Source organism: Mycobacterium colombiense CECT 3035 (assembly GCF_002105755.1).
In the GTDB taxonomy this organism is placed as follows: Bacteria; Actinomycetota; Actinomycetes; order Mycobacteriales; family Mycobacteriaceae; genus Mycobacterium; species Mycobacterium colombiense.
In genome coordinates, this window is the sequence record NZ_CP020821.1 from 2694018 (window position 1) to 2809360 (window position 115343).

A 115343-nucleotide genomic window follows, 5' to 3' on the forward strand; every position below is an offset into this window, starting at 1 on the left:
CGCCTGCGGCGCCACCACAGCGCACCGCCGACGCCGATCCAGGCGGCCAACGGCAACACGATCGCGGCGTACAGGACCGGGCTCAGCGACGTCCCGAATACCGACTTCGGCATCGGGATGAGCACTCCCGGGTCGCCTTTCCAAACCTGGGTCATGGGTCGTGCACTGGTCAGGCCGCCCAGCCAGACTTGCTGCGGGGCATTCTGTTGGGAGGAACTCTGCAGCCGCGGCCCGAACAGCGAACCGCTTGCGGTTGCGGGCAGGGTCGGATGGTCTTTGGCGAAGTCCTTCGGTGTCATGTTGACCATCGGGATGTTGGTGAAATCGACGCCGCCGATCGTCAGCTTCCAGGTGGTGCGGTCACCGGTCTGCCACGTGTAGGTCGCGTCGCCCTCGTAGAAGGAATTGCGGTAGCGGTTGAACAGTTCCTGCGGGCTGAAGGGTTCCTTCGACGTCCAGGCGTCGATGTTGCCCGAGTCAACGATTTTCGAGTAGGCGGTGGCCTTGGTGGCGCTGCGCTGCCGGTACCACTCGGCGGCGATCCGGCTCGCATACACGCGGCGCAGGTCGGCGTACTCGGGCGCGTGGTTCACCTCGTCGACGATCTTCGGCAGGATCATGGTCCGGTACAGATCGTCGTTTTGGCGGGTGATTGCCGCGTCCTGGGCGGGGCAGCCGATGCCCGGTTTCAAGTCCATGCCCTCGATCTCGAGCTTCACATCCAGCGGAGCGTCCAGGATGTACATAGAGTCTCCCTGGGAAGACACGCTGGCCGGCAGCGGGATGATCCACTTCCGTTGCGGGGAAAAGCATTTGGAGCCCTTCAATGCGTCCAAGAACTGGCGGCCGTCCGGCGTGGCCGGGTCGACGAGCTTGGCCGTGGCCTGCTTCATGGTGTAGTCGGCTTCCAGCAGGATCCGCCCGGCGTCGGTGCGGCCGAACTGCGCATCGATGATGCGGTCCGGTTCGTTCGGGTTGAGGTTCACCGTGAACGCCGAGGTTGGTAGCGCCAGCCAGACGAAGAACGAGTCGGAAGCCATGTAGGCGTTGGCATTTCCACCGAACGACGGTGCGCCACCGGTTTGTGTGTTGGCGGCGAAGGAATACTGCACACCGTTGCCGTTGAGGTCGGTGTCGGAGATGTAGCGCAGCTGCAGCGTGGAGAAGTCGACCCCGCCCAACACGCCGCCGATCCCGCTGGAAACGGCACTGATGCCGCTCGCGACGCCGCCGCCGATCCCACTGGCCACGCCGCCGACGATTCCCCCGGTCACCGCGCCGGCGATGCCGCTCACCAGGCCGCCCGTGACATTGGCCAAAACGGTGGCAGCGCCGCCCGTAGCGGCGCCGATGATGCCGGCGACGGTGTTGGCCGCCGTCACGCCTGCGAGGACTCCGGCGTCGACGATTGGGCCGACAACGGCTCCCGGATTGATCGGCATCGGGCCGGCCGCCGGCTTGGGCGCTTGGGGGGCAGGGACCGGTCGGGGCGCTTGCGGTGCGGGGACCGAACCGGGCGCCTGCTGTACCGGGGCGGGCGCCGGAGCCGAGCCGGGCGCCTGCTGCGCCGGGGCCGGCGCCTGCTGGCCCGGGGCGGGAGCCGGCGCGGAGACGGGCACCGGCTCCGGTACCGACTCGGGATCCTGGGCCGCCTGTTCGGTGTCGATAGCCTCGTTGACCTGCCCTTCGACAAAGGCCTTTTCGATGGCCTGCGCCGGGGTGTCCGGAGAGTCACCGGTTGTTTGGTCGGCACCGCCGTGGACGGGGTTCTGCCCGCCGCTGGCGAGAATGGCTTTCCCGGACGGGTCGGGCACACCCACCGTTGGGTAATACCGGACAAATAGCCGGTCGGATGCGCCCAAGCCCCGGGCAACATCGAGCATGGCCTGAAGCGTCGCCGGCGGAGGCTTGTCCGGGAACATGTACACGACTCGGCGGCCGGTCTGCTGTGCGATGCGAAGGAAGTCTTCGAGCTGTGCCTTGTCGACCGCCCCGGTCTTCAGCTCCACGATCTCTTCATCGTTGTGGAAATCGGGGCGGCGGTTGATCGATGTGCCCTTGATCTTCCGGTTGCGGAGGTAGCCGTTTTCCGTGAACTTCAGCTCTTGATCGAGTCTGGTTTCGAAGCTCGTGCCAGTGTTGCGATTGTTGAAAGCACGGACGTAAGCGTCGCGATAGTCGTTCCAGCCCAACGGATTCGCCACGGCGGGCGCCCGCTGATTCTTGTAGACCAACCAACTCTTATAGAGATGTTCTTTCGTGCCGGAGGTGTATTTGCCTCGGGGGTTGATCGATTCCAAGGCTACGTTGCTCGGCTCAGTCAGGGGTGAGAGCGCATTAGCGGATGGAAACGTATAAGTGAGCGGGGTCTTGCCTGGCGGTGGATCCTGATCGGCGGAATACCCGGGCAGTTTCGGCGCTGGATCTGCTGCGGCCTGCGCGATGGGTATGAGCAGGGCGACCAGTGCCAGGGCCAGGACGGTCGCGACCAGACGCCGCGATATCAGCCAAAGCCGCACCATTTGCCAACCTCCCCCGTCATCCTCCGCGCGCTCGAGGGCGAGGAGATGTCGGAATCCTAAGACGGGATTGGTAGCCTTGAAAATTCAGCTGACCCACTCGTCATAGAACGTGCGAGTAGCGGTGGGATCGGCGCTTTCGATCAGGGAGTACAGCAGAGCGTAAGGGCTAGTGAATCCAGCGTCGTCATTCAGTTGGATTTTGAAGTTGGCGCTGATCGGGGCGCCCTCGTCGCGGAACTCACGGTAGACCCAGCGCGACGGATACCCCCGGCGCAACATTTCGCCGAGGTAGTAGCAGGCACCCTCGACGAACTCGGCGTTGACGGAATCGTGGAAGGCCTGAATCGTGGGCGTCAGACGCAGGACCAAAGCGCCAAGGCGGTCGATACTGCCGGGGCTGTAATCCCAGTTGCCACCGTTGCGGGCCGCCCAGTCCGGGAAATTCTGCTCCTGGCGGGCCAGCCACTCGTCGAGCAACGATGAGGGTGGTGGGGCGTTGAAGAGGCCGTCTGCAAGGGTGCGCTCTTTGACCGGGGACCAGTCAGGATGCTGCGCGGCGTAGGCCTGTACGGCCTCCTTCCAGCGTCCGTAGGTGTCGACCAAAACTCCGCTCTCGTCGCGCGCCAACGCCTGCAGCAGCAGGTGGGTAGGCGACAACGCCTCCAGCCCCGATTCGGAATCGGGACGGATGATCGGAAAGCCCGTCGCATCGGGCTCGCCCGCACTGTCGATCCGCCAACGATGCTCCGACAGCCGCCGTCGCAGCAGCGGGTCATCGATCGTGGTACCAGCGGGCGCCTCGGCGACCCAGTCCCAGCGCCCGCCGCCGACCCGCATCAAGGCCTCACCCAGATACGCCACCACTCCTGCGGTAAAGGACTGGTGGTCGTCGTAGAGCGCTTCGGCCGGATCGACCAGCCTGTTCCGCGCCACGGCCTCCAGCGCCGACAGTGAGTCCTCGGAATAATCCAGTTCGACCGCCCCGCCGAGATCGACGTCGCCCATCATGTCGATCAGCAAGTTGATCCGGTCCAACCACCAATCCAGCGGCCCACCCTCCACCGCATTCTCCTATCCAGTCGCAGCGCCGCCCGGTACGCGATCATGCGTGTCGCATTATCCCTGTTGTACCGGAAGATCGCCCGCCACATCATCGCACGGCGATCATCAGCGCGACCGTCGCCGCCACCACGACCGACCGGACGAGGCTGGACGCGGAAATATATGCTTTGCAACGGTTTTCGCTCGCGATCCGGTTGGGTGGCGGAAGTGTCCTTTTACTGAATTCCGCCAACCCATTCGTCGTAACAGGCGCGAGGACGGCCGAGGTCGCCGCGCTCGAGCATGAACGAAAGCACATGGAACGGCCCGATAAAGCCGGCGTCGTCGTCCAGCTGAAGTTGAAAGTTCGCGGTAATCGGGTCGCCCTCGTCGCGGAACTCGCGGCACACCCAACGTGATGGGCAGCCGCGTCGCAGCATCTCGCCCAAGTAGTAGCAGGCACCATCAACGAAGTCGGCATTGCCCGGATCCCGAATTGCAGCCACGGTCGGCGTATTCCGCAAAACCAGCTCGGTCAGCCGGTCGATGCTGCCTGGCGTGTAATCCCAGCTTCCACCATTGGTGGCCGCCCACTCCGAAAACCGCTTTTCCTGACAGGCCAGCCACTGGTCCAGCACCGTCGAGGGCGGCGGGGCGTTGAACAGGCCGTCTGCAAGGGTTCGCTCTTTGACCGGGGACCAATCGGGATTGGTTGCGGCGTGGGCCTTCACGGCCTGCTGCCAGCGCTGGTGAACCACCGGCAACACGGCGGTGTCGCGCGCGAGCACGTTCAGCAGCAGATTCGTCGGCGACAGGCGACAGCGCCTCCAGGCCTGAATCGGCATCGGGCCGAATGATCGGAAAACCCGTCGCGCCGGGCTCGCCCGCACTATCGATACGCCAACGGTGCTCGGAGAGCCGTTGCCGCAGCAACGGATCGCTGGGCAGATCGGCGGGCACATCGGTGGCCCAGTCCCACCGCCCACCGCCGACCCGCATCAAGGCCTCGCCCAGATACGCCACCACTCCCGCGGTGAACGAGTGCTGCTCGTCATAAAGCGCCTCGGCCGGATCGCCCAGCCGATTTCGCGCCGCGGCCTCCACCGCCGACAACGACGCCTCCGAATAGTCCAGCTCGGCCGCCCCGCCCAAGTCGACATCGCCCATCATGTCGATCAGCAGGTTGATCCGGTCCAACCACCAATCGAGTGGGGCCCGTTCCACGGCGTCCTCCCATCCATCTTCGAGTTCAGGACATGTCGCGCTGGCATCGATCGGCACGGTGCCCGATAGTCATAGCAACAGCTGAGCGCCAATGTCATCAGAGGTGGGGATACATGAGCACGCGCCGCCACATCATCGTCAGCGGTGACGACGCGCTCGCGACCACGATCGCCGAGGAACTCAACCGCGCGGGCGCCACGATCGTCAAGCTGCACAGCGAGGAGCTCGCCGGGGCCGATCTCGCCCGCGCCGACGCCGTCGTGTGCGCCGGGGATGACGACGCGAAGAATCTCGAAATCGCCTTGCTGGCAAGGAAAACCAATCCCCGTGTGCGCGTCGTTGCCCGCCTGGGCAACGACGTGCTGCGGGGGGCGGTGGCCGCCGACAACGGTCCCGGCGCCATCCTGGACGTCGCCGACCTCGCGGCGCCGTCGGTGGTCGAGGCCTGCCTGTCGAGCCATACGCATCCGGTCGAGGCGGCCGGCATCAAATTTCTGGTGTCGGGGGCCGAGGCGCCCCGCGACGCGACCCTTCGCGAGATCTATGGCGACCTGGCGCCGGTGGCGGTGATTCATGGCGAGAGCTCCGCCACGCCCGACGAGGTGGTCCCCTGCCCGGGGCGGGATCATCAAGTGCGCGCCGGCGACTGGACCGCGATGATCGGCAGCGCCGATGAGCTGGCCGCGCGGGGCATCAAGACGCCCCGGCCGAGCGCGACACGGTCGCGCCAATCGTGGATGCGGCGCATCTCGGATGCCGCGCGGGCGATGCGCGACGACGTCAACCCCATGCTCTTTCCCGCGATGCTGCTCGCGCTGAGCCTGCTGCTCGCCTCGACGGTCGTCGTGCACTTCTCCTACTCGAAGCCGCGACTGTCCTGGCTGGACGCCATGTACTTCACCGCGGAAACCATCACCACCGTGGGCTACGGCGAGTTCACGTTCCTGCACCAATCGGCGTGGCTGCGGATCTTCGCCGTCGCCCTGATGTTCACCGGAGTGACCACCACCGCGCTGCTCGTCGCCTTCCTGGCCGACTTGCTGCTGTCGCGTCGCTTCGTCCAATCGGCCGGGGTCCGGCGGGCGCGCCACCTGCGCAACCACATCATCGTCGTCGGGCTGGGTTCGTTCGGCAGCCGCGTCGTCGGCGATCTGACCGCCGCCGGATACGACGTCGCGGTGATCGAGCGCGACGAGAACAACCGATTCCTCTCGACCGCAGACGAACTCGACGTGCCGGTGATCTTCGGGGACGCGACGCTGCGCCAGACGCTGGAGTCGGCCCGCGTCGACCGCGCCCGCGCCGTCGCGGTGCTGACCCAGGACGACATGGTCAACATCGAGACGGGCATCGTGCTGCGGGAGATGCTCGGCCCCCGGGTGATGCCCGAGGTCAACCGGCCCGACGTGCCGATCGTGCTTCGGATCTATGACCGCACCCTGGGCGACGCGGTGGCCAAGCGGTTCGGTTTCGAGAACGTCCGCTCGACCGTCGACCTGGCCGCGCCCTGGTTCATCGGCGCCGCGATGGGCCTGCAGGTGCTGGGGACGTTCTCGGTGGGGCCGCGTTCGTTCATGGTGGGCGCCATGCACGTGGCGCCCGGCAGCGAGCTCGACGGGCTGCGGATGTTCGAGATGTCCACCCAGACCCGGGTCATCGCGATCACCCGCCGGGATACGCCCGTCGAGTTGCATCCTCGCCGCGACGCGTGGCTTCGCGGCGGCGACACCGTGTACCTGGTGGGGCCGTACCGCGAGCTGCTGGAGACGCTGCGCAAAGGACAGCCGCCGCAGGAGCCCGCGGTCAACGAGGAGCGCCCGGCGGACAAGGCGACGACCTGAGACTTCCCGGCGCCACGTCCGGGTCAGGACGCCGACCAGCCCAGTGACCCCGCGCCGCCGGATCCGTCGGCGCGGCCGACATGCCGGGCGCACCATTCGGCCAGCTCGTGACGGGCCGCGACGGTCACCGGGTGCTCTACACCGAGCACGCGCGCCTCTTCGTCGACCAACGCCGCCCACGCGGCGACCTCGTCGGTGACGCCCGCCCGGTCCGGGGCCCAGAGCGTGAACATGTGCCGGGCCAGGAGCAGGTGCACGTGGTCGGCGCCGAGTTTTTCGCGCAAATCGCGGATCAACGGTTCGAGCTCGGCGATGGCCGCCGGAACGTCGCCCGCCCGGCCCCGCCAGATCGCCAGCATCAACCTGGTTCCCAGGGTGTCCGCGTGGTCGTCACCGAGCACGCGACGGCGCGCGGCGAGGACCTGTTCACCCTCGGCCATTGCGCCCACGACATCGCCTATCTCCCAACGCTTCTCGGCGATCTTCTCGCGCGCGACCAGCACACTCTCGTGCTCGCCGCCCAAGACGCGCTGCTCGTCGGCGAACAGCTGCGACCACTCGGCAAGCGATGACAGCGAAGGTTGTTGGCGGCCCGCCAACAGGTGGCGAGCGGTCAGAGTGCTCAGGTGGTCGCGACCGAGCACCTCGACGAGGTCGGGTATGAGCCGCGCGAACTCGTCGTAGGCCACGGCTTCCTCGCCCGCCCGCAGCTGCAAGGTGGCCAGCGACACCTTGAGTTCCAGGACCGTGGCGTGCCGCTCGCCCAGGGTCGCCCGGCAGAGGGTGACCAGCTCGTTTGCCTGGCGCGCGGCCCCGGCGTAATCACCGTGATTCGCGCACTCCGTCATCAGCCCGGTCAGTTCGGCCAGCGGGGCGGGCAACTCCTGCTGCGTCATTCGCTAATGAAATCGCCACCGCATCGACGCGGCAATTCACCCCATCTGACCTGCAGCGACGCCGCCGGACGGTCGGCCTACAGTCGCGCCGCCACGTCCGCTGCGCGACGAACCTCATCGACATCCGCGCTCGTCGGGATGAGCTGAACCTCGTCGGTGCCGATGTCCTCGAACCGGCGCAACACGTCCAGCAGCTCGTCTTCGCTGCCGGCCCAGCCCGTCATCGGCGCCATCGCGTCGACGTACTCGGCCGGTATCCAGTTCATGTAGCGGCGCAAATGACGGTGGATCTGGCCGCGAGACTCCTCGGGGGATCCGAACGCGAACCAGAACGACGTGATCAGGTGGGGTTTGGGCTTGCCGGCCTGGGCCCAGGCCTCCCGGGTCACGTCGAACAGCTCGTTCTGCTTGGCGACGTCGAGGTCCAGGGTGGTGCCGGCCAGCCCGTCGGCCCACGCGGCCGCGCTGCGGATGGTTTTCGGCCCGATGCTGCCGACCAACAGCGGCGGGCCGCCAGGCTGGACCGGCGCCGGCCCGACGGGCAGCACCGAGTCGGTGGTCTTCTCCCCCGCCCAGACGCGCTTCATCACGGCTACGCGTTCGGCCATGCCGCGCATCGTCTGCGTCGCCGGGTCGGCGCTCACGGCGTGGTAGTCCTCGTGCCGGCCGCCGACACCGATGCCCACGGTCAACCGGCCGCCGCTGAGCAGGTCACCGGTCGACAGCCCCTTGGCGAGCATGACGGGATCGTGCAGCTGCGGCACGATCACGGTCGTCAGGAGCCGCACCCGGTTGGTCCAGGCGGCCAGCGAGCCCAGCAACGTCAGGTTGTCCGGGTTGTCGAAGGCGATCCGCTCGCCCCAGCACAGCGACGAGAACGGGCCCTCGTCGATGGCGCGCGCCCACGTCTCGAGCACCGTCGCATCCAAATCCGGCTCCATGACCGGCATCGTCATCGCAATCCGCACGACGGCGATTCTGGCATGTTTGATCCCGGGCCCTTCGGTGGAACCATGGACGGGGTGGCGTTCACCAGTAGTTCCATCGCACATGTCCGGCTGACCGTGACCGATATCGAGCGGTCGCGGCAGTTCTACGAGAGCGTGTTCGGTTGGCCGGTGTTGATCGAAGTTCCCGAGAATGCCGACGAACCCACCCGCAACCAGCTGAGCTTCCTGTTCGGTGGCGTCATCTACGACCTCGGCGGGACGCTCCTGGGGCTGCGGCCGGTCGCCGCCGACCGCTTCGACGAGGACCGCGTCGGGCTCGACCACATCGCCTTTCGGCTCGCCAGCAAAGACGAGTTGGATTCGGCGGCAGCACATCTCGACGAACTGGGCGTGGCCCACGAGCCGGTCAAAGACATCGGGCCGTCCTACATCCTGGAATTCCGCGATCCCGACAACATCGCCTTGGAGCTGACGGCACCGAAGTAGCGCGGCGTTGTCGCGCCGGGCATCGGAGTGGTTGACTGGAAAGAACTATGACCATCAGTTTCAACCACACCATCGTCGCGTCACGCGACAAACGCGAAGCCGCCCAGTTTCTCGCCGAGCTTTTCGGCCTGCCCAGCCCAAAGCCCTTCGGCCACTTCATGGTTGTCGAGCTCGCGCACGGCGCGTCTCTCGATTACGCGGATACCCCCGACGGCGAGGAGATCCGGCGTCAGCACTACGCGTTCCTGGTTTCCGAGGACGACTTCGACGCCATCTACGGCAAGATCACATCGCGCAACTTGGAGCACTGGGCGGACCCGGGGCCAACCGGCCCGGTGAGATCAACCACCGCGACGGCGGGCGTGGCGTGTACTTCCTCGATCCTTCGGGGCACGCCATGGAGATCCTCACGCGCCCCTACGGCTCTGGCGGCTGACGCGCGGGCGGCGGTACGCCGGACAGCTCACTCGTCGATGTTCGTGGCGTCCACGTCGTGCCGCACGACCCGCACCTTGCCGTGCGGCAGGCAGGCGGCATATCCGTGGTACTTGCCGTACAGCTCCCACGCGGTGGCATGGTCGTCCGCAGGCACATCGATGATGTGACCGTCGGAGAACTCCAGGTGAAGATCGCCGGAGTCGAACCAGTCGAAGCCTGTGCAGTTTTGCCCGGAGAAATCAAAGAGCGGGCGTTCCTGGACGGCGGGGCCATTTGGGTCGATCTCGACGACTTCGGCGGGGGCGTTGGCAATGGCCGGCAGGGTCAGGCGGATCGGCACCGAAATGACAAGTTCGTTGTCATCGTCGAAGTTCAGCACCAAACCGTCGCGGAACATGATCCGCTGTAACGCGCAGCCCTCGAGCCAATGCCCGATCATTTTCGATTCGGCCATATCCTCACTCCGTCCTCGATAAGTCCAGTGCACATAAGCCGTGCACCGCTCGGCAGAGCGTCAGATGATGAGGGTTCCCGCGTGGCTGGGTAGTTAACCGCCGCTCAGCAGATGTCTGGCCGGAGGGGTATGGGTTTCCGTGACGCCCGGCCCCGGCGATCGCGACCCGCTGGCGGCGGCTAATCGCCGGTGCGCGCCGTGCCGTGCCGCTGGCTTTCCTGCTTGCGGTAGTCGTCGGCCAACTGCGCGACGTGCTTGGGCAGGCCGCCGGTGGCGACATCGGCCAGCGTGGTCTCTTCCAGCACCGACCGCATGCTGGCCCGCAGCGCGCGCCAGACGTCGGTGAGCGCGGCCGTCGGTCCCGAGTACGGCAGGTCGCCGAGCCCGATGTCACGGACGCTGGCCAGCGGGCCGTCGATACAGCGCAGCACGTCGGCGATGCTGATCTCTTTCCCGGACCGGGCCAATTCGTAGCCGCCCTCGCGACCGCGGTGGCTGCGGACCAGCCGGTCGGTGCGCAGGTTCGTCAGGATGTCGACCAGAAATTGCGGCGGAATGCCCTGGGCCTGGGCCAGATCGTCGGTCTTCACCAGCGTTCCGTCGGGCACCGTGGCGAGCTGGATCATCGCCCGCACGGCATACTCCGCCTTCGCCGACATGCGCACTCACAGGATTGTGCCACCCGACGACACCATTTCGGCGCAGCCTGGCTGATCTGGCCGCTACCCGCGTGATTCGAGCAGGTCGATGACCCGCTGCGCCTGCTCCTCGACGGTATCGTCCGGGGTGAGCCGCAGGTCGGGGTTCACCGGCGCCTGATACGGGCTGTCGATGCCGGTGAACTGGCTGATCTCACCCGAGCGCGCCTTCGCGTACAGGCCCTTGGGATCACGCTTTTCGCATTCCTCGATCGGGGTGTCGCAGAACACCTCGACGAAATCGAAGCCGCCCTCGGCGTGCACGTTGCGGGCCAGTTCCCGCTGCTCGGCCAGCGGGCTGATCGCCGGCACCAGCACCACGTTGCCGCAGTCGGCGAGCAGCGCCGCCACATGCGCCAGCCGGCGCAGGTTTTCGGCCCGGTCGGCCATGGAAAAGCCCAGGTCCCCGTTCAGGCCATGCCGCAGATTGTCGCCGTCGAGAACGTATGCCGGAGTGCCCGTTTGGAGCAGCTTCTGCTCGACCAGCATCGCCACCGACGATTTGCCGGAGCCGGACAGGCCGGTGAACCACACCGTCTTGCCTCGTGGCCGAGCCTCGGCGATGGCGGATGACTTGTGCCGCACGGTGTTCGGGCTGGCAGCCTGCGCCGAGGCGTCACGCAGCACCATGCCGGCCGCCACCGTTCCATTGGTGTGCGGGTCGATGAGGATGAACGAACCGGTGCTGGCATTACGCGTGTACTCGTCGAGCAACAGCGGCACCTGGGTGCGCAGCGAAATGCGGCCGAGTTCGTTGAGCTTCAACGCCGTTGCCGTCTTGTCGCGATGCAGCGTGTTGACGTCGAGCCGGTAGTCGAGCGCGGTCACCTTGGCGTGCGTGGTGCGGGTGGTGTGCTTGATGACGTAGTCGCGGCCGGGTTCGAGCGCCGCGTCGTCGGCCATCCAGCACACCGTCGCGTCGAACTCCCGCGCGATTCGGGGCTGATTGTGGGTGCGGGCGATCAAGTCGCCGCGCGAGATGTCGATCTCGTCGGCCAGGGTCAGCGATACGGCCATCGGCGAGAACGCTTCTTGCACCGGCCCATTCGGCCCGTCGATCGCGGTGATCCGGGTCTGCTTGCCCGCGGGCAGCACCACCACCTCGTCGCCGGGACGCATGACCCCGCTGGCGACGGTACCGGCGTAGCTGCGGTGGTCCTGATGCTCCCGGGTGTGTGGGCGGATGACGTACTGGACCGGGAACCGCACGTCGACCATGTTGCGGTCACCGGCGATGTACACCTCTTCGAGGTGCGACAGCAACGCCGGACCCTCGTACCAGGGTGTCTGGTCCGACTTGGTCACCACGTTGTCGCCGTGTAGCGCCGAGAGCGGGATGGTGGCCACGTCGTGCACGTCCAGGCGCGCGGCGAACGCGTGGAATTCGTCCCGGATCGCCTCGAATTTCTCTCTGTCCCAATCGATCAGGTCCATCTTGTTGACCGCGAGCACGATGTGCTGAATGCCCAGCAGGGACGCCAGGAAGGCGTGCCTGCGCGACTGTTCGAGCAAGCCGTGACGCGCGTCGACCAGCACGATCACCAGCCCGGCGGTGGACGCGCCGGTCACCATGTTGCGGGTGTACTGGATGTGGCCGGGCGTGTCGGCGATGATGAATTTCCGCTTGGGAGTGGCGAAGTAGCGGTAGGCGACGTCGATCGTGATGCCCTGCTCGCGCTCGGCCCGCAGGCCGTCGGTCACCAGCGCCAGATCGGTGTAGTCGTGTCCGCGGTCCTTGGACGTCTGCTCCACCGCCGCCCATTGGTCTTCCATCACGGCCTTGGAGTCATAGAGCAGCCGACCGATCAGGGTCGACTTGCCGTCGTCGACGGAACCCGCAGTGGCCAAGCGCAATAGCGTTGTCATCAGAAGTACCCCTGCCGTTTGCGGTCTTCCATGCCGGCCTCGGAGATCCGGTCGTCGGCTCGGGTCGCCCCGCGTTCGGTCAGGCGCGACACCGCGGTCTCGGCGATGACCTCGTCCACGGTGGCGGCCTGCGATTCCACGCATCCGGTGCACGTGACGTCCCCGACGGTGCGGAACCGCACCGTCGCTTCGAATACGGGTTCGTCGTCACGCGGATGCATATTCTTGTCGACCGCCAGCAGCATGCCGTCGCGGCGGAACACCTTGCGCTGGTGGGCGTAATAGATCGACGGCAGCGCGATGTTCTCGGCGCCGATGTAGGACCATATGTCGAACTCGGTCCAGTTGGACAGCGGGAACACCCGGATGTGCTCGCCCTTGTGATGCCTGCCGTTGTAGAGGTTCCACAGCTCGGGCCGCTGCGCCTTGGGATCCCACTGGCCGAACTCGTCGCGGAAGCTGAACACCCGCTCCTTGGCGCGCGCCTTCTCTTCGTCGCGGCGCGCTCCCCCGAACGCGGCGTCGAACTTGTTCTCCCGGATGGCACGCAGCAGCGTGACCGTCTGGATCGGGTTGCGGCCCTGGCGCGGCTCGACGACCCGGCCGGCGTCGATGTCCTCCTGAACCGAGGCGACCACCAGGCGCACGCCGTGCTCGGCCACCAGCTCGTCGCGGGTCGCGATCACCTCGTCGAAGTTGTGCCCGGTGTCGACGTGCATCACCGGGAACGGCAGCCGCCCGGGACGGAAGGCCCGCAGCGCCAGGTGCAGCATGACGATGGAGTCCTTGCCGCCGGAGAAGAGCAGCACCGGCCTTTCGAACTCCGCGGCAACCTCACGGATGATGTGGATCGCCTCCGCCTCCAGCGAGCGCAGATGGCTCAACTCGTACTGTCCGGCGGCCGGTGCCACCGTCACATCACTGGTCATAGCTTCCTTCGATTAAAACCTGGCAGAACTGACCATATTTGGCATCTTAACGATAAATAAGACCAGCTCGGCCCTCCGCTGTCAACCGCGGGCCCGCCTGGCACGCACGCCGGTCACCGGACACATCACGTCAAGAGTCGCGGCAGTACTTTTGCGGCCGATTGTGGTGCGAAAGCATGGACGGATGACTGCCACCCCTGAAACCGCCGGGCCATCCGCGCCGAGCGGTCGCGATGTCATCGCGCAGTTCCTCCCCCAATCCCCGTTCGTCGTCAAGCTGGGCATCGTCGCCGACCGCCTCGAAGAGGACGAGGTGCGGCTGCGCCTGCCCTGGGACCCGTCCAACGTGACCCTCGGCGACATGGTCCACGGCGGGGCCATCGCCACGCTCGCCGATCTCACCGTGATGGCGGCGGCGTGGTGCGGCGCGCAGGCACCGCCCGAGCTGCGGGGCGTGACGGTGTCGCTCACGCTGGACTTCATGGCCCCAGCCCGGGCCACCGACGTGATCGGCGTGGGCCGCGTCCTACGGCGCGGCCGCTCACTGGTCAACTGCGAGGCCGAGATCGTCGACCCGCAGGGCACGCTGGTCGCCAAGGCGCTGGCGACCTACAAGGTCGGGTGAGGTCTAGAGGGTGACCTCGTCGAGCTTGCCGGTGGCCACGTCGAAGACGAATCCGCGCACCGAGACGTGCTTGGTGACGAAGGGGTTGCCCTCGATGCGGCGCAGCGATTGCCGGACATCCTCGGCGGGATCCGGGAACGCCTCGGCGGCCCACGGCGGTTTGATCCCGGTCTCCTCGTGTATGGCGCGCTTGAAGTCGTCGTCGGTGAAGGTGAGCATGCCGCAATCGGTGTGGTGAATCAGGATGATCTCCCGCGTCCCCAGCAGCCGCTGGCTGATGGCCAGGGAGCGGATGACGTCGTCGGTGACGACACCACCGGCGTTGCGGATGACGTGCGCCTCACCCTCGTGAATGCCCAGGAGGCGATAGACGTCGAGCCGGGCGTCCATGCACGCCACGACCGCGACATGTTTGGCCGGCGGCATCGGCAGCGGCCCCTTGAAGGTGCTCGCATATTCGGCGTTGTTGGCCAGGTATTCCTCGGTAACCGTCACGCAGGCCTCCTTGGGAGTGTCGCGGTCTGAACCGTGCTGCGTTTGCTGCGCGGCTCGGTACCGCGGTGGATGCTAACAACCGATCACACGCGATTCACGCATGAGAATCAACCGGATCGGAAGGGGATCGAACGCGCCGGCGGCCGCAACGCGCGACGCTGTGCCGGGGGCTCGATAGCCTGTCCCAATGCGACGTGGGGTGTGCGGACCGGCATGACTCGGTTTCTGGCACGCCGGTTGCTCAACTACGTTGTGCTGCTGGCGCTGGCATCGTTTCTGACCTTTTGCCTGACGTCGGTGGCCTTCAGGCCACTGGACAGCCTGCTGCAGCGCAGCCCGCGCCCACCCCAGGCCGTGATCGACGCCAAGGCCCACACGCTGGGACTGGATGAGCCGATCCCGATCCGCTACGCGCACTGGGCCTCGCACGCCGTGCGCGGCGACTTCGGCAAGACCATCACCGGGCAGCCCGTCGGGACGACGCTGTGGCGCCGCGTCGGGGTGACCCTGCGCCTGCTGATCATTGGTTCGCTGGCGGGCACCCTGCTTGGCATCGCGGCCGGGGCCTGGGGCGCCATTCGGCAATATCGACTCAGCGATCGTGTGGTCACCATGGTGGCGCTGCTGGTGCTCAGCACCCCGACATTCGTCATCGCCAGCCTGTTGATCCTCGGTGCGCTACGGGTGAACTGGGCCGTGGGCATCCACATTTTCGACTACACCGGGGAGACCTCACCGGGCGTGACCGGTGGCGCCGGCGCGCAGCTGCTCGACCGGTTACGGCACCTGGTCCTGCCGTCGCTGACCCTGGCGCTGGGCGCCGCGGCGGGCTACAGCCGTTATCAGCGCAACGCGATGCTGGACGTCCTGGGCCAGGACTTCATTCGCACGGCGCGCGCCAAAGGGCTCACCCGTCGGCGCGCGCTCGTCAAGCACGGGCTGCGCACCGCGCTGATCCCGCTGGCCACCCTGTTCGCCTACGGCGTGGCCGGTCTGGTGACCGGGGCGGTGTTCGTGGAGAAGATCTTCGGCTGGCACGGCATGGGTGAATGGCTGGTGCAGGGTATCGCGACGCAGGACACCAACATCATCGCGGCGATCACCCTGTTCTCCGGCGCGGTGGTGCTGTTGGCCGGCCTGCTCTCGGACGTGTTCTACGCGGCCCTTGATCCGCGGGTGCGGGTGTCATGACGTCCCAAGCGGATATCGATGGCGCCCACGGCTTTTCGGCGCACGAGGTCGCGGACTTCACCTCGCGGCGGACGCTGGTGCTTCGGCGGTTCGCCCGCAACAGGTTCGCGGTGGCGTCGCTGACCGTGTTGGTGCTGTTGTTTGTCGGCTGCTACGCGTTGCCCGCCGTGCTGCCGTATTCCTACGACGATCTCGATTTCACCGCGCTGCTGCAGCCGCCGAACGGGCGGCACTGGCTGGGCACCAACGCGCTGGGTCAGGACCTGCTGGCGCAAATCCTGCGCGGCATGCAGAAGTCGATGCTGATCGGCGTCTGCGTCGCGGTCATCTCCACCGGCATCGCCGCCACCGTCGGGTCGATCGCAGGCTATTTCGGTGGCTGGCGCGATCGCGCGCTGATGTGGGTGGTGGACCTGTTGTTGGTGGTGCCCAGCTTCATTCTCATCGCCATCGTGACGCCGCGGATCAAGAACTCGGCCAACGTCTTGATGTTGGTCCTGCTGCTGGCCGGGTTCGGCTGGATGGTCAGCTCGCGCATGGTGCGCGGCATGACCATGAGCCTGCGTGAACGCGAATTCATCCGGGCGGCAAGGTATATGGGGGTGTCCAGCCGCCGCATCATCGTCGGCCACGTGGTGCCCAACGTGGCGTCCATCCTGATCATCGACGCCGCGCTCAACGTCGCATCGGCGATCTTGGCCGAAACCGGCCTGAGTTTCCTGGGTTTCGGCATTCAGCCACCCGACGTGTCGCTGGGGACGCTGATCGCCAACGGCACCCAATCGGCGACCACCTTTCCCTGGGTGTTTCTGTTTCCCGCCGGAGTGCTGGTGCTGATCCTGGTGTGCGCCAACCTCACCGGTGACGGCCTGCGCGACGCGCTCGACCCGGGCAGCGCGGTGCTGGGCGGTGGGGGCCGGTGAGCCCGCTGCTCGAGGTGACCGACCTGGCGGTCACGTTCCCGACGGGTGGCGATCCGGTGACCGCGGTGCGCGGTATCAGCTACCGCATCGAACCGGGGGAAGTCGTCGCCATGGTCGGTGAATCCGGTTCGGGGAAGTCCGTTTCGGCGATGGCCGCCATCGGCCTGTTGCCCGAGTACGCACAGGTGCGCGGCTCGGTGCGGTTGCACGACACCGAACTGCTTGGCCTCGGCGACGACGCGATGTCGCGGTTCCGCGGCAAGGCCGTCGGCATGGTGTTCCAGGATCCGATGTCCGCACTGACGCCCGTCTACACGGTCGGCGACCAGATCGCCGAGGCGATCGAGATCCACCAGCAGCGGGTGGGCAGGAAGGCGGCTCGCCGGCGAGCCGTGGAATTGCTCGAGCTAGTGGGCATCGCGCAGCCCGATCGGCGCGCCCGCGCGTTTCCGCATGAGCTGTCCGGCGGCGAAAGACAGCGGGTGGTCATCGCCATCGCGATCGCCAACGACCCCGACCTGTTGATCTGCGACGAGCCCACCACCGCGCTGGACGTCACGGTGCAGGCGCAGATCCTCGAGGTGCTCAAGACGGCGCGCGACATCACCGGCGCCGGGGTGCTCATCATCACCCACGACCTCGGCGTGGTGGCCGAGTTCGCCGACCGCGCCCTGGTGATGTACGCCGGGCGGGTCGTCGAGTCCGCTACCGTGCATGACCTTTACCGGGATCGCAGAATGCCCTACACGGTCGGGTTGCTGGGCTCTGTCCCGCGGCTGGACGCGGCCCAGGGCACCCGGTTGGTGCCGATCCCCGGGGCGCCGCCGTCGCTGGCGGGCCTGGATCCCGGGTGTCCCTTCGCGCCGCGCTGCCCGCTGGCCATCGACGAATGTCGGCTGGCCGAACCGGAATTGCTCGCCGTCGGCGCCGATCACCGCGCGGCCTGCATCCGGACCGACCGGGTCGACGGCCGAAGCGCCGCGGACATCTACGGCGTGAGTACCGAAGCCCGTCACGCGGAGTCCGCTGACACGTCGGTGGTCGTGCGGGTGCGCGACCTGACCAAGACCTACCGGCTGACGAAGGGAGTGTTGCGTCGCAGCGCCGGCGAGGTGCGCGCCGTCGACGGCGTCAGCTTCGAATTGCGGCGGGGCCGCACCCTGGGCATCGTCGGTGAATCCGGCTCGGGAAAGTCGACCACCCTGCACGAGATCTTGGAACTCACCGGGCCCGAATCGGGTTCGATCGAGGTGCTGGGCACCGACGTCACCGCGTTGAGCGCCGCGAGCAGGCGGGCGCTGCGGCGCGACATCCAGGTCGTCTTCCAAGACCCGGTCGCGTCGCTCGACCCGCGATTACCGGTGTTCGAGCTGCTTGCCGAACCCCTGCGGGCCAACGGGTTCGACAAGGGCCGCACCAACTCCCGCGTCGCCGAGCTGCTGGAGATCGTCGGGCTGCGCCGCGCCGACGCGGTTCGTTATCCCGCCGAGTTCTCCGGCGGGCAGAAGCAGCGCATCGGCATCGCGCGTGCGCTCGCCCTGCAACCGAAGATCCTGGCGCTCGACGAACCGGTGTCCGCGCTCGACGTGTCCATCCAAGCCGGGATCATCAACCTGCTGCTGGATCTGCAGGAGCGATTCGGCCTGTCCTACCTGTTTGTCTCCCACGACCTTTCGGTGGTCAAGCACCTCGCGCACGACGTCGTCGTCATGTATGCCGGCGCGATCGTCGAGCAGGGCGACAGCCGTCGGGTCTTCGCCGACCCCCAACACGAATACACTCAGCGCCTGCTGAACGCGGTGCCGCAACCGGATCCGGGCAGACGTGTCTAGGCCGGCGGTCACGGCGGGTGTGGGCGCCCGGTTCGCGGCGGTGTTTCTCGCGACGGCCCTTGCGCTGTCGGGGTGTTCGCCGGCCGTCAAGCTGATCCCCGAGACCGGCCACAACGCGCAGATCGGCTCGACGAGCGACGTCAACCCACGCGATCCGGCGACCCTGCAGGACGGCGGCAACCTGCGGCTGGCGCTGACCGACTTTCCGCCGAACTTCAACATCTTGCATATCGACGGCAACTCGGCCGACGTCTCCGCGATGATGAAGGCCACCCTGCCGCGGGCCTTCGTCATCGGGCCCGACGGCTCGACGACGGTCGACACCGACTACTTCACCAGCATCGAACTCACAAGCACTGCGCCGCAGGTGGTTACGTACACGATCAACCCCAAGGCGGTGTGGTCCGATGGCACGCCAATCACCTGGGAGGACATCGCCAGCCAGATCCACGCCCTGAGCGGCGCCGACAAGGCGTTCGAGATCGCGGGGCCCGGCGGCGCCGACCGCGTCGCGTCGGTGACCCGCGGCGTCGACGACCGGCAGGCCGTCATGACGTTCGCCAAGCCCTACGCCGAATGGCGCGGCATGTTCGCCGGCAACGGAATGCTGCTGCCCAAGAGCGTGACGGCCACCGCCGAGGCGTTCAACAAGGGCCAGCTGGAGGGGCCGGGCCCGTCGGCAGGACCGTTCGTCGTCTCGTCGCTGGATCGGACCACCCAGCGGATCGTGTTGAGCCGCAACCCGAAATGGTGGGGTCCGCGGCCCCGCCTGGACAGCATCACGTACCTGGTGCTCGACGATGCCGCGCGGCTGCCCGCCCTGCAGAACAACACGATCGACGCCACCGGGGTCGGCACGATCGACCAGCTGACCATCGCGCAGCGCACCAAGGGCATCTCGATCCGGCGCGCCCCCGCCCCGGCCTGGTCTCATTTCACGTTCAACGGCGCCCCGGGTTCGATCCTGGCCGACAAGGCGCTGCGCGTCGCGGTGGCCAAGGGGATCGATCGGCAGACCATCGCCAAGGTCGTCCAGTACGGCCTGACCAGTGACCCTGTGGCGCTGGGCAATCACATCTATGTCGCGGGGCAGCAGGGCTATCAGGACAACAGCTCGGTGCTGCCGTACGACCCGGCCGCGGCCGGCCGGGAGCTTGACGCGCTGGGCTGGAAGCGGGCCGGACAGTTCCGGGAGAAGGACGGCCGGCAGCTGGTGATCCGCGACTTGTTCTACGACGCGCAGGGCAGCAGGCAGTTCGCCCAGATCGCCCAGCACAGCCTCGCCCAGATCGGCGTCAAGCTCGAGCTCGTCTCCCGGTCGGGCAGCGGCTTTTTCACCAATTACATCAACGTCGGCGCGTTCGACATGGCCCAATTCGGTTGGCTCGGGGACGCTTTCCCGCTCTCGGCGCTGACCCAGATCTACAAGTCCGACGGGGAGAGCAATTTCGGCAAGATCGGCAGCGAGCAGATCGACGCCGCCATCGAAGGCACGCTGGAAGAACTGGATCCGGCCAAGGCGCGGGCTTTGGCCAACGACCTCGACAAGATGATCTGGGCGGAGGGATTCAGCCTGCCGCTGACCCAGTCGCCCGGTGACGTCGCGGTACGCAGCACGCTGGCCAACTTCGGCGCGGCCGGTCTGGCCGATCTCGACTACACCGCCATCGGCTTCACGCGGACTTGAGCCGCCGCCGTAGCCCATTCGGGATCGGCAGGGCGCCCTCGACGACCGCCGCCGCGCCGAGCGCCTTCCACAGCAGCCGCACCTCCGGGCGTGGCGGCAGCGCGTCCAGCGCCGCCGCCTGTGCGGCAAGCCCATTCAGGTCGCCGCGCCGAACCGCGTCGGCACTGGCGAGCGCGACGGGCTCCCGGAAATCCAGCGCGCTGTGCGCCATGTTCGGCAGGCTCAGCAGCACCGCATTGGGCAGCAGCGACGCGACGCGCTGCGCGACGGCCGGCGGGGTGATCAGGTCACGGCCTCCGGAAACCACCGCGGTGGGCCAGCCGAATTTCGGCATCTCGGCCACCAGGTCATAGGGCTCGTCCTCGAAAGTCACCCGCTGCGTGCGGGCTCTGCTTTCGGCGACGGCGGGATCGAGCGGCAGGCCGTCAGGTTCGGCGGCGTAGTCCAGTTCGCGGAACGCGATGCGGCTCACCAGATCCTCTTCGTACCGAAATGGCAGGTTGCTCAGGGTGGTGAACCGGGATAGCGTCCACCACAATAGTTTTCGGCCGTCGAGTAGCAGGTCGAGTTGCCGCTCCAGCAGGTCGGTCCCGCCGTAGCCGTAGATCGTCGCGACGACCTGTGTCGCGGTCGCGTTCATCACGCCGGCATCGACGAGTTTGCGCATTTTCGGTGCCACCGAGGCGGTTTCGGGGCTGTCACCCTTCAGCAGCAGCCGGCGGATCGCGCGGCGCACGATGACGATGTCGTGCCGGGACAGCAGCGGCGAATCGAGCACCATGCCCCGCACCCGGTGCGGGTGGCGCACCCCCACGCCGGCCGCGATGTAGGTGCCGTACGAGGCGCCGTAGATGACGGCCGACTCCGCTTGAACGTCGTCGAGCACGGCCGCCACGTCGTCGACCACCTGGTTCACGGTCAGCGATTGCGGGGGCAGATCGGCGCCCGCATCGTCGTGGCGCGACATCCCCACCCCGCGGTGCTCGATCATGATCACGTCGAGACCGGCCGCCGCCGCGCGGCGCCGCAGCCCCTTGTACATCTGCACCGACGCCACTCCCGGTCCCCCGGGGATGATGACCAGCGGATGGGCGGACTTGCGGCCCGCGCGCACGTAGTACAGATCGAACTCTTCGGAGCTGTGCGGGGAGATGGGTCGGCGCACCGGCCGCACGCCGGGCAGTTCCGCCAGCTTCTCCTGTATCCGGCTGCGCTTCGCGTTCATCGTCATTCGGGTAGGCCCCCCATGATCCCATTCTGCAGGCGAGGCGCCGGTGCGGCGATGAATCGCGTTGATCAGCGCTATCGGCGGTGGTCAGCCGTGAGGGCTAAGCGCTGAGATCGATGCGGTGGGCGCCCTTGACACCGTCGTAGCGGTCGGGGCTACAGGTGAGGACGATCACCTGACCGTGGGTGCCCACGGTGTCGAACAACTCCCCCATCTTGGTCAACCGGTCCGGGTCGGTGAAACCGAGCGCGTCGTCGACCACCACCGGGACGGCGTCCTCCTTGGCGACCAGGGCCGCACCGGCCAGCCGCGCCAGGATGCCGAGTTGCTCCTTCGCGCCGCCGGATAGGGATTCGTACGGCACCGTGATGCCATTCAGCGTGCGGCTGCGAATGCACAGGTCGCTGTCGATGTCGACCTCGAAACTCGGACCGAAGACCGGGCGGCCGAGCCGCTGCAGCTCCGCACGATAGGGCTCGACGTAGCGCCGCCGGGTGGTGTCGCGATGCCGCGTCATCACCGACCGCAGCAGTTGCGCGGCGCGGGCGCGGCCGCCTATCTGGTTGTGTGCGTTGGCGGCGTGCTCGCGTTCGGTTTCCGCGGCGTCGAGCTTGCCTTGGCGTCCCTCGCTGCCGAACACCGAGAGTTCGATCGTGATCTCACGCAAGGCGCGGGCGGCTTCCTCGTAACGCTCGCGCAGCGAGTCGGATTCCCTTTTGGCATCGGCCAATTCGGTCTCGACAGCATCGGGTGCCGCCGCGGCGAGGGCGTCGGCGAGTTCGGTGGCCCGCTGTTGGGCGGCCTGCGCCTCGCCCAGGGCCGCGGCCGCGGCGACCGCGAGTTCGTCATCGCCGGCCGACGCGCGCTCGGCGGCCAGCCTGCCCGCGGCGGCGTCCAGCTCGGCGCGTTGAGCCTGCAGGGTGTTCTGCAGAACCGTTGCCCGCGTGGACAACTCGGTGAGCCCGGCGGCGGCGGCGGTGGCGGCCCGGCCGCGTGCGTCGCATTCGCTCGATGCAGCCGCGTGGGCCTGACGGACCGCGGCGAGTTCGGCGCGGGCGGCGCCGATGTCGGTAAGGGCGGGTTCGGCCCCGGCGGGGTGTTCGGCGCGCAACTGCGCCAGCCGCGACCGTAGCTCGTCGGCCTGCTCGTCGCCGCACAGGCCGGCCAGCGTTGCGGTGAGCTGATCGCGAGTGCTGTGCAGCTCACGGCGGCGCTGGTGGGCGGACCGTGCCGCGGCGAGGTCGCTCACCTCACCGACCGCCAGCGCTGCGGCCAACTCCTGCTGCGCCGCAGCGTGTTTGGCGTGAATGTCCAGCGTCGTCGCGCCGGGGGTGACCCGGGCGGCCAGGACGCCTGGGACCTCTACCGCGGTGGGCCCGGCGGCGGTGGTCGACCAGCGTTGTCCGGCCTGCAGGGAGATCTGCTGGCCACCCACGATCAGCTGAATGTCTGCGGCCGCGGTGAATTCGATCGCCGCCGACGTCAGCGCCAACTGGTCACCGGTGCGATCGACGGCGGCCGCCGCGTCCTCGATGCGTCGCAGCACCGACTCGGTGACGGCGATCGCGCCGAGCTCGACGCCGATCCGTTCGCGATCCCGCTCGATCGCGTCGATCTTGGCCAGCCGGGCGGTCAACCGGTCGGCCTCCTCGCGGGCGGCGAGTTGCTCGACGGTGCCTCGCGCGGATTCGGACCGCTGCTGCAACTCGGCATGGGCCTGGGTGGCCTGCTGCAGCGCGGCGGCGGACGCCTCGGCCTCTGCCTGCGCCGCCGCCCGGGCCGCCTCGGCTTCTTGGGCCTGCGTTTGCGTTTCGGCGACAGCGCCCGCGCGGGTTTCGATTTCGGCCAGCAATTGCCGGCGCGCGGTATGGGCGCCGCTCGCCGCGGCGGCGATGGCGTCCGCTGCCTCGGCGGCCAGCTGGGCTTCACGCCGCTGCGCGGTCAACGCCGCGATCTTGTCGGCGGCTTCCTGCGCGGCGGCCAGCCGCGGCCCGGCGGCGATGCGGCGCTGAGAGAAGTCGGCCACCTGCTCGGTCAACACGGCATGGCGGGCCACCCGGTCGTCCACCTCGGCGACCGCCGCCGCGCACTCGGCGACGGCGGCCTCGGCGTCGGCCAGCCGGGTGATCGCGGCGGCCCACTGGCCCGTCGGACGTCCGGTCGGGGTGAAGTAACGGCCGTATTCGGCATCGATGCGCTCGATGAGCAGAGGCTCGGTGCCGCACAGCCCCCCGCTGTCACCGGCGGCCACATCGAGCGCCCGCGAGAGCGCGTCGCACCCGGACAGATCCACCGCGGCGGTCGACGCCGACTGCAGCACCCGCTGGGCGTGCCACAGGTCGCTGTCCACCGTCTCGGCCAGCATCGCCCGGACCCGTTCGTGCGCCTCGTCGCCGGTCAGCTGTTCGCGGTACGGCCGGACCACCGTGAGCTCCGTCTCGCACTTCTTGTGAAACCGCTTGCGGTACACGAAACGGTATGGCCCGCAACTGATTTCGGCGGAAACCTCGGAGCCGACGTCGCTGTGGGTGGGCTTGACCTGCTTGACTTCCTTCTTCGTCGAGCGGTCCCGGGCTTCGAGCAGCAGATCCAGCGCTTCGATCATCGACGACTTGCCGATCTCGTTGGCGCCGGACACCACCACGACGCCGTGGTCGGGGAACTCGATGTCGCGGTGCGATATGCCGCGGTAGTTCGTCAGGATCAGCCGGTGCAGCTTCACGCCGCGCCCCGGTCGGCAAGGCGCAGTAGCAGCGCCAGCGCCGCCTGCGCGTCGGCCGCGGTCGCGCAGTCCTCCTCGCGCGCGGTCGCCACCAATTCCTCAACCGCCGCCGCGGCGAAACCTCCGATTCCGAGATCGCTGAATTCACCGTCGGCCGGGATCACCGCCAAGTCGGTGTGCCGTTCCCACAGGCCCAGCCAGGCGAACAACCGTGCGTATTTATCGAGGCAGGCGTCCAGCGCCGCGCGGTCGGTGACCGTCAACGAACCGGTCAGCGCGAGGCGCACCACGGTTCGGTCCTTGTCGGTCATCAGATCCAGGTTCATGTCCAGATCGGCGATGTCGCGACGGGTGTCGACCTGCCGGTGCATCGTGACGAAGCGCCAGCTGCCGAGGTGCCGCGGCGTCACGGAAACCGCGCGCCGCGGGTGGGCCTCGTCGATGTCGACGATCAGGACGTGGCCGGGGTCGGATTCGACGTCGTCGAAGTTGGTGACTTCCGGGGAGCCGGAGTACCACACCCGGCCGCTGGCGCCGACCTCGGTGCGTGAGTGCTTGTCGCCCAGCGCCACATAGTGCGCCGCGCCACGGGCCAGCGCTTCGTCAACCGTGGCGAGCCGGATCAGCGAGGGCTTGTCCCGATCGGGATCCAGCACGTCGACGCCGCCGTGCGCGACGAGGATGCGGGTGCCCTCAGCCGCGGGCAGGTCGCCGAGGACGTCGGCGACCAGGTCGGTGGTCGGCACCTTCGACCGCCACGGCGCGGCGACGATCTCCAGCCCGGGACGCACCTGATGCACGCCGGCCCGATCGAGCACCACCACGTTGTCGGGCCGTTCGGCGGTGAACAGCGCGCTGGTGTACACCGACGAGGCGTCCAGAGGATCGTGGTTGCCGGGCAGCAGGTACACCGGAATTCCGATGGCGCGCATGGCTTCCAGGGACTGCCCGATCACCTTGGGCGGAAGCTGATTGTGTTCGAAGACATCGCCGGAGACGACGACGAACTCGGCGCCCACTTCCGCTGCGAGCGCGCCCAGACCGGAAACCACGTCGCGGCGGGCCGCCGAGTACCGCGGCTGGGCGTCGCCGGCGAGGAAGTGCCGGGTCATGCCCAACTGCCAGTCGGCGGTGTGCAGGAATCGCATGCCGGCGACCCCCTTTCGAAGTGCGTGTTTACCTGGGCATCGAGAGTTTAGGTCTGCGCACCGACACGACGCGGGACCTCGATCGGCAGGTCTCGATCCGAGAAATCCGCGGCAACGGCGGGCTAGCTGGCCTAGGGCATAAGTCCGCCGCAAGCCGGGTACTTCTTGTATCTGATCGTGCTCGAGGTTCACGTTGAAGCGGCCGTCCAATGGACCGGCACCATTCAAAACGGGCCAGAGCGGCGGAGGGTGGAACAACGTGAACCGCGGCGACGACGACCGAAACCTCACTGAAGCAGCGGGGGAGACCACCGCGGATTATGGCGCCGACTTTCTTGACGAGCAGGAGAACGCGTCGACCGCTACCAGCGCGGCGGAAACCGTCGAAGGATTGCCGAGCGGCTCGGCGCTGCTGGTTGTCAAGCGTGGCCCGAACGCCGGTTCTCGATTCTTACTCGATCAGCCAGTCACCTCGGCGGGGCGCCATCCCGACAGCGACATTCTGCTCGACGACGTCACCGTGAGCCGCCGCCACGCCGAGTTTCGCCTCACCGAGGACGGCGGCTGGGCCGTCGCCGACATCGGCAGCCTCAACGGCACCTACGTCAACCGTCAGCCGGTGGACTCAACAGTGCTGGCCAATAACGATCAGGTACAGATCGGCAAGTTCCGGCTGGTCTTCCTGACCGGTTAGTCCTACCGTCTAGGCCCGGCCTCATCCGGCATTTCCGATGATCCGCCGATAGCTCGTTATCGTCTTGGCAGCCCGGCGATCCGGTGGAGGTGGGCATCGATCACGTGTTTGCCTCGACGATGGCGATGGTGACGGCCACGCGGCGTAGCCCTGGTGGCGCCGCACTGATTAATCTGACTTCTCGTGACTGACCAGCGCACCTTGCTGTTGATGCGGCACGCGAAGTCCGACTATCCGCCCGGTGTCGGCGACCACGATCGGCCGTTGGCGCCCCGCGGAATCAGGCAGGCCGGGCTCGCCGGCGACTGGTTGCGCGCCAACGCGCCCACCATCGATGGGGTGCTCTGCTCCACGGCGAGGCGCACCCGCGAGACGCTGCTGAACACCCGCGTCGATGCGCCGGTGCGATACAGCGAGCGCCTCTACGCCACCACCCCGGGCACGATGATCGACGAGATCAACGCGGTGGACGACGGCGTCAGCACGTTGCTCGTCATCGGGCATGAGCCGACGATGTCAGCCCTCGCCTTGGGGCTCGGCGGCGCCGGGGATACCAATACCTCTGCCGCCGAACGGATTTCGGCCAAGTTTCCGACGTCGGCGATCGCGGTGCTGACCGTGCCGTGCGCGTGGAAGCGGCTGGAGCTCGGCGTGGCCACGCTGACCGACTTCGAGGTGCCACGCTAGAACTCGATGGCGGCGACCCGCTGCGCCCGGCCTCGCCGCGCTTGCGATCGCCGCTAGGACTCGATGGCGGCGACCCGCCGCTAGGAGTTGGTGGCCAGCGTCAGCTCCATCAGCTTGATGGCCTGTCCGCACGCGTCGATACCCGGCGCCTGGGGGTTGATCCACCATCCGACCACCCCGGCGGCATCGCTGGCCACGCCGCACGCGCCGTTCGGGTCGTCGGGCCGCATCACGATGGAGTCGATGCCGGCGATCGAGCGGGTCTCGATCTTGTACTTCAGGAATTCGGCCACCTTGCGCTCGTTGGACAGGCTGCCCTGTTCGAACCAGAACCGGGTGATGTCGATCAGGCCGGCCGGGTTGGCCGCCTGCCAGCGGCAGATCGCGCCCACGAAGGTGCTCTGAATGTCGAGTGGATCAGCGCCCACGGTCTTGGCCAGGATGTCGCTGGTCAACACCTCACATTCCTTGAGCAGGTTCGGGTACTGCTGCTGGGAGTTGTTGTTGCGGGGCACATTGCCGCCCGCCTTGACCGCGTTGCCCCCGATCGAACGGGAACAGCCGGTCAACACCAGCAGCGCGGCGATCACGACCAGCGCGGCGATGCGGGCGGTCCTCATGCTGCGTGACCCGGCACGCGTCGGCGCCGTCATTTCGAGTTCGCAATCGATTGGCGAGCCAGTTCCTTCGCTATGTCGCACGGCGGCGGGAACGGCTTCTGGCTGAAGCTGATTGACCATTCAATAAAGTCGTCCTGGAACTGAATGCCCACCTCGCACAGTGAGTCACCCAGGTTGGGCTCGTTGCCGACGGCGATGAAGCCGCCGTGGCCGTCGATGTTGATGTCGTCGACGCTGGCGCGCGAGAGCTCCTCGGTCTTGCGTTCACGCCCGATGGGGCTCCCGCGATACCAGGAGAAGGAGAAGTGCGGACCGAGGATGCCGCCGCCGGCCAGCCACTGGCACCCGACCGAGTTGCGGGCGGTGTTGATCAGCCCGGTGACCTTGGTGAGCTCGGCGACGGTCTGGTCGCTGATGCCGCCGCATTGCGGGAACATCGCGCCGTGGTTGCCCTGGCCGTTCTGCGGCGTCGACGACGCCGTCGCGCCCGGTTTGTTGCCGCCGGAATCGGAGCAGCCCGCGGCCGCGGGGATCAGGATCGTCAATGCTGACGCCACAAGAGCCAGCGCCCTCGTGTCACGCCGCACCGCTACCCTGCTTCCGTTCCGCCCGCTGCTGGTCCACACGATGCACTGTAGCGGCAGCCCAGCGGGTCAACCACCGACGCGCCTGAGCAGGTATTTCGGGGCCGCCAACACGTGCGGTTCGGACCTTGACCCTCCGGCGGTTGGCGGGGACGGCCGGTCGGGCGGTATGCGACAGTTACCCCATGCTCCTGGCACTGCTGCGCCAGTACATCCGGCCGTACCGGCGGCCGGTGGCGGTGCTGATGGCGCTGCAGCTGGTCAGCAACCTCGCGTCGCTGTATCTGCCGACGGTCAACGCCGCCATCATCGACGAGGGCGTCGCCAAGGGCGACACCACCACGATCGTCCGGCTCGGCATGGTGATGCTCGGGGTCACCGCACTGCAGGTGGTGTGCTCGATCGGGGCGGTCTATTTCGGCTCGCGCACCGGGATGGGCTTCGGTCGTGATCTGCGCGCGGCGCTCTTCGACCACGTCACCACCTTTTCCGAGCGCGAGACGGGCCGGTTCGGCGCGCCGACCCTGTTGACGCGCAGCACCAACGACGTGCGGCAAATCCAGTACCTGGTCCAGATAACCGGCACCGTGCTGGTGACCGCCCCGATCATGTGCCTGGGCGGGATCTTCATGGCCATCCGCCAGGAGGCCGCGCTGACGTGGCTGCTGTTGGTCAGCGTGCCGATCATGGCGGTGGCCAACTACTGGGTGATGTCGCACATGCTGCCCCTGTTCCGGCGGATGCAGGGCCTCATCGACGGCATCAACCGGGTGATGCGCGACCAGCTGGCCGGCGTCCGGGTGGTCCGGGCGTTCGCCCGGGAGGATTTCGAGCGGGACCGCTTCGCTCGCGCCAACACCGCGCTGTCGAACACCGCGCTGACCGCGGGGAACTGGCAAGCGCTGATGCTGCCGGTGACCACGCTGACCATCAACGTGTCCAGCGTCGCGCTGATCTGGTTCGGCGGGTTGCGCATTGACCGCGGCCAGATGCAGGTCGGTTCGCTGACCGCCTTCCTGGCCTACTTCACCCAGATCCTGATGGCGGTGCTGATGGCGACGATGACGCTGGTGGTGTTGCCGCGGGCCTCCGTCTGCGCCGAACGGATCACCGAGGTGCTCGCCACCCGCCCCGCCGTCACCGACCCCCCGAATCCGCGGTCCCCGCGGGGCAAGATCACCGGTGCCGTGCGTCTGGAGGGTGCGACGTTCACCTACCCGGGCGCCGATCGTCCGGTGCTGCAGAACATTTCACTGACCGCACTACCCGGAACCACCACCGCGATCGTCGGCAGCACCGGTTCGGGCAAGTCGACGCTGGTCTCGCTGATCTGCCGGCTCTACGACGTGACCGGCGGCGCGGTCTCGCTCGACGGCATCGACGTCCGCGATTACCGGACCGAGCGGTTGTGGTCGGCGATCGGGCTGGTTCCCCAGCGCGGCTACCTGTTCTCCGGAACCGTCGCGGACAACCTGCGCTACGGCGCCGCCCCCGGCCAAGCGGTCAGCGACGAACAGATGTGGGAAGCGTTGCGGGTGGCCGCCGCCGACGATTTCGTGCGGGCCCACGACGACGGGCTGCGCATGCGGGTGGCCCAGGGCGGTATCAACTTCTCCGGCGGGCAGCGGCAGCGACTCGCCATCGCCCGGGCGGTCATCCGCCGCCCGGCGATCTATTTGTTCGACGACTCGTTCGCCGCGCTCGATGCGCGCACCGACGCGCGGGTGCGTGCCTCGCTGCGGGAAAGCTGCGGCGAGGCCACCGTCATCGTTGTCACACAACGCATCTCGATCGCCGCCACGGCTGACCAGGTGATCGTGATCGACGACGGGAAAATGGTGGGCGCGGGCACGCACGAATCGCTGCTGACCGATTGCACCACCTACGCCGAATTCGCCGACTCGCAGTCGGTCGACGCGGTGCGCTCGGGTCGCGTCGGGGGCGCGCCGTGACCAGTGCGAGCACCAACGCGGCCCGGATGTCGGCCCCTGCCACCCGTTCCGACGACTTCTGGGGCTCGGCAGCCCGCTTGGTGAAACGGCTTGCGCCGCAACGACGGCTGTGCGCGGCGGTGATCACCCTGGGAATCACGGGGACGGCGATCGGCGTGATCGTCCCGCGGATCCTGGGGCATGCCACCGATTTACTGTTCAACGGTGTGATCGGTCGTCAGCTCCCCGCCGGAATCACCAAGGCGCAGGCCATCGCCGCCGCGCGAAGCCGAGGAGCCAACACCTTCGCCGACCTGCTGTCCGGGATGAACGTCGTGCCGGGCCACGGCGTGGACTTCGGTGCGGTGGCGCGGACGCTGACGCTGGCGCTGGCCCTGTATCTCGTTTCCGCGCTGCTGATTTGGGGGCAGGCCCGGCTGCTCAACGTCACCGTGCAGCGAACCATGGTGGCGCTGCGTTCCGATGTGGAGGACAAGGTCCACCGGCTGCCGTTGTCCTACTTCGACGGCCGGCAGCGTGGTGAGCTGCTGAGCCGCGTCACCAACGACATCGACAACATCCAATCGTCGCTCTCGATGACGATCAGCCAACTGCTGACATCGATCCTGACCGTGCTGGCGGTGCTGGCGATGATGCTGTCCATCTCGCCGCTGCTGGTGTTGATCACCGTGCTGACGGTGCCGCTGTCGCTGGTGGCGACCCGGGCGATCGCGCGTCGTTCCCAGCGGCTGTTCGTCGCGCAGTGGACCAGCGTCGGACGCCTCAACGCCCACATCGAGGAGACCTACAGCGGTTTCACGGTGGTCACGACTTTCGGTCACCAGGCCGCGGCGCGCGAGCAATTCCGCACCCTCAACGACGACGTCTACCACGCCAGCTTCGGAGCGCAGTTCTTCTCCGGGCTGGTGGCGCCGGCGACCACCTTCATCGGCAACCTCGGCTACGTCGCCGTCGCCGTGGTCGGCGGCCTGCAGGTGGCCACCGGCCACATCACCCTGGGCAACATCCAGGCGTTCATTCAGTATGTGCGGCAGTTCAACTCACCATTGAGCCAGCTGGCCGGCATGTACAACACCCTGCAGTCCGGGGCGGCCAGCGCCGAACGTGTTTTCACGCTGCTCGACGAACCCGAGGAATCGCCGGATCCCGCGCCCACCGCCCACCCCGGCCCCGCCGTCGCGGCCGGGCGGCCCGCCGGCCGAGTCGAATTCGCCCACGTGAGCTTCGCCTACCGCCCCGGCACCCCGGTGATCGAAGACCTGTCCATGGTGGCCGAACCGGGCAGCACGGTGGCGATCGTCGGGCCGACCGGAGCGGGCAAGACCACGCTGGTCAACCTGCTGATGCGGTTCTATGACGTCGACGCCGGCCAGATCCTGCTCGACGGGGTCGACATCGCCACGCTGGATCGCCGGTCGCTGCGGTCGCGAATCGGCATGGTGCTGCAGGACACCTGGCTGTTCGAGGGGACGATCGCGGAGAACATCGCCTATGGTCGCCCCGGCGCCGCTGAGGACGAGGTGCTCGAGGCCGCAACCGCCGCCTACGTGGATCGTTTCGTGCGCACGTTGCCGGCCGGCTACCAGACCCGCATCAGCGGTGACGGAGGCAACATCAGCGCCGGCGAAAAGCAGCTGATCACCATCGCACGCGCATTCCTTGCCCGCCCGCAGTTGTTGATCCTCGACGAGGCGACCAGTTCGGTGGATACCCGCACCGAGGCCCTCATCCAGCACGCGATGTGCGAGCTGCGCCGCGACCGCACGAGTTTCATTATCGCGCACCGGCTTTCGACGATCCGTGATGCCGACCGGATTTTGGTGGTGGAGGCGGGCCGGATCGTCGAACAGGGCAATCACAGTGAACTGCTCGCCCGGCGCGGCACGTATTACGAGATGACACAGGCGTAACGCCGCGCGTCTGGCGGGCGCACCGATAAGCGGCCGCGATCGCTACCAAGAAGTTATTGAGAAGACACCAAGGAACAAACGCGACGCTGGGATCGTCCTACTCAATAACGCACCTGAAAGGGGTGACAGCAATGTTCTCCCGCCGCATCACCACAATCGCCACCACCGCCATCGGCGCTGCCGCCATCGGGCTGGCGGCCGTCGGTATGGCCGGCACCGCCGCGGCGAGCTCCGTGCAGACCGCCGATCAGGCGTTCCTGAGCCAGATGCAAAGCCTCGGCGTCACTTTCCCGTCGACGCAAGATGCCGTGCGCGCCGGCCACCAGGTATGCACCGACCTGTCCGCCGGCCAGACGCCGATCGCGGTCACCGTCCAGATCTTCCGCCACACCCACCTGACTCCCCCGCAGGCGGCCGGCGTGGTGAACGCGGCGACCATCGCCTACTGCCCGCAGTTCTCCGGGCAGCCCGCGTAGCGAGCCGACGGCACGCCAGCCGGCTCCAAGAATTCGTAGAGAAGTCAAAGAGGCGGACATCCGAAGCTCTTCTCAACAGACCCGCCAAGCGCGAGACACGAGAAGAGGCCCACCGTGAAGACCGCCAACATCGCCAAGACCCTCACTCTCGCGGCGGCGGCCGCCGCGGCCGCGCTCGGCCTGGCCGCGCCGGCCGGCGCCGCGGCTTCCCAGCTCACCTACGGCGACCCGGCCGCCGCCGCCCAGTTCTGGCGCCAGCAGCAATACGACGACTGTGTGCTCATGTCGAGCGCCGACGTCATCGGCGAGATCACCGGCGTGCAGCCGTCAGAACACGACATCATCGAGAAGGCACAGTCGACCCCCAGCGTCACCCACCCTGGCCCGATCTACACCAGGCCCGCCGCAAGCAGCAATCCGGAGTCGGGACCCGGAGCAAACACCGCGGACATCCCCGAGCTGCTGGCCCAGTACAAGATCGGCGCCGTCGCCACCGATAAGGACGACGCCGCACAAGCCGGCACCCCCGTGGGAATGGTAGGACTCGAGCGAGCGCTGGCCGCCGGTCACAAGGTGATCGTCAGCCTCAACGCCGAACTCATCTGGCACCAGCCCGTCGAGCAGAAGGACAAGAACGGCCGCCCGGAGTCCGATCACGCCGTGGTGGTGACCGGCGTGGACACCGTCACCGGCATCGTCCACCTCAACGACAGCGGCACCCCGGAGGGCCGCAACGAGCAAATTCCCATCCAGCTCTTCGTCGAATCCTGGGACACCAGCAACGAGTTGATGGTGGTCACCAGCTGAACCGACGGCCCGCGTGGGTATGTCTCGACGATGCAATCCAATTCGTGCGGGCCATCTACTATCGCGCTGGGTGCGAACACATTTCAGTTTTCCGGCAACACGGGACCGCGCTTGTGCGCGGCGATGCAGTCGACGACATGCCGTCGGAGCTCGACGGTTTGCCGGGATTGACAACGAATCCGCCCCGTTGGCGTCACAATCACCACTGTGACCTCATGGCATCCGACGCCGCGGACGCGGAAAGGCGGGTAGGCGCGATGGCGGACAAGCGTCTCGAATTCGGTCTGCTCGGGCCGCTGGAGATGAGCGTTGACGGTGCCCTGGTGCCGCTCGGCACACCCAAACAGCGGGCGGTGCTGGCCATGCTGCTGATGAACCGCAACAGCCCGGTCGGCGTCGACCGGCTGATCACCGCGCTGTGGGACGAGTCGCCGCCGTCGGGGGCGCGGGCCAGCCTGCACTCCTACGTGTCCAACCTGCGCAAGCTGCTGAGCGGCGCCGGCGTGGACCCGCGCAGCGTACTGGTCGCGGCGCCGCCGGGGTATCGGCTCAACATTCCCGATGACACTTGCGATCTCGGGCGCTTCATCGTCGAAAAGACCGCCGGCGTGCATGCGGCGGCGGCGGGACGCTTCGAACAGGCCAGCCGGCACCTGTCCGCGGCCCTGGCCGAATGGCGCGGCCCGGTGCTGGAGGACCTGGAGGACTTCCGGTTCGTCGACGCCTTCACCGCGTCCCTCGTCGAGGAGAAGATCCTGACGCACACGGCGCAGGCCGAGGCCGAAATCGCTTGCGGACGCGCGTTTACTGTGATCACCGAGCTGGAAGCGCTGACGGCCGAACATCCTTACCGCGAGCAACTGTGGGCTCAGTTGATGACCGCCTACTACCTGTCCGACCGCCAGTCCGACGCGCTGGCGGCCTACCGCCGCGTGCAAAAGTCGCTCGCCGATGACCTCGGGATCGACCCGGGCCAGAACCTGCGCGCCCTCAATGACCGGATCCTGCGCCAGGAACCGCTGGACGCCAAGAAAAACGCCATGACGACCGCGGCGGTCGCGATCACCGTGCTCGAGCAGTTCACGTCCGACAGGAAGGTGGTCGCCTATCTGCACGAGGTGACCGGGCGCAGCTATCCGCTGCAAGGGTCGACAACGATTGGGCGGCTTAGCGACAACGACATCGTCCTCGACTCCCCCAAAGTCAGCCGCCACCACGCCGTCGTCGTCGACACCGGAACCGGCTACATCATCGACGACCTACGGTCCTCCAACGGCGTGCATGTGCAGCACCAACGAATCCGCTCGGCCGCCACCTTGCAGGACGGTGACCGCGTCCGGATCGGCGACCACGAATTCACCTTCCAGGTCGCCGCCGACAACGGCGACGACGGCTAGGTGTCGTGACCTGACACGTTGTTGTCAGGCAGCGAGTCGGCTGATTGGTGGTCGTCCGCCGAGGGCGGAGTGGCCTCGTCGAGTGTTGTAGCGGCGAAGGAATTGGTCAAGACCGCGTCTGCGCAGGGTGTTGTTGGTCCAGGGCCGGGCGTAGGCCCATTCGTTGAGCAGGGTCCGGTTGAAGCGTTCTGCTTTGCCGTTGGTCCAGGGACAGCCGGGCTTGCTGAATCGGCGTTTGAGCTGCCAGGCCGAACAAACCCAGCCCCAGTCGGTGCCGTGTCGGTAGACCAACGCGTTGTCGGTCAGTAACCGACGCACGCGCACGCCGTGGGCGGCGAACCAGGCCAGTGCCCGGTGGAGAAACCCAGCGCACGTCGGGTCCTTCTCGTCGGAGAGCACTTCGCTGTAGGCCAGCCGGGTGTAGTCATCGATGGCGGTGTGGACGTAGTCGTAGCCGATCTTGGTCTTCTTGTGCCGGTGGGTAACTGAGACCGCGGCGTCGCGGCCGTGCAGCCGCCAGCCACCGCCTGAAGGGATGCGGCCGAGCTTTTTGACGTCGACATGGACCATGGCCCCTGGCGTGGGGTGTTCGTAGCGGTTGGCGCTGCGCGAAGAGCAGCGCACCGCCTCGCCGGTGATCGGGTCGATGGCACTTAGATGCGGCATCTGGTGGCGCGCCAGGATTCGCCCGACCGTCGAGGGATTCAGATCCAGTTCGGCGGCAAGCACCACAGCGCCACGCTTACGGCGTCGGCGGGCGGCGAGCACCTTCTGCTCGACCCGATGGCTGGTGCGGTTGGGCATCTGGATCGGCCGTGACGAACGGTCAGCCAGCGCGGCAATGCCGCCCTGGGCATATCGGCGCAACCACTTGTACACCGTCGCCCGCGAAATCCCCAGTTGCTCAGCCACATGCGCGGCCGGCCACCCGGCGGCGACACGCTCAACAATCAGCCGACGAGCGAACACATTGGTACGGGCGTTAGCGTGAGACACAAGGACCTCCTACGGGTGAATGCCAGACACATCCACTCCGTCAGGAGGTCCTCCCACTTTCAAGCAGGCACGCCGTTAACAACCTCGCGGGTCACGACAGCTAGGACCTCGTAAGGGCGACCCCGCGCTGACACGCGCCGCAATTGTTCCCGTTATCGTGCGGTGGGACGCCTGCGCGCTTACCGTCATGATTGCTCAGTCACGGGTTGCGATCGTGTGCCTGTCCGCAAAGTCTTGAATGAGAGCGGCAGGCTAGGGGTTGGGTTGGAAGGATGAGGAATGAGTGACGAGCAGTCCTCACGGGCGGGGTCGATGTTCGGCCCCTACCACCTGAAGCGGCTGCTGGGCCGCGGCGGGATGGGTGAGGTCTACGAGGCCGAACACACCGTCAAAGAGTGGACGGTCGCGGTCAAACTCCTCTCCGAAAGCTTCAGCCGGGACCCGGTGTTTCGCGAGCGGTTGAAGCGCGAAGCCCGCACCGCCGGTCGTTTGCAGGAACCGCACGTGGTGCCGGTGCACGACTACGGCGAAATCGACGGCCAGATGTTCTTGGAGATGCGCCTGGTCGAGGGCACCGACCTGGACAGCGTGCTCAAGCGCTTCGGGCCGCTGACCCCGCCCCGCGCGGTCGCGATCATCACCCAGATCGCCTCCGCGCTCGACGCCGCCCATGCCGGCGGGGTGATGCACCGCGACATCAAACCGCAGAACATTCTGCTCACCCGCGACGACTTCGCCTACCTGGTCGACTTCGGCATCGCCAGCGCCACCACCGACGACAAGCTCACCCAGCTCGGCACCGCGGTCGGCACGTGGAAATACATGGCGCCAGAACGGTTTTCCGATGCGGAGGTCACCTATCGCGCCGATATCTACGCGCTGGCCTGCGTGCTGTTCGAGTGCCTGACCGGAACCCCGCCCTATCGCGCCGACAGCGCGGGCGTGCTGGTATCGGCCCACATGATGGAGCCCATCCCGGCGCCCAGCGAGCAGCGCCCGGGCGTCCCCAAGGCCTTCGACGCGGTGATCGCCCGCGGCATGGCCAAAAAGCCCGAAGACCGCTACGCCAGCGCGGGTGACCTGGCGCTGGCGGCCAAGCAAGCGCTCAGCAACCCCGACCAGGACCGCGCCGCCACCATCTTGCGCCGCAGCCAGGAAGCCGCGCTGCCCACCGTCGAGAACCCCGGCGCCCAGGCCCACGCCGCCGCTGCGCCTCCGCCGGCGTACCAGCCCACGTACACCACCCCGCCGCCGTCGCCGTTCGACCCGCCGTCGGCGCCCATTTCCGGTCCGATAGCGGCGCAGGGCGCCGCGGCATGGACTCCCACCAGCGGACCGATCCCGGCGGCCGGCCAGCCCGCTCCGCCGTATTACCAAGGCGGCAACGCCAACTGGGGTGGGCCGCCACAGTTCACCAGCTCAACACCCTGGGGCCAGCCCCCGCCCAAGCCGCACCGCAATATCTGGCCCATCATCGCCGCCGTCGCCGTGGTGCTCGTTGTCATCGCGAGCGGGGTGGGCATCTGGCTGGTCGTCCGGCCCAAGCCGGAACCACCGCAGGCCGCGCCGCTGGGACCCGAACGCCTCAGCGGCCTGCTGCTCAGTCCGGCCGACATCAACGGTGTGATGGGCTCGTCGTCGATGCAGCCGGGCAAACCGATCACCGCGACGGACAGTTCCTCGGTGACGGTGTCCGCGCCGGATTGTCAGGGCGCGCTCTACACCACCCAGGATCCGGTCTACGCCGGCAGCGGCTACTCGGCGGTCAGCGGGCTGGTGTCCTCGGAGGCGGGCGACAATTACGACCACTGGGTCAACCAGGCCGTCGTGCTCTTCCCGTCCGCCGACAGGGCCAAGAGCTTCGTGCAGACCTCCGCGGAGAAGTGGAAGGGCTGCGCCGGTAAGACGGTGACCGTCACCAACAAGAGCAAGACCTATCGGTGGACGTTCGCCCAGCTGCAGGGCAGTCCGCCGAAAATCACCATGATGGATACCCAGGAAGGCGCCGACGGCTGGGAGTGCCAGCGAGCGCTCAGCGTGGCCAACAACGTCGTCGTCGACATCAACGCGTGCGGGTACCACATCAGCGACCAGGGCGGCCAGATCGCCGACAAGATCGTCGGCAAGATCGACAGCGATAAGCCGGAAGGCTGACCGACCGTACCGTTAAGGCGTTGTCACGACTGAAGATCGGGCCCCTGCGCCCGTAGGTCGTCGACCGCCGACATCGCGCCCCGCAACTTGGCCAGCCACTCCTCGGCGTGTTCGCCGACCAGCTTCACCGACCACGCGAGCGCGTCGGCGCGGGATCGGGCGACCCCGGCATCGACCAGCGTGTCGAGCACTTGGCGCTCGGGCTGCTTCAGCCGCGTCATGACCGGTACGGCGATGTGTGTGAACAGGATTCGCTCGGCGCCGGCCGTGGACGCGACCTCGACGCCCCAGGACACCTTGCGGCCGTAGCGATCCTGCGCTTCGTCGGCGATGTGCATCCGCTCCGAGCGGGTGTCTTCACGGAATCGCGAGGCCCGCCCGGCCGCGCGGGCCTCGCTGGCTTCGCCTTCCGCATCCGGCAGCTTGCCGATCACGGTGATCTCTTCGCGGTCGACGACCACTGTCGGGTCGCCGTCGAACCAGTCCTCCGGAAGACGACCGGCGAACCATTCCGCCGCGTCGCTGGCGTCGGGTTGCTGGGCCTGCTGCCAGCCTCCCGGGCGGCCGTACCGCCGATGTGTGTGATGCGCTTTCATGATTACATGATTACACCGTTACATACGTAAGGGAATGGCCTTTCACCGGCAGCGAAACGACGCCCGGCCACCGCGCCGCCCCACGTGGTCCCGAGCGACGGGTAACCGCTGGTCGAGGACTTTGACAAACCTGGGAAATCCGTTGATCTGGGTTGTGCGTCGGCGTATTTTGGTTAGCGAAGCAGGCCCGGAAGCGACCAATTCGAAGTGCCGGAACACGGGGTAGGAATCCGGCCGCGTAGGACACGCATAAGACGGAGTCAGACGCCCCCTGGAGTCGCGCCGGGCCTGCCCATGTGCCGGTCTAGTCGCCGTCGCCGCGCCGGACGCGAAAGAGCTTCACCTCACTCTTGATGCCCTTGAGGCGACGCGCGCCGGCGAACGAACCGGAGAACTGACCGCGATCGCCGATGACGTCCCAGACCGAGTCCGCGACCAGGACCGTGCCGGGGCGCGCCACGTTGGTAACGCGGCTCGCCACGTTGACCGGGCTGCCGAACCAATCACCGGCCCGGCTCACCGCCATCCCGGACGCCACCCCCGCTCGCAACCGGGGAAAGTCGTTGTCGGTGTCGACGGCTTCGACGAGTTTGACGATGACGTCGAGCAACGGCAGCGGATCGGGGCAGACGAGCATCACCGCATCACCGATCGTCTTGATGAATCGCACCGGGGGCACGGTCATGTCCCGGGCGAGGATGGCCAGCCGGTTGGCCAGATGACCCAGCTCCTCGGGTGACACCGCCTCGCCGATCTTCGTGAAGCCGACCAGGTCAGCGAAGGCGACGGTGATCTGGCGCGCTCCCGGCAGTGGCTTGCCGGCGGCCCGCTCCGCGGCATTGATCGCCTCGGTCTCCATCATGTGACGTAGCTGCATGAACAGCATGTGCTCGACCATCGGGCCGAGCATGGGCGCGATCTCGGCCACCAAAGCCTTTGAGGCCTGCGCGATTTCGAGTTCGGTGGCGCCGGGGCGCATGATCGCCGAAAGGGCCGTGTACCGCATGACTTCGGCGGCCCGCGACAGCCCCTCGGCGAGCACCCGCACCACCAGGACCAGTTGTTCGGGATCCAGTCCCAGCTCCACGAACCGCTGGGTGAAGGCGGCGGCTTCACCGTCGGCGCGCATGTGCACGGCCGCGTCGGGGTCGTCCACGCGAACCAGACCGATCGCGCGCTGCACCTGTTGCAGCAACCCCAGGTCGATGCCGTGGGCCTCGCTGATCTCGCGGGTCGACACGTAGGTGCCGTCGTCGCCCATGAGGTGGCGGGTGGCCAGCAGCAAGGGCGGATTGGTGGCGCAGATCTCCTCGGCGCTGACGCCCTGCTCGAACAGCCACTTCACCAGCTCGGCGCGCTCCGTGCGCGCGCTGCCCTCGAGCCCCTCGAGCAGATCGTCGATGTCGTGGTCGGCCCCGTCCTGCACGTCGCCAACGTACAACGCGGGCGAGCCATGATGTGAGGTGATGAGCACACCACTGCTGCGGGGATTCCCGCCCGTCGTCGACGAGCGCGCCAGGACGCTGATCCTCGGCTCGTTTCCCAGTGCACAGTCGCTGGCGGTCGGCCAGTACTACGCCAATCCGCGCAATGCGTTCTGGTCGATCACCGGCGAGCTGTTCGGCTTCGCCGCGGCCGCGCCCTACGACCGAAGGCTCGCGGCACTGCGGTCCCATGGCATCGCCCTCTGGGACGTGCTGCAGGCGTGCCGCCGGGTCGGCAGCTCCGATTCGGCGATTGAGCCAAAGAGCGTGTTGGTCAACGATTTTGGGGAGCTCTTTGAGCGCCACCCCGCCATCACCGCGGTGTACTTCAACGGCGCCAAGGCCGCCGATCTGTTCCGCCGGCTGGCGGCGGCGCCGCAGCGGATCCGGTATCAGCGGTTGCCGTCTACCAGCCCGGCCCATGCGGTGCGGCCGGGCGCCAAGCTCGCGGCCTGGAAGGTGATCGCGAGCGCGGCGTAGCCGGGCGAGGCGGGTCACCGTCATCGAGCCCGGCGGTGATCGCGAGCGAAGCTTAGGAGACCGGCGGTCGCCGCAGCGCCCACGGCCGGGCGGCTTCGATCTGCGCCGAGAGCGACAGCAGGGTCGCTTCCTCGTAGGGCCTGCCGACGAGTTGCACGGACATGGGCAAGCGATCCCCGTCGAAGTCCCACGGCACCACCGCCGCGGGCTGTCCGGTGAGGTTCCAGATCTGTTGGTAGGGAACGTATTGACCGACCCGCAGCAGCGTGGACACGGCGCCGCGGCGTTGATACGCGCCGATGCGCGACGGGCCCGTCGCGGTGCCGGGGGTGACGACGACGTCGACGTCGTCGAAGATCGCCTGGATCCGTGAGATCACCGCGCCCTCGTTGGCCCGGATGGCCTCCATCCGCCGGTCGGAGAAGAACGATCCCAAACGCGCGATGTTGCGGGTGCGCGTTTCCAGGCGTTCGGGGTGGGCCAGGGCGTCCGCGTCGTCGCAGATACCGCGTAGATAGCGGGGCAGGTAGTTGGCGAACATCGCCGAGGCCGGATATTCGGGGTCCGCCCTGATGACGTCGTGGCCGAGGTCGCGAAGCAACGCGCCCGCCTGGTCGACGGCGGTCAACTCGGCCTTGCCGACCCTGACGGGAAGCGGGGTTGGGACCTTGGTGCTCAACGCGATTCGCAACCGGCCGGGACTGCGCCCGGCCGCGGTCGCGAACTCTCCTTCGGGGCCGGGCACCGTCGACGTCGCATCCAGGAACACGGCCGCGTCCATCACCGTCCGCGCGATCGGGCCGTTGACGCTCAACCCGTACCAGGCGTCGTCGTGCGGTTCCAGCGACACGCGATCGCGTTGCGGCTTCAGGCCGAACAGGCCACACCACGTCGCCGGGATGCGGATCGAGCCGCCGCCGTCGGATCCCAGTGCCAGAGAGGCCAACCCGGCGGCGACCGCGGCGGCACTCCCGCCGCTGCTGCCGCCCGGGGTGCGGGTGGGATTCCACGGGTTGCGGGTGGCCCCGAAGGTCATCGACTCGGTGTAGGGCAGCATCATCAGCTCGGGCACATTGGTTTTGCCGATGATCACCGCCCCCGCGGCCCGCAACCGCCGCACCACCTCCGCGTCGGAGGTGACGGCCGGCCGGTGTCCGCCGCTGCCGAACGTCGTCACCTCCCCGGCGACGTCGACATCGTCTTTGATCGCGACCGGCACACCGAGCAGCGGTAGCCGTTCGCCCGCGGCCAGGCGCTCGTGCGCCACGGCGGCCTCGTACCGCGCTTGGTCGGCGAGCACCACGCGGTAGCAACGCAGTTGGCTGTCCAGCCTCGCGATCCGCTCCAGGTACAGCTCGAGCAACTCTGGCGCGGTCAAGTCACCGTTGGCCAGCATGCGCGCGTGTGCCGCCGCGCCGGCGAAGGCGAGATCGTTCACCGCGGCAGCGTATCCCGGCGATCGAGGCAGGCCCCGAATGGTCTCGGCATGGCCGCGACGCAGCAGCCAGTACCGTGGGCGACATGTCCTGCGTGTTCTGTGCGATCGTCGCCGGCGAGGCCCCGGCCATCCGGATCTATGAAGACGACGACTACCTGGCCATCCTCGACATCCGCCCGTTCACCCGCGGCCACACGTTGGTGCTGCCCAAACGGCACAGCGTCGATCTCACCGACACCCCGCCGGAGACGCTGGCCGGCATGGTCACCCTGGGGCAGCGCATCGCCCGGGCCGCGCGCAGCACCGAATTGGCCGACGCGACCAACATCGCGGTCAACGACGGCAGCGCCGCTTTCCAGACCGTCTTCCATATCCACCTGCACGTTTTGCCCCGCCGCAACGGCGACAAGCTCTCGGTGGCCAAGGGGCTGTTGCTGCGCCGCGACCCCGACCGGGACGCCACCGGCCAGATTCTGCGCACCGCGCTGGCCCGCATCGACGCAAGTCAGCCGGACTGAGCCGCCGGCCAGATCACGACCCGCGCCAGTACCAACCTGGCAAAAGCCCCACTTCGCGAAGGTCGGCAGCGGTTTAATGCCCTGGTAACTCGTGGTGAGGTTGTTCATTCCTTCACCACTCAGCAGGGGAGCGGCTGGTGCGGCGATGAAACGCTGGGCGGTGTATCCGTGGCGGCGGTCGGGGGTGCCCGCACGCACCGGCTGGCTGCTCGCCGGCGCGTACGGCGTCGCCGAGTTGTTGATCGTCGTGTCGAAGTTCTGGGGATCGCACGGCCCCTACGGGATGCGGCCGATCAACGCTGTCGTCATCGCGGCGTGTCTCACCGTCACGGCGGTGTGCGCCGGGATCGCGGCCCGAGGCAAGGCCGGACGGCAGCGATACGGCTGGCTGGCGCTGGTCACGGGCCTGGCCGGTTGGGCGGCGGGTGAGATCATCTGGGCGGTCTACGACGTGCGGCCGGAATTCGACCACGCCGCCAACCCGGCGGCAACCGAGATCGTGCTGCTGTTGTATCCGATCGGCGCGATGACCTCGCTGGTGTTGTTGTCCCGGCTCTCTCGCCTCGACAACTTCCTGCGTCTGCTGCTCGACGGCCTCATCGTGGCGACCTCGCTGTTCGTCATCTCCTGGGTGTTCGTGGTCGAAACTCAGCTGCGGGAGCACACCGGCACCAGCCTGACGACGCTGGTGGAGGTCTTCAGCGACATCGTCCTGCTGACGACGGCGATCCTGATGCTGTCGCGGGCGCGCCCCGGTGACCAGCCGAGCCGAATCCTGCTGGCCAGCGGGATCGGGACGATCAACCTTGCCGACCTGGTGCTGGTTTTCGACACCGGTATCGGTAGCTATCACACCGGCTACTTGGCCGACCTGACCCGGGTCGCCGGGCTGGCGATGCTGGCGCTGGCCGCAGCGGCCAGCCGCCACGAGCGTCCCCCGGCGCCATTGTCACCATCACCGGACGAGGTGGAGCTGCACACCCGCCTGTGGCTGCCGTACCTGCCGCTTACCATGGCGGCGGCGGTGGGCTGGGCGCACGCGGCCGGCAATACGCTGCACAAACCCTTGCTGGGCGCACTGGGAATACTGGTGGCCGCCGTGCTGGCCCGACAATTCGTGGCCCTGGTGGAGAACCAGAATCTGCTGTCCGAAGTCGCGCAGGAGGCCTTCCGCGACCACCTGACCGGTCTGGCCAATCGGGCGCTGTTCCTGCATCGGTTGGAGTTGGCCGTCGCGCGTCGACATCCCGACGGCACACCGATCGCGGTGTTGTGCCTGGACCTCGACAACTTCAAAGCGGTCAACGACGCCCTGGGGCATCCGGCCGGCGACGAACTCCTGGTCCGCGTGGCCGGCCGGCTCACCGCCGCGCTGGGCGACACGGGCACCATCGCCCGGCTGGGTGGCGACGAATTCGCGGCGGTCATCGAAGCCTCCGTCGAAGAATCGCAGGCGGCCGCCCACCGCATCCTCGACGCCTTCGCCGGGGCGATCATGATCGACGGCATTCCGATCACGGTGCGCCCGAGCATCGGATTCACCGTGGCCACCGGCTCGGCGAACTGCACGGTCGATCAGCTGCTGCGGCACGCCGACTTGGCCATGTACGCGGCCAAACGTGAAGGCGGCCAATGCATCCGCAGCTTCATGCCGGACTTGCCGCTGCCGTACGCGTTTCCGGCGGCGCCGGGTTCGAACAGATCGCCGGGGGCCTCCCGCCCTATCAGCGGTGGCGACGGAGATGCGCCGCGGGATCGCCGGCCCACCGCGGAGGTCGCGACCGCCGCACCGAGCCCGCCCGAGGAGGCACCCGACACCGTCCGCCGGCCGCCGCGGGACGTGCGGGCCGCAATCGCGCTGCTGACGATCGGAGTGATCGCCTTCACCGTGTCCAGCGTCGTACGCCCGAACGCCGGCCTCGGCATCGTCTCGGCTGCCGCGCTGTTCACGGCGCTGACCGTGGTCGCGGCCGGACTGATCGCGCTGCGCGCCTACCGCGTCCCGGCCGACCGGTTGGCCTGGGCGCTGATCGCCGCGGGGATGGCGTCCTCGGCCGTGGGTGACGTCGTCTATGCCTTGTGGGTGCCAAACGGCCGATCCCCATCGGTGGCCGATCCGGAGTATCTGGCGTACTACCCCTTCGTCTACGCCGGGCTGTTGCTGTTGATGCGGGCACGGCTCAAGCGGCTGCCGATGCCGATTCAGCTCGACTCGTTCATCTGCGCGTTGACGTTGGCGGCGGTGGCCGCGGCGTTGACCGCCGGCCCCATCCGGGCGGCCGCGATACGCAGCCCGGCGACCGTATGGGTGGGGCTGGCCTATCCATGGAGCGATCTGGTGCTCCTGGCCCTGGCCGCCGGGATGTTGCCGATCCTCGGTTGGCGCAACGAGATTCGCTGGGCGCTGCTGGTGGCCGGATTGGTCCTGTTTGCGGTCTCCGACGCCGCCTATTTGTTTCAATCGTCCGCCGGTGTGTATCGGGCCGGCTCGTTGCTGGATGCCGGTTGGGCCGCGTCGTCATTGCTCATCGCGATGGCGAGCTGGGCCAGATCGTCGTCGATCACGCCACCATCCCGGGGCCGCTACGGGCCCTACATCACTCCGGTGGTGGCCGCCATCGTGGCGCTGGGCGTGATTGTCCTGGCGCATCATTCGCGACTCGCCGCAACCCTGGCGGCGCTGAGCCTGGTCGTGGCGACCGGGCGGTTCGCGCTGACGTTCCGCAACGCGGGCCTGCTGCAGACGAACGACAGGCACGCCATGATCGACGAGCTGACGGCGCTGCCGAACCGCCGTTCACTGGCGACGGCGCTAAGCGGGTTGCCGGTTTCGCCACCAACCGGATCCAGGTCGATGCCGACCAGGGCACGCGCGCGCCGCGCGCTGTTGCTGTTGAGCCTGAGCGATTTTCACGAGATCACCGATTCGATCGGCAGCCAGTTCGGTGACGAGCTGCTGTGCCATATCGCAAATCGACTGGCCGGCTGCGTCCGTCGTGACGATCTGCTCGCACGGGTGGGTGAAGACCAATTCGCCGTGCTGCTGTCGGACGGCGCCAACCTCACCGCGGCCAGCGCCTCGGCGGGGCGGCTACTCGAAGCCTTAAGTGAGCCAATTGCTTTGGATCCGATTACCGTGCAGGTGGACGCCCGCATCGCCATCGCGCTCTGCCCGGACCACTGCGACTCCCCGCAAGACTTGCTGAGCCGCGCCGAGATCACCATGGCGCACGCCAAATCCGCGCGCAGCAAGATCGCGGTCTACGACTCGTCGCTCGAGGTTCATCGCGACAACGACCCGAGCCTCATCGAGGAGTTGCGCACAGCGTTGTTCGACACCGACGAGCTGAGGCTGCACTACCAGCCCAAGATCGACGGCAGGGACGGCAGCGTCCACAGTGTCGAGGCGGTGCTGCGCTGGCAGCACCCCACCCGCGGAACGCTGCTGCCGGAGGAGTTTTTGTCCGTCGCCGAACGCGCCGGGCTGATGCGCAAGATCTCCAACCGCACGCTGTCCATGGCGCTGGCGCAGGTCCGCTCGTGGCGCGACGAAGGCATGCCGCTGACCGTCGCGGTGAACTTGTCGACGACCAATCTGCTGGACATCGAACTCGTCGGCACCGTCGAGCGGCTCCTGGCCAACCACGATTTGCCGGCCGAGGCGCTCATTCTCGAGATCACCGAGAGCGCGCTGGTGGACTCGGTGCGATCCCGCAACACCGTCGCCGCGCTGCAGGGCCTGGGGATCCGGATCTCGCTCGACGATTACGGCACCGGTTGGTCGTCATTGGCTCGCCTGCAAGAGGTTTCGGTCGACGAGCTGAAACTCGACCGAATCTTCGTGTCGCGCCTGGCCCACGACGCGCGCTCGGTCGCCATCGTGCGGTCGACGGTGGCGCTGGCGTCCAACCTGGGTGCCGATCTGGTTGCCGAGGGAGTGGAGAACGAGGCCACGCTGAACGCCCTGCGACGGTATGGGTGCAACATCACCCAGGGCTTCGTGCACAGCCCGCCGCTGCCGCCGGACGACCTGCGCGACTGGATCGCCGACAACGCGCCGAATAGCCACCCCGCCCGGTCCAACGAGCGGGCGAGTTCGAACGAGGGCTAGAACAGCTCCTTGGCCAGCAGTTCCAGCGTCGCGACCCGCGCCGGCGCGGTGCCGGGATCGGTACCGCGACGCGCCGAGGCCACCGGGTTCACCATGACTTCGTCGACGCCGAACCGCTCCGCCAGCGCCCGGATCTGGTCGGCGGCCTCGGCCGGTGCGCCCACAACGCCGCGGCGCAGGCCGCTCTCGACGATCCGCTGTTGCTGCCCGGTCAGCTCGGCCACCGCGGCCTCCTCGACCAGCGGCACCGGCCCCAGCGGCTGGCCGGTCCTGAGCCGGGCCATCATCTGAAGGTTGGGCAGCCTCAAAGCTGTTGCGTCTTCCCGCGTTTCGGCGACCACGGCGTTCACCGTCAGAAAAGTCAGCGGCTCGGCCGTCAGCTCACTGGGCTTGAACCGCGAGCGGTACACCTCGAGCGCCTCCTCGGTTCCGTTGCCCGAGAAGTGATGCGCGAACACATAGGGCAACCCCTTGGCGGCGGCCAGATGCGCCGAGTACATCGACGAGCCCAGCAGCCACAGGCGCGGTTCACCGGCCGCGGCGGGGGTGGCCTTGAGGGTGTAGTCACCCGAGCGCAGCGGAACCCGCACGCCGCGAGCGCTCATCAGCGCCGCCACGTCGTCGAGGTATTCGGGGAAGTTCTCGATGTCGCGATCGTCCCGGCCGCCCCGCAGCGCGTACGACGTCACCGGATCCGAGCCGGGCGCGCGGCCGATGCCGAGGTCGATGCGGCCCGGGGCGGCGGCTTCCAGCAGCGCGAATTGCTCGGCCACCGCCAGCGGCGCGTGGTTGGGCAGCATCACGCCACCCGACCCGAGCCGAAGCTGCGAGGTCTGCGCGGCCAGGTAGGCCAGCACCACGGGCGGGCTGGTGGCACCCACCGACGGCATGTTGTGGTGCTCGGCGACCCAGTAGCGGGTGAAACCCAGCCGGTCCGCGGCCTGCGCGAGATGGACGGTGGCGGCCAGGGCCCCACCGGTCGTCTGGTCGGTGCGCACCGGGATGAGGTCAAGAACGGAAAGACGCACGATCGCGTCAACGCGCCAGGGCCCGCAAACGTTCCCCGGGCTCAGTAATCCTTGAGCGTGATGGAGGCGACGATACGGTCGAACACCTCTTGCGGTATCGGCGCGCCACCCGGAATGTTGTCCACCACCAGCCACTGGTTGCGCTTGACGTAGTCGCTGAACTCGCCGTGATAGTTGGCGAACCCGGCTTCGTAATCCACCGTCCCGCCCTGCGAGGCCGCCTTGAGCTCACCGGCCAGAATGTAGGCGCCCAGCAGCGCGACACTGGTCCCCTGCCCCGACAGCGGCGAGCAGCAGTACCCGGCGTCACCGACCAGCGCCACCCTCCCCCGCGACCAGCGATCCATCTTGATCTGCGACATCTCGTCGACGTAGAAATCCGGTGCGGTCCGCATGTACTCCAGCAGCTGCGGGCGCACCCAGCCGTCGCCGGCCATCCGCCGCTCCAGCTCGGCCAATTGGGCCTCGGTATCGCGGTAGTCGATCCGCAGATCGGTATCCATGAACCCGACCATGGCCCGCGCCTCGGCGTTGTTGCGCGCGCTGTAGACCCCCGCCATGGTGGCGTCGCCGTAGTGCCACATCTGCCAGTAGTCCAGGTCCAAGAAATTGGGCACCGTGAAGATCGCCGCGTGCGTGCCCAGCCTCTCGAGGTAATCCTCCTCCGGCCCGAAAACCAATCGCCGCACGTTGGAGTGCAATCCGTCGGCCCCGACCACCAGATCGAAACTGCGCGGCGCGGCGCGCTCGAAGGTGACGTGGACCGCCGCGCCGTCGTCCTGCACGGCGGTGACGGTGTCGTCGAAAAGGTACTCGGCCGTCCATTGACTTGCGCCATAAAGCAATTCGACCAGGTCGTCGCGCAACAGCTCGATGTTGGGACTGTCGATAGGCCCACCGGTGGGTGTCGACTCGGTGTCCCGGGACAATTCGTTGCCGTCACGATCGACGACCGAGGATCCCTGGATTTGCGTCTTGCGCTTCTGGGCCGCGCCCAGCAGGCCCATCCGCTCGAGCACCGTCAACGCCGGTCCGCGCACGTCGATGGCCTGACCACCGGGACGCGGGCCCCGGTGACGCTCTACCACCGTCACCGAAAAGCCATGCCGCCCAAGCCAGAACGCGGTCGCCGCGCCCGCCACGCTGGCGCCCGATACCAGAACCTCGGTCACTTGATCCCTGCCAGTTCTTTTGCGTCGCGAAAGACGTCGTCGAGCATTGCTGGTGTCAACCTACCGGTGAACATGTTTTGCTGGCTCGGGTGGTAGCAACCGAGCAATCGCACGCCGGGCGCCAAATCGGCAACCACGCCGTGGCCGAACCGTGGCTTGCGCCCGGCGACGGTGCCCGGCAGCCGCAGCGCGATCTGCCAGCCGAACCCGCCCAGGGCCACGACCACACGGACGTCCTCGGACACCAACCGCCATTCGGCCTGCAGCCAGGGCCAGCAGGCGTCCCGCTCCTCGGTCGTCGGCGCGTTGGCGGGCGGCGCGCACCGCACCGGCGCGACGATGCGAATCTTCTTGGTCTGCAACCCATCCGCGGCGTCGACACTGGTCGGCTGGTTCACCAGTCCGGCCCGGTACAGCGCCGCGTACAACTGGTCGCCCGAGCGGTCGCCGGTGAACATCCGCCCGGTCCGGTTGGCGCCGTGCGCGGCGGGCGCCAAACCGACGATCAACAGCCGGGGTCGCACCGATCCCCAGCTGGGCACCGGTCGCCCCCAATACGGTTGGTCGGCGAAGGCTCGGCGCTTGACAACCGCGACGTCCTCGCGCCAGCTGACCAATCGCGGGCAGGCCCGGCAGACGCTAACCAGCGCGTCGATTTCGGGGATCGAACCGGCGTGTCCGGCGAGTTCGGCGACGGCTGCGGCATCCGTTGCCACCGGGGTCCGCGGGGTGGCCGGATCACCCGGCCATCCGGCACCGGCCGGAACCGGGGAGCCGAACATCTGGCCGGTGCGTGGGTGGGCGAGCACATGAACATCCTGCATGAGCCGAAAATTCAGTCGCCGCAACCGCGGCTTTGGCATACATTCAGCGGCGATATTCAATGAAAAGCGGCGGCCCAGCGTTCCTGATCCTGTTCGCCACGTTGATGGCGACGGCGGGCAGTGGCATCTCGATAGTCGCGTTTCCGTGGCTGGCGTTGCAGCACCACAACAGCGCGCGCGACGCTTCGGCGGTCGCCCTGGCCATGACGCTGCCCCTGGTCTTGTCCACTCTCGTCGCCGGTGCCGCGGTCGACTTCTTCGGGCGCCGCCGGGTGTCCCTGATCTCCGATTCGCTGTCCGGGACGGCGGTGACCGCCGTCCCGCTGATCGCCTGGTGGCTCGGCGGCGACGCGCTCAACCTGGCGGTGCTGGCCGTCCTGGCCTTCTTCGCGGCCGCCTTCGACCCGGCCGGGACGACGGCGCGCGAATCGATGCTGCCCGAGGCGGCCGCCCGGGCGGGCTGGTCGCTGGCCCGCACCAACAGCATCTACGAGGCGATCCTCAACCTCGGGTTCATCGTGGGCCCGGGGATCGGCGGCCTGATGATCGCCACGGTCGGCGGCATCAACACGATGTGGGTGACGGCGGGGTTGTTCGGGCTGTCCATCCTGACGATCGGGCCGCTGCGCCTCGCGGGCACCGGCAAGCCCGGGCGCGACACCCGACCCGCCGGGTGGATGTCCGGAATCGCCGAAGGGCTGCACTTCGTGTGGAACACGCGGGTACTGCGGACGCTCGGGTTGATCGACCTGGCGGTCACCGCGCTCTACCTGCCGATGGAAAGCGTGCTGTTCCCGAAGTACTTCTCCGACCAGCACCAGCCCGCGCAACTGGGCTGGGCGTTGATGGCGATCGGGTTCGGCGGCGTGGCGGGAGCGCTCGGCTACGCCGTGCTGTCGAAATACACCCGGCGGCGCACCGCCGTGCTGACCGCCACCCTCACGTTCGGCGCGGCGACCGTCGGGGTCGCGTTCCTGCCGCCGTTGCCGGTGATCCTGGTGCTGTGCGCGGTCACCGGGGTGGTCTACGGGCCGATCCAGCCGATCTACAACTACATGATGCAGACCCGGGCCCCGCATCGGCTGCGCGGTCGGGTGGTCGGGGTGATGACGGGGCTGACCTACGCGGCGGGCCCGCTGGGCTTGCTGGTGGCCGGGCCGCTGACCGATGCGGCCGGCCTGAAGGTCACGTTCCTGGCGCTGGCGGTGCCGATCCTGCTGATCGGCGTCATCGCCTGCCGGCTGCCGTCGCTGCGCGAACTGGACAAAGCGCCGGAGTTCGTGGAGGACCCGGACCCCGAAGGCGGGCTTAGTATCGGGCCGTGAGCTCTGACGCCCTGGCCAGCCTGATCGCCGACCTGCCCGACGGGATGGTCGTCACCGACCCGACGGTCACCGAGGGCTATCGCCAGGACCGCGCGTTCGACCCGTCGGCCGGCAAGCCGCTGGCGGTGGTGCGGCCGCGGCACACCGAAGAGGTGCAGACCGTGCTGCGCTGGGCCGCGGCGCACCGGGTGCCGGTCGTGACCCGCGGCGCGGGCAGCGGCCTGTCCGGCGGGGCGACCGCACTGGACAACGGCATCGTGCTGTCCACCGAGAAGATGCGCGACATCACCATCGACCCGGTGACGCGCACCGCGGTGTGCCAACCGGGGCTGTTCAACGCCGAGGTGAAGAAGGCGGCCGCCGAGCACGGCCTGTGGTATCCACCGGACCCGTCGTCGTTCGAAATCTGCAGCATCGGCGGCAATATCGCCACCAACGCCGGCGGGCTGTGCTGCGTGAAGTACGGCGTCACCACCGATTACGTGCTCGGCATGCAGGTGGTGCTGGCCGACGGCACCGCCGTTCGACTGGGCGGCCCACGGTTGAAAGACGTCGCGGGCCTTTCGCTGACGAAGCTCTTCGTCGGCAGCGAGGGAACGCTGGGCGTCGTCACCGAAGTGACGCTGCGGCTGGTGCCCAAGCAGAACGCGTCCAGCATCGTGGTGGCCAGCTTCGCGACCGTCCAGGACGCGACCGAGGCGGTGCTCGGGGTCACCTCACGGCTGCGGCCCTCGATGCTGGAGTTCATGGATTCGGTGGCGATCAACGCCGTCGAGGACAGCCTGCGCATGGATCTGGACCGCGGGGCGGCCGCCATGCTGGTGGCAGGGTCCGACGAGCGCGGCCGCGCCGGCAGCGAGGACGCCGAAATCATGGCCGAGATTTTCGCGGAACACGCTGCGACGGAGTTGTTTTCGACCGACGATCCCGACGAGGGCGAGGCGTTCGTCGTCGCCCGGCGGTTCTGCATCCCGGCCGTCGAGGCCAAGGGCTCGTTACTGCTCGAGGACGTCGGGGTGCCGCTTCCGGCGCTGGGCCAGCTGGTCACCGGGATCGCGGGCATCGCCGCGGAGCGCGACCTGATGATCTCGGTCATCGCCCACGCCGGCGACGGCAACACCCACCCCCTGATCGTCTACGACCCCGCCGATCCCGACATGACCGAACGTGCGCACCTGGCGTTCGGCGAGATCATGGACCTGGCCGTGGGGCTGGGCGGCACCATCACCGGGGAGCACGGCGTCGGCCGGCTGAAGCGGCCCTGGCTGGCCGGCTATCTAGGACCCGACGTGATGGACCTCAACCGCCGGATCAAGCAGGCGCTGGATCCGCAGGGCATCCTCAATCCGGGGTCGGGGATTTAGTTTCGCTGGCGTCGCTGCCGACCGCCCGGCTGGACCGGGAAGTCGGCGTCGCCCATGGTTGACATATGACCACTCATGTCGTACGAATGAGACATGGCTGCTGTTGTGTCTCACGAAGCCCCGGTGAAGTTCCAGCTCGCCACCGCCGACACGTGGCCGAACCCGTGGCCGATGTACCGCGCTCTACGCGATCACGATCCGGTGCACCACGTCATTCCGGCGAAGCACCCCGAGGATGACTACTACGTGCTCTCCCGGCACGCCGATGTGTGGGCCGCCGCCCGCGATCACGAAACCTATTCCTCGGCACAGGGATTGACCGTCAACTACGGTGACCTGGAAATGATTGGGCTGCAGGAAAATCCACCGTTTGTCATGCAGGATCCCCCGGTGCACACGCAGTTCCGCAAGCTGGTGTCGCGTGGCTTCACCCCGCGACAGGTCGAGGCGGTGGAGCCCAAGGTCCGGGAGTTCGTCGTGGAGCGCATCGAGGGGTTGCGCTCCAATGGCGGCGGTGACATCGTCGCGGAGTTGTTCAAACCGCTGCCGTCGATGGTGGTCGCCCACTATCTCGGTGTCCCGGAAGAGGATTGGGCCCAGTTCGACGGCTGGACCCAGGCGATCGTCGCGGCTAACACCGCCGAGGGCGGGGTCGCGGGCGCGCTGGAAACCGTGGGCGACGCGGTCGGGTCGATGATGGCCTACTTCACCGCGCTGATCGAACGGCGCCGGACCGAGCCCGAGGATGACACCATCTCGCACCTGGTGGCCGCCGGGGTGGGCGCCGACGGGGACGTCGCCGGCACCCTGTCGATCCTGGCGTTCACGTTCACCATGGTCACCGGCGGCAACGACACCGTCACCGGCATGCTCGGCGGCTCGATGCCGCTGTTGCACCAACGGCCCGACCAACGTCGGCTGCTGGTGAATGACCCGGGCCGCGTTCCCGACGCGGTCGAGGAACTGCTGCGGATGACCTCACCGGTGCAGGGACTGGCCCGCACGACGACCCGGGACGTGACCGTCGGCGAGACGACCATCCCGGCCGGGCGCCGGGTGTTGCTGCTGTACGGGTCGGCCAATCGTGACGAACGCCAATATGGTTCGGATGCAGGCGAACTCGACCTGACCCGTTGCCCGCGCAACATCCTGACGTTCAGCCACGGCGCACACCATTGCCTGGGCGCGGCCGCGGCCCGGATGCAGTCCTGCGTTGCGCTGACCGAACTGATGGCGCGCTGCCCGGACTTCGACGTGGACGAATCCGGCATCGTCTGGGCCGGCGGCAGTTACGTCCGGCGCCCGCTGTCGGTGCCCATCCGGGTGAAATCCTGATGCCCGGAAACGACTGGCTGGGCACGCACCGCACCGAGGCGGCCGCCGACCGGATCCTCGACGCCGCCGAGCGGCTGTACACCCAGCGCGACTCGGGCTCGATCGGCATGAACGAAATCGCCCGCGCGGCAGGCTGTTCACGAGCCACGCTGTACCGGTATTTCGAGAACCGCGACGCGCTGCGCACCGCCTATGTGCACCGCGAAACCCACCGGCTGGGCCGCGAGATCATCGCGCGCACCGGCGATATCGAGGACCCGCGCGAGCGGCTGGTCGCCAGCGTCCTGGTCACGTTGCGGATGGTGCGCGAGAGCCCCGCGCTGGCGTCCTGGTTTGCCACCACCCGCCCGCCGGTGGGTGGCGAGCTGGCCGGACATTCCGACGTCATCGCGGCGTTGGCGGTGGCGTTCCTGCATTCGCTGGGACCCGACGATCCCGCCGTCATCGAACGTCGCGGCCGCTGGATGGTGCGCGTGATCGTTTCGCTGCTGACCCACCCGGGCCGCGACGAAGACGAGGAGCGAGCGATGATCGAAGAATTCGTCGTCCCGATCGTGACGCCGGTGTCCGCGCGCGGTTAAGCGCGCGCTTCACGCCGGGCCGCCCGCAACCACTGTTGCAAGTGCCCGCCTCCGAGCGACAACCTGTTCCCGCAGGTCACACCCATAAACGAAGTTGTCGCTGTGAGGCGGGCAAATCGCCTCTCCAGCCGCGGAGGGATTCCCGGGGCCGGTGTTACCGCACGGCGGCGTCCGGCTGCGCCCCGACGGCCGGCCGGCTCAGTCCCGCACACGGGTGAACCGGTGCAGCAGCCACGCCAGCGGAATCGTCACCACCAGCGTCGCGACGTACAGGTACAGCATCGAGCCGGTGTAGACGCGCGCGCCGACGATGTAGTCCATCGCGAATTCCATGGTGATCAGGTGGATCAGGAAGATCTCGTAGGAGATCTCCCCCAGCCACACCATCGGGCGGCTGGCCAAAAGCCGCGAATACCAGCCTTGGGCATCGGGAGCGCCGCCCAGAGCCAGGGGTGCCACCGCCAGCGCGGCGATGACGGCGTAGAAGCACGTCTTGAACAACGCCTCGCTCAGCGTCGCCGGGGACGTCGTGGGCGCGCCGGCGATGGGCGTGGACGCGATGAAGTAGCAGATGACGGCCAGCGGTATGGCCACGAATCCGTAGCCGCGCACCCCCATTTCCTGCAGCACGGTCAGCATCATCCCGGCGAGGAACCAGGCCAAGTAGGTGGGCAGCCACAGCCGGGCTCCGTCGGGAAACCAGTGATCGGTGTGCACCAGCACCAGCCACGCAGGGCTGAGCAACGCCAAGCCCGCCAGGGCGCCCAGCACCAGCTTCGGCTGCCACTGCCGTCGGCAGATCACCACCAGCAGCAGGTAGGCCAGCAGCGGAAGGATGACGTAGAACGAGCCCTCCACCGCCAGGCTCCACATCTGCGTCAGGCCCTGGTGCAGATACTTGCCCAGGTAGCCGTTGCAGTAGATCTGGGTCAGCGTCAGGTTGCGCGCCAGCCCGAGCCAGCTGTGTCCGGGATTCGGCCCGGCGTCGCGGTAGTGGTACAGCACGTAGGCGAACAACACGGTGATCACGTAGGCGGGCATAATGCGCCGAACCCGGTGCCACGCATAGCGACTCAGCGACGGCGCTGCGCCGCTTCTCGCCGCGGACTTCACCCACGGGCGGAACAACAGGTAGCCGGAGAGCACGAAGAAGATCGGCACGCCGATCTCCATCCGGGAACCGACCAGGCCCCAATAGCCGTGCGTGTATTTGCCCGTGGTGTAGGCCGCGTGGGTGCCGACGACGAGGAGCGCGGCGACGGCACGGATCCCGGTCAGCGAGGCGATCCGGTCGACGCGAGAGGTCTGCTCGAGCCCGCCCTGGGCGTCTTGCTCTTCCGACAGCGTCATCCGCCGTGTTTCCTGCGCGGCTTCCCGCCGTCTCGGCCGCGAGGCTTGCCGGCCGACGAGCGCTCCGGCTGAAGGTTGATCAATACCCCCGAAATACGGGTGTTCTCAAGCCTTTTGAATGTCGACTTGGGCAACTTGGCCGGCAACTCCACCAGCGAGAAATCCGGCCCGATCGCGATATGGCCGAAATCGCTGCGGTGCAGCCCTCCCTCGTTGGCGATGGCGCCGACGATCGCACCCGGGCCGATCTTGTGCCGCTTGCCCACCGCGATGCGATAGGTGGCCAAAGGCTTTGCACTCCGTGGCCTTTCGGGACGCTCGCGACGTTCGGTGCGCCGCTCGCGCCGCTCCGGCGGCGGTTCGGGCGCCATCAGGAATTCCTCGCCGTCGCGGGACTGCAATGCGAGCGCGGCGGCGATGTCGGCCATCGGGGTGTCATGCTCGCGTTCGTAATCCTGGACCAACTTGCGGAACAGCTCGATTCCGGGCGAGCCGAGCGCGGTGGTGATGGAGTCGGCGAACTTGGCCACCCGTTGCGCGTTGACGTCCTCGACGGTGGGCAGTTCGGCCTCGGTAAGCGTTTGGCGCGTGGCTTTTTCGATCGCCTTGAGCAGGTGGCGCTCGCGCGGCGAGACGAACAGCAGCGCGGTTCCCGAACGTCCGGCCCGGCCGGTGCGGCCGATCCGGTGCACGTACGACTCGGTGTCATGCGGGATGTCGTAGTTGAGGACGTGCGATATCCGCTCCACGTCCAGCCCGCGCGCGGCCACGTCGGTGGCGACCAGGATGTCGATGCTGCCGTCCTTCAGGGCGGCGACGGTGCGCTCGCGCTGGCCCTGCGGGATGTCCCCGTTGATGGCGGCCGCGGAGAAGCCCCGGGCCCTTAGCCTTTCGGCGACTTCCTCGGTGGCCTGTTTGGTTCTGACGAAGACGATCATCGCCTCGAACGGCTCGACTTCCAGTACCCGGGTCAGCGCGTCCATCTTGCGCGGGCCGGCGACCTGGATGTAACGCTGCGAAATGTTCTCGGCGGTGGCGGTTTTCGCCTTGGTGCTGACCTCGAGCGGGTCGTGCAGGTACTTGGTGGTGATCTTGCGGATCGCGGGCGGCATGGTGGCGGAGAACAGCGCCACCTGTTTGTACTCCGGGGTTTCGGACAGGATGCGATCGACTTCTTCGGCGAAGCCCATGGTGAGCATCTCGTCGGCCTCGTCGAGAACGAGGTAGTCGACGTGGGACAGGTCCAGCGTCCCGCGCTCGAGGTGGTCGATGACCCGGCCCGGCGTGCCGACCACCACGTGGGCGCCGCGGCGCAGGCCCGCCAGCTGGACGCTGTAGGAGGAGCCGCCGTAGATCGGCAGCACGTTGATCTTGGGCAGGTGCGCCCCATACCGGCTGAACGCCTCGGCCACCTGCAGGGCCAGTTCCCGGGTGGGGGCGAGCACCAGCGCCTGGGTGGCCGTGCTGGTGACGTCGATCTTGGACAGGATCGGGATCGCGAAGGCGGCGGTCTTGCCGGTGCCGGTCTGGGCCAGCCCGACGACGTCGGAGCCCGCCATCAGCGCCGGGATGGTCGCGGCCTGAATGCCGGTGGGCGACTCGTAGCCGACGTCGGCGATCGCCCGCAGGACCGAGGGATTGATCTGCAGGTCGGCAAACGTCGTAGAGGCAGCCTCAGTCGAGCTGTCCGAGAGGGTCATCGTCCAAGGAGTCTAGTGGTGATCGCGAGCTCAGCGGAGCTGAGCGCATCCGGTGATGATCAGCACACCCGGCCATGCCTGCCACGGCCCCGGACCCGATGACGGTACGGTGCCCAGATGTGTGGTCGTTGCCATGTCGTACCGAGCCACTGACCGGCTCGGCCGCTGTCGCTCTCATCGCCTTCACGTTGACCGGATGCGGTTCGGGGGACTCTACCGTCGCCAAGACGCCGCAGGCCAGGACGTCGGAGACCGCGTCAATCACGGCCCCGGCCACGCCGTCGGCCGCCGCCCCACCCGGCAACGCCCCGCCCACCGATCCGTGCGCGGTCAACCTCGCGTCGCCCACCATCGCGAAGGTGGTCTCCGAGCTGCCCCGCGACCCGCGCAGCCAGCAGCCCTGGAACCCCGAGCCGCTGGCCGGCAACTACAACCAGTGCGCGCAGCTGTCGGCGATCATCATCAAGGCCAACACCAACGCGGTCGCTCCGACCACGCGTGCGGTGCTGTTTCACCTCGGCCAGTTCATCCCGCAGGGCGTACCCGACACCTACGGATTCAACGGCGTTGACCCGGCGCAAACGACGGGTGACACCGTGGCGCTGACCTATCCCGGCGGGATCAACGGCCTGAACACCGACGTGAAATTCCACTGGAACGGCAACGCGGTCGAACTCATCGGCAACACCCCCGCCCACTGATCGCGGGCACGCACCCCGCGTGCGGCCCACCTGTCGGAGCGCTGACCTACAGTGGCTCCAGTGTTGGTCTGCGGCGACAGCATCGTGTACAGCGCATCGGATCTTGCCGCCGCCGCACGCTGCGAATTCGCGCTGCTGCGAGACTTCGACGCGAAGCTGGGCCGCGGGCCCGCCGCCAGCGTCGAGGACGAACTGCTCGCGCGGACGGCCGAGCTCGGTAGCGACCACGAGCGGCGCGAACTTGCCGCGTTGCGCGATCGGTTCGGCCAGGCCGTCGCGGTCATCGGCCGCCCGGCCTACACGCCCGCCGGCCTGACGGCGGCCGCCGACGCCACCCGCCGCGCCGTCGCCGGCCGCGCGCCCGTGGTGTACCAGGCAGCCATGTTCGACGGCCGCTTCGTCGGCTTCGCCGACTTCCTGGTGCGCGACGGCGACCGGTACCGCATCGTCGACACCAAGCTGGCCCGCTCGGCCAAGGTCACCGCGTTGCTGCAGCTGGCCGCGTACGCCGACGCGTTGGCCGCGGCCGGCATCCCGGTCGCACCGGAGGCCGAGCTGCGGCTTGGCGACGGCACCGCGGTGCGGCACCGCCTGTGCGACCTGGTCCCGGTGTACCGCTCCCAGCGGGCCCGGCTGCAGCGCCTCCTCGATGAGCACTTCGCGGGCGGCGCGGCGGTCCGCTGGGACGACGAGGGCGTCGCGGCGTGCTTCCACTGTCCGTTGTGCGTCGAACAGCTGCGGGCGGCCGACGACGTTCTCTTGGTCGCCGGGATGCGAGTGAGCCAGCGGGACAAGCTCTTTGACGCGGGTATCAGCACGGTCGCCGAGCTGGCCGATCATCGCGGACCGGTGCCCGACCTGGCGCCCACCGTGCTGAACAATCTGACCATCCAGGCGAAACTGCAAGTGCGCCAACGCGAAACCGGCGTTCCCCAGGTCCAGGTCATCGACGCGCAGCCGCTGGCCCTGCTGCCCGAGCCCGATCCGGGGGACCTGTTCTTCGACTTCGAAGGCGACCCGCTGTGGACCACCGACGGGCGCGAGTGGGGCCTGGAGTACCTGTTCGGAGTCTTGGAGGCCGGGCCCACCGGCAAGTTCCGCCCGCTGTGGGCGCACAACCGGGCCGACGAACGCAAGGCGCTGATCGACTTTCTGGCGCTGGTGGCCAAACGCCGCAAGCGCCGCCCCAACATGCACATCTATCACTACGCGCCCTACGAGAAGACCGCGTTGTTGCGGCTCGCCGGGCGCTACGGGGTGGGCGAGGACGAAGTCGACGAACTGCTGCGCAGCGGTACGCTGGTCGACCTTTACCCGTTGGTACGCAGGAGCATTCGCGTGGGCGCGGAGTCGGTCAGCCTCAAGGCGCTGGAACCGCTGTACATGGGGTCACAATTGCGCGCGGGGGATGTCACCACGGCCACCGGGTCGATCACCTCCTACGCCCGGTACTGCGAACTCCAGGGGGACGGCCGCGGCGACGAGGCCGCATCGGTGCTCAAGGAGATCGAGGACTACAACCACTACGACTGCCGGTCGACTCAGGAGCTGCGGAACTGGCTGATGTTGCGCGCCTACGAATCCGGCGTGGTACCGATCGGCGCCCAGCCGGTGCCCGACGGCAACACCGTCGACGACCGCGACGAGCTCGCCGTGACCTTGGCGGACTTCACCGGAACCGCCGGCGTCGACGACCGCACCGCGCCGCAGACGGCGGTGGCGCTGCTGGCCGCGGCGCGCGGCTACCACCGACGCGAGGACAAACCCTTTTGGTGGGCGCATTTCGACCGGCTGAACTTTCCCATCGAGGAATGGGCGGACAATACCGATGTGTTCGTCATCGACCAGGCGTCTCTCGTCGTCGACTGGCACACGCCGCCCCGCGCGCGCAAACCGCAGCGGCGGCTACTGCTGCGCGGCGAGCTGGCGCGCGGCGACTTGAAGACCGACGTCTTTGCGCTCTACCAGCCGCCGGCGCCGCCCGGCATGACCGACAACCCGGACCGGCGGGCGGCCGGACGGGCCTCGGTCGTCGAGGCCGACGATCCGGCCGTGCCCGGCGAAGTGGTCGTTCTCGAGCGAGTTGGCGGTGACGGCAACACCTTTCACCAGATGCCGTTCGCGCTGACGCCCGGGCCGCCGATCCCGACGACGGCCCTGCGGGATTCGATCGAGGCGACCGCCGCCGCGGTGGCCGCCGGATTGCCGGGACTGCCGGACAGCGCGATCGTCGACGTGCTGTTGCGCCGCGCGCCCCGCGCACGCAGTGGCGCCGCCCTGCCACGAAGCGGCGACGCCGTCGCCGACATCACCTCGGCGCTATTGGATCTGGACTCGTCCTACCTGGCGGTGCACGGGCCGCCCGGCACCGGAAAGACGCACACCGCCGCCCGCGTGATCCACGACCTGGTCACCAATCACGCCTGGCGTGTCGGCGTCGTCGCGCAGTCGCACGCCACCGTGGAGAACGTGCTGGATTGCGTGATCGACGCCGGACTGGATCCGCAGCGGATCGCGAAGAAGCGCAACGACCACCGGGCGCCGCGCTGGCGGGAAATCGACGGTGGCACCTACGCCGCGTTCCTCGCCGACACGCCCGGATGCGTGATCGGCGGAACGGCATGGGATTTCGCGAACGCCAACCGGATACCGCCCGGGAGCCTGGATCTGCTGGTGATCGACGAAGCCGGCCAATTCTGCCTGGCCAACACCATCGCCGTGGCCCCTGCCGCCGCCAACCTGCTGCTGCTCGGGGATCCCCAGCAGCTGCCGCAGGTCAGCCAGGGCACCCACCCGGAGCCGGTGGACACGTCCGCGCTGGAGTGGTTGGTCGATGGTCAGCGCACCCTGCCCGACGAGCGTGGCTACTTCCTGGATCTCTCCTACCGCATGCATCCGGCGGTCTGCGCGGCGGTTTCGGCGCTGTCGTACGAGGACAGACTGCATCCCCACGACTGCACCGCCGCCCGCCACCTCGACGGGTATCTGCCCGGCGTTCGGCTGCTTTCGGTTGAGCACCAAGGTAATTCGACCGAGAGTCCCGAGGAGGCCGACGCGATCGTCGCCGAGATCACCCGGCTGCTCGGCGCGGCGTGGACCGACGAACACGGCACCCGGGCACTGACCGCCGCCGACGTGCTGGTGCTGGCCCCCTACAACGCCCAGGTGGCGCTGCTGCGTCGCCGGTTGGCCGCGGCGAGGCTCGATGGGGTGCGGGTCGGGACCGTCGACAAATTCCAGGGCGGACAGGCACCGGTGGTCTTCGTCTCGATGACGGTGTCATCAATGGACGTGGTGCCCCGCGGAATCTCCTTCCTGCTCAACAGGAATCGGCTCAATGTCGCGGTGAGCCGCGCCCAGTACGCCGCGGTGCTCGTGCGCTCCCCGTCGCTGACGGAGTATCTGCCCGCCACACCGGCGGGCCTGATCGACCTGGGCGCATTCCTGGCGCTCACGCAGCCCGACCTGCGGTGACCGACCTAGCCGGTTGAGGAGTGCCGGCCCGAACCGGTGGGGTCGTCGTCCGGATCGGATCGGTGGTGCCCGCGCAGCGATTCACCGTCGCTGAGGTGAAGTCCCGCCGAGCCGTTGTGGTGTCGGCGCGGTGGCCGGGTCGGCCGATCGCCCGGCGGCGCGGATCTGGGTGAGCGCCGCACCGCCACCTGGCGGAGGCGCTTGCCGCCGTCCACGTGAGACCCGTTGTGGGCGGATCCGATTGGTGGAACCTGCGCGGCAGGACCGTGCCGCGGTACCGCGGTGGACGACGGGCGGGGGCGTTCGGCCGGCCGTCGGGGCGGCTCGGGATCGAGTGCCCGCTGGGCGTCGAGTTCGCGCACCAGGACGAATTCCACGTACTGGTCGTCGTCATAGTCGTCGTCGACGACGTCGTCGGGGCCCAGCGGATCGTCGCCGCCCCTGCCGTCGCCCTTGTCCGCCCGGGGCGCGGAGCCCACCAGGAACAGCGCGGCGACGATGCCGAACAACGCGATGAACGCCGGCAGCAGCACCGACTGTGACATCGCGGCCGAGAACGGTTCGCGCAGAAACCCGGGCAACTGCAAGGCGATCGCGTCCTCGCCGGTGGCGTCCCCGGACGGCTGCCGCGGCATCTCGGCGGTGATCCGCCACGTCATGAACGCGGCCATGCCTGCGCTGCCGAGGACCGCGCCGAGCTGGCGCACGGAGTTGTATACGGCCGAGCCCGCGCCGGCCAGGTGTGGCGGCAGGTTGCGCGTCGCGGTCGCGGTCAGCGGCGACCACACGAACGCCATCCCGACACCCATCGCGAAGAACGGCAACACCAGCCGCCAGATCGGTGTCGTCGGCAGCATCTCGAAGGTCAGCCAGGTCAGCGCGATCGCCAGCACCGAGAAGCCGAAGCCGAGCACCGGTTGCGGATGGTATTTGTCGACGATCTTGCCGACGAACGGCGCGAAGACACCGTTGGCGATCGCCATCGGCGCGATCAGCAGGGCCGACCGCGTCGGCGACAGGCCGCACACGGCCTGCGCGTAGAACGTCAGCGGCAGCATCATCGCCGTCGCGGTGAACGAGATGATGGCGACGCCGGCGTTGCACAGGCTGAAGTCGCGGTCGCCGAAGATGATCAGCGGAATGAGCGGCTCGTGGGCGTTCAGCGCCTGCCAGAACGCGAAGGCCGTCATGAACCCGACGCCTGCGACGATCAATGCCCAGATCCACGGCTGCCAGTGCGCGGCCTGCCCCTGCTGCAGCCCGAACACGATCAGGAAGATCCCGATGCCTGACAGCGCGACCCCGATCAGGTCGAAGCGGTGCAACTGGGTGGGCAGCACTGGAACCAGCCAATACGCCAACACCAGCCCGATGACCCCGATGGGGACGTTGACGAAGAAGATCCACTGCCAGCCCAGCCCGTCGACCAGGACACCTCCGGCCAGCGGGCCCACCAGGCTGGCCACGCCGGCGGTGGCGCCCCACAGGCTGACCGCGACGCCGCGCCGCTCCGACGGGAAGATCCGGGTGATGGTCGACAGGGTCTGCGGGGTGAGCAGCCCTGCGCCGACGCCCTGCACGACGCGCGCCGCGATCAGCATCGCGGCGCTGCCGGCCAGCCCACACCACACCGAGGAAGCGGTGAACACGACCAGGCCGAACAGGTACAGGTTCTTGGGACCGAACCGATCGCCAAGGCGCCCCGCCACCAGCAACACGACCGCATAGCCCAGCAGGTAGGCGCTGGTCACCCAGACCACGGTGTCGTAGCCGATCCGCAGGCTGGCCATGATGGTCGGGTTGGCGATCGCGACGATGGTCGAGTCGACCATGATCATGAAGAAGCCGATCATCATCGCCCACAGCGGGTTCCAGGGATTGTGCGACTGCGGCGAACTCTGCGTGAAAAAGTCCCAGCGGTGGGCCGCCCGGGCCGGCACCGGTCCCCCGCGGCCCGTTCCTGCGGGCGTGCGGGGCGCAGCCGTGGTCATCCACCCCACCTCGTTTCGTTCCCGACGATGCTGTTCAGTCGTATCGGCCCGGCCGGTCGACCGGCCTCACTCACGCCGGTGATACACCACGCGCGGGGCGCGGTAAACAGCGTGAGGACCGGCGAACGGCACGGGCCGTGGCAGACATCCAGCTGCATTATTCCCGGTGAGGCAATAGGCCGGCAGCCACGGACCCGGTCAGGGCGCATAACGCGGCAGTATTCATTGCGGGCGCGTTAGCCTGGGGGAACGCCATCTGCAGGAGAGAAATATGCGGGCTCGACGGAAAAAGTCGCCGAACCGGTTGTTCGCCATGTCCAGCACGGGACAGCAGCCGACCGCCAAGAACGGTCGGCCGAAAATGTCCGCGCGGGCGTTGGCGCAGGTCATCGAGCGGAGCTCGTGGATCCAGGGCCCGGCCGCCGAGGCCTATGTGACCCGGCTGCGCAACGCGCACCCCGATGCCGGCCCGGCGGAGATCATGGCCAAGCTGCAGAAGCGATACCTGGCGATCGTGACGGCCGGCGGCGTTGCCGTGGGGGCCGCCGCGACGGTTCCCGGCATCGGCACGATCAGCGCCCTGTCCGCGGCGGCCGCGGAAACGGTGACATTCCTGGAGGCCACCGCGTTCTTCGTGCTGGCGACGGCGGTGGTCTACGACATTCCGGCCGATAACCGGGAGCGGCGCCGCGCGCTCGTGCTGGCGGTCCTGGTCGGCGACAACAGCGAGCGCGCCGTCGCCCAGCTGATCGGCCCGGGCCGCACCAACGGCGGCTGGGTTTCCGAGAGCCTGGCCGCCCTGCCGCTGTCGTCGATGTCGAAGCTGAACTCGCGGCTGCTCAAGTCGTGGGTCCGCAAGTACACCGTGCGCCGCGGTGCCCTGCTGTTCGGCAAACTGCTGCCGGTCGGCATCGGGGTCGTGGTGGGCGCCATCGGCAACTACCTCGCCGGCAAGAAGATGATCCGCAACACCAACCGGGCGTTCGGCACCCCGCCGGCGCGCTGGCCACGCGCGCTGCATCTGGTGCCTCCCGTTCACGAGGCCGGCTAGCGGCGATCGCCAGCGCGGCGGGTCGCCACACTAGGTTGTAGCCGGGACTAGCCCCCGGCCGTCCCCGCGTCCCCCGGTCAACCTGGCGGATCGGCGGCGAAAGGTTAGCCTTTATAGGGCGGAAACAATGGGTACCGCCTTGGGTGTGAGGTGTTCGGTCGTCCGGGGCCGACAAGGGTGCAGGCGCCACGGGAATGCGCTTGCGGAACAGAAGGATTGAGGCGAACTGCGGTCGTGAGCAACATAAGTTCACCATTCGGGCAGAACGAATGGCTGGTCGAGGAGATGTACCGCAAGTTCCGCGACGACCCCTCGTCAGTCGATCCGAGCTGGCACGAGTTCCTGGTCGACTACAACCCCGAGCCCGCCGGCGAGCCCGCGCCGACCGCCCCGACCAGCACTGATGGCCCGGCGGCCGCCACCCCTGCGCCGGCGAAGCCGGCCGCGGCGGCCCCGCAGGCCACCGAGCCCGCCAAGGCCACATCACCGGCCAGCACCGCCGCCGGCAATGGGGTCGCGGCGCGGCCGGCCAAAGCCCCCACTCCCCCGCCTGCGGAAGGCGACGAGTTGCAGACGCTGCGCGGCGCCGCGGCGGCCGTCGTCAAGAACATGTCGGCGTCGCTGGACGTACCGACGGCGACAAGCGTCCGCGCCGTCCCGGCCAAGCTGATGATCGACAACCGGATCGTCATCAACAACCAACTCAAGCGCACCCGCGGCGGCAAGATCTCGTTCACCCACCTGCTCGGCTACGCGCTGGTGCAGGCGATCAAGAAGTTCCCGAACATGAATCGGCACTACGCCGAGGTCGACGGCAAGCCGACCGCGGTGACGCCTGCGCACACCAACCTCGGCCTGGCGATAGACCTGCAGGGCAAGGACGGCAAGCGTTCCCTGGTGGTGGCCGGCATCAAGGGCTGCGAAACCATGCGCTTCGCGCAGTTCGTCACCGCCTACGAAGACATCGTGCGACGCGCCCGTGACGGCAAGCTGACCGCCGAAGACTTTGCGGGCGTGACTATTTCGCTGACCAACCCCGGCACCATCGGCACCGTGCACTCGGTCCCGCGGCTGATGAACGGCCAGGGCGCCATCATCGGGGTCGGCGCCATGGAGTACCCCGCGGAGTTCCAGGGGGCCAGCGAGGAACGCATCGCCGAGCTGGGCATCGGCAAGCTGATCACGCTGACCTCCACCTACGACCACCGCATCATCCAGGGCGCGGAGTCCGGCGATTTCCTGCGCACCATCCACGAGATGCTGCTGTCGGACGCCTTCTGGGACGAGATCTTCCGCGAGCTGGGCAACCCGTATCTGCCGGTGCGCTGGAGCACCGACAACCCGGACTCGATCGTCGACAAGAACGCCCGGGTCATGGAGTTGATTGCGGCCTACCGCAATCGGGGTCACCTGATGGCCGACATCGACCCGCTGCGGTTGGACGGCAGCCGGTTCCGCAGCCACCCCGACCTCGAGATCCTCAACCACGGCCTGACGCTGTGGGACCTGGACCGGGTGTTCAAGGTCAATGGCTTCGCCGGGTGTGAATACAAGAAACTGCGCGACGTGCTGGGTCTGCTGCGCGACGCCTACTGCCGCCACATCGGCGTGGAGTACACCCACATCCTCGAACCGTCACAACAGGAATGGCTGCAGCAGCGGGTCGAGACCAAGCACGTCAAACCGACGGTGGCCGAGCAGAAATTCATCCTGAGCAAGCTGAACGCGGCCGAGGCCTTCGAAACCTTCCTGCAGACCAAATACGTTGGCCAGAAGCGGTTTTCACTGGAAGGCGCGGAAAGCATCATCCCGATGATGGACGCGGCGATCGACCAGTGCGCCGAGCACGGGCTCGACGAGGTGGTCATCGGGATGCCGCACCGCGGCCGGCTCAACGTGCTGGCCAACATCGTCGGAAAGCCGTACTCGCAGATCTTTTCCGAGTTCGAGGGCAACCTCAACCCGGCGCAGGCGCACGGTTCCGGTGACGTCAAGTATCACCTGGGCGCCACCGGCGTATACCTACAAATGTTCGGCGACAACGACATTCAGGTATCGCTGACCGCCAACCCGTCGCACCTGGAGGCCGTCGACCCGGTGCTCGAGGGCCTGGTGCGGGCCAAGCAGGACCTGCTGGACCACGGCGCCGAAGACCAAGGGGATGAGAAGGCCTTCTCGGTGGTGCCGATGATGCTGCACGGCGACGCCGCGTTCGCCGGTCAGGGCGTGGTCGCCGAAACCCTGAACATGACCCACCTGCCCGGCTACCGCGTCGGCGGCACCATCCACATCATCGCCAACAACCAGATCGGCTTCACCACCGCGCCGGAGTACTCGCGGTCCAGCGAATACTGCACCGACGTCGCGAAGATGATCGGGGCGCCGATCTTCCACGTCAACGGCGACGACCCGGAGGCTTGCGCGTGGGTGGCCAAGCTGGCCGTCGACTTCCGGCAGGAGTTCAAGAAGGACGTCGTCATCGACATGCTGTGCTACCGCAAGCGCGGCCACAACGAGGGCGACGACCCGTCGATGACCAACCCCGCGATGTACGACGTCGTCGACATCAAGCGCGGCGTCCGCAAGAGCTACACCGAAGCCCTGATCGGCCGCGGCGACATCTCGATGAAAGAGGCCGAGGACGCGCTGCGCGACTACCAGGGCCAACTGGAGCGGGTGTTCAACGAGGTCCGCGAGCTGGAGAAACACGGCGCGCTGCCGAGCGAATCGGTCGAGGCCGACCAGATGCTGCCGGCGGGCCTGGCCACCGCGGTGGACAAGGCGCTGCTGGCGCGCATCGGCGACGCGTTCCTGGCGACCCCCGACGGCTTCACCGCGCACCCCCGGGTGCAGCCGGTGCTGGAGAAGCGCCGCGAGATGGCCTACGAGGGCAAGATCGACTGGGCCTTCGGCGAACTGCTGGCGCTGGGCTCGCTGGTGGCCGAGGGCAAGCTGGTGCGGCTGTCCGGCCAGGACACCAAGCGCGGCACCTTCTCGCAGCGGCACTCGGTGATCATCGACCGCAACACCGGCGAAGAGTTCACGCCGCTGCAACTGTTGACGGTGAACCCCGACGGCACCCGCACCGGCGGCAAGTTCCTGGTCTACGACTCGCCGCTGTCGGAGTACGCCGCCGTCGGCTTCGAGTACGGCTACACGGTGGGCAACCCGGACGCCCTGGTGCTGTGGGAGGCGCAGTTCGGGGACTTCGTCAACGGCGCGCAGTCGATCATCGACGAGTTCATCAGCTCCGGTGAGGCCAAGTGGGGCCAGCTGTCCAACGTCGTGCTGCTGCTGCCGCACGGCCACGAGGGCCAGGGCCCCGACCACACCTCGGCCCGCGTCGAGCGCTTCCTGCAGCTGTGGGCGGAGGGTTCGATGACGATCGCGATGCCCTCGACGCCGTCCAATTACTTCCACCTGTTGCGCCGGCACGCGCTCGACGGCGTGCAGCGGCCGCTGATCGTGTTCACGCCGAAGTCGATGCTGCGCAATAAGGCAGCGGTCAGCGACGTCCGGGACTTCACCGAGATCAAGTTCCGCTCGGTGCTCGAGGAGCCGACGTACGAGGACGGCATCGGTGACCGCGCCAAGGTCACCCGGGTCCTGCTGACCAGCGGCAAGCTCTACTACGAGCTGGTGGCCCGCAAGGCCAAGGACAACCGCGACGACGTGGCGATCGTGCGGATCGAGCAGCTCGCCCCGCTGCCGAAGCGGCGGCTGGGCGAGACGCTGGACCGCTACCCGAACGCCGACCAGTACTTCTGGGTGCAGGAGGAACCGGCCAACCAGGGTGCGTGGCCACGGTTCGGGCTCGAGCTGCCCGAGTTGCTGCCCGCCAAGTTGACCGGAATCAAGCGGATCTCGCGGCGGGCGATGTCGGCCCCGTCGTCGGGCTCGTCGAAAGTGCACGCCGTCGAGCAGCAGGAGATCGTCGACACGGCCTTCGCCTGACCGGGCGACCACGCCGATCCCACCCGCGGGTATCAGGGACCGCCGGTACCGGCTAGCCTCGACGCAAACGTGCCGATAAGGAAGGGTGCTCATGCAAGGGTTCGCCGGCAAGGTCGCGGTGGTGACGGGCGCGGGTTCGGGTATCGGGCAGGCGCTGGCCCTGGAGTTGGCCCGCTCGGGCGCAAAAGTGGCCATCAGCGACGTCGACATCGAGGGCCTGGCCCACACCGAGGAACAGCTCAAGGCCATCGGCGCGTCGTTCAAGTCCGACCGGCTCGACGTGACCGAGCGCGAGGCGTTTTTGGCCTACGCCGACGGCGTCAAGGAGCACTTCGGCAAGGTCAACCAGATCTACAACAACGCCGGCATCGCCTTCACCGGCGACGTCGAAGTCAGCCAGTTCAAGGACATCGAACGGGTGATGGACGTCGACTTCTGGGGCGTCGTCAACGGCACCAAGGCGTTCCTGCCGCACCTGATCGCCTCCGGCGATGGACACGTCATCAACGTGTCCAGCGTGTTCGGGCTGTTCTCGGTGCCCGGGCAGGCGGCCTACAACTCGGCCAAGTTCGCCGTGCGCGGCTTCACCGAGGCGCTGCGGCAAGAGATGGGGGCGGCCGGCCACCCGGTGGCCGTCACCACGGTGCACCCCGGTGGCATCAAGACCGCCATCGCGCGCAACGCCACCGCCGCCGAGGGTCTGGACCAGGCCGAGCTGGCCAAATTGTTCGACAAGCGGCTGGCCAAGACCACCCCGCACCGCGCGGCCCAGATCATCCTGGACGCGGTGCGCAAGAAGAAGGCGCGGGTGCTGGTCGGTTCGGACGCCAAGATGCTGGACATCCTGGTGCGGCTGACGGGTTCGGGTTATCAACGGCTGTTCGGGCCGGTGATGGGCCGGTTGCTGCCCAAGCAGTGACTCGCAGCGCCGCCGATTCACGATTTCGCACTGCGGTAGCCAGCATCGCTGGTAACGATTAGCGTCAAGCGGTCAAGCTGCCACGAGGGAGTGTTGCATGGATACGTTCGCCGGCAAGGTCGCCGTCGTCACCGGCGCCGGTTCGGGCATCGGCCAGGCGCTGGCCGTGGAGCTCGGCCGGGCGGGTGCCAGGGTGGCCATCAGCGACGTCGACACCGCGGGGCTGGCGCAGACCGCCGAACAGCTGACGGCGATCGGCGCGACGTTCAAGTCCGACCGGCTCGACGTCACCGAGCGCGAAGCGTTTTTGGCCTACGCCGACGGCGTCAAGGAGCACTTCGGCAAGGTCAACCAGATCTACAACAACGCCGGCATCACGTTCATCGGATCCATCGTGGACAGCCGGTTCAAGGACATCGAGCGGGTGATCGACGTCGACTATTGGGGCGTCGTCAACGGCACCAAGGCGTTCCTGCCGCACCTGATCGCCTCCGGCGACGGACACGTCATCAACATCTCGAGCGCGCTTGGCCTGTTCTCCGCGCCCGGTCAGGCGGCCTACGTCTCGGCCAAGTTCGCCGTCCGGGGATTCACCGAGGCGCTGCATCAGGAGATGGCCCGCGCCGGTCACCCGGTGCGGGTGACGACGGTGCATCCGGGCGGCATCAAGACCGCGTTCGCCCGCAACGCCACGGGCGTCGAGGGACTCGACCATGCCGAGCTGGCCAGCCTGTTCGAGGAGCAGCAGGCCAAGACCACCCCGCAGCGGGCCGCGCAGTTGATCCTCGACGGCGTGCGCAAGAACAAGGCCCGGGTTTTGGTCGGTCCCGACGTCAAGGCGATGGACCTGCTGGTGCGGGTCGCCGGGCCGAACTACGACCGACTGCTGGGCGGGCCCGTGATGAGCCGACTTCAGCAGGCCGTGCATCGGCTGATGCCGAAGCGCTGATCGTCACCGGCCGAGCGGGTGCTCGGCCAGCCAGCCCCCGCCACCGCCTGCGGGTCGGCGCCGGCGGCGACCTGGCGGCGCATCTCCACCAGGGCCGCGGTGTCCAGCACACCGGCCACCTCGTTGATCGCCAGCAACTGCCGATCGCTGAGCGCGTTGCGGCGATACAGCGGCACCACGTTCTCGGCGCGGACCAGGGCGGGCTTGCCGTCGGCCAGCGCGACCAGGTCTCCGGGGGTGCCGGGATCGGTGCTGGTGGTCCACCCGGCGGTCACCTGCCCGGCCCGGATTGCGGCGAACATCGTTGCGCCATCCGGAAATTCGCGTGCTGCGGGAAGGTGGCAGGAGCCGATCGTCGACGGATGCCGATGCCCGGCGACGGTCCCGACGGCCAGGCCGTCGCAGTGCCGGGGCAGCGTGCTCAGGTCGGCACTGACATCGCTGCCGCCCCAGGCCTTGGCGGTCGGCTGACTCACCAGCAACACGGGCTTGTCTTCGGCGGCGGTCGTGTAGTCGCCCGCGACGACGCCCTCGGGCAGCGCGGCGATCATCGCGCGGTAGACGTCTTTGTCCGACATCGCCGTCGCACCGGGCTGCAGGGCTTGCAGCGTGCGGCCGGTGAACGCGGGAACGACGGTGAAGGCCCCGGAGTCCAACTGCGGCTTGGGGTCCGCCGCGGTCGCGGCCCGCGCGCCGAACCCGTAGGACCGCAGGGCGGCGACGTACACGCCGGCCAGCAGCGCCGCATCGGCGTCAGGCCGGGATCCGACGACCACTTCGGCGCGGGCGCGACGGTCGCCGGTGTCGGTCGCGCAACCGGCGACGGTCAGCGCGGCGGCGAGCAGCGGCACCGCCAGCCTGCCGATTCTCACTCCGCGGTATCTGAGACTTCTGTGGCCAGCGCCACCGCCGTCGCGACCGCTTCCCCGACCCGGGTGTCCAGGGGGCTGGGGACGATCCGGTCGAGGGCCAGGTCGTCGCTGACGACGGAGAAGATCGCCTCGGCCGCGGCGACCATCATCTTCTCGGTGATCCGGCGCGCGCCGGCTTCCAGCGCACCGCGGAACACCCCGGGGAAGGCCAGCACGTTGTTGATCTGATTCGGGAAATCGCTGCGGCCGGTGGCCACCACCGCGGCGTACTTGGCCGCGATCTGCGGGTGGATCTCCGGATCGGGGTTGGACAGCGCGAACACGATCCCGCCCGGCGCCATGGTGGCGATCATCTCCTCGCGGACCACGCCGCCCGACAGCCCCAGGAACACGTCGGCGTCCCGAATGGCCTCGGCCAGGCTGCCGGTAAGGCCGGTGGGGTTGGTGCGCTGCGCCAGAGCCACCTTGACGTCGTTCATGTCGTCGCGACCGGTGTGCAGGATCCCGCGCGAGTCGAGCACGGTGACATCCGAAACACCCATCGCCATAAGGAGATTGGTGCACGCGATACCAGCCGCGCCGGCTCCGGACACCGCCACCTTCAGCGAGGCCATGTCGCGGCCGAGCACCTTGCTGGCGCCCATCAGGGCGGCCAGCACCACGATCGCCGTGCCGTGTTGGTCGTCGTGCATCACCGGGCAGTCCAGCGCCTCGATGAGACGACGCTCGATCTCGAAGCAGCGCGGGGCCGAGATGTCCTCGAGGTTGACGGCGCCGAACGTCGGGCGCAGGCGCACCAGGGTTTCCACGATCTCGTCGGGATCCTTGGTGTCCAGCACGATCGGGATGGCGTTCAGCCCACCGTATGCCTGAAACAGCGCGCACTTGCCTTCCATGACCGGCAGCGACGCCGCGGGCCCGATGTCGCCGAGGCCCAGCACCGCGCTGCCGTCGCTGACCACGGCCACCAGCCGGTTCGCCCACGTGTAGCGGGCCGCCTGCGCATGGTCGGCGGCGATCGCCCGGCTGACCTGCGCCACGCCCGGGGTGTAGGCGATCGACAATGCGCGCTGGGTGTCCAGCGGGGACGTCAGGCCCACGGAGAGCTTGCCGCCTACGTGTGCCTCGAAGATCTCCGCGTCGGTGATCACGCCCTGCTCGGCCTTCGTCTGTATCGATTCAAGCAATTCGGACACGCGCTTCAGGGTACTGACTACCCATTAGTAGGCCTAATTGGTGAGCTAGGTCTCACGTACCGGTCCGGTGCGCCCGTCGCGCTGGGGATCGCCGCTAGATCAGCTTGAGTTGCGTGACGGCGGCGCGCTCGTCGACCAGCTCGGCGGTGGTCTTGTCGATGCGGCCGCGGGAGAACTCGTCGATCTCCAGCCCCTGCACGATCGACCAGTTGCCATCCTTGGTGGTCACCGGGAACGACGACACGATGCCCTCGGGCACGCCGTAGGAGCCGTCGGAGTAGACCGCCATCGACACCCAGTCACCGTCCGGGCTGCCCAGCAGCCAGGAGCGGGCGGCGTCGACGGTGGCCGACGCGGCCGAGGCGGCCGACGAGGCGCCGCGCGCGTCGATGATCGCCGCGCCGCGCTTGGCGACCGTCGGGATGAAGTCGTTCTCGATCCAGTTCTGGTCGTTGACCACCTCGGCGGCGTTCTTGCCGCCCACCTCGGCGTGGAAGATGTCGGGGTACTGGGTGGCCGAGTGGTTGCCCCAGATCGTCATCTTCTTGATGTCGGTGACCTTGGCGCCGGTCTTGTGGGCCAGCTGCGAGATCGCCCGGTTGTGGTCCAGGCGGGTCAGTGCGGAGAACCGCTCCTTGGGGATGTCGGGGGCGTTGCTCAGCGCGATCAGCGCGTTGGTGTTGGCCGGGTTGCCGGTCACCCCGATGCGGACGTCGTCGGCGGCGACGGAGTTGAGCGCCTTGCCCTGCGCGGTGAAGATCGCGCCGTTGGCCTCCAGCAGGTCGCTGCGCTCCATGCCCGGGCCGCGCGGCCGCGCGCCGACCAGCAGCGCCAGGTTGACGCCGTCGAAGATCTTGTTCGCGTCCGCGCCGATCTGGACGCCGGACAGCAACGGGAACGCGCAGTCGTCCAGCTCCATCACGACGCCCTCGAGCGCCTTGAGCGCGGGTTCGATCTCCAGGAGGCGCAGCTCGATCGGGCGGTCCGGGCCCAGCAGCGAGCCACTCGCCAGGCGGAACAACAGGCTGTAGCCGATCTGGCCGGCGGCGCCGGTGACGGCGACCTTGAGAGGACTTGCGCTCACGTCGATTTACTCCTTGTGGAGAAGTTCGTGCAGGTTCGGGTTTCGGCTCGAAACTAGCGCACTCTTCTCGGCCGCCGATCCCCGGTCCGCTACCAGGGCTTTTCCGACGCCTGATCGTCGCGCTTCGAACAGCCGGGACGCGTACGATGGAGCACCGCCTGGTCGGATCCGCGCACGGTGGGAGGTGGAGGTGTTCCAAGGATTTGACGCCTTGCCCGAAGCGCTTCGGCCCCTCGCGCACGAACCGCAACCCAAGCCGGGCCCGGCGCCCGAGTCACCCAAGCAGACACTGGTCGACTGCGCCGTCTACGCCGACGGCCACCGGCTGCCCGGCAAACTCGGCTACGCGGCCGCCCTGGACAAAGTGCGCGAGATCGAAACGCTGGGGCACGACGGGTTCGTCTGGGTCGGCCTGCGCGAACCCAGCCAGTCCGAGATGCAGGAAGTGGCCGACGTGTTCGGGCTGCACCCGCTGGCCGTGGAAGACGCGGTGTGCGCCCACCAGCGGCCCAAGCTGGAGCGTTACGACGAGACGCTGTTCCTCGTCCTCAAGACCGTCAACTACGTGCCCCACGAATCGGTGGCCCAGGCCCGCCAGATCGTCGAAACCGGCGAGGTGATGGTCTTCGTCGGCAGGGACTTCCTGGTCACCGTGCGCCACGGCGAGCATGGCGGGCTCTCCGACGTGCGCAAGCGGATGGAGGCCGACGCCGAGCAGTTACGGCTGGGACCGTATGCGGTGATGCACGCGATCGCCCACGAGGTGGTGAACCACTATCTCGAAGTAAGCCATCTGGTCGAATCCGATATCGACAGCATCGAGGAGGTGGCGTTCGCCCCGGGACGCAAACTCGACGTCGAACCCATCTATCTGCTCAAGCGTGAGGTCGTCGAACTGCGCCGGTGCGTCAACCCGTTGTCCGGGGCGTTCCACCGAATCCAGATGGAGAACAAGGATTTGATCTCCAAAGAGGTGCGGCGCTACCTGCGCGACCTCGCCGACCACCACTCCGAGGCCGCCGAACACATCGCCAGCTATGACGACATGCTCAACTCGCTGATCCAGGCGGCGCTGGCCCGGGTCGGGATGCAGCAGAACAACGACATGCGCAAGATGGCGGCCTGGGCCGGTATCTTGGCGGTGCCCACCATGGTCGCCGCCATCTACGGGATGAACTTCCATTTCATGCCGGAGCTGAACTGGACGTGGGGTTACCCGGCGATCATGGCACTGATGACCGTCGCCTGCGTGGGACTGTATTTCCAGTTCCGCCGCAACAACTGGCTCTAGAAGGGCGTCAACCGGGCTGTGCGGCAGGGCGATTCGGGTCCAGCACGTCGACCCCGTCGTTGACCCACGCTTGACGCATCGCCTCGGCACCCTTGAGCCGCACCCACGCGGCTTCGGTGGCGGTGATGGGCGTGGCCGACAGGAACTGCACGGGATCGCGCGGCGGGTCCAGCGGCAGATCGCCGATCTCGCTGTGGCCCAACAGGACAGCGGTGAACGGCACCCGCGACGACGGCGACGCCCACAGCGGCGAGCCGAGGTCCACCAGCGCGTCGGCGCACAGCACCACACCGTCGACGGCCGGCGCCGCGGCCAGGATCGCCAGGCTGCGCGCGAGGCCGGTGACCGGACCGGGATCGCGCAACCGCAGCACGACTTCGGCGCGCGGGCCGCGCACCGGGTCGGCAAGGTCCAGCGTCGGTTCGGTCATCGGGTGACGCGAGCAGCCCAGCGTGACGTAGTGCACTGTCCCGTCCGGCTCGCGGAAACGCAGCACCTCGATGGTCTCTGTACCCAGAAACGTCACGCTCGCCGCGTCGGGCTCGGTGTCGGTGAAGTGAGCCCGCAGATGCGCGCGCAGTTGGTCCTGTGTCACGGTGTCCCCGACGCCGCGATGGTCAGGTTCGCCCCGGAGTCGGCATCGAAGACGACCAGCTTGCTGGTGTCGAACGCCAACTCGATCGACTGCCCGATCGCCGCCTTCGATTCGGCGGGAACCCTTGCCACGAACTGGTTTTCGTGGGCGCCGGACTCGGCGGCCAGCTCGTCCAGCTGGGCCGAGTGCGCGGCCCACGCGGAAGTGGAGAAGTAGACGTACTTGTCCGCGCCCAGCGACTCGACCAAGTCGACCTTCACCTCGAACGTCAGCGCCCTGATGCGCTGGTAGCCGTCGATCAGCGCGGCGTCGGACAGATGCTCGGGCCGCACCCCGACGATGACGTTCGCCGGTGCCGGATGCTGACCGATCACCTCGTGGACCTCCGGTGTCAGCATCACCTCGCCGAACGGGAGCTTGATCCCGACTGGCGTCAGCGTGGCCGGGAAGAAATTCATGGCCGGCGAACCGATGAAGCCGGCGACGAACAGGTTGGCCGGGTGCTCGTAGAGCTCGTCGGGGGTGCCGATCTGTTGCGCGACACCGGAATGCATCACCACCACGCGGTCGCCCAGCGTCATGGCCTCGGTCTGGTCGTGGGTGACGTAGACCGTCGTGGTGCCCAGCCTTTTCTGCAGCCTGGCGATCTCACCGCGCATCTGGACCCGCAATTTCGCGTCCAGATTCGACAGCGGCTCGTCCATCAGAAACGCCTTGGGATGGCGCACGATGGCGCGACCCATCGCCACCCGCTGCCGCTGCCCGCCCGACAGCTGCGATGGTTTGCGGTCCAGAAGTTCGGTCAGGTCAAGGGTTTTCGCGGTCTCCTCGACCTTCTCGGCGATCTCGGACTTCTTCATCTTGGCCAGCGTCAGCGGAAAGGCAATGTTCTGGCGCACCGTCATGTGCGGGTACAGCGCATAGGACTGGAACACCATCGCGATGTCGCGGTCCTTGGGCGCCTTCTCGTTCACCCGTTCGCCGCCGATGCGCAGTTCCCCGGACGAGATGTCCTCGAGACCGGCGATCATGTTCAGCGTCGTGGTCTTGCCGCAGCCGGAAGGGCCCACCAGGATCAGGAATTCGCCGTCGGCGATGGTGAGGTTCAGGTCGAGCACGGCCGTCGCGCCGTCGGGGTAACTCTTGCTGACATGGTCCAGCACGATCTCAGCCATCGAGTTATCCCTTCACCGCGCCAGAGGTCAACCCGGCGACGATCCGTCGTTGGAAGATTAGAACAAAAATGATGATGGGGACGGTGATCACGACGGCGCCGGCCGCGATCGAGCCCGTCGGCTCCTCGAACTGGGAACTGCCGCTGAAGTTCACGATCGCCACCGGCGCGGTGATGGCCGCTTTGGTGGCGGTCAGCGTCAGCGCCAGCAGCAGGTCGTTCCAGGCGAAGATGAACACCAGGATCGCCGCCGTCACCACGCCGGGCGCCGCCAGCGGCACGATCACCTTGCGGAACGCCTGGGCCGGTGTCGCGCCGTCCATCTTCGCCGCCTTCTCCAGATCCCAAGGGATCTCCCGGAAGAACGCCGACAGCGTGTAGATGGCCAGCGGCAGCGCGAAGGTGATGTACGGCAGGATCAGGCCCGGCCAGGTGTCGAACAACCCGACGAACCGCTCGATGTTGAACAGCGGTGTCACCAGCGAGATCGCGGGAAACATCGTGATCAGCAGGGTGACCCCGACGAGCAGCCGCTTACCCGGAAAGTCCAGGCGGGCAACGGCGTACGCCGCCATCGCGCCGAGCGTCACCGCGATCACGGTGGTGATCAGACCGACCCCGACGGAGTTGATCAGTGCCGAACTGAAGACGTCACCGCGAAAGATCCCGCGATAGTTGTCCAGGGATATCGACGACGGAATCAGCTTGCCGTCCTTGATCGTTGAGCTCGGCTTGAGCGACAGGCTGAAGATCCACAGCACCGGAAGAAGCGCATACACCACCACCAGGGTGTCGATGACGGCCCATGTCGCGGTGCGCCGCGCCCCCGCCGACAGCCCCGCCCCGTTAACGGGCATCGGCGTCACCCCCGGGCGCCGCCGCGCCGAACGCCCTGATGAACACCCATGCGATCAGACCGGCACACACGAAGATCAGCACGCTGATCGCCGAGCCGAGGCCGACGTTGAAGCCCTTGAACAGGTTGTCGTAGCCGAGCATCGATACCGATCCGGTGCTGTTGGCGCCGTTGGTGATCACGTAGATGTTGTCGAAGACGCGAAACGCGTCCAGCGTCCGGAACAACAAGGCGACCACTACAGCCGGTTTGATGATCGGCAGGATCACTCCGGTCAGCCGCCGCCACGCGCCCGCGCCGTCGACCTGGGCGGCCTTGAGCAGATCCTCCGGAACCAGCGCCAAACCGGCCAGCAAGAGCAGCGACATGAACGGCGTGGTTTTCCACACCTCGGCGAGGACGACGATCGCCAGCGACGGGATCTGTTCGGTCAGCGGGGCGCTGCCCTGCGGCAGCAGGTCGGCCAGGTAGCCGGTTCCCGGCGTCCACGCGTAATACCAGCTGTACGACGCGACCACGGTGACGATGCCGTACGGGATCAGCACCGCGGTGCGCACCACCCCCTTGCCGACCAGGGTGCGGTGCATCACCAGCGCCAGCGCCAGGCCCAGCACGAATTCAAGGGACACCGAGACCACGGTGATGCCCAGCGTCACCGCCAGCGCGGTCCACCAATAGCGGTCGGTCAGGATGGTCACGTAGTTGTTCAGGCCGACGAACGCGGTGTCATTGGGCACCGCAAGGTTGTTGCGCTGCAGGCTCAACCAGACGGCGTAGCCGATCGGATACGCCGTCACCGCCACCATCAGGATCGCGGCCGGCGCGACGAGAAGAAACGCCAACCGCTGCTCGGGTGGCCGGCCGCGCAACCGTCGCATCGCGAAAGGCGCTCGCGCGGTGTGTGATTCGATGCGGGCGCTCGTCACGGCAGCAGGCCTTTCCCGTCGATCGCCTTCTGCACCTGGGTGCTGAGCTCGTCGGCGGTGCGCTCGGGGTCGATCCGGGCGATCGGGCTCAGCGTCGCGGCCAGCCGGATGGCCACACCCTGATAGACCGGCGTCGCCGGGCGCACCGCGGCGTCGGTGAGCTGCCGGCGGATGATCGTGTACATCGGATACTTGCTCTGGAACTGCGGATCGGAATACAACGAGGTGCGCACCGGCGGCAGCCCGCCCTGGAGCGCGACGTACTTCTGATGCGCCAGATTGCGCAGGCAACGAATGGCTTCGAAGGCTTCGGCGCGGTGGCGGGTGGTGCTGGCCACCGCCAGGTTCGCCCCACCGATCGTCACCTTGGCCGGACGGCCCGGCGCCACACCGGGATACGGCGCGAAGCCGATAACCTTCTGGCTGGCCTGGTACGCGATACGGAATTGGTCGTCGGTGGGCACGAACGTCCCGGCGTCGTCGATGCTGCCGGCCAGCTCCGGATTCCGGTTGAGCGGCAGGAAGGGCACGCCGCCTTTCACGGCGTTCTCCAGCATGGACGCCAGAGCGTACGGCCAGTTGACGGCGAGCGCGGCCCGGCCTTGTTCGACCGCCAGCCGCGCGGTGCTCTCGTCCGTTCGGCTGATCGACGGATCGGCTCCCGGCGCGACGGCCACCGACTTGAGGGTGCGCAGCGCCGTGACGGTCGCCGCCCGGTGCGCAGGCGTGTCGGTGAGGGTGACGCGGCGGCCGTCGTCGGAGAGCACCTGGCCACCGCCGCTCACCAGCAGCGTGTTGAACCAGACCACCAGGCCTTCGCCCTCGTTGGCCTGCACGCCGATCCAGCTGGGCTGCCCCGCGTCGTGCAACCGGGTGGCCTCCGACACCATGCCGTCCCACGTTCGCGGCGGCTGCGTCACCAAATCGGGCCGATACCAAAGCAATTCGGTGTTCGTAGTGACGGGCGCGCCGAACAGCCTGCCTTGCCAGCGTGCCGTCGACAGCGGGCCCGGCAATGTGTCCGTCGTCGCGTCGGCCTCGGCCCGTCCCTCCGGGTCGTCGGACAACGGCAACGCCCAGCCCGCCTCGCCGAACTCGGCCGTCCACACCACGTCCAGCGACATCACATCCAGGGTGCGGTCATGGCCGGTCAGCCGGCGGGCCAGCTGCAGACGCTGCTCGCCGGGGGCCCGGGGAAGGCTGATCTGCTGAATGGCGAAGCGGCCGTTGAACTGCTTCGTGCAGTCCTGGGCCACCGCGGTGAACGTGGCACCGTCGGCGGCCGTCGTGTAGAAGCTGATGACCAGCCCGCGGCTTCCGGAAGCGCACGCCGATGCCGCGGCGATGATTGCCGTCGCCAGCGCGATTGCGCCCATCCGGCGCACGCGCCCGCGACGACTCACCACTAATTCACACCTCTCGCGCGCCTCAGATCGCTAAGCGCGCCAACAGGTCTCGCGCCTTTTCTGCGTTTTGCGGATCACAGAGCACGTCGTAGCGTCCGGCTACCAGCTGCATGGTCGAGCTGAAATCCCTTGTGCCACGCGCCATCGAATAGGGAACAGCGGAGGTGATCAGCCCGAAGAAGACACCGGCGACCAGGCCCGTGGCCAGCGCGCCCCACGGGTTCGGGCTGAAGAAGCCCAGCACCAGCCCGATGAACAGACCCAGCCACGCGCCGCTCAGCACGCCGCCGCCCAGCACCTTGGGCCAGGTCAACCTGCCGGTGACGCGCTCCACCTGCATCAGGTCGACGCCGACGATGGTCACCTGCTGCACCGGGAACTGCTGGTCGGATAGGTAGTCGACGGCGCGCTGCGCCTCGGCGTAGGTGGGGTAGGACCCGACCGGCCACCCCCGCGGCGGCGTCGGCAGCCCCGGCCCGCGGCGCCCGCCGCACCCGGTGGCGTGGAGCCGGGAACCTGCCCGGGCTGGAATGGATTAGTCATCGCCGCTCATTGTCCTCCGCCTCGGCCGTCGTTTCATCTCAGGGCCTCCCCACCCTATCCGCCGACCTCCCGTCACCTGCGAAAACACGGTGCGGCCGGCGGCGTGGAGTCCGGGCCGGCGCCACGATCAGCCGGGATTTCGGTCGAGATGGGTCAGGGTGCGCCGCGCCATTTTGATGCGTCCGGCGGCGATTCGCGACGGCACCCGTCACCTGCGCATGGGTTAGGTTGAACACCATGACAGCTCCCGGAGACGGCTTCGGCGAGGGCGGCCACCACGAGAAGGCCGACCCGCCGGCCGCCGCCAGCGGGGCCGGCGACCAGCCGGACGCGACCGCGCCCTGGGAGCCACCCGCCGCGCCGCCGCCCGCCGAATCGGCGCCGCCGCCGTATCCCCCGCCGAGCCCCGACTACGCGTCCGGGTACCCGCCGCCTTACCCACCGCCCGTCGGTCCCCGCCCGGCTACGAGCAGCCGACCGGCTACGGCGGCCCGGCCTACCCGCCGCCGCCCTATGGCGGGCCGCCCACCTACGGGCCCCCCGCCTACCCGGGCGGTTACTACCCGCCGCCCGATTACCGGGGCGGCTACGGACCCGCGGGAACCCACCGATCCGGGACGAACGGGCTGGCGATCGCCTCGCTCATCGCGGCCTTCACCGGCCTGCTCTGCGGCATCGGCTCGATCGTGGCCATCGTGCTGGGCGCGATCGCGCTGGATCAGATCAAGCGGACGCGCCAGGACGGCTTCGGGCTGGCGGTGGCCGGCATCGTCGTCGGAATCGCCACTCTGGTGGTGATTTTGGTGATCGTGCTCTTCCGGCTGCACTCGCTGTAGCGCATCGCAACCAGCGCATCGCAACCAGCGCGGCGCAGCGGGTCGCCAGCCGTCGGGCCGGCGGCTGCCTAGGCTCTACACCCATGGGATCGGTCAACAGGGTGTACATCGCGCGGCTGTCGCGGATGTTGGTGTTGGGCCCGCTCGGCGAATCCGTGGGCCGGGTGCGCGATGTCGTGATCAGCATCAGCATCGTGCGCCAGCAACCGCGCGTGCTCGGGCTGGTGGTCGACCTGGCGACGCGGCGCAGCATCTTCATCCCGATCCTGCGGGTCGCCTCCATCGAACCCAACGCCGTGACGCTGAGCACCGGCAGCGTGTCCCTGCGCCATTTCGTGCAGCGGCCCGGCGAGGTGCTGGCGATGGGCCAGGTGCTCGACACGCAAGTCAAGGTGAAGGACCCCGACCTGCCGGAGCTGGCGGGCCTCGACGTGGTCGTCACCGACCTGGGGATCGAACAGACCCGGACCCGGGACTGGATGGTCACCAGGGTCGCCGTCCGCGTACCCAGACGGCTGGGCCGACGCGGCCCCGTGCACGTCGTCGACTGGCAGAACGTGCAGGGCCTGACCCCTTCGGCGCTGGCGTTGCCGGGCCAGGGCGTGACCCAACTGCTGGACCAGTTCGAGGGCCGCAGGGCGGTCGACGTGGCCGACGCCATCCGCGGGCTGCCCGCTAAGCGGCGCTACGAGGTGCTCAAGGCTCTGGACGACGACCGATTGGCGGACGTCTTGCAGGAGCTGCCCGAATTGGATCAGGCCGACGTGCTCGCGCAGCTGGGCACCGAACGCTCCGCCGACGTGCTCGAGGAGATGGATCCCGACGACGCGGCCGACCTGCTCGGGGTGCTGAATCCGACCGACGCCGAGATGCTGCTGACCCGGATGGACCCCGATGACTCCGAGCCGGTGCGCCGGCTGCTCACCCACTCCCCCGACACCGCCGGCGGGTTGATGACCTCGGACCCCGTGGTGCTGACGCCCGACACGTCGGTTGCCGAGGCGCTGGCCCGGGTTCGCGACCCCGAGCTCACCACCGCGCTGTCGTCCATGGTGTTCGTCGCGCGCCCGCCGACGGCCACCCCCACCGGCCATTACCTGGGTTGCGTTGCCCTGCAACGACTGCTGCGTGAGCCGCCGGCGGCCCTGGTCGGAGGCATTGTCGACTCCGACCTGTTGACATTGACGCCGGAGACCCCGCTCGGTGCGGTCACCCGCTACCTGGCCGCGTACAACCTGGTGTGCGGGCCGGTGGTCGACGACCAGAATCATCTGCTCGGCGCGGTGACGGTGGACGACCTGCTCGATCACCTGCTGCCGCACGACTGGCGGGTGGACATGCAGGAGTTCGACGCCGTCGGCCGCATCAACGGACTGGGAGGGTCCGCGTGAGCAAATCCTCGGCCCCACGGGGCCTGTACACCCCGCGGACGTCGCGTAGGTATTCACCGCGGCTGGACCCCGAGGCCGTCGGGCAGATCACCGAATCGATCGCACGCTTCTTCGGCACCGGCCGCTATCTGCTGATCCAGTCGGTCGTGGTGGTGGCGTGGATCGCGTTCAACCTGATCGCGGTCGCCGAACGCTTCGACCCCTATCCGTTCATCCTGCTGAACCTCGCCTTCTCGACTCAAGCCGCGTACGCCGCCCCGTTGATCCTGTTGGCGCAGAACCGTCAGGAGAACCGCGACCGAGTCGCGCTGGAGCAAGACCGTCGTCGCGCCGCCGAAACCAAAGCCGACACCGAGTACCTGGCGCGCGAACTGGCGGCGTTGCGGCTGGCCGTCGGCGAGGGCGTGACTCGTGAATACCTCCGTCACGAGCTCGACGACCTGCGCAAACTGCTGTCCAATCTGCTGCCCGAAACCGCTGACGGCGACCCGGTTCCGGCCGGTGACGGCCTGGAGCGAACGGCTAAGAAATCCAGGTGAGAACCGTTTGGACCATTGCGCCACTCGTGTCACAAGAGTTATGTATGGTGATCTGGTTCACCGAGCTAACAGAAAGTCCCAGCTCACACATATAGGACGGTCGAGTGCGCATTGGGGGAAGCCGGGGTGAGAGCCCCGCCGCCGCGCCTGAGCGGCAGCGATCACTTCGGAACACGCGCAAGCCGATTTTCGGCGTAGCAATGATTACTCCACTGGTCTTCGCGGGTGCGGTCAGCGCGGCGGCCCCTACGGTTCCGGTACGAATGCCGTCGCGGCATGCCGCCGTCACCCCGGTCGCCGCGGTCTCGCCGACTTTCCCCGACCTCACCGGACCCGCCGTCGTCGCGATCGATCGCGGCCCGACCGTCTTTCACGTCGCCGAGCCCGCCCTGTCCGCCCCGCCGCCTGCGATGATCGTCAATGCGCCTGGCGCACTGGGCATTCCGAGCATCGCGCTGGCCGCCTACCGCAGCGCCGAACAGAAGATGGCCGTCGCGGCCCCGGGCTGCGGCGTGAGCTGGAACCTGCTGGCCGGCATCGGGCGCATCGAATCGGGCCACGCGGGCGGCGGCGCCGTCGACGCGCGCGGCACCGCGATCAGGCCGATCTACGGCCCGTCGCTGGACGGCACGCTGCCCGGCAACGAAACCATCATCCAGAGCAGCGCCGGCAACCGCGTCACCTACGCCCGCGCGATGGGACCGATGCAGTTCCTGCCGGGGACCTGGGCGCGCTACGCCTCCGACGGCAAGGGCGACGGCGTGGCCGATCCGCAGAACATCTTTGACGCCACCCTGGCCGCCGCCCGCTACCTGTGCAGCGGCGGGCTCAACCTGCGTGACCAGTCGCAGGTCTTGACCGCGATCCTGCGCTACAACAACTCGATGCCCTACGCGCAGAACGTGCTGGGCTGGGCGGCGGCCTACGCCACCGGTGTGGTGCCGGTCGACCTGCCGCTGATGACCGGGCCCCGCCGCCGCTGGGCGACGCGCACCTCGAGCACCCCGAAGGGCTCGGCCCCAACCTGCCGATGAACATCAACGGCCTGCCGCTGGACGACCCGCTGGCGCGCGTACCGCTGATCGACTTGAGCAGCCCGGCGCTGGTCAGCCCCCCGCCGATGTTCCCCTGGATGACGCCCACGCCCCAACAGGCGCCGGCCCAGATCCCCGGTTGCACGGTGATCTGCATCAGCTCCCAGGGCACCCCGCCCGCGGGTCCGCCGCCGCCGTTCGCGCCCCGGCGCCGTTCGCGCCCCCGCCGCAACCGCCGTTCGGCGCGCCGCCCCGGACGCCGGGCCTCCGCCGGTGCCCCGGCCGCGGCGCCGGTGCCCCGGCCGCCGGGCCCTCGCAGGCCGCACCTGCGCCTAAGCCTGCTGGCCCGTCGGGCGCGGTGCCCGGCGCGGCCAAGCCGAAGCCGGCGGGACCCGGCCCGGCCTGACCGCCAGCGGCGATCGCAAGCGCGGCGAAGCCGGGCGCAGCGGGTCGCCGCCAACCAGCCCAGCGGCGATCGCAAGCGCGGCGAAGCCGGGCGCAGCGGGTCGCCGCCAACCAGCCCAGCGGCGATCGCAAGCGCGGCGAAGCCGGGCGCAGCGGGTCGCCGCCAACCAGCCCAGCGGGTCGCCGCCAAACCGCATCGTCGCGCACGCCTACACTCGGCGGTGATGTCCGGCAATGACTCTTCCGATTCCGCGGCCGACCTGAGCTCGGCTATCCGCACCGCCCTGGGCAAGGTGATCGACCCCGAACTGCGGCGCCCGATCACCGAACTCGGGATGGTCAAGAGCGTCGACACCGAGCCCGACGGCGCGGTGCATGTCGCGATCTACCTGACCACCGCCAGCTGTCCGAAGAAAACCGAGATCAGCGACCGGGTCAGCCAGGCGGTCGCCGACGTCCCGGGCACCGGTGCGGTCAAGGTCACCCTGGACGTGATGAACGACGAGCAGCGCACCGAGCTACGCAAGCAGTTGCGTGGCGACGCCCGCGAGCCCGTTATCCCGTTCGCACAACCGAATTCGCTGACCCGGGTTTATGCCGTCGCGTCCGGCAAGGGCGGGGTCGGCAAGTCCACCGTCACGGTCAACCTGGCGGCGGCGATGGCGGCGCGCGGCCTGTCGGTCGGTGTGCTGGACGCCGATATCCACGGCCATTCGATTCCCCGGATGATGGGCACCACCGACCGGCCCACCCAGGTCGAGTCGATGATCCTGCCGCCGATCGCGCACGAGGTCCGGGTCATCTCCATCGCCCAGTTCACCGAGGGCAACACCCCGGTGGTGTGGCGCGGGCCGATGTTGCACCGCGCGCTGCAGCAGTTCCTGGCCGACGTCTACTGGGGCGATCTGGACGTGCTGCTGCTCGACCTGCCCCCGGGGACCGGCGACATCGCCATCTCGGTGGCGCAGCTGATTCCGAACGCGGAGATCCTGGTGGTGACGACGCCGCAGCTGGCTGCGGCCGAGGTCGCGGAGCGGGCCGGCAGCATCGCGTTGCAGACCCGCCAGCGCGTCGTCGGCGTCGTGGAGAACATGTCCGGGCTCACCCTGCCGGACGGCTCCACGCTGCAGGTGTTCGGGGAGGGCGGTGGCCGGCAGGTGGCCGAGCGGCTCTCCCGGGCGGTGGGCGCCGACGTGCCGCTGCTGGGTCAGATCCCGCTGGATCCCGAGCTGGTGGCCGCCGGTGATTCCGGCACGCCGCTGGTGCTCAGCGCGCCCGATTCGCCGGTCGGCAAGGCGCTGCGCGGGGTGGCCGACAGCTTGTCGTCGCGCAAACGCGGCCTCGCCGGCGTATCGCTGGGGCTCGATCCGACCCGGCGCTGACCCCGGCGACGCTCAGGTGGCGTCGGTGTCGAACGGCGTCTTCCCGCCGGGCTGCTGTTCGGCCGCGACCGCCTGGCCGTTCGGGGCGGGCGGGGCCGGGTGCGGGGTCTGCGGCAGGGCGCCATTCACCGGTTTGTCGAAGGCTCCGGTCAGGAAGGAGTCGTCGCCGTCCAGCAGATGCTTGGTCAGCGCCGCACGCGGCGTCATTCCCCGCAGCTTCTGCAGTTCGCTGAGCGGGACGCGCAGGTCGTCGAACTCGGGCCCGAGGTCCTCGCGCAGCTGGCTGGTGACACCGCTGAGGTAATCACGCGCCTGACGCAAGGCGTTGGACGTCCACCTGATGGCACCCGGCAGCCGCTCGGGCCCCAGGACCACCAGCCCGACCACCACGAGGACGAGCATGTGCTCCCAGCTCAGGCTGCCGAACATCAGCTGCCGTCGGGGTCGGGTTTGACGGTCAGCGTGACGTGCCGGCCGTCACGGACGACCTCGATCGGCGAATCCTGGCCGATGGTCAACTGCCGCACCGCGACGACGAACTCGTCGGCGTCGGCGACCTTGCGGTTACCGACCTTGACGACGACGTCGTTCTCCAGAACTCCGCCCTTCTGCGCGGGGCTGCCCGCCTTGACGTTGGCCACCTGGGCGCCGGACGCGATCGCGTTGCTCACCGACCGGGTGCTGACGCCCAGCGTCGGGTGCACGATTTTGCCGTCCTTGATCAGCGTCTGCGCGACCTGCTTGGCCTCGTTGATCGGGATCGCGAAGCCCAGCCCACTTGCGCTGTCGGACAACGACTTACCGGCCGTGTCGATGCCGATCACCTGGGAATCCATGTCGATCAGCGGACCGCCGGAGTTTCCGTGGTTGATCGAGGCGTCGGTCTGCAGCGCGTCGATCACCGTGTCGGTGTCCGAGCCCTCCCCCGACAGCGGCACCGGCCGGTGCAGCGCGCTGATGATGCCGTGCGTCACGGTGCTGCGCAGGCCCAGCGGGGCACCCGCGGCCAGGACCTCGTCGCCCACCCGCACCTTGTCGGAGTCGCCGAGGCGCGCCACCGACAGGTTGTCCACGTTGTCGACCTTGAGGACGGCCAGGTCGGTCTTGGGGTCGCGGCCCACCAGGTTCGCCGGCACCTCTTTGCCGTCGTTGAACACCACCGTGGTCTTGAACTGGCTGGGGTTGTTCGCCGCCTCGGAGATGACGTGGTTGTTGGTGACGATGTAGCCGCGGCCGTCGACGACGACGCCGGAGCCCTGCATGCCTTCCTGGTCGCTCTTGGACTCGATAGTCACCACCGCGTTCGCGGTCGCCGCCGCCACCTTGGCGAAGCGGCCGGCCGGAGCTTCGCCGTTGCCGTTGGTCGACAGCGTCACCTTCGAAGTGGTGAACGCCTCGGCGACCTCCGCCGTCTTGCGGCCGATCACGCCGCCGAGCAGGCCGATGACCAACGCGATCAGCAGCAGGACCAGCAGCGCGAGGTAGGACACCTTGCCGCCGAACAACACGTCGCGCACGCCCAGCTTGCCGCCGTAGCCCAGCGCGGTCCCGGATCGCGACGGCGCCACCGCCGGCGTGCCCAGCGCCGCCGGGCGCCCGGGTCTCGCCAGGGATCGTCCTGCCCATCGGGCCCCACACCGTTTTTCTCACCGGCCAGCGCGTTGGCGTCCACCGGGTGGCGCTGCAGCGAGTCGGGGCTGCCGTCGGGCCGGTGGAAAGCCTCCTGCAGGACCGGGTCGGCCGGCCGGTTGCTCGGCCGGAATTCGGCCTGGTCCCGGTACTTCTGTGGACGGACCCGTTCGGCCACGAACGACCCGCGCAGTCCGGCGGGACGACCGAACTCCCGAGTCGACGCGGGGTCGACGGGCGGACGCGAGACGGGGCGCGGCGCTAAGCGGTTGCCGCTGTCTTTTGCTTGGTCGTAGCCTTGGTCGGAGGTCACGTTATCCCTTTTGGATCCTCTATTTGAGCGCTCGAGGCGGCCTTTACCGGGCGAAATACGCGGCACCGGCGTTGTCCGTGTCCACCCTAGTATCCATGGCGCGCCGTCGGTCGGCATGAACCCGCGCGGGGCGCGGGCTGGACGCTACCGGCGCTTGCGCCGCTCACGTCCGTCGCGGTCCGCGAAGCGGTCGGAGGCGTGCGTGGGGGAATCGTCGGGCGACTCGTAGGGAATGTCGGCGAGCATGCCGAGCAGCGTGCTGGGGATGCGGATGGGGCGCGAATCGCGCAGCGCCGCGCGAGCCCGGCTCTGGTCCTCGACCTCGCCCGCACACTGGGCGCACAACGACAGATGATGCGCGGCCCGCAGGTGCGCGTTCATCCGGAGCTCGCCGTCGACGAACGCCGCGATCGCTTCGACGGACAGGTGCTCGGTGGATCCGAACTGGCGCGGTGCGCCGACGGGCGCGTCGCTCTGGGAGGCGAATTGAGCGGGGAGCCAGGAGAACGCGCGGCGGAACACATGTCCACGATCGGGCATCACCAACTCCTCGCCATTCATTTCTTATCGCCGCCTTATTCGAATGTAGCGCGAGAGGGCGCCCGATACCGAGGCTAAGGCCGCAAAGCCGCTGAATAGCTGCCCGAACGTTAGGCGGACGGTCGGTGATTACGCCGACTTGGCGCGCGCGGCGTCGTGATCGGGATGCGCGGCCAGGTAGTCGCGCAGCGCCTGGCGGCCGCGGTGGATGCGGCTGCGCACGGTGCCCAGTTTGACGCCCAGGGTTGCGCCGATCTCCTCGTAGGACAGGCCTTCGATGTCACACAGGACGACCGCGGCACGAAATTCCGGTGGCAGCGAATCGAGCGCGGCCTGCAGGTCGGGGCCCAGCCGCGAATCGTGGTAGATCTGCTCGGGGTTGGGCTCGTCGGCGGGAACCCGCTCGTAATCCTCGGGCAGCGCCTCCATCCGGATGCGCGAGCGCCGGCGCACCATGTCGAGGAACAGGTTCGTGGTGATGCGGTGCAACCACCCTTCGAACGTTCCCGGCTGGTAATTCTGCACCGACCGGAAGACCCGGATGAAGGTCTCCTGGGTGAGGTCCTCGGCATCGTGCTGATTGCCGGAAAGCCGGTAGGCCAGCCGGTACACCCGGTCGGCGTGCTGGCGCACCAACTCGTCCCAGGACGGCATGGCCGCCTTATCGCCAGTCGCGTCGAACACCGCGGTCCCTTGCAGCGCGTCGGACGGCTCCACCCACTCGTCGGCGGGGAGCTCCTGCGCATGAGACATGCTGGACGGGCTGAGAAGCGTGGTGATGATCGAGTCCTCCGAATCCGGCGTGCCAACGAGCGGCACTTCGTCACTGGCGACAACAGGTAGTTCCCAATCGGTATTCCCGGTCCAACGCCCTCCGCGATCCATAGGGCTACCGTCGCGTACCGGAGTATGTGCGGTATAGGAACAATCTGAGCTGACCCTGAGAAACCGTATCGTTACCTGCGCTGTGCAGGTGATATCCATCGCACAGTGACCTTAAACGCAGCGGGAGCGTTGGGCGTGTCACCCCGATCCGATTCAGGCGCGCCTGTCGGACTGCGCGCCGAAGTGGAATACGCTGCGGGCATGGACGGCACCGACGCAGAAGCCCCCGGCCAGGCAGCGCCCAGCCGGGCGGACTCACTCTTCGCGCACGCCGAAAGCTCGATCTCGGAGGACGCGCTGTTGGCGGCCGCTCGGGAGCGGGCCGTGGACATCGGCGCGGGCGCGGTGACGCCGGCGGTGGGCGCGTTGCTGAGCCTGCTGACCAAGCTGAGTGGCGGCAAGGCCATCGCCGAAGTGGGCACCGGCGCGGGCGTCAGTGGGCTGTGGCTGTTGTCCGGCATGAGCGACGACGGCGTCTTGACGACGATCGACATCGAGCCCGAATATCTGCGGCTCGCCAAGCAGGCGTTCACCGAGGCCGGCATCGGTCCGTCGCGCACCCGGCTGATCGGCGGCCGCGCCCAGGAAGTCCTCACCCGGCTCGCCGACGAGTCCTATGACCTGGTGTTCATCGACGCCGACCCGGTCGACCAGCCGGACTACGTCGTCGAGGGCGTGCGACTGCTGCGCCCCGGCGGCGTGATCGTGGTGCATCGCGCCGCGCTGGGCGGACGGGCCGGTGATCCGGCTGCCCGCGACGCCGAGGTGGTCGCGGTGCGCGAGGCGGCGCGGCTGATCGCCGAGGACGAGCGCCTCACCCCGGCGCTGGTGCCACTCGGCGACGGCATCCTGGCCGCCGTTCGCGACTGATTTCCGCCGCCCTTCCTTATTTCCCTTCCGCATTCCCCTTTGGCCTGACGTATCGCCTTCGGCCTTGACCACGCCGTTTTCGGCGTGGTCCGCATCTTTATGAATTCTTGACGCGCGTCGCACTTGACCGCGCACTGAACGTGCGTTTAGTGTCCTGAACATGCGTTCAGCCGACTTGACCGCAGCCGCCCGGATCCGCGACGCGGCCATCGAACAGTTCGGCGAGCACGGGTTCGGCGTCGGGCTGCGGGCCATCGCCGATGCCGCGGGGGTGAGCGCCGCCCTGGTCATCCATCACTTCGGCTCCAAGGACGGCCTGCGCAAGGCGTGCGACGACTACATCGCCGAAGAGATCCGCGACACCAAGTCGGAGACGATCAAGTCCAACGACCCGGCCACCTGGTTCGCGCGACTCGCCGAGATCGAGGAGTTCGCCCCGATGACGGCCTACCTGGTGCGCAGCATGCAGACCGGCGGTGACCTCGCGAAGATGTTGTGGCGCAGTATGATTGACAACGTCGAACAATACATGGAAGAGGGCGTGCGGGCCGGGACGATAAAGCCGAGCCGCGATCCGAAGGCCAGAGCCAAGTATATCGGCATCACCGGAGGCGGAGCTCTCCTGCTCTACATCCAAATGCACGACACACCAACCGATCTGCGTGCGGTCCTGCGCGACTACGCCCGGGACATGATCCTGCCGGCCCTCGAGATCTACACGGACGGCCTGATGGTCGATCGCACCATGTACGACGCATTCCTGGCAGCTGAAGATCAAGGAGAATCTGATGCCAACTGAAAACGCCACCGGTGTCGCACCCATCGAGATCCGCGGGCTCACCAAAAATTTCGGTGCGGTGCGGGCGCTGGACGGCCTGGACCTCACGGTAAGGGAAGGCGAAGTCCACGGGTTCCTCGGGCCCAACGGCGCCGGGAAGTCGACGACCATCCGCATCCTGCTGGGCCTGGTCAAGGCCGACGGCGGCAGCGTGCGACTGCTCGGCGGCGACCCCTGGACCCAGGCCGTCGCACTGCATCGCCACATCGCCTACGTCCCAGGCGATGTCACGCTGTGGCCGTCACTGACCGGCGGTGAGACCATCGACCTGCTGGCCCGCATGCGGGGCGGCATCGACAAGAAGCGCCGCGCCGAGCTGATCGAGCGTTTCGACCTGGATCCGCACAAGAAGGCGCGCACGTATTCGAAGGGCAACCGCCAGAAGGTCTCGCTGATCTCGGCGTTCTCCTCGCACGCCAGGCTGCTGCTCCTGGACGAGCCCAGCAGCGGGCTGGACCCGTTGATGGAGAACGTGTTTCAACAGTGCGTGGCGCAGGCCCGCGACCGGGGTACGACGGTGTTGCTGTCCAGCCACATCCTGGCCGAAACGGAGGCGCTGTGCGAACGGGTGACGATCATCCGCGCCGGCAAGACCATCGAAAGCGGTTCGCTGAACTCCATGCGGCACCTGAGCCGCACCTCGATCAAGGCCGAAATGACCGGTGATCCGGGCGATCTCAGGCGCATCAAGGGTGTCGAGGACGTCACCGTCGAGGGCAACACGCTGCGCGCCCAGGTGGACAGCGAGAGCCTGGGCGAGCTCATCCGCGTGCTCGGCGATGCCGGGGTGCGCAGCCTGGTCAGCCAGCCGCCGACCCTCGAAGAGCTTTTCCTGCGCCACTACGACACGTCCGGCGGCGACGGCCGGCACGGACGCGACGCGGCAAAGGTGTCGCTGTCATGAGCACCACCACGCTGGACCGACCCTTCGCCTCGGCATCGCCTGCGCCACTTCAGAGTTCAAGCTTCTCCGGAACGCTCGCGATGCTGCGGCTCTACCTGCGCCGCGACCGCGTCTCGATGCCGCTGTGGGTGCTGCTGCTGTCGGTGCCGCTGGCCACCGTGTACGTCGGCAGCATCGAGAAGGTCTACCCCACCGCGCCCGCCCGCGCCGGGTTCGCGGCCTCCATCATGGCCAGCCCGGCCCAGCGCGCGCTCTACGGCCAGGTGTACAACGACAGCCTTGGCGCCGTGGGCATTTGGAAGGCCGGCATGTTCCACGTGCTGATCGCGGTGGCCGTCATCCTCACGGTGATCCGGCATACCCGCGCCGACGAGGAGAACGGTCGGACCGAATTGGTGGACTCGACCGCGATCGGCCGCTACGCCAGCCTGAGCGCGGCGCTGCTGCTGTCGTTCGGAGCATCCATCGCGACCGGCGCGATCGGCGCGGCCGGCCTGTTGAGCACCGACGTCCCGGCCGCCGGGTCGCTGGCCTTCGGGGCGGCGCTGGCCTGCTCCGGCCTGGTGTTCACCGCCGTCGCCGCGGTGACCGCGCAGCTGTCGCCGAGCGCCCGGTTCGCCCGCGGTGCCGCGTTCGCGGTGCTGGGCGCCGCGTTCACCCTGCGCGCCGTCGGCGACGCCGGCGACGGCACCCTGTCGTGGCTCTCCCCGCTGGGGTGGTCGCTGCAGGTCAAACCGTATGCGGGCGACCGCTGGTGGGTGCTGGTGCTGCACCTGGTGACCACGGCCGCGTTGACCGTGCTCGCCTACCGGCTGCTCGCCGGCCGCGACGTCGGCGCCGGGCTGATCGCGGAACGGCCAGGCCCCGGCAGCGCCGCGCCGTCGCTGGGCAACGTGTTCGGGCTGGCCTGGCGGCTGGACCGCGCCGCACTGCTGCTCTGGACCGTGGGGTTGTGCCTGTATGGCCTGTTGATCGGCAGCGTGGTGCACGGCATCGGCGACGAGCTGGGCGGCAGCGGCGTGGCGCGCGACATCGTGGCACGGATGGGCGGCACCAGCGCCCTCGAGCAAGCGTTCATCGCCGTCGCGTTTTCGATGATGGGCATGGTTGCCGCCGCGTTCGCGGTGTCGCTCACGTTGCGGCTGCACCAGGAAGAGTCGAGCCAGCGCGCCGAAACGGTGCTTGCCGGCGCGGTGTCGCGAACCCGCTGGCTGGCAAGTCATTTGGTGACCGCACTCGCCGGATCCGCGGCGGCGATGCTGGCCAGCGGCCTGACCGCGGGTGTCGTCTACGGCATCGCGGCCGGCGATGTCGGCGCCAAGCTGCCGATGGTCGTTGCCAGCGCGGCCGTCCAACTGCCCGCCGTGTGGTTGTTGTCGGCCGTGACGGTTTGCGTGTTCGGCTTCGCGCCGCGCCTGACGCCGGCGGCCTGGGGCGTGCTGATCGGTTTCGTCGCCCTGTACCTGATCGGATCGTTGGCTGGTTTTTCGCAGTGGCTGCTCGACCTGGAACCCTTCGCGCACATTCCGCGGATCGGTTCAGATTTCACAGTCGTACCACTGTTATGGCTACTCGCCATGGACGTAGGGTTGATGGTTCTGGGTGCCATGGCTTTTCGGCGCCGCGATCTCCGCTGCTAGGAGCGTGATGAAAACCGGTATCAGGGTAACGGCGACCTCCCTCTCGGGCATCCTCTCCTGGATTTTGATCCTCCTGCTGCCGGCCGGCACCCTGCACTACTGGCAGGCGTGGCTCTTCATCGCCGTGTTCACGGTGGCCACCATCGTTCCCACCGTCTACCTGGCCCGCGCCAATCCCGCGGCGCTGCAGCGCCGCATGCGTGCGGGCCCGCGCGCCGAACCCCGCAAGGCGCAGAAGTTCATCATCGCCGGGTCGTTCGTGGGCCTGTTCGCGACGATGGTGTTCAGCGCGCTCGACCATCGGTTCGGCTGGTCGTCGGTGCCGCCGTGGCTGTCGGTGCTCGGGGACGTGCTGGTGGCGACGGGCCTCGGCATCGCCATGCTGGTGATCGTCCAGAACAGTTACGCCGGCGCCACGGTCACGGTGGAAAGCGGCCAGACGGTCGTGTCCGACGGCCTCTACCAATTCGTGCGCCACCCGATGTACGTCGGCAATGTGATCATGATGATCGGTATCCCCCTGGCGCTCGGCTCGTACTGGGGATTGCTCTTCATCATCCCGGGCGCCGTGGGGCTGACGCTGCGCATCCTGGACGAGGAAAAGCTGCTGCTGCGGGAATTGCCCGGTTACCGCGAGTACACCGGCCGCGTGCGCCACCGGCTGGTGCCTTACGTCTGGTAGCCACCCGACCGCCGCTTAGCGTGTCGGCCTGCGGCCGACTGCATGGGCGCCTTGTGTTCGAAACACGTTCCGGCGCACCATCTTTCGCGCGGGCCGTACCCGAGGACGTCGAGTGGTTCGTCGCCTTCGACGGTCCTACGACTACCACCGCGATCGGCCCGCCGCGCGGGCCGCATCGTCGCCGGGCTAGATCCAGACGCCCTTGCCCACGGCGACGACACCGCCGGCGCTGATCGCGAAGCGCTCGCGGTCCTTCTCCAGATCCACGCCCACCATCTCGCCCGGGCCGACCACGACGTTCTTGTCCAGGATCGCGTGGCGCACCACCGCACCGCGGCCGACGCGGGCGCCGGGCATGATCACGCTGCCCTCCACGATCGCGCCGTCGTCGACCACCACGTTGGACGAGAGCACCGAGTTGCGCACCGAGGCCGCCGAGATGATGCTGCCCGCGCCCACCACCGACTCCTGCGCGGAGCCGCCGTTGACGAACTTGGCCGGCGCCAGGTTCTCCGACTCGCCGCGGATCGGCCAGCGCTTGTTGTACAGGTTGAACACCGGATGCACGGACACCAGGTCCATGTGGGCGTCGTAGAACGCGTCCAGCGTTCCGACGTCCCGCCAGTAGGCGCGGTCACGATCGGTGGCGCCGGGCACCTCGTTGTCGTTGAAGTCGTACACCGCGGCCATCCCGTCGTCGACGAGTCGCGGGATGATGTCGCCGCCCATGTCGTGATCGGAATGGTCGTCGTCGGCGTCCGCGCGGATCGCGTCGATGAGCACCTTGGTGGTGAAGATGTAGTTGCCCATCGACACGAACGTCTGCTCGGGATCGTCCGGGGTGCCCGGCGGATCCAGTGGCTTCTCCACGAACTTGCGGATGCGGCCCGACTCGTCGGAGTCGATGCAGCCGAACGCGGTGGCTTCGCCGCGGGGCACCCGGATGCCGGCCACCGTCGCGCCCGCGCCGCTGTCGATGTGGAACCGGACCATCTGCTCGGGGTCCATCCGGTACACGTGGTCGGCACCGAAAACCACGATGTAGTCGGGGTCTTCGTCATAGATCAGGTTGAGCGACTGGTAGATCGCGTCTGCCGAGCCGGTGTACCAGCGCGGGCCGAGCCGCTGTTGGGCCGGCACCGGGGTGATGTACTCCCCGGCCAGGCCGGACAACCGCCAGTTCTGCGAAATGTGACGGTCCAGTGAATGCGACTTGTACTGGGTGAGAACGCAGATGCGCAGATACCGGGCATTGACGAGGTTGGACAGGACGAAGTCGATCAGTCGGTAGGCGCCCCCGAAGGGAACCGCGGGCTTGGCACGGTCCGCGGTCAGCGGATACAGCCGCTTGCCCTCACCGCCGGCCAGGACGATCCCCAGCACGTGTGGCGCTTCCCTCATGCTGACAAACCTATCGGCCGTTGCGAAGGGCTGCCAGGGGGAAGGGGTGATTGACGAAGTTCTGTGGGGCTGTCTGTCAAGGTATTTGGCCGCACACGCCGCGAAGATTGTGGCGAACCCGACTCGCGGCGGGGCCCGTCGCCGAACTACCGTTCGGGGTATGCGGGTGGCGATGATGACGCGGGAGTACCCACCGGAGGTCTACGGCGGAGCGGGAGTACACGTCACCGAACTCGTCGCCCAGCTGCGCCGGCTGTGCGCGGTCGACGTGCATTGCATGGGCGCACCGCGCCCGGGCGCCTACGTGCACCAGCCTGACCCGCGGCTGCAGGGCGCCAACGCGGCGATGACGACGCTGTCGGCCGACCTGATGATGGCCAATGCGGCGTCGGAGGCCAGCGTGGTGCATTCACACACCTGGTACACCGGCATGGCGGGGCATCTGGCCGCGCTGCTCTACGGGGTTCCGCACGTCTTGACCGCACACTCGCTCGAGCCGCTGCGCCCGTGGAAGGCCGAGCAACTCGGCGGGGGCTACCGGATCTCGACCTGGGTCGAGCAGACCGCCGTGCTGGCCGCGGACGCCGTCATCGCGGTCAGCTCCGCGATGCGCGAGGACGTCCTGCGCGTCTATCCCGCACTGGATCCCAGCGCCGTACACGTCATCCGCAACGGCGTCGACACCGAAGTCTGGTACCCGGCGGGGCCGGTGCAAAGCGGATCGATACTGACCGAACTCGGCGTCGATCCGTCCCGGCCCATCGTGGTGTTCGTGGGCCGGATCACGCGACAGAAGGGGCTGGCGCACCTGGTGGCCGCCGCCCACCGGTTCAGCCCGGAGGCACAGGTGGTGTTGTGCGCGGGCGCCCCCGACACCCCGGAGATCGCCGAGGAGATCCGCGACGCCGTGACCGCGTTGTCAAACAGCCGCACCGGGGTGTTCTGGATCAGGGAGATGCTGCCCATTGGGGAGCTACGCGAAATCCTTTCGGCGGCAGCAGTTTTCGTATGTCCGTCGGTATACGAGCCGTTGGGCATCGTGAATTTGGAGGCGATGGCCTGCTCGACGGCGGTGGTGGCTTCCGACGTCGGCGGCATCCCGGAGGTGGTGGCCGACGGGATGACCGGAACGCTGGTGCATTACGACCCGGACGACGCGCAGGGCTATCAGACCGGATTGGCCGAAGCGGTCAACGAGTTGATCGCCGACCGCGGTAAAGCGCAGCGCTATGGCACGGCGGGGCGCCGGCGCTGCGTCGAAGAGTTCTCCTGGGCCCACGTCGCCGAGCAGACCCTGGAGATCTATCGGAAGGTGTGTGCGTAGCGCCGCCGACATCCGTTCGGCGGCAAGCCCTAGCTGGAGCTCGTGACGCCCTTGAGTTCGTCACCAAGGGCAGCCGCCTCGTCGGGCGTCAGCTCGACGACCAGTCGACCGCCTCCCTCAAGTGGTACCCGCATCACGATGCCGCGCCCCTCCTTTGTTGCTTCCAGAGGACCGTCTCCGGTCCGGGGCTTCATCGCCGCCATCGAGTGCTCCCTCCAGGTTCGAGCTGGCCCGCCCGTGCGGACCTGGTCGGCACCGAGCATGCCCCGCCAGCGAACTTCAAGCCATGCCCGGCATCGAACTGCCTTGTCACCCCCCCATTGTTCCCTATCCAGGTCATCACTTGTACAAAGACCCACAACTGTGTGCTCAGCGGGCAGCGGCGGGCACCCAGCAACCGCGGATATGGTCATCGACCATGCCGGTCGCCTGCATCAGCGCATAGGCGGTGGTCGGGCCGACGAACCGGAAGCCGCGCCGCTTGAGTTCACGGGCCATGGCCTTCGATTCGTCGGTGGCCGAGGGGATTTCGGACGGGTCGGCCGGCCGGGACCGCGGCGACGGCGCAAACGACCACAGCAGATCCGCCAGGTCCGCCGGAGTTCCCAGTTCGGCGGCCGCCCGGGCGTTGGCGATCGTCGACTCAATCTTGGCGCGGTTGCGCACGATTCCCTGATCCGCCATCAGCCGCTGCACGTCGGCGTCGGTGTACTCGGCGACGGCGGCGATGTCGAACCCGGCGAACGCACGCCGGAAATTCTCCCGTTTCCGCAGGATGATCAGCCATGACAGGCCACTTTGAAAGGCTTCCAGACTCATCCGCTCGAACAACGCGACCCCGTCGCGCACCGGTTGACCCCATTCGCGGTCGTGGTAGTCGCGGTACAGCTCGAAATCGGGTCCCGGTCGCACGGTCGCCCAGCTGCAGCGAACCAGCTCGTCTTCACTCACACTGAGTCCTGACGATCCTCACCGTCGTCCGGTTCCCCGGGCTCGCCCTCGGCCTCCTGCCCGGCGTGCACCGCGGCCAGCTGGCCGCGCAGCGCCTCCAGCTCGCGCGCGAGCCGATCCAGCACCCAGTCCACCTCACTGGTCTTGTAACCGCGCAGGACCTGGGTGAACTTGACGGCGTCGACGTCGGAGCCGGTCACCCCGAACGCGGGCAGCACGGTGGCCGTCGTCCCCCGGGGCAGGGGCGGCAGCTGCTCGCCGCGACCGAACAACAGGCTGGCCGCGCCGAACAGGACGATCGCCACCAGCACCAGGACCACCAGGTACAGCAACACCAACGCCACGTGATCGATACTGCCCTATGCCACCGACACGGTGACGTTCAGCGTGAGCGCGCCGGGGCCTACCGCGGCCTGAGCACCTGCATCGGCGGCCGGTCCTCCAGCGACACCGGCGAGATGCGCTGGGTGTAGCCCTGAAAGTCGGAGCCCTCGGGGCCGTCGGCGACGAATTGAGTCAGCCCGACGCCGGAGTCCGGGATGCCGCAGCGCGACAGCAGGGTCGCGATGACTTGGCGGCTCATCACGCCCAGCTCGGCCAGCGGGCGATTGCGGTGTGCGCGCACCCCCAGGTTGACCTGGGCGATCGCGTCCAGGCCCAGCCGGTCGAAGGTATCGACCAGCAGGCCGATCTCCACGCCGTAGCCCGGCGCGAACGGCAGCGAGGTCAGCAGCTCCCTGCTGGCCGCGTATTCACCGCCCAGCGGCTGCACCACGCAGCCCAGCTCCGGACGCAGCGCCGCAAGCAACGGCCGGGCCACCAGCTCGGTGACCCGCCCGCCACCGGTGGCACTGACGTCGCCCCCGACGTCGCCGACGTCGCTGAGCTCGCTGCCCCGCAACGGCCGGCGGTAGAAGCTTTTGACCAGGTGAATGCCGTCACCGGTGAGCATCGGGCCGACCAGCCACGGCACGAACATCGGGTGCGGGTCGATCAGGTCGGAGTCGACGAACACCACGATGTCGCCGGTGGTGGCCGCCAGCGAGCGCCACAACGCCTCGCCCTTGCCGGGCCGGATCGGCACCTCGGGCAGGGCCTGCTCCCGGCTGACGACGCGCGCGCCCGCCGCGACCGCGCGGATCTCGGTGTCGTCGGTGGAGCCCGAATCCAGCACGATCAGCTCGTCGACCAGCCCATCGACCAGCGGTGCGATGCTCTCGATCACCGACTCGACGGTCTCTTCCTCGTTGAGGGCCGGCAGCACCACCGAGATGGTCCGCCCGGCCTTCGCGGCCTCCAGTTCGGCGATCGTCCAGGCGGGACGGTTGCGCCGTTCGTTGGCCAGCCACACGTCCCCGGGCCGCGCGGCGAGCACCCTGTCGTTCGCGAGATCACCGGCGAACAGGTCCGATGCGGTCATGCCAGCCCCCTCACCGTGCGCGCCGGCGGGCGGGTTCCCTGGATCGAGGCCACCATTTCCAGCACCCGGCGGGTGGCGGCGACCTGGTGCACGCGAAACATGCGCGCACCCGCGGCGGCCGCCAGCGCGGTGGCGGCCAGCGTTCCCTCGAGCCGCTCGGTCAATTCCACACCCAGAGTCTCCCCGACGAAGTCCTTGTTGCTCAAAGCCATGAGCACGGGCCACCCGGTGTTAACAAGATCGCCCACGTGGCGCAACAACAGCAGCCCGTGGAAGGTGTTCTTGCCGAAGTCGTGGGTGGGGTCGATCAGCACCCGGTCGCGAGCCACCCCGCAGGCCACCGCCCGCTCGGCGGCCGTGGTGACCTGGGCGATGACGTCGTCGACCACGCCGCGGGTGGTGGTTCCGTAGTTCACCCGGAACGGGCGCGTGCGCGGCAGCGCGTTGCCGGTGTGCGAACACACCAGGCCCGCCCCGAACTCGGCGGCCACCTCCGGGAGCGCCGGGTCGATGCCGCCCCAGGTGTCGTTGATCAGGTCCGCGCCGGCCGCGCAGGCCACCTTGGCGACCTCGCAGCGCCAGGTATCGGCGCTGATCAGCTGGTCGGGGTAGGCGTCGCGGAGCCATTCGATGAACGGCACCAGCCGGGCGATCTCGGTGTCGGCATCGACCTCCTGACCGGGGCCGGCCTTGACGCCGCCGACGTCGATGACGTCGGCGCCGTCGGCGACGGCCTGATGCACCGCGGCGCGGGCGGCCTCGTCGCCGAAGGTCGCACCCTTGTCGTAGAACGAGTCCGGGGTGCGGTTGATGATCGCCATGATCAGCGCACGATCGCCGGCGACCGGGCGGCCGCACAGCATCGATCGGCCGGCGCTTGCCGGCGGTGTCGATTGGCCGGCCGAGGCCGGCGGTGTCGATTGGCCGGCCGAGGCCGGCGGTGTCGAATGCACACGTACATGGTGCCCGGTCGCCGCCGCGCGTGCGGCCCGGGGACCGCAGAGGGCGGGCTGCGCACGCCGCCCGAGTGTGCGGCGAGCCGCACAGCGGGCGCCGAGTGTGCGGCCTGCCGCGCACTCGGCGTAAGGGAGAACGGGTGAGCGTCAGCCCAGGGGTTGCGCTCCCTAGGGGCGTTTGCCCTCGGCCACCTCGTCGGGGTACTCGTCATAGAAGGGCACGTAGCCCTCGTCGCGCCCGACCAGCACGTACAGCGGGTCCTCCACGTCCGAGCCGTAGGCCTGCTCGCGCAGCTCCACCTTGCGGCTCTTGAAGGTCGTCGTCTGCTCGATGGAGTCCACCACCCGCACAAACAACGGCAGCGCATAGCCGGGCAACTGGTCGTACACGGAGCGGGCCAGCGACTGCCCGTCGAACTCGGCGCCGCCGCGCAGCTTGACCGCGGCCATCCCGGCGCGGCCGCCGGTGCGCGGCACCTCGACCCCGAACACCGTGCAGTCCTCGACGGAGTCGTCGGACGCCAGCGCCGCCTCGACCTGCGTGGTGGCCACGTTCTCGCCCTTCCACCGGAAGGTGTCCCCGAGCCGGTCGACGAACGCGGCATGTCCCATGCCCTGCGGGCTCATCACGTCGCCGGTGTTGAACCAGCAGTCGCCCTCGCGAAAGGCGTTGCGCACCAACTTCTTTTCGCTCGACTCCTTGTCGGTGTAGCCGTCGAACGGCTGCAGCCGGTTGACCGGGCTGAGCAACAGACCGGGCTCGCCCGCCGGTACCCGGCGGACCCGTCCGTTGTCGTCACGCAGCGGGGCGCCGGTGTCGGGGTCGTACTCGACGTAGGCCAGCGGCATCGGGAAGACGCCGGTGGAGCGCGGCACGTTGAAGACATTGATGAACGCGGCGTTGCCCTCACTGGACGCGTAGAACTCGCAGACGCGGGCGATGCCGAATCGCTTGGTGAACTCGTCCCAGATCTCCGGGCGCAGCCCGTTGCCGGCGATCAGCCGCACCTTGTGCGCGCGGTCGGTCGGCTTGGCCGGCTGGTTGAGCAGGTAGCGGCACACCTCGCCGATATAGATGAACGCGGTGGCATCGTTGGCGATCACCTCGTCCCAGAACTTCGACGCCGAGAACGACTTGCCCAGCGCCAGCGTCGCCCCGGAGTTGATCACCGACGACAGCGCCACCGTCAGCGCGTTGTTGTGGTACAGCGGCAGGCAACAGTAGAGCGTGTCAGAGCTTTTGAGCCGCAACCCGATCCCGCCGAACGCCGCGAGCGCCTTGAGCCACCGCAGGTGCGTCATGACGCTGGCCTTCGGGAAGCCCGTTGTGCCCGAGGTGAAGATGTAGAACGCGGTGTCCCTGGCGTGGACCGCCGACGCGGAGGCGGGGTTGGTGGCCGGCGCGCTCACCGCGAACCGCTCCAGGTCCTCGACGGTCAGCGTCTCGGTGCTGCCCGATCCGCCGCACTCGGCCACGGCACTGACCAGATCGGTTTCGGCGATGAGCACCTTGGCGTCCAGCAGGCCGAGGCTGTGCGCCAGCACCTCGCCGCGCTGGTGGTAGTTGAGCATGCCGGCGACCGCACCGCACTTGACCGCGGCCAGCATGGCCAGCACGGTGTTGGGCGAGTTGCGCAGCATGATGGCGACGACGTCGCCCTGGCCGACGCCGCGCGCGGCCAACACGGCGGCGTACCGGTTCGCGGCGGCATTGGCGTCGCGGTAGGTCAGTTGCTGATCGCCCATGCGCAGGAAGACCCGGTCGCCGTAGCGGGCGGCCCGCTCCTGGAAGACCGTGCCGATGGATTTCTTGGAGCCCGGCTGGGCCAGCAGCCCGGTCATCGCGCCGCGCACGATCACCGGCAGGTCGGCCAGCACGGCCGGCGCCCGAAATGCGATGTCGGTCAGTTTGACCGCCGTGCGCGCTCCCCCGTCACGATCGGACACGTGATCCCCTCGATTCGTTTCCAATGTCAAGCTCGGCGGACAGCCTAGTAGGGGTGGCAAACCCGTCGGCGGGCTCAGGCGGGTGCGCACGCCTCCAGGGCCGCGCTCACCTTGTCGACCAGCACCAACCGGTCCATCGCCACCTGGGAGACGTAACCGCTGTCCAGCAATCCGCACAACCAGGTCCACAGCCCTTCGTAGTGACCGAAGGGGTCCAGCAACACGATTGGTTTGTCGTGCAGACCGAGAAAGGCCGTCGTCCATGCGTCAAGCAACTCGTCGAGGGTGCCGAGGCCACCCGGCAGCACGACGAACGCGTCGGCCCGGTCTTCCATGAGCTGCTTGCGCTCGTGCATGGTGTCGCTGACGATCAGCTCGTCGGCGTCCGCGTCGGCGATCTCGCGGCGCATCAGGATCTTCGGGATGACGCCGACGGTCCGCCCACCGCGGGCGCGCGCCGCGCTCGCCACCGCCCCCATCGCCGACACCCGGCCGCCACCCCACACCAGCGTCCAGCCCCGCTCGGCGATCGCCTCGCCGAGTTCCGCAGCGACTCCGAGCAATTCGGGATGCTCCGGGCCGGATGCGCAATACACACACACCGACCACCCGCTGGACGAATCGCGTCGGTCGGGCATATCCGCCAAAGGTAGACCAACCGCATACGGCCCGTCATATCTGGGGCTTTCGCCCTGCCGCCCCGCCCACGCACCATAAAATTCGGCAGTGCCGATTCGATGGAACGTCCCCCACCATGCGACGGCCTCAGAGCGGTTGGATGCGGCGTTGGCCGACGGCGCGCGGGGGGCGGTGGTGCTGGGACCCGACGGCGTCGGCAAATCCACCCTGGCCCGGACGGCCGCCGAGCGGTTCGCCGGCCGGCACCCGGACACGCTCGTCCGCTGGGTTACCGGCACCCCGACCGAACGCGCCGTCCCGTTCGGGGCGTTCAGCCATCTGGTGGAGATCGCCGACCTCGGCAAGCCGGCCGCGCTGCTGCGGGCCGCCCGGGCGTCGCTGGGCGGCGACGACCTGCTGCTGATCGTCGACGATGCCCAACACCTGGACGTGCTGTCGGCCACGCTGGTCTACCAGCTGGCGCGGGACGGCGCGGGCCGGCTCATCGTCACCGCGCAAGCCGACCGCTGCCCCGAGGCGATCGCGGCGCTGTGGAGCGACGGGCTGCTCACCCGGATCGACATCGAGCCGCCCGGCGAGGCGACCGCACCGGCGGAGATCAACACGTTCCTCACCGAGCTCCCGGCGGCGGCGCGATCGGTGCTGGAGTATCTCGCCGTCGCGGAGCCGCTCTCGGTCGCCGATCTGACCGCGCTCGCCGGCGATGGCGCGGTGACCGACGCGGTGAGGTGGGGTGCCGCCGAGACCCGGACGCGCGGCGGGTCGTCGGACGACCCGGTGGTCTATAGCGCCCATCCGTTGTTCGCCGAGCGGACGCGGGCCGCGCTGGACCCCGAAGACGCCCGGCAACGACGCACCGACCTGGTCACGCTGTTGTCGCAGCGGCCGTCCGAGCACCTCAGTGACCGGTTGCGGATAGTGTCGCTGGCGCTGGACAGCGACACTCCCCCGCGGGTCCCCGACGTCGTCGCCGCCGCGCAGCAGGCGCTGCGGCTCGGCGACCTGGCGCTGGGCGAACGGCTGGCCCGCTCGGCGCTGCAGCGGTCCGGCGGGTTGGCGGCCCGGCTCGCGCTGGCGCACGCCCTGGCCTGGCAGGGCCGCGGCCGGGAGGCCGATTCGGTGTTGGCCGACGTCGACCCCAGCGCGTTGACCGAAGCGGCGTTGATGGACTGGGCACTGCTGCGGGCGGCCAACCAGTTCTGGATGCTCAGCGAACCCGAGCGCGCCACCGCCTTCCTGCGGACCGTGCGCAACCGGGTCGCCGATACCGGGCCGCGGACCACCCTGGACGCGCTCAGCGCGACCTTCGCGATGAACGCGGGCAACGTCGGGCACGCCGTGAAGGTCACCGCCGACGTCCTCGCGTCGCCGGCGGCCGACGACCAGGCGGTGGCCTGGGCGGCCAGTGCCGGGGCCTTGTGCGCGGCGCGCGAGGGCCGATTCGAGGACGTCGAGCCGCTGGCGCAGCGCGCCCTGGCCGCCGAACATCCCGGGCTGCTGCGCTTCACCATCGGGCTGGGTCAGACCACCGCGCGGTTGATGACCGGCCACCCCGACGAAGCGCGGCGGCTCGCTCAGCAGTTCACCGACTTCGCCGAACTGCAGCAGCCGGGCCGCGCCATCGGCGAGGTGCTGCTGGCGCACGTGCTGATTTCGAAGGGTGAATTCGCTTCTGCAGCAGAACTATTGGGTCCGGCCGCCGCCACCCTGGAGCGCACCGGTTACTCCTGGGGGCCGCTGTCGCTGACGCTGCTGGCCACCGCCCAGGCCCAGCAGGGCGACACCGCCGCCGCGGCAAAGGCGTTGAGCAGGGCCGAATCCCGGCACGGCACCAAGTCGGCGCTGTTCGCGCCCGAGCTCGGCGTGGCGCGGGCGTGGCGGCTGGCCTTGGTGCGCGACACGCACGGCGCGGTGGCCGCCGCGCGCGACGCCGCCCGGATGGCCGAACGCGGCGGCCAGCGGGGCGTGGCGGTGCGCGTCTGGCACGAGTCCGTGCGGCTCGGTGACACCCGGGCCGCCGATCCGCTGGCCCGGCTTTGCGACGAGATCGACTGCGTCGCGGGAAGAATCGCGCTCGCCCACGCCCGCGCGCTGGCCGCCGGCGATGACGCGGGCCTGCGGGCGGTGTCGGACGAGCTCACCTCGATCGGCATGCACGCCGCCGCCGCGGATGCCGCCGCGCAGGCGCAGCGCTGTGGGGCCGGGACGGCTTAGCCACCCAGGTAACCGCGCAGCACGTCCACCGCGGCGGTGATCTTGGCGACCTCGACCTTCTCGTCGCGCTTGTGCGCCAGATTCGGATCGCCGGGCCCGAAGTTGACCGCCGGGATGCCCAGCGCGGCAAACCGCGCCACGTCGGTCCAGCCGTACTTGGCCCGGACGTTGCCGCCGGCCGCCTCGACCAGCGCCTTGGCGGCGGGTTGGGACAGCCCGGGCAGCGCGCCGGCCGCCGCGTCGGTCTGCTCGATGTGCACGTCGAGCCCCGCGAGCACGTCGTGCACGTGTTGCAGCGCCTCGGGCAGCGACCTGTCTGGTGCGAAACGGAAGTTGACCGTCACCGCGGCCGCGTCGGGAATGACGTTGCCCGCCACGCCGCCGTCGATGCGCACGGCCGACAGGCCCTCACGGTAGACGCAGCCGTCGATGTCGACGCTGCGCGCCTGGTAAGCCGCCAGGCGCTGCAGCACGGCGCCGAGCTTGTGAATCGCGTTGTCGCCCAACCAGGATCGCGCCGAATGCGCACGGATCCCGGTGGCGCTGACCACCACGCGCAGGGTGCCCTGGCAGCCGGCCTCGATGTAGCCGCCGGTGGGCTCCCCCAGCACGGCCACGTCGGCCGCCAGCCAGTCCGGCAGCTCGCGTTCGATGCGGCCCAATCCGTTTGCCGCGGCGTCGATTTCCTCGCAGTCGTACATCACCAGCGTGAGATCGTGCACGGGTTCGGCCACGGTGGCGGCGAGATGCAGAAAGACCGCGTCCCCGGATTTCATGTCCGCAGTGCCGCAGCCGTACAGGTGGTCGCCCTCGCGGCGGCTGGGCAGGTTTCCGGCCACCGGCACGGTGTCCAGGTGCCCGGCGAGCAGGACTCGCGACGGCCGGCCGCGGTTGGTGCGCGCCAGCACGGCGTTGCCGTTGCGAATGATCTCGAACCCGGCGGCCTGGGCCCGCAACGCGGCCTCGACCTCGTCGGCCAGCCGCGCTTCGTCCCTCGATTCGCTGGGGATGTCGACCAGCGCGGCGGTCAGCGCGATCGGATCTCCGCGTAAGTCCAGCACGGTCCCACGATAGCGAGTCATCGAGCTTGCCGAGCCGCGGAACGTTCCGCGTGCTAGACGAGCAATCGCGTCGGCATCACCTTGGGTTTGACGCCGTAGCGCGGCCCCATGCCATAGCCGCCCCGCCCCGCCGAGGCGACAGCCGGCATGCCCGACGCCCACGTGGTGTGCGCCTCTTCGGTGGGTGCGGTCCATCCCGTGCCCGCGACGGTCGCGGCGGGAACCCGGGGGGTGGCCGCCGACCACGCGGCGGGCGTCGACAATCCGCCGACCGGGGACGCTGAGCCCACGCTCGCCAGCACGGGAGCGGCGCCCACATTCGCGGCGGCGGCCGGGGCCGCGGCGCCCACCAACGCGCCGCCGCCGATCCCGCCCGTCACATCGCCGGCCACGCCGGCGGCGGCCGCAGTGTCCAGGGTGTGGTTGTACAGGATGTTGGACACGATGGTATTGAACACATTCCAGGAGACGGCGTCGAAACCGGCGTTGCCGATATTGGACACCAGCGGGTCGCCGAGCACGCTGTCCAGTGCGCTGGCCGCCGTGGTCGCGGCCGGCGCTGCCGCGGGTGCCGCGGCCGGCGCGGCGAACGACTGGACGGCGTTGGGCACGCTGGAGACGACGCCGCGGAGCCCACTCGTCTGCGCGGCCGTGGCGGCCGTCTGGACGCCCAATCCACCCGGGCCGTTGGTGGGCGCCGGATCGGTCAGCGGGCTCAGCCGGGCCGCGGCGGCGGATGCCGCGGCGTAGCCGTACATCGCGGCGGCGTCCTGTGCCCACATCTCGCCGTACTGCGCTTCGGTGGCCGCGATGGCCGCGGTGTTCTGGCCCAGCACGTTCGTCGCGACCAGTGACGCCAGCTGGGCCCGGTTGGCCGCGACCAATGGCGGCGGCACGGTCATCGCGAACGCCGCCTCGTAGGCGGCCGCCGACGCCATGGCCTGCGAGGCCGCCTGTTGCAGCTGGGCCGCGGTGGTGTGCATCCACGTCACGTACGGCTGCGCGGCGGTGGCCATGGCGACCGAGGACGGACCCATCCACTCCTCGCCGGTCAGATTCGCGATCGCCGACTGGCTGGCCGCGGCGGTCGTGCTCAGCTCGTCGGCCAGGGCGCTGAACGCCGCCGCGGCGGCCATCATCGGTCCGGCACCGGCGCCGGTGTACATGCGCAGGGAGTTGACCTCTGGGGGCAGCGCTCCGAAGTCGAAAGTCATTGGGGGACTCCTGTTCTCAGTTTTAGGGCGGGGTTAGACGGTCGGTGTGGGCATCACGACGGGCTTGACGCCGTAGCGGGGCGCGCCAAGGCCGTAGCCCCCGCGCCCGGTGGTGGCCATCGAGGGCAGGCCACCCGGGATGGTGGTCACCGACGCGCTGTGGGGCGCGGCGGCGGTGAAGCCCGCGCCCGTCAGGGTCGCGGCGGTGGGCGTCGCCGCGGGCACACCGCCGGCCGCCCAGCTGGGCGGCACCGACAGCGCACCGATCGAGGGACCCTGACCGACGCTCGCCAGCACCGGCGCGGCGGGTGTCGGCGCGCTCGCAGGCGCCGCCGAGGTGAGACCCGCGGCGAGATCGGGGTTGAAATTGGGGATTCCGGACGCGCCGGGGACGGGGGCGAATTGCCCCTCGCCCAAGGTGATGAAGTCCGACGCGGCGGAGCCGACGTTCTGCCCCCATTCGATCTCGGTGCCCAGGGCGGCGTCTCCCGGAGGTGGGTCGGCGGCCGCGGCGGCCGGTGCAACTTGCTGCAGCGCCGCGGCGCTGGTGGTGACCTTGTTCGCGGTTTCGGTCTCGCCGTATGAACCGGCATTGCTGTTCAGGTTGGCCACCATGGTTTGGTGAACCGCCTTGGCTTGGGCGCTGACCTGCTGGTACCAGGCACCGTAGGCGGAAAACTGCGCGGCCTGCAGGGCGGAGACCTCGTCAGCGGCCGCGGGAGCGATGCTCGTGGTGGGCGCCGCGGCGGCCGCGTTCTGGGCGTCCATCGACGAGCCGAGCGCTTGGAGCATGCTCGCGGTAGCCAGCAGCGCCTCGGGCCGGGTGGTTACAAAGGACATAATTTTTCTCCTTCGGCGATCAAGCGGCCTCTATGGACCGCGACTCAGGGGCCTGCGACAAGGTCAGAAAGCGAACCCCCCGACCCCCGGAAGCTGCGTACCCGAAACGGCGAAATTCACGCCTTGACCTGCTAGGACCGTCATGGCCGCCCAACCGCGAATGCGCACAACGCGCCCTATAGCGTCGAATTTCCTTGCCCGAGTGGATCTTTGAGCATTAGACCGCCCCCCGAGGACCGTTCGGCAGCGGGGCGGGCGGGCGGGAGCGCGGCCCGGGAAGTAACCTGACCGCCGTGACAAGAGCAGCAGGTGCCGCAGGGATAGGCCTGGCAACGCTGGCCGCCGACGGATCGATCCTCGACACGTGGTTTCCCGCACCGGAACTGACCGAATCGGGCACCAGCGCGACATCGCGGCTGGCGCTGTCCGACGTTCCCCCGGAGTTGACCGCGCTGCTCGGCCGCGACGACGACCGTGGCACCGAGACCGTCGCCGTGCGCACGGTCATCGGCTCGCTGGACGACGTGGCCGCCGACGCCTACGACGCCTACCTGCGATTGCATCTGCTCTCGCACCGGCTGGTGGCGCCGCATGGGCTGAACGCCGGCGGCTTATTCGGGGTATTGACCAATGTCGTCTGGACTAACCGGGGACCGTGCGCCGTCGAGGGATTCGAAGCGGTCCGGGCCCGGCTGCGGCGCCATGGACCGGTGACGGTCTACGGCGTCGACAAGTTCCCCCGCATGGTGGACTACGTCCTGCCGACCGGGGTGCGCATCGCCGACGCCGACCGGGTGCGACTGGGCGCCCACCTGGCCCCGGGCACGACGGTGATGCACGAGGGCTTCGTCAACTACAACGCCGGCACCCTGGGGGCGTCGATGGTGGAGGGGCGCATCTCCGCCGGCGTGGTGGTGGGCGACGGCTCCGATGTCGGCGGTGGCGCCTCGATCATGGGCACGCTGTCCGGCGGTGGCACCGAGGTGATTTCGATCGGCAAGCGCTGCCTGCTCGGCGCCAACGCGGGCCTGGGCATCTCCCTGGGTGACGACTGCGTCGTCGAGGCGGGCCTGTATGTCACCGCGGGCACCAAAGTCATTACGCCGGAAGGTAAAACGCTCAAGGCCCTGGAGCTGTCCGGCGGCAACAACCTGTTGTTCCGCCGCAATTCGGTCAGCGGGGCGGTGGAAGTGGTGGCCCGCGGCGGGCACGGCATCGCCCTCAACGAGGACCTGCACGCCAACTGACGGGGCGCCTATAGGTCGGCGGGAACCCGCTCGTCGACCGCGACGGTCCGCAGCGCGGACCCCCTGGTTTCGGGCAGCAGCGAGACGGACACGAAACTGGCCCCGACGAGGGTCGCCATCATGAGCCCGATCGCCCAGCTGCCGTAGGTCGCCAGCAGGGTGCCCGCCAACAGCGGCGGCACGGCGGCGCCGAGAATGCCGGCAAGGTTCATGGCCACCGCCGCGCCGCTGTAGCGGTAGCGGGTGGCGAACAGCTCGGGAACGAAGGCCCCGGTGGGGCCGTTGGTGAACGCCGCGGCGGCGAACATGCAGAGGACCGCGACCACGTACAACGCCGGGTTGCCGGTGTCCATCAGCGGGATGACCACGAACGAACACGGCAGACACGCCGCCAGCCCCCACAGCATCACCCGGCGTCGCCCGACTCGATCCGACATCCACGCCCCGAACGAGACGAACGCGATGCTGGTCAGCCCGGCCAGGGCGCCGACGCCCCAGATGAAGCTGCGCGAGTAGCCCAGGTGGGAGTGCGCGTACATGACCAGGAAGGTGTTGCCCAGGTACACGAAGCCCATGCCGCCCAGGAAACAGCCCGCGACCAGCACGATCTCGCGCCGCTGCAACCGCACCAGCTCCGTCAGCGGCGCTTTGGGTACCAGGTTGCGGGCCTTCTCCTCCACGAACAGCGGGGTCTCGTCGATGTTGAGCCGCACATAGAGCGCGATAACGATCAGCCCCGCGCTGATCAGGAAGGGAATCCGCCATCCCCATTCCATGAACGCGGTGCTCTGTTCGCCCATGGTGAGGCTGACGGCGAGAAAGGTCAGGCTGGCGAGGATGCCCGCCGTGCCACCGCCCAGCGAGGTGAACATGCCATACCAGCCGCGTTGGCCCGACGGCGCGTATTCGGCGCTCAGCAGGACGGACCCGGCCCATTCGCCGCCGACGGCGAACCCCTGCAACAACCGCAAAACGATGAGAATCAGCGGTGCCGCGACGCCGATCGATGCGGTGCTGGGGACCAGGCCCACGCTCACTGTCGACGCGCCCATGATCAGCAGCGTGGCGACGAGCGTCTTCTTCCGGCCCAGCCGGTCCCCGAAATACCCGAACACGGCCGCGCCCAACGGGCGGGACAGAAACGCCGTCGCGAACGTCGCCATCGAGGCGATGGTGGCCACGGTGGAGCCGAGGCCCGGGAAGAAAACCATGGGAAACACCAGCGCGGCCGCGGTCCCGTAAATCAGGAAGTCGTAGAACTCGATCGCCGAGCCCACCAGGCAGGCCATCGCGATCCGCCGCATGGGGGTGGGCGCGGCGGTGCCCACGGGTCGAGCGGGCTCACCCATGGCGGCCGTTCGCGGTCCGGTCAGCGCGATGCACGGTGACGAGGGGATGCACGGTTACGACGGTAGGTGAAGCTTCGCGGCCACGCTCGGCGCCGAACCTGGCAAATTGCTGCGTGTCTCGGCGCCCGGCTGACGAGGCGCGACCCGGTTGAGCGGCCGCTCAGCCGTCGGTCAGCAGCCGCTTTTTGAGCACCTTGCCCATGGCGTTGCGCGGCAGCGCGTCCACGATGCGCACCTCACGCGGCCGCTTGTGCACCGAAAGCTCCTGGGCGACATAGTCGATCAGCGCGTCACCGTCGGCCGATCCGACGATGAATGCGACGATGCGCTGACCCAGGTCCGCATCGGGCATACCGACCACCGCCGCTTCTTGCACGCCCGGATGCCCGAGCAGCACCGTCTCGATCTCGCCGGCGCCGATGCGGTAACCGCCGGACTTGATCAGGTCGACCGATTCGCGCCCGACGATGCGGTGCATCCCGTCGCCGTCGATCACCGCGACGTCGCCGGTGCGGTACCAGCCGTCGGTGTCGAACGCCTCGGCGGTGGCGTCCGGCCGGTTCAGGTAGCCGTCGAACATCATCGGGCCGCGCACGTGCAGCTTCCCGACGGTCTCGCCGTCGTGCGGCACCAGCCCGCCGTCGTCGTCGAGCACGCGGGTCTGCACGCCGGTCAGCGGCAGGCCCACCCAGCCGGGGCGCCGCTCGCCGTCGGCGCGGGTGGACAGCGTGATCAACGATTCGGACGCGCCGTAGCGTTCGATGGGCTGGTGTCCCGTGAGCCCGGCCAGCCGGTCGAACACCGGAACAGGCAGCGCCGCGCTGCCGGAGACCAGCAGCCGCGCCGGGCGCAGCGCCCGGGCGGCCGCCTCGTCGCCCACCACCCGCGACCACACGGTGGGCACCCCGAAGAACAGCGTGCCGCCGTGGTCGGTCGCGGCCTGCGCGTAGCCCGCGGGCGTCGGCTTGCCGGTGTGGATGAAGCGATTCCCGATCCGCAGCGAGCCGAGCAGACCCAGCACCAGGCCGTGCACGTGAAAGAGCGGCAGGCCGTGCACCAGGACGTCGTCGGCCGTCCACTGCCAGGCTTCCGCGAGGGCGTCCAGGTCGGCGGCGATCGCCCGCCGGCTCAGCACCACGCCTTTGGGCAGCCCGGTGGTCCCCGACGTGTAGATGATCATCGCGGTGGCGTCGGGCGACGGCTCGGCGTAGCGGTGCCAGGACCGGGCGTGCAACCGCACCGGGATGTGCGGCAGCCCCTCCGCCTCGTCAGGCGCCGGCCCGAGCCAGGCCTTCACTCCGGAGTCGGTGAGCATGTGCCGGCGTTCGGCCGCGCCGACGTCGGCGGGCACCGGGACGAAGGGCACCCCGGCGATCAGGCACCCGGTGACGGCCAGCACCGTCGCGGCGGTCGGGGCGGCCAGGATGGCGACGCGGCCCGCGCCGCCCACCCGTTCGGCCACCGACGTCGCGGCGCCGGGCAGGTCGCTGCGGCTGAACACGGTGCCGTCGATGCGCACCGCGTCGGCGACATCGGTGGTGGTGAGGACCGAAGGATCAAGCGACGCCAGCAGCACGTCAGCAGGCTACCCGGCGCCGGCGAAGGTCAGCCTTTCTCGTCCCAGATCTTCATCAGGGTGGACAGGATCTCCTCGCCGCGGCCCAGCCCGGCGAGGTGGCTTTCGCCGGGCAGCACGAACAGTTCGCAGTCGGGCAGCAACGAAACCACGTGCTGGCCGTGGGCGAACGGCACGATGTGGTCGCTGTCGCCGTGCCACCAGCGCACCGGGACCTTGACCTCGTCGAGCCGGAATCCCCAGTCGCGGGTGAACAGAATGATGTCGTTGAAGGGGGCGGCCAGCTGCTTGCGGCTGCCGTTGAGCAGGTCGTCGAGGAACATCGCGCCGAACTCGGGCCGGGTGAGCAGGCGCCGGTCCCCCTCGGGCGATATGGCCGCATATAAATACAGCGCGGTGTTGGCGACCGGGCGGACGGCCCGGACCATCAGGCTCGCGCCGATCCGCAGCGGGTCACCGCCCAGCTGCAGCAGCGGCGCCACCCGTTTGCCCAGGTTCATCAGGCCGCTGGTGATGCCTTCATCACCGAGGAACGGCGCGACGCCGCCGAGCACGCCGCAGGCGACCACCCGATCACCGAGCACCGCGGCCGACGCGAGCGCGTACGGCCCGCCGCCGGACAGGCCGATGACGGCCATCTTGTCGATGCCGAGCGTGTCCGCGATCGTGCGCAGGTCGTCGGCGAAGGCCCGGATGTTCTCGTAGCGGTGGGGTGTGGACGAGCCGATCCCGGGGCGGTCCAGCCCGATGAGCCGGATCTTGTGGTTCTCGGCGTAGAGGCGGGCCTCAACCGGAATCTGGCGGCGGGCGCCGGGGGTGCCGTGCAGCCAGAAGACGGCCCGGCCCTGCGGATCGCCGAACTCGGCGAAGCCGATCTGGCGGTCCTCGCCGACGGCGACGTTTCCTTCGAGCTTGGGGCGGGCGATCTCGATGACCATGCCGAGCAGCTTGGCATGTCAGGCGCGGTTCACCAAAGGGCGGCCGGGCGGTGCCGGCGGCTGTGCGTTGAGCACCCGCTTGCCGATCTAGGTGACGGATCTAAAACGAAAGCGATTCCGAGTACGCAGGGTGGTCGCCTTACGCGGGAACACCGATGGCCATCGGCTCCATGTATTGATGGAGTCCACCGATGCCACCGCCCTCCCGGCCCAGCCCGCTGAGTTTGAAGCCGCCGAACGGTGCGCCGCCCGCGCCGCAGCCGTTGACGGCCACCTGGCCGGTCCGGATCCGGCGCGCGACACTCACGGCGCGGTCTACATCGCCGCCCCACACCGCGCCGGAGAGGCCGTACCGCGAGTTGTTCGCGATCGCGATCGCGTCGTCCACATCGCGGTAGCGCAGCACCGCCAACACGGGACCGAACACTTCTTCTTGCGCGATAGTCGAATTCGCTTCGACGTCGCAGAGAATCGTCGGTTCGACGTAGAAGCCCACGTCCAAGCCGGCCGGACGACCGCCGCCGGTCACCAGCTTGGCTCCCTCCCGGAGCGCGCGGGCGACGTGCTCCTCGACCCGGCCCCGCTGCCCCGCGCTGATCAGCGGGCCCATCTGCACGTCGGGGTCCGTCGGATCGCCCACCTTTATGCCGCGGGCCAGCGCCGCCAGCCGGTCGACGACGTCGTCGTGCAGGGAATCGGGGAGCAGCAGCCTACTGTGCAGGATGCAGGCCTGCCCGGCATGCAGCGAACAGCCGTCGAACAGCATCTGCTGCAGCATCTCGTCGGTGATCTCGGTGTCGTCGAGGACGATGCTCGCCGACTTGCCACCCAATTCGAGGAGGATCCTCTTCATCGTGTCGCCGGCCGCGGACATCACCTGTCGGCCGACGAGGGAGCTGCCGGTGAAGCTCACCATGTCGATCCGTGGATCGGTGGTCAGCAGCTTGGCCGCGTCCACGCTGGAAGGCGTGACGACGTTGACCACACCGGGCGGGATGTCGGTGTGCTCGTCGATGATCCGCGCGAGAGCCAGCCCGGCCAGCGGGGTAAGCGGAGAGGGCTTGAGCACGACGGTATTTCCCGCCGCCAGAGCGTGGTTCAGCTTCATCACGTTGAGACAGTGCGGGAAGTTCCACGGCGTCAGCACCGACACCACACCCAGCGGCGCGTGCCGCAACAAGGTTGTTCCGGCGCCCATCCCGGTGACCTCTTGATCGGCCAGCTGGGTGGCGAGCTGGGCGGCGTGCATGGACATGAACCCGGCGCCGTCGATCTGCATGATGCGCTCGTTGGCAGTGCAGCCCCACTCCGCCTGGGACAGCGCGAAGAAGTCGTCGGCGTGCTTCGTCAGCGCCTCGCCGAGCTGGTTCAGGCACCCGGCGCGCTGATCGGTGCTCATCGTGCCCCACGGCCCGCTGTCGAAGGCGCGGCGCGCGGCATCGATCGCGTCACCGACCTGGGCGACGCTGGCATCGGGTGCGGTGGCGATCACGGCTTCGGTGGACGGGGAGATGTCGTCATAGCGGCCGCCCTGCGGCTCGACCCAGTGGCCGTCGATGTAGAGCTGATAGGTCTGGACAAGAGCGGGTGAATCGGCCATGTGCGTCCTCCGGTCATCTGATCACTTGGTGTACCCGCCCCGGCGGCCGCCGTCAATCAGCATTTGCGCGAATTCCCCGCTATGGCCCTGCTTTGCTGTCGTATTGACAGCGCGCGACGGCGCAGAGTACACACATTTCGCATGACAGATCGCACCAATCTGTCCGATACGGTGTCCTGCGAGAGGGGCTTTGCTACGTGACCGACTCAGAATCCGTCAGCGCCAAGGTGCGTGCCCTCGTCGGACAGCCGACCGGTGGCACCGGGAAGCCGTCGCTGGCACCGGACCCGGTGAACCAGCCCATGATCCGGCACTGGGCGTACGCGATGGCCGACATGAACCCGGTCTACATCGACCCCGAGTTCGCCGCCTCGTCACGATTCGGCGGCATCGTGTCGCCACCGGTGATGCTGCAGACCTGGACCATGCCGTCACCTAAGCTCGAGGGCATCGGCGAGCGGGGCGGCGCGCCCGTCGAGATCCAAAGCAACCCAACGGCATTCCTCGATGAGGCCGGCTACACCAGCACGGTGGCGACCAACTCGGAGTTCGAGATCGAGCGCTACCCACGGTTGGGTGACGAGATCAGTGCGACGACGGTCTACGAATCGGTCTCCGGCGAGAAGAAGACAGCGCTGGGCACCGGCTTCTTTCTGACCTGGCTGACGACCTACACCGACCAGAACGGTGACGTGTTGGGACGGCAGCGATTCCGGGTGCTGCGATTCAGGCCGGCAAACTGATGGCGAGCCGCATCGCGCCGGCGATCACCGCCGACACAGAGTTCTTCTGGAATGGGTTGCGGGAGAACAAACTCCTGATCCAGCGCTGCGGCGGCTGCGGGCAACTGCGCCACCCGCCCCGCCCGATGTGCCCGCGCTGCCGTTCGCTGCAGTGGGACGCGATCGAGTCGTCGGGGCGTGGCACGGTCTACAGCTACGTGATGCCGCACGAACCCCGGTTTCCCTTCTTCGAATACCCCTACGTGGTCGTGCTGGTGGAACTCGAAGAGGGGGT

At 68.5% G+C, this 115343-nt stretch carries 92 protein-coding genes and 6 pseudogenes (2 of these 98 cut by a window edge); 45 read left to right on the plus strand and 53 right to left on the minus strand.

The genetic code is table 11. The annotated features are described in order from the left end of the window. The 3 genes from B9D87_RS27030 to B9D87_RS12350 form a co-directional block, all read right to left on the minus strand. On the minus strand, window positions 1-2234 hold the 5' portion of the coding sequence (locus tag B9D87_RS27030; protein ID WP_157373231.1) for a hypothetical protein. The gene continues 28 nt to the left of window position 1, outside the view; the window shows 2234 of its 2262 coding nt (coding positions 1-2234); the start codon lies at window positions 2232-2234; the stop codon falls past the left edge of the window. 372 nt (window positions 2235-2606) lie between these two features. Continuing rightward, a complete protein-coding gene (locus B9D87_RS12345; protein WP_148664701.1) occupies window positions 2607-3557 on the minus strand; it encodes a hypothetical protein in 951 nt (316 codons plus the stop codon). A 242-nt stretch (window positions 3558-3799) separates the two neighbouring features. After that, on the minus strand, window positions 3800-4408 hold the full coding sequence (locus B9D87_RS12350) for a hypothetical protein (RefSeq protein ID WP_007773831.1): 609 nt from the start codon (window positions 4406-4408) through the stop codon (window positions 3800-3802). A gap of 492 nt (window positions 4409-4900) precedes the next feature. Between B9D87_RS12350 and B9D87_RS12355 the strand changes: the two genes are divergently transcribed. Continuing rightward, window positions 4901-6628 carry an NAD-binding protein gene (locus B9D87_RS12355; RefSeq protein ID WP_007773825.1) on the plus strand — a complete coding sequence of 576 codons (1728 nt, stop codon included), beginning with the start codon at window positions 4901-4903 and terminating at the stop codon, window positions 6626-6628. 23 nt (window positions 6629-6651) lie between these two features. On the opposite strand, the gene B9D87_RS12360 is transcribed toward B9D87_RS12355, so the two are convergent. Together B9D87_RS12360 and B9D87_RS12365 are read right to left on the minus strand one after the other, a co-directional pair. Beyond that, window positions 6652-7524 carry a tetratricopeptide repeat-containing protein gene (locus B9D87_RS12360; protein WP_007773823.1) on the minus strand — a complete coding sequence of 291 codons (873 nt, stop codon included), beginning with the start codon at window positions 7522-7524 and terminating at the stop codon, window positions 6652-6654. 77 nt (window positions 7525-7601) lie between these two features. Further along, window positions 7602-8480 carry an LLM class flavin-dependent oxidoreductase gene (locus B9D87_RS12365; protein WP_007773821.1) on the minus strand — a complete coding sequence of 293 codons (879 nt, stop codon included), beginning with the start codon at window positions 8478-8480 and terminating at the stop codon, window positions 7602-7604. A gap of 57 nt (window positions 8481-8537) precedes the next feature. On the opposite strand from B9D87_RS12365, the gene B9D87_RS12370 reads away from it, so the two are divergent. Both B9D87_RS12370 and B9D87_RS12375 read left to right on the plus strand, forming a co-directional pair. After that, complete coding sequence (locus B9D87_RS12370; protein ID WP_007773819.1) at window positions 8538-8960, plus strand: VOC family protein; 423 nt, start codon at window positions 8538-8540, stop codon at window positions 8958-8960. 47 nt (window positions 8961-9007) lie between these two features. Beyond that, a pseudogene (locus B9D87_RS12375) lies at window positions 9008-9396 on the plus strand (VOC family protein). A 27-nt stretch (window positions 9397-9423) separates the two neighbouring features. Here the strand turns inward: B9D87_RS12375 and B9D87_RS12380 are convergent. The 4 genes from B9D87_RS12380 to cysD form a co-directional block, all read right to left on the minus strand. Further along, window positions 9424-9852, minus strand: a complete 429-nt coding sequence (locus B9D87_RS12380; RefSeq protein ID WP_007773815.1) for a DUF6188 family protein — start codon at window positions 9850-9852, stop codon at window positions 9424-9426. Between the two features lie 179 nt (window positions 9853-10031). Then, on the minus strand, window positions 10032-10517 hold the full coding sequence (locus B9D87_RS12385; RefSeq protein WP_007773814.1) for an Rrf2 family transcriptional regulator: 486 nt from the start codon (window positions 10515-10517) through the stop codon (window positions 10032-10034). Between the two features lie 57 nt (window positions 10518-10574). Then, window positions 10575-12416 carry an adenylyl-sulfate kinase gene (cysC, locus tag B9D87_RS12390; RefSeq protein ID WP_007773811.1) on the minus strand — a complete coding sequence of 614 codons (1842 nt, stop codon included), beginning with the start codon at window positions 12414-12416 and terminating at the stop codon, window positions 10575-10577. After that, window positions 12416-13345: a sulfate adenylyltransferase subunit CysD gene (cysD, locus tag B9D87_RS12395; RefSeq protein WP_007773810.1), complete on the minus strand. Its 930-nt coding sequence runs from the start codon at window positions 13343-13345 to the stop codon at window positions 12416-12418. Before cysD ends, cysC begins: the two co-directional genes overlap by 1 nt. 184 nt (window positions 13346-13529) lie before the next feature. Between cysD and B9D87_RS12400 the strand changes: the two genes are divergently transcribed. After that, entirely contained in the window at window positions 13530-13970 is a 441-nt protein-coding gene (locus B9D87_RS12400; RefSeq protein WP_007773808.1) for a PaaI family thioesterase, read from the plus strand. A 3-nt stretch (window positions 13971-13973) separates the two neighbouring features. Here the strand turns inward: B9D87_RS12400 and B9D87_RS12405 are convergent, their stop codons facing one another. After that, the gene (locus B9D87_RS12405) at window positions 13974-14465 is read right to left on the minus strand and encodes a beta-class carbonic anhydrase (RefSeq protein ID WP_007773807.1); all 492 of its coding nucleotides are present in this window, start codon (window positions 14463-14465) and stop codon (window positions 13974-13976) included. A 213-nt stretch (window positions 14466-14678) separates the two neighbouring features. On the opposite strand from B9D87_RS12405, the gene B9D87_RS12410 reads away from it, so the two are divergent. The 4 genes from B9D87_RS12410 to B9D87_RS12425 are packed head-to-tail and all read left to right on the plus strand — an operon-like array spanning window position 14679 to window position 20098. Then, window positions 14679-15656 carry an ABC transporter permease gene (locus tag B9D87_RS12410; RefSeq protein WP_007773805.1) on the plus strand — a complete coding sequence of 326 codons (978 nt, stop codon included), beginning with the start codon at window positions 14679-14681 and terminating at the stop codon, window positions 15654-15656. After that, window positions 15653-16579, plus strand: coding sequence for an ABC transporter permease (locus B9D87_RS12415; protein WP_007773803.1), 927 nt, complete (start codon window positions 15653-15655; stop codon window positions 16577-16579). The genes B9D87_RS12410 and B9D87_RS12415 overlap by 4 nt, the downstream gene beginning before the upstream one ends. After that, a complete protein-coding gene (locus B9D87_RS12420; protein WP_007773802.1) occupies window positions 16576-18411 on the plus strand; it encodes a dipeptide ABC transporter ATP-binding protein in 1836 nt (611 codons plus the stop codon). The genes B9D87_RS12415 and B9D87_RS12420 overlap by 4 nt, the downstream gene beginning before the upstream one ends. A 19-nt stretch (window positions 18412-18430) precedes the next feature. After that, entirely contained in the window at window positions 18431-20098 is a 1668-nt protein-coding gene (locus B9D87_RS12425) for an ABC transporter family substrate-binding protein (protein ID WP_007773801.1), read from the plus strand. Here B9D87_RS12425 and B9D87_RS12430 read toward each other — a convergent pair. The 3 genes from B9D87_RS12430 to B9D87_RS12440 form a co-directional block, all read right to left on the minus strand. After that, complete coding sequence (locus B9D87_RS12430) at window positions 20085-21329, minus strand: alpha/beta hydrolase (RefSeq protein WP_040631177.1); 1245 nt, start codon at window positions 21327-21329, stop codon at window positions 20085-20087. The genes B9D87_RS12425 and B9D87_RS12430 overlap by 14 nt on opposite strands. 97 nt (window positions 21330-21426) lie before the next feature. After that, a complete protein-coding gene (locus B9D87_RS12435; RefSeq protein ID WP_007773799.1) occupies window positions 21427-24048 on the minus strand; it encodes an AAA family ATPase in 2622 nt (873 codons plus the stop codon). Beyond that, window positions 24045-25196: a metallophosphoesterase family protein gene (locus B9D87_RS12440; protein ID WP_007773797.1), complete on the minus strand. Its 1152-nt coding sequence runs from the start codon at window positions 25194-25196 to the stop codon at window positions 24045-24047. Before B9D87_RS12440 ends, B9D87_RS12435 begins: the two co-directional genes overlap by 4 nt. A gap of 259 nt (window positions 25197-25455) precedes the next feature. Here B9D87_RS12440 and odhI point away from each other — a divergent pair, with 259 nt between their 5' ends. Both odhI and B9D87_RS12450 read left to right on the plus strand, forming a co-directional pair. Further along, a complete protein-coding gene (odhI, locus tag B9D87_RS12445; protein WP_007773796.1) occupies window positions 25456-25890 on the plus strand; it encodes an oxoglutarate dehydrogenase inhibitor Odhl in 435 nt (144 codons plus the stop codon). A 183-nt stretch (window positions 25891-26073) separates the two neighbouring features. After that, the gene (locus tag B9D87_RS12450) at window positions 26074-26577 is read left to right on the plus strand and encodes a SixA phosphatase family protein (protein WP_007773795.1); all 504 of its coding nucleotides are present in this window, start codon (window positions 26074-26076) and stop codon (window positions 26575-26577) included. Between the two features lie 80 nt (window positions 26578-26657). Here B9D87_RS12450 and B9D87_RS12455 read toward each other — a convergent pair whose 3' ends face one another. Further along, complete coding sequence (locus B9D87_RS12455; protein WP_007773794.1) at window positions 26658-27197, minus strand: DUF3558 domain-containing protein; 540 nt, start codon at window positions 27195-27197, stop codon at window positions 26658-26660. 29 nt (window positions 27198-27226) lie between these two features. After that, on the minus strand, window positions 27227-27784 hold the full coding sequence (locus tag B9D87_RS12460; protein ID WP_007773792.1) for a DUF3558 domain-containing protein: 558 nt from the start codon (window positions 27782-27784) through the stop codon (window positions 27227-27229). Between the two features lie 182 nt (window positions 27785-27966). On the opposite strand from B9D87_RS12460, the gene B9D87_RS12465 reads away from it, so the two are divergent. The 5 genes from B9D87_RS12465 (at window position 27967) to B9D87_RS12485 (ending at window position 34323) form a co-directional block, all read left to right on the plus strand. Further along, window positions 27967-29733, plus strand: coding sequence for an ABC transporter ATP-binding protein (locus tag B9D87_RS12465; protein ID WP_007773791.1), 1767 nt, complete (start codon window positions 27967-27969; stop codon window positions 29731-29733). Between the two features lie 26 nt (window positions 29734-29759). Beyond that, entirely contained in the window at window positions 29760-31643 is a 1884-nt protein-coding gene (locus B9D87_RS12470; RefSeq protein ID WP_085977863.1) for an ABC transporter ATP-binding protein, read from the plus strand. A 131-nt stretch (window positions 31644-31774) separates the two neighbouring features. After that, window positions 31775-32119 (plus strand): DUF732 domain-containing protein, encoded by a 345-nt coding sequence (locus B9D87_RS12475; protein WP_007773788.1) that lies wholly within the window; start codon window positions 31775-31777, stop codon window positions 32117-32119. Between the two features lie 114 nt (window positions 32120-32233). Further along, the gene (locus tag B9D87_RS12480) at window positions 32234-32926 is read left to right on the plus strand and encodes a hypothetical protein (RefSeq protein WP_007773787.1); all 693 of its coding nucleotides are present in this window, start codon (window positions 32234-32236) and stop codon (window positions 32924-32926) included. Window positions 32927-33141: 215 nt separating this feature from the next. Continuing rightward, on the plus strand, window positions 33142-34323 hold the full coding sequence (locus B9D87_RS12485; RefSeq protein ID WP_415623595.1) for a BTAD domain-containing putative transcriptional regulator: 1182 nt from the start codon (window positions 33142-33144) through the stop codon (window positions 34321-34323). Window positions 34324-34347: 24 nt separating this feature from the next. On the opposite strand, the gene B9D87_RS12490 is transcribed toward B9D87_RS12485, so the two are convergent. After that, window positions 34348-35319 (minus strand): IS481 family transposase, encoded by a 972-nt coding sequence (locus B9D87_RS12490; RefSeq protein WP_040631171.1) that lies wholly within the window; start codon window positions 35317-35319, stop codon window positions 34348-34350. Between the two features lie 279 nt (window positions 35320-35598). On the opposite strand from B9D87_RS12490, the gene B9D87_RS12495 reads away from it, so the two are divergent. After that, complete coding sequence (locus tag B9D87_RS12495) at window positions 35599-37473, plus strand: serine/threonine-protein kinase PknH/PknJ (protein WP_007773784.1); 1875 nt, start codon at window positions 35599-35601, stop codon at window positions 37471-37473. 23 nt (window positions 37474-37496) lie between these two features. On the opposite strand, the gene abmR is transcribed toward B9D87_RS12495, so the two are convergent. Together abmR and B9D87_RS12505 are read right to left on the minus strand one after the other, a co-directional pair. Further along, window positions 37497-38069 carry an ATP-binding transcription factor AbmR gene (gene abmR / locus B9D87_RS12500; RefSeq protein WP_007773783.1) on the minus strand — a complete coding sequence of 191 codons (573 nt, stop codon included), beginning with the start codon at window positions 38067-38069 and terminating at the stop codon, window positions 37497-37499. 304 nt (window positions 38070-38373) lie between these two features. Continuing rightward, window positions 38374-39495: an adenylate cyclase regulatory domain-containing protein gene (locus tag B9D87_RS12505; RefSeq protein WP_238553472.1), complete on the minus strand. Its 1122-nt coding sequence runs from the start codon at window positions 39493-39495 to the stop codon at window positions 38374-38376. Window positions 39496-39535: 40 nt separating this feature from the next. Here B9D87_RS12505 and B9D87_RS12510 point away from each other — a divergent pair, with 40 nt between their 5' ends. Further along, complete coding sequence (locus tag B9D87_RS12510; protein WP_007773775.1) at window positions 39536-40033, plus strand: DNA-deoxyinosine glycosylase; 498 nt, start codon at window positions 39536-39538, stop codon at window positions 40031-40033. A 52-nt stretch (window positions 40034-40085) separates the two neighbouring features. On the opposite strand, the gene B9D87_RS12515 is transcribed toward B9D87_RS12510, so the two are convergent. Next, entirely contained in the window at window positions 40086-41429 is a 1344-nt protein-coding gene (locus B9D87_RS12515) for an amidase (protein WP_052002559.1), read from the minus strand. A gap of 125 nt (window positions 41430-41554) precedes the next feature. Between B9D87_RS12515 and B9D87_RS12520 the strand changes: the two genes are divergently transcribed. Both B9D87_RS12520 and B9D87_RS12525 read left to right on the plus strand, forming a co-directional pair. Continuing rightward, complete coding sequence (locus tag B9D87_RS12520; RefSeq protein WP_007773772.1) at window positions 41555-41989, plus strand: HIT family protein; 435 nt, start codon at window positions 41555-41557, stop codon at window positions 41987-41989. 145 nt (window positions 41990-42134) lie between these two features. Beyond that, entirely contained in the window at window positions 42135-46100 is a 3966-nt protein-coding gene (locus tag B9D87_RS12525) for a bifunctional diguanylate cyclase/phosphodiesterase (protein ID WP_080598611.1), read from the plus strand. Here B9D87_RS12525 and B9D87_RS12530 read toward each other — a convergent pair. The 3 genes from B9D87_RS12530 to B9D87_RS12540 are packed head-to-tail and all read right to left on the minus strand — an operon-like array spanning window position 46097 to window position 49124. Then, window positions 46097-47128, minus strand: a complete 1032-nt coding sequence (locus B9D87_RS12530) for an LLM class flavin-dependent oxidoreductase (protein ID WP_007773767.1) — start codon at window positions 47126-47128, stop codon at window positions 46097-46099. The genes B9D87_RS12525 and B9D87_RS12530 overlap by 4 nt on opposite strands. A 41-nt stretch (window positions 47129-47169) precedes the next feature. Then, window positions 47170-48300, minus strand: coding sequence for an FAD-binding protein (locus B9D87_RS12535; protein WP_007773765.1), 1131 nt, complete (start codon window positions 48298-48300; stop codon window positions 47170-47172). Then, window positions 48297-49124 carry a uracil-DNA glycosylase gene (locus B9D87_RS12540; RefSeq protein ID WP_007773763.1) on the minus strand — a complete coding sequence of 276 codons (828 nt, stop codon included), beginning with the start codon at window positions 49122-49124 and terminating at the stop codon, window positions 48297-48299. Before B9D87_RS12540 ends, B9D87_RS12535 begins: the two co-directional genes overlap by 4 nt. Window positions 49125-49183: 59 nt before the next feature. Between B9D87_RS12540 and tap the strand changes: the two genes are divergently transcribed. The 4 genes from tap to B9D87_RS12560 all read left to right on the plus strand — a co-directional run bounded on the left by tap (window position 49184) and on the right by B9D87_RS12560 (window position 53729). Further along, on the plus strand, window positions 49184-50449 hold the full coding sequence (tap, locus tag B9D87_RS12545; RefSeq protein ID WP_007773760.1) for a multidrug efflux MFS transporter Tap: 1266 nt from the start codon (window positions 49184-49186) through the stop codon (window positions 50447-50449). Continuing rightward, window positions 50446-51813 (plus strand): FAD-binding oxidoreductase, encoded by a 1368-nt coding sequence (locus B9D87_RS12550; protein ID WP_007773757.1) that lies wholly within the window; start codon window positions 50446-50448, stop codon window positions 51811-51813. Before tap ends, B9D87_RS12550 begins: the two co-directional genes overlap by 4 nt. 93 nt (window positions 51814-51906) lie before the next feature. Continuing rightward, window positions 51907-53148: a cytochrome P450 gene (locus B9D87_RS12555; protein WP_007773756.1), complete on the plus strand. Its 1242-nt coding sequence runs from the start codon at window positions 51907-51909 to the stop codon at window positions 53146-53148. Further along, on the plus strand, window positions 53148-53729 hold the full coding sequence (locus B9D87_RS12560; protein ID WP_007773755.1) for a TetR/AcrR family transcriptional regulator: 582 nt from the start codon (window positions 53148-53150) through the stop codon (window positions 53727-53729). The genes B9D87_RS12555 and B9D87_RS12560 overlap by 1 nt, the downstream gene beginning before the upstream one ends. A gap of 198 nt (window positions 53730-53927) precedes the next feature. Here B9D87_RS12560 and B9D87_RS12565 read toward each other — a convergent pair whose 3' ends face one another. After that, the gene (locus B9D87_RS12565) at window positions 53928-55079 is read right to left on the minus strand and encodes an acyltransferase family protein (RefSeq protein ID WP_007773753.1); all 1152 of its coding nucleotides are present in this window, start codon (window positions 55077-55079) and stop codon (window positions 53928-53930) included. Beyond that, the gene (locus B9D87_RS12570) at window positions 55076-56779 is read right to left on the minus strand and encodes a DEAD/DEAH box helicase (RefSeq protein WP_007773752.1); all 1704 of its coding nucleotides are present in this window, start codon (window positions 56777-56779) and stop codon (window positions 55076-55078) included. Before B9D87_RS12570 ends, B9D87_RS12565 begins: the two co-directional genes overlap by 4 nt. 98 nt (window positions 56780-56877) lie before the next feature. Here B9D87_RS12570 and B9D87_RS12575 point away from each other — a divergent pair, with 98 nt between their 5' ends. Continuing rightward, window positions 56878-57480: an LppP/LprE family lipoprotein gene (locus B9D87_RS12575; RefSeq protein WP_040631234.1), complete on the plus strand. Its 603-nt coding sequence runs from the start codon at window positions 56878-56880 to the stop codon at window positions 57478-57480. 60 nt (window positions 57481-57540) lie between these two features. After that, window positions 57541-60954 (plus strand): TM0106 family RecB-like putative nuclease, encoded by a 3414-nt coding sequence (locus B9D87_RS12580; RefSeq protein ID WP_007773750.1) that lies wholly within the window; start codon window positions 57541-57543, stop codon window positions 60952-60954. 5 nt (window positions 60955-60959) lie between these two features. On the opposite strand, the gene B9D87_RS12585 is transcribed toward B9D87_RS12580, so the two are convergent. After that, the gene (locus B9D87_RS12585) at window positions 60960-62945 is read right to left on the minus strand and encodes an MFS transporter (protein ID WP_040631169.1); all 1986 of its coding nucleotides are present in this window, start codon (window positions 62943-62945) and stop codon (window positions 60960-60962) included. A 271-nt stretch (window positions 62946-63216) separates the two neighbouring features. Between B9D87_RS12585 and B9D87_RS12590 the strand changes: the two genes are divergently transcribed. The 4 genes from B9D87_RS12590 (at window position 63217) to B9D87_RS12605 (ending at window position 69818) form a co-directional block, all read left to right on the plus strand. Beyond that, the gene (locus B9D87_RS12590) at window positions 63217-63996 is read left to right on the plus strand and encodes a hypothetical protein (protein ID WP_040631168.1); all 780 of its coding nucleotides are present in this window, start codon (window positions 63217-63219) and stop codon (window positions 63994-63996) included. Window positions 63997-64230: 234 nt separating this feature from the next. Continuing rightward, entirely contained in the window at window positions 64231-67950 is a 3720-nt protein-coding gene (locus tag B9D87_RS12595) for a multifunctional oxoglutarate decarboxylase/oxoglutarate dehydrogenase thiamine pyrophosphate-binding subunit/dihydrolipoyllysine-residue succinyltransferase subunit (protein ID WP_007773747.1), read from the plus strand. Between the two features lie 91 nt (window positions 67951-68041). Beyond that, window positions 68042-68869 carry an SDR family NAD(P)-dependent oxidoreductase gene (locus B9D87_RS12600; RefSeq protein ID WP_007773746.1) on the plus strand — a complete coding sequence of 276 codons (828 nt, stop codon included), beginning with the start codon at window positions 68042-68044 and terminating at the stop codon, window positions 68867-68869. A 97-nt stretch (window positions 68870-68966) separates the two neighbouring features. Beyond that, window positions 68967-69818, plus strand: coding sequence for an SDR family NAD(P)-dependent oxidoreductase (locus tag B9D87_RS12605; protein ID WP_007773745.1), 852 nt, complete (start codon window positions 68967-68969; stop codon window positions 69816-69818). Window positions 69819-69821: 3 nt separating this feature from the next. On the opposite strand, the pseudogene B9D87_RS12610 reads toward B9D87_RS12605, so the two are convergent. The 3 genes and pseudogenes from B9D87_RS12610 to B9D87_RS12620 form a co-directional block, all read right to left on the minus strand. Then, window positions 69822-70690, minus strand: a pseudogene (locus B9D87_RS12610) (glycine betaine ABC transporter substrate-binding protein). Further along, a complete protein-coding gene (locus B9D87_RS12615; protein WP_007773743.1) occupies window positions 70687-71886 on the minus strand; it encodes an NAD(P)-dependent malic enzyme in 1200 nt (399 codons plus the stop codon). The pseudogene B9D87_RS12610 and the gene B9D87_RS12615 overlap by 4 nt, the downstream one beginning before the upstream one ends. A gap of 94 nt (window positions 71887-71980) precedes the next feature. After that, window positions 71981-72970, minus strand: a complete 990-nt coding sequence (locus B9D87_RS12620) for a malate dehydrogenase (protein WP_007773742.1) — start codon at window positions 72968-72970, stop codon at window positions 71981-71983. 190 nt (window positions 72971-73160) lie between these two features. Between B9D87_RS12620 and corA the strand changes: the two genes are divergently transcribed. Further along, on the plus strand, window positions 73161-74261 hold the full coding sequence (gene corA, locus B9D87_RS12625; RefSeq protein WP_007773741.1) for a magnesium/cobalt transporter CorA: 1101 nt from the start codon (window positions 73161-73163) through the stop codon (window positions 74259-74261). A 7-nt stretch (window positions 74262-74268) separates the two neighbouring features. Here corA and B9D87_RS12630 read toward each other — a convergent pair whose 3' ends face one another. From B9D87_RS12630 to B9D87_RS12655, 6 genes and pseudogenes are all read right to left on the minus strand, one after another. Beyond that, window positions 74269-74856, minus strand: a complete 588-nt coding sequence (locus tag B9D87_RS12630) for a suppressor of fused domain protein (protein WP_007773740.1) — start codon at window positions 74854-74856, stop codon at window positions 74269-74271. Continuing rightward, entirely contained in the window at window positions 74853-76031 is a 1179-nt protein-coding gene (locus B9D87_RS12635; RefSeq protein WP_007773738.1) for an ABC transporter ATP-binding protein, read from the minus strand. Before B9D87_RS12635 ends, B9D87_RS12630 begins: the two co-directional genes overlap by 4 nt. Before the next feature lie 4 nt (window positions 76032-76035). Then, a complete protein-coding gene (locus B9D87_RS12640; protein ID WP_007773737.1) occupies window positions 76036-76887 on the minus strand; it encodes a carbohydrate ABC transporter permease in 852 nt (283 codons plus the stop codon). Then, on the minus strand, window positions 76877-77764 hold the full coding sequence (locus B9D87_RS12645; RefSeq protein WP_052002558.1) for a carbohydrate ABC transporter permease: 888 nt from the start codon (window positions 77762-77764) through the stop codon (window positions 76877-76879). The genes B9D87_RS12640 and B9D87_RS12645 overlap by 11 nt, the downstream gene beginning before the upstream one ends. Window positions 77765-77808: 44 nt before the next feature. Further along, the gene (locus tag B9D87_RS12650; protein WP_040631167.1) at window positions 77809-79218 is read right to left on the minus strand and encodes an extracellular solute-binding protein; all 1410 of its coding nucleotides are present in this window, start codon (window positions 79216-79218) and stop codon (window positions 77809-77811) included. A 22-nt stretch (window positions 79219-79240) separates the two neighbouring features. Next, window positions 79241-79761, minus strand: a pseudogene (locus B9D87_RS12655) (YflT domain-containing protein). A 228-nt stretch (window positions 79762-79989) separates the two neighbouring features. On the opposite strand from B9D87_RS12655, the pseudogene B9D87_RS12660 reads away from it, so the two are divergent. The 5 genes and pseudogenes from B9D87_RS12660 to B9D87_RS12680 all read left to right on the plus strand — a co-directional run bounded on the left by B9D87_RS12660 (window position 79990) and on the right by B9D87_RS12680 (window position 85348). Continuing rightward, window positions 79990-80597, plus strand: a pseudogene (locus B9D87_RS12660) (DUF4190 domain-containing protein). 83 nt (window positions 80598-80680) lie between these two features. Further along, on the plus strand, window positions 80681-81988 hold the full coding sequence (locus B9D87_RS12665) for a magnesium transporter MgtE N-terminal domain-containing protein (protein ID WP_007773731.1): 1308 nt from the start codon (window positions 80681-80683) through the stop codon (window positions 81986-81988). Further along, complete coding sequence (locus B9D87_RS12670; RefSeq protein ID WP_007773730.1) at window positions 81985-82527, plus strand: DUF1003 domain-containing protein; 543 nt, start codon at window positions 81985-81987, stop codon at window positions 82525-82527. Before B9D87_RS12665 ends, B9D87_RS12670 begins: the two co-directional genes overlap by 4 nt. Before the next feature lie 104 nt (window positions 82528-82631). Beyond that, window positions 82632-83967: pseudogene (locus B9D87_RS12675) on the plus strand (lytic transglycosylase domain-containing protein). Window positions 83968-84190: 223 nt separating this feature from the next. Next, window positions 84191-85348, plus strand: coding sequence for an Mrp/NBP35 family ATP-binding protein (locus B9D87_RS12680; RefSeq protein ID WP_085977855.1), 1158 nt, complete (start codon window positions 84191-84193; stop codon window positions 85346-85348). Window positions 85349-85360: 12 nt separating this feature from the next. On the opposite strand, the gene tatB is transcribed toward B9D87_RS12680, so the two are convergent. The 4 genes and pseudogenes from tatB to sigE form a co-directional block, all read right to left on the minus strand. After that, window positions 85361-85777, minus strand: coding sequence for a Sec-independent protein translocase protein TatB (gene tatB / locus B9D87_RS12685; RefSeq protein ID WP_007773725.1), 417 nt, complete (start codon window positions 85775-85777; stop codon window positions 85361-85363). Beyond that, window positions 85777-87290, minus strand: a pseudogene (gene htrA / locus B9D87_RS12690) (serine protease HtrA). The gene tatB and the pseudogene htrA overlap by 1 nt, the downstream one beginning before the upstream one ends. 144 nt (window positions 87291-87434) lie before the next feature. After that, entirely contained in the window at window positions 87435-87830 is a 396-nt protein-coding gene (gene rseA / locus B9D87_RS12695; RefSeq protein WP_040631229.1) for an anti-sigma E factor RseA, read from the minus strand. A gap of 129 nt (window positions 87831-87959) precedes the next feature. Then, window positions 87960-88715 (minus strand): RNA polymerase sigma factor SigE, encoded by a 756-nt coding sequence (gene sigE / locus B9D87_RS12700; RefSeq protein WP_040631166.1) that lies wholly within the window; start codon window positions 88713-88715, stop codon window positions 87960-87962. A gap of 201 nt (window positions 88716-88916) precedes the next feature. Between sigE and B9D87_RS12705 the strand changes: the two genes are divergently transcribed. The 5 genes from B9D87_RS12705 to B9D87_RS12725 all read left to right on the plus strand — a co-directional run bounded on the left by B9D87_RS12705 (window position 88917) and on the right by B9D87_RS12725 (window position 93649). After that, on the plus strand, window positions 88917-89585 hold the full coding sequence (locus B9D87_RS12705) for an O-methyltransferase (RefSeq protein ID WP_007773718.1): 669 nt from the start codon (window positions 88917-88919) through the stop codon (window positions 89583-89585). A gap of 160 nt (window positions 89586-89745) precedes the next feature. Further along, window positions 89746-90384 (plus strand): TetR/AcrR family transcriptional regulator, encoded by a 639-nt coding sequence (locus B9D87_RS12710; RefSeq protein ID WP_007773717.1) that lies wholly within the window; start codon window positions 89746-89748, stop codon window positions 90382-90384. Beyond that, window positions 90374-91327 carry an ABC transporter ATP-binding protein gene (locus B9D87_RS12715; protein ID WP_007773714.1) on the plus strand — a complete coding sequence of 318 codons (954 nt, stop codon included), beginning with the start codon at window positions 90374-90376 and terminating at the stop codon, window positions 91325-91327. The genes B9D87_RS12710 and B9D87_RS12715 overlap by 11 nt, the downstream gene beginning before the upstream one ends. Then, window positions 91324-92967, plus strand: a complete 1644-nt coding sequence (locus B9D87_RS12720; RefSeq protein ID WP_085977854.1) for an ABC transporter permease — start codon at window positions 91324-91326, stop codon at window positions 92965-92967. The genes B9D87_RS12715 and B9D87_RS12720 overlap by 4 nt, the downstream gene beginning before the upstream one ends. A 7-nt stretch (window positions 92968-92974) precedes the next feature. Next, a complete protein-coding gene (locus B9D87_RS12725) occupies window positions 92975-93649 on the plus strand; it encodes a methyltransferase family protein (RefSeq protein WP_007773710.1) in 675 nt (224 codons plus the stop codon). 186 nt (window positions 93650-93835) lie between these two features. Here the strand turns inward: B9D87_RS12725 and glgC are convergent, their stop codons facing one another. Further along, window positions 93836-95050, minus strand: coding sequence for a glucose-1-phosphate adenylyltransferase (glgC, locus tag B9D87_RS12730; protein ID WP_007773708.1), 1215 nt, complete (start codon window positions 95048-95050; stop codon window positions 93836-93838). Window positions 95051-95210: 160 nt separating this feature from the next. Between glgC and glgA the strand changes: the two genes are divergently transcribed. Continuing rightward, window positions 95211-96374, plus strand: a complete 1164-nt coding sequence (gene glgA, locus B9D87_RS12735) for a glycogen synthase (RefSeq protein WP_007773706.1) — start codon at window positions 95211-95213, stop codon at window positions 96372-96374. 29 nt (window positions 96375-96403) lie between these two features. Here glgA and B9D87_RS12740 read toward each other — a convergent pair whose 3' ends face one another. From B9D87_RS12740 to log, 7 genes are all read right to left on the minus strand, one after another. Beyond that, on the minus strand, window positions 96404-96577 hold the full coding sequence (locus tag B9D87_RS12740; protein WP_003878471.1) for a DUF3117 domain-containing protein: 174 nt from the start codon (window positions 96575-96577) through the stop codon (window positions 96404-96406). A gap of 166 nt (window positions 96578-96743) precedes the next feature. Further along, entirely contained in the window at window positions 96744-97325 is a 582-nt protein-coding gene (locus B9D87_RS12745; RefSeq protein WP_007773700.1) for a DNA-3-methyladenine glycosylase I, read from the minus strand. Beyond that, complete coding sequence (locus B9D87_RS12750) at window positions 97322-97669, minus strand: DivIVA domain-containing protein (RefSeq protein ID WP_007773699.1); 348 nt, start codon at window positions 97667-97669, stop codon at window positions 97322-97324. The genes B9D87_RS12745 and B9D87_RS12750 overlap by 4 nt, the downstream gene beginning before the upstream one ends. 59 nt (window positions 97670-97728) lie before the next feature. Next, entirely contained in the window at window positions 97729-98745 is a 1017-nt protein-coding gene (locus B9D87_RS12755) for a glucosyl-3-phosphoglycerate synthase (protein WP_007773698.1), read from the minus strand. After that, complete coding sequence (gene folP / locus B9D87_RS12760; protein WP_007773694.1) at window positions 98742-99698, minus strand: dihydropteroate synthase; 957 nt, start codon at window positions 99696-99698, stop codon at window positions 98742-98744. The genes B9D87_RS12755 and folP overlap by 4 nt, the downstream gene beginning before the upstream one ends. A 171-nt stretch (window positions 99699-99869) precedes the next feature. Continuing rightward, window positions 99870-101648, minus strand: a complete 1779-nt coding sequence (gene fadD6, locus B9D87_RS12765; protein ID WP_007773691.1) for a long-chain-acyl-CoA synthetase FadD6 — start codon at window positions 101646-101648, stop codon at window positions 99870-99872. Between the two features lie 74 nt (window positions 101649-101722). Then, a complete protein-coding gene (gene log / locus B9D87_RS12770) occupies window positions 101723-102286 on the minus strand; it encodes a cytokinin riboside 5'-monophosphate phosphoribohydrolase (RefSeq protein ID WP_007773690.1) in 564 nt (187 codons plus the stop codon). Between the two features lie 88 nt (window positions 102287-102374). On the opposite strand from log, the gene B9D87_RS12775 reads away from it, so the two are divergent. Next, window positions 102375-104501: an AAA family ATPase gene (locus tag B9D87_RS12775; protein WP_040631164.1), complete on the plus strand. Its 2127-nt coding sequence runs from the start codon at window positions 102375-102377 to the stop codon at window positions 104499-104501. Here B9D87_RS12775 and dapE read toward each other — a convergent pair. Genes dapE through B9D87_RS27715 form a run of 3 tightly spaced genes read right to left on the minus strand, consistent with a single transcriptional unit; the run spans window position 104498 to window position 107616 of the window. Next, entirely contained in the window at window positions 104498-105562 is a 1065-nt protein-coding gene (dapE, locus tag B9D87_RS12780; protein ID WP_007773688.1) for a succinyl-diaminopimelate desuccinylase, read from the minus strand. The genes B9D87_RS12775 and dapE overlap by 4 nt on opposite strands. Before the next feature lie 53 nt (window positions 105563-105615). After that, window positions 105616-106776, minus strand: a complete 1161-nt coding sequence (locus B9D87_RS12785; RefSeq protein ID WP_007773687.1) for a PPE family protein — start codon at window positions 106774-106776, stop codon at window positions 105616-105618. Between the two features lie 33 nt (window positions 106777-106809). After that, on the minus strand, window positions 106810-107616 hold the full coding sequence (locus B9D87_RS27715; protein ID WP_007773686.1) for a PPE family protein, SVP subgroup: 807 nt from the start codon (window positions 107614-107616) through the stop codon (window positions 106810-106812). 293 nt (window positions 107617-107909) lie between these two features. Here B9D87_RS27715 and dapD point away from each other — a divergent pair, with 293 nt between their 5' ends. After that, a complete protein-coding gene (gene dapD, locus B9D87_RS12795; RefSeq protein ID WP_007773684.1) occupies window positions 107910-108863 on the plus strand; it encodes a 2,3,4,5-tetrahydropyridine-2,6-dicarboxylate N-succinyltransferase in 954 nt (317 codons plus the stop codon). An 8-nt stretch (window positions 108864-108871) separates the two neighbouring features. Here dapD and B9D87_RS12800 read toward each other — a convergent pair whose 3' ends face one another. The 4 genes from B9D87_RS12800 to B9D87_RS12815 all read right to left on the minus strand — a co-directional run bounded on the left by B9D87_RS12800 (window position 108872) and on the right by B9D87_RS12815 (window position 114326). Next, window positions 108872-110167 carry an MFS transporter gene (locus B9D87_RS12800; RefSeq protein WP_040631225.1) on the minus strand — a complete coding sequence of 432 codons (1296 nt, stop codon included), beginning with the start codon at window positions 110165-110167 and terminating at the stop codon, window positions 108872-108874. Window positions 110168-110372: 205 nt separating this feature from the next. Beyond that, entirely contained in the window at window positions 110373-111788 is a 1416-nt protein-coding gene (locus tag B9D87_RS12805; RefSeq protein ID WP_007773682.1) for an acyl-CoA synthetase, read from the minus strand. 29 nt (window positions 111789-111817) lie between these two features. Next, window positions 111818-112726: an alpha/beta fold hydrolase gene (locus B9D87_RS12810; RefSeq protein WP_007773681.1), complete on the minus strand. Its 909-nt coding sequence runs from the start codon at window positions 112724-112726 to the stop codon at window positions 111818-111820. 139 nt (window positions 112727-112865) lie between these two features. Next, complete coding sequence (locus tag B9D87_RS12815) at window positions 112866-114326, minus strand: aldehyde dehydrogenase family protein (RefSeq protein WP_007773680.1); 1461 nt, start codon at window positions 114324-114326, stop codon at window positions 112866-112868. A 197-nt stretch (window positions 114327-114523) separates the two neighbouring features. Here B9D87_RS12815 and B9D87_RS12820 point away from each other — a divergent pair, with 197 nt between their 5' ends. Beyond that, a complete protein-coding gene (locus tag B9D87_RS12820) occupies window positions 114524-115069 on the plus strand; it encodes an FAS1-like dehydratase domain-containing protein (protein WP_007773679.1) in 546 nt (181 codons plus the stop codon). Next, window positions 115069-115343, plus strand: partial view of a Zn-ribbon domain-containing OB-fold protein gene (locus tag B9D87_RS12825; RefSeq protein WP_007773678.1) — the 5' portion only. The gene runs 124 nt beyond the window's last position; 275 of the gene's 399 nt are visible here — the first part of the coding sequence; it begins with the start codon at window positions 115069-115071; its stop codon lies beyond the right edge, outside the window. Before B9D87_RS12820 ends, B9D87_RS12825 begins: the two co-directional genes overlap by 1 nt.

What these genes read in the sequence shown, in the direction of transcription:
- B9D87_RS12455 (WP_007773794.1), bottom strand. Translation starts at nt 27,197, where the DNA reads ATGAGGACCGCCCGCATCGCCGCGCTGGTCGTGATCGCCGCGCTGCTG.
- sigE (WP_040631166.1), bottom strand. Translation starts at nt 88,715, where the DNA reads ATGGATCGCGGAGGGCGTTGGACCGGGAATACCGATTGGGAACTACCT.
- B9D87_RS12400 (WP_007773808.1), top strand. Translation starts at nt 13,530, where the DNA reads ATGACTGCCACCCCTGAAACCGCCGGGCCATCCGCGCCGAGCGGTCGC.
- B9D87_RS12705 (WP_007773718.1), top strand. Translation starts at nt 88,917, where the DNA reads ATGGACGGCACCGACGCAGAAGCCCCCGGCCAGGCAGCGCCCAGCCGG.
- B9D87_RS12350 (WP_007773831.1), bottom strand. Translation starts at nt 4,408, where the DNA reads ATGCCGATTCAGGCCTGGAGGCGCTGTCGCCTGTCGCCGACGAATCTG.
- B9D87_RS12600 (WP_007773746.1), top strand. Translation starts at nt 68,042, where the DNA reads ATGCAAGGGTTCGCCGGCAAGGTCGCGGTGGTGACGGGCGCGGGTTCG.
- B9D87_RS12785 (WP_007773687.1), bottom strand. Translation starts at nt 106,776, where the DNA reads ATGACTTTCGACTTCGGAGCGCTGCCCCCAGAGGTCAACTCCCTGCGC.
- B9D87_RS12540 (WP_007773763.1), bottom strand. Translation starts at nt 49,124, where the DNA reads ATGCAGGATGTTCATGTGCTCGCCCACCCACGCACCGGCCAGATGTTC.
- B9D87_RS12565 (WP_007773753.1), bottom strand. Translation starts at nt 55,079, where the DNA reads ATGACGCTGTCGGAAGAGCAAGACGCCCAGGGCGGGCTCGAGCAGACC.
- log (WP_007773690.1), bottom strand. Translation starts at nt 102,286, where the DNA reads ATGCCCGACCGACGCGATTCGTCCAGCGGGTGGTCGGTGTGTGTGTAT.
- B9D87_RS12680 (WP_085977855.1), top strand. Translation starts at nt 84,191, where the DNA reads ATGTCCGGCAATGACTCTTCCGATTCCGCGGCCGACCTGAGCTCGGCT.
- tap (WP_007773760.1), top strand. Translation starts at nt 49,184, where the DNA reads ATGAAAAGCGGCGGCCCAGCGTTCCTGATCCTGTTCGCCACGTTGATG.
- tatB (WP_007773725.1), bottom strand. Translation starts at nt 85,777, where the DNA reads ATGTTCGGCAGCCTGAGCTGGGAGCACATGCTCGTCCTCGTGGTGGTC.
- B9D87_RS12440 (WP_007773797.1), bottom strand. Translation starts at nt 25,196, where the DNA reads ATGCGATTCCTGCACACCGCCGACTGGCAGTTGGGCATGACCCGGCAC.
- abmR (WP_007773783.1), bottom strand. Translation starts at nt 38,069, where the DNA reads ATGAAAGCGCATCACACACATCGGCGGTACGGCCGCCCGGGAGGCTGG.
- B9D87_RS12815 (WP_007773680.1), bottom strand. Translation starts at nt 114,326, where the DNA reads ATGGCCGATTCACCCGCTCTTGTCCAGACCTATCAGCTCTACATCGAC.
- B9D87_RS12470 (WP_085977863.1), top strand. Translation starts at nt 29,760, where the DNA reads ATGTCGGCCCCTGCCACCCGTTCCGACGACTTCTGGGGCTCGGCAGCC.
- B9D87_RS12475 (WP_007773788.1), top strand. Translation starts at nt 31,775, where the DNA reads ATGTTCTCCCGCCGCATCACCACAATCGCCACCACCGCCATCGGCGCT.
- B9D87_RS12370 (WP_007773819.1), top strand. Translation starts at nt 8,538, where the DNA reads ATGGACGGGGTGGCGTTCACCAGTAGTTCCATCGCACATGTCCGGCTG.
- B9D87_RS12510 (WP_007773775.1), top strand. Translation starts at nt 39,536, where the DNA reads ATGAGCACACCACTGCTGCGGGGATTCCCGCCCGTCGTCGACGAGCGC.
- B9D87_RS12645 (WP_052002558.1), bottom strand. Translation starts at nt 77,764, where the DNA reads ATGCGACGGTTGCGCGGCCGGCCACCCGAGCAGCGGTTGGCGTTTCTT.
- B9D87_RS12515 (WP_052002559.1), bottom strand. Translation starts at nt 41,429, where the DNA reads ATGCTGGCCAACGGTGACTTGACCGCGCCAGAGTTGCTCGAGCTGTAC.
- B9D87_RS12725 (WP_007773710.1), top strand. Translation starts at nt 92,975, where the DNA reads ATGAAAACCGGTATCAGGGTAACGGCGACCTCCCTCTCGGGCATCCTC.
- B9D87_RS12415 (WP_007773803.1), top strand. Translation starts at nt 15,653, where the DNA reads ATGACGTCCCAAGCGGATATCGATGGCGCCCACGGCTTTTCGGCGCAC.
- B9D87_RS12740 (WP_003878471.1), bottom strand. Translation starts at nt 96,577, where the DNA reads ATGGCGGCGATGAAGCCCCGGACCGGAGACGGTCCTCTGGAAGCAACA.
- B9D87_RS12365 (WP_007773821.1), bottom strand. Translation starts at nt 8,480, where the DNA reads ATGACGATGCCGGTCATGGAGCCGGATTTGGATGCGACGGTGCTCGAG.
- B9D87_RS12800 (WP_040631225.1), bottom strand. Translation starts at nt 110,167, where the DNA reads ATGCGGCGGATCGCGATGGCCTGCCTGGTGGGCTCGGCGATCGAGTTC.
- rseA (WP_040631229.1), bottom strand. Translation starts at nt 87,830, where the DNA reads ATGCCCGATCGTGGACATGTGTTCCGCCGCGCGTTCTCCTGGCTCCCC.
- B9D87_RS12715 (WP_007773714.1), top strand. Translation starts at nt 90,374, where the DNA reads ATGCCAACTGAAAACGCCACCGGTGTCGCACCCATCGAGATCCGCGGG.
- B9D87_RS12810 (WP_007773681.1), bottom strand. Translation starts at nt 112,726, where the DNA reads ATGGTCATCGAGATCGCCCGCCCCAAGCTCGAAGGAAACGTCGCCGTC.
- B9D87_RS12360 (WP_007773823.1), bottom strand. Translation starts at nt 7,524, where the DNA reads ATGACGCAGCAGGAGTTGCCCGCCCCGCTGGCCGAACTGACCGGGCTG.
- glgC (WP_007773708.1), bottom strand. Translation starts at nt 95,050, where the DNA reads ATGAGGGAAGCGCCACACGTGCTGGGGATCGTCCTGGCCGGCGGTGAG.
- B9D87_RS12710 (WP_007773717.1), top strand. Translation starts at nt 89,746, where the DNA reads ATGCGTTCAGCCGACTTGACCGCAGCCGCCCGGATCCGCGACGCGGCC.
- B9D87_RS12485 (WP_415623595.1), top strand. Translation starts at nt 33,142, where the DNA reads ATGGCATCCGACGCCGCGGACGCGGAAAGGCGGGTAGGCGCGATGGCG.
- B9D87_RS12465 (WP_007773791.1), top strand. Translation starts at nt 27,967, where the DNA reads ATGCTCCTGGCACTGCTGCGCCAGTACATCCGGCCGTACCGGCGGCCG.
- B9D87_RS12495 (WP_007773784.1), top strand. Translation starts at nt 35,599, where the DNA reads ATGAGTGACGAGCAGTCCTCACGGGCGGGGTCGATGTTCGGCCCCTAC.
- B9D87_RS12665 (WP_007773731.1), top strand. Translation starts at nt 80,681, where the DNA reads ATGGGATCGGTCAACAGGGTGTACATCGCGCGGCTGTCGCGGATGTTG.
- B9D87_RS12640 (WP_007773737.1), bottom strand. Translation starts at nt 76,887, where the DNA reads ATGCCCGTTAACGGGGCGGGGCTGTCGGCGGGGGCGCGGCGCACCGCG.
- cysD (WP_007773810.1), bottom strand. Translation starts at nt 13,345, where the DNA reads ATGACCAGTGATGTGACGGTGGCACCGGCCGCCGGACAGTACGAGTTG.
- B9D87_RS12410 (WP_007773805.1), top strand. Translation starts at nt 14,679, where the DNA reads ATGACTCGGTTTCTGGCACGCCGGTTGCTCAACTACGTTGTGCTGCTG.
- B9D87_RS12585 (WP_040631169.1), bottom strand. Translation starts at nt 62,945, where the DNA reads ATGACCACGGCTGCGCCCCGCACGCCCGCAGGAACGGGCCGCGGGGGA.
- B9D87_RS27715 (WP_007773686.1), bottom strand. Translation starts at nt 107,616, where the DNA reads ATGTCCTTTGTAACCACCCGGCCCGAGGCGCTGCTGGCTACCGCGAGC.
- B9D87_RS12380 (WP_007773815.1), bottom strand. Translation starts at nt 9,852, where the DNA reads ATGGCCGAATCGAAAATGATCGGGCATTGGCTCGAGGGCTGCGCGTTA.
- B9D87_RS12430 (WP_040631177.1), bottom strand. Translation starts at nt 21,329, where the DNA reads ATGACGATGAACGCGAAGCGCAGCCGGATACAGGAGAAGCTGGCGGAA.
- cysC (WP_007773811.1), bottom strand. Translation starts at nt 12,416, where the DNA reads ATGACAACGCTATTGCGCTTGGCCACTGCGGGTTCCGTCGACGACGGC.
- B9D87_RS12590 (WP_040631168.1), top strand. Translation starts at nt 63,217, where the DNA reads ATGCGGGCTCGACGGAAAAAGTCGCCGAACCGGTTGTTCGCCATGTCC.
- B9D87_RS12560 (WP_007773755.1), top strand. Translation starts at nt 53,148, where the DNA reads ATGCCCGGAAACGACTGGCTGGGCACGCACCGCACCGAGGCGGCCGCC.
- B9D87_RS12755 (WP_007773698.1), bottom strand. Translation starts at nt 98,745, where the DNA reads ATGACCGCATCGGACCTGTTCGCCGGTGATCTCGCGAACGACAGGGTG.
- B9D87_RS12355 (WP_007773825.1), top strand. Translation starts at nt 4,901, where the DNA reads ATGAGCACGCGCCGCCACATCATCGTCAGCGGTGACGACGCGCTCGCG.
- B9D87_RS12555 (WP_007773756.1), top strand. Translation starts at nt 51,907, where the DNA reads ATGGCTGCTGTTGTGTCTCACGAAGCCCCGGTGAAGTTCCAGCTCGCC.
- B9D87_RS12520 (WP_007773772.1), top strand. Translation starts at nt 41,555, where the DNA reads ATGTCCTGCGTGTTCTGTGCGATCGTCGCCGGCGAGGCCCCGGCCATC.
- B9D87_RS12635 (WP_007773738.1), bottom strand. Translation starts at nt 76,031, where the DNA reads ATGGCTGAGATCGTGCTGGACCATGTCAGCAAGAGTTACCCCGACGGC.
- B9D87_RS12575 (WP_040631234.1), top strand. Translation starts at nt 56,878, where the DNA reads ATGACGGTACGGTGCCCAGATGTGTGGTCGTTGCCATGTCGTACCGAG.
- B9D87_RS12720 (WP_085977854.1), top strand. Translation starts at nt 91,324, where the DNA reads ATGAGCACCACCACGCTGGACCGACCCTTCGCCTCGGCATCGCCTGCG.
- B9D87_RS12525 (WP_080598611.1), top strand. Translation starts at nt 42,135, where the DNA reads ATGAAACGCTGGGCGGTGTATCCGTGGCGGCGGTCGGGGGTGCCCGCA.
- B9D87_RS12605 (WP_007773745.1), top strand. Translation starts at nt 68,967, where the DNA reads ATGGATACGTTCGCCGGCAAGGTCGCCGTCGTCACCGGCGCCGGTTCG.
- glgA (WP_007773706.1), top strand. Translation starts at nt 95,211, where the DNA reads ATGCGGGTGGCGATGATGACGCGGGAGTACCCACCGGAGGTCTACGGC.
- B9D87_RS12570 (WP_007773752.1), bottom strand. Translation starts at nt 56,779, where the DNA reads ATGACCCTCTCGGACAGCTCGACTGAGGCTGCCTCTACGACGTTTGCC.